The organism is Azospirillum halopraeferens DSM 3675, from assembly GCF_000429625.1.
Lineage (GTDB): Bacteria > Pseudomonadota > Alphaproteobacteria > Azospirillales > Azospirillaceae > Azospirillum > Azospirillum halopraeferens.
On sequence record NZ_AUCF01000001.1, the window covers coordinates 679,063 to 778,219 of the forward strand.

Here is a 99,157-nt window from a genome sequence, read left to right on the forward strand (position 1 = left end):
CATGACCGGCTGCAACGCCACGTCCTGGACGGCGACCCGGTGGCCGTGCTGCACGTGGGCACCGACAACTTCGTGCGGATCAACGAATCCCTGGGGCAGAGGGCCGGCGACGCGGTGATCCGCGAACTGGCCCGCCGCTTCGGCAACCTGGTCGACGAAGCCGACACGCTGGCCCGAGTCACGGGTGACGAGTTCCTGGTGGTGCATCCGCGCGGCGGAGAAGCCGACACCCTGGCGGCCGCGCTGCTGGCGGCCGCGGCGGAGCCCATCGCCGTGGACAAGGCCGTGGTGCGGGTGACGGTGCGGATCGGCATCGCCGTGGCGCCCCACGACGGTGGCTCGGCCATCGACCTGGAGAAGGCCGCCTACAGCGCCGCCAACCGGGCCCGGGAGGCCGGCGGCAACACGGTGCGCCGCTTCCTGCGGTCCATGGACACGGAGGTGCGCCGTCGCTTCGAGCTGGAGGCCGGGCTCCGGCGGGCGCTGGATGAAGGGGGGCTGGAACTGCACCTGCAACCCTATGTGGAGTCGGCAACCGGCCGCTTCACAGGGGCGGAAGCCCTGGTGCGCTGGCGGCGCGGCGACGAGGGATACGTGCCGCCGGGCGTCTTCATCCCCATCGCCGAGGACGCGGGACTGGTGCGCGACATCGACCGATGGGTCGTCGACGCCGCCGCCGCAGCGGCAGCGCGCTTGCGCCGGGAACTGGGGCGTCCCTTCCCGATCGCCGTCAACGTCAGCCCGAAGGATCTCATCGACCTGACGATGGTGGACCACATCGCCCGCGCGCTCGACCTGCACCGCCTGCCGCCCGACGCGCTGGAGGTGGAGGTCACCGAAGGCGTCTTCCTGTCGGGCGAGCAGAAGGCCGGCAAGGCCCTGCGCATCCTGCACGGCATGGGCGTGCCGATCGCCATCGATGACTTCGGCACCGGCTATTCGTCGCTGGCCTATCTGCGCAAATACCCGTTCAACAAGCTGAAGATCGACCGGTCGTTCGTCAGCGGCATGGACTCCGACGCGACGCTGAACGGCCTGGTCAACGCCGTCACCTCCATGGCCCTGCACCTCGGGCTGTCGGTGACCGCCGAGGGGGTCGAACGGGAAGAGGAAGCCGTTCTGCTGCGCCGGGCCGGCTGCACCTGCATGCAAGGCTATCTCTTCGCCCGTCCCATGCCGTCCGACTCCCTGCTGACTCTCCTGAAGGAAGCCGCTGTCCCGGTGGTGACGCGGTAAGGTCGGTACACCATGTCACGCAGCGCCTCCCCCTTTTGATGTTAAGCGTTCGTTAAGGGGATCGTTAACAAGGGATTAAGCCGGGGATTTGAACTTCCTTTCTCCCAATGGGTGGAACGGTCACCTTTCGCCCCGGCGGTGCGTGACCGGGTGTATCGGCCTCATGGCGTCCCCACCGGGGCCACCGGCACCCACAGGACCTCCTCGATCGTCTCCACGCCGGCGCACAGCATGACCAGCCGGTCGAAGCCGAGCGCGATGCCGGCGCTGGCGGGCATGCCATGCTCCAGGGCAGCCAGGAAATCCTCGTCGACCGGGAAGCGTTCGCCGTAGAGGCGCTCCTTCAGGTCCATGTCAGCGGCGAAGCGGGCACGCTGCACGGCGGCATCGGTCAATTCGCCGAAGGCGTTGGCCAGCTCCAGGCCGCAGGCGTACAGCTCGAACCGCTCGGCCAGGGTGGGGTCCTCCGGCTTCGGGCGGGACAGGGCGGCCATGCACACGGGATAGTCGGTCAGCACGCAGGGCACGCCTGCGCCGAGATGGGGCTCGATGCGGTCGAACATGACGCGGAAGAAGATGTCCTCCCAGCGGTCGCCCGCGTGGGGCGCGACGCCGGCCCGTGCCGCGGCGGCGGCCAGCGGCGCCGGGTCGGGCTCGTGGGTGCCGTCGTAAGCCGCCGTCAGGTCGATGCCGGCGTATTCGGCGAAGGCATCCGCCACCGTCAGAACGCGCCAGGGCCGGAAGGGGTCGCAGCTCATCCCCCGGAAGGTGAACACCGTGCGGCCGGACGCGACGGCGGCGGCGCGCACGAGTTCCACGCAATCCTCCACCAGCGCCGTGTAGCCTTCCCCCGCCCGGTACCATTCGAGCATGGAGAACTCCGGGTGGTGGGTGGCAGAGCGCTCACCGTTGCGGAAGACCCGGGCGATCTGGAACAGCCGCGGCACGCCGGCCACCAGCAGCTTCTTCATGGCGAACTCGGGGCTGGTGTGCAGGTGCATCCGGCGCCGGTCGTCCGGGTTGGCCCCCACCAGTTCGGTCGCGAAGGCGTGCAGGTGCGGCTCCATCCCCGGCGACACCTGGAGGGCGGGGGTGTCCACCTCGACGAAGCCGCGGTCGGCGAAGAAACGGCGCGCCGCCCCCAGCACGCGCCCGCGCACGGCCAGATGGGGCGCCCGGGCGGCGAAGACGTCGGGATGCCAGAAGGGGTGGGCAGCGGTCATGGGGGCGGCTTTCGACGGCGGCGGGACGGGGTGCGGCGGGCCATACCATAAACTGTTGCACGATGCCCGGCTAAGGCGCATATCCGGAGCCTCGCGGCGTTGCCTCGGTCCGGCCAAGCTGGTAGGGTCCGCGCCGCTCGTCTCTTGGAAATACGGATCGTGCCATGAAGGTTAACGCCAACCAGATGCGCCCCGGCCACGTGCTGGAGCACAACGGAAAGCTCTGGGTCATTCAGAAAACCGCCATCGTCCAGCCCGGCAAGGGCGGTGCCTTCATCCAGCTCGAAATGAAGGACGTGCGGACCGGCACGAAGACGATCGAACGCTTCCGTACCCAGGAAACCGTTGAGCGCGCCCGGCTGGACGAGCACGAGATGACCTTCCTGTTCAGCGAGGGTGACAGCTACACCTTCATGGACAAGGAAAGCTACGAGCAGGTCTCCATCCCGCGGGAGATCATCGGCGATCAGGCCGTGTTCCTGCAGGACGGCATGGAAGTGACGGTGCAGAGCTTCGAGGGCGCGCCCCTGTCGGTGGAACTGCCGCCCAAGGTGACGCTGCAGATCGTCGAGGCCGATCCGGTCGTGAAGGGCCAGACCGCCTCCTCTTCCTACAAGCCCGCCAAGCTGGAGAACGGCGTGTCGATCCTGGTGCCGCCGCACATCGAGGCCGGCACCCGCGTCGTCGTCGACACCTCCTCGGGCGAGTACGTCGAACGCGCAAAGGATTGATCCGCACCTCATGGCGACCCGTTCCGCACTCATCAACGTCATGGTCCGCGCCGCTGAAAAGGCGGCGCGCGGCCTCGTGCGCGACTTCGGCGAGGTCGAGCAGCTCCAGGTGTCGCGCAAGGGCCCGTCCGACTTCGTGTCGGCCGCCGACCACCGCGCCGAGAAGACGCTGCGCGACGAACTCCAGAAGGCGCGTCCCGATTTCGGCTTCCTGATGGAGGAGAGCGGCGGCTCCTCCGGGCGCGACAAGACCACCCGGTGGATCGTCGACCCACTCGACGGCACCACCAACTTCCTGCACGGCCTGCCCCATTTCGCCATCTCCATCGGCCTGGAGAAAAGCGGAGAAATCGTCGCCGGGGTCGTCTACGAGCCCGTGCACGACGAGCTGTTCTGGGCCGAGAAGGGCCAGGGCGCCTATCTGAACCACACGCGCCTGCGCGTGTCGGAGCGGCGCAACATGGCCGATGCGCTGATCGCCACGGGCATCCCGTTCAAGGGCCGCGGCGACGCCGCCGGTTTCCTGGACGAGGCCGAGGCGATCATGACCGAGGTGGCCGGCATCCGACGCTTCGGCGCCGCGTCGCTCGACCTGGCCTACGTCGCCGCCGGCCGCTACGACGGCTATTGGGAGCGCGGGCTGGCGCCGTGGGACTGCGCCGCGGGCGTCCTGCTGGTCACCGAGGCCGGCGGCTTCGTCAGCGAGATCGGCGGTGGCCGCAACCCGGTGTTCGGTGGCACCATCCTGGCCGCCAACGCCCACCTCCACCTGCCGCTGGCCAAGACCCTGCGCGGGGTGGAGCGCAAGCGCGCGCCGGTCGTGCCGGTTCCGCAGCCGCCGACCATCAAGCCGCCGACCTCCTGAGCGGACGCTGCTGCCATTCGGTTCGCCGAACCCGGGCGGAGGGGACTTTCCCCCTCCCGCGCCGGGAAACTTTTTCTACACCCCTCAATAGGCTATGGTGCGGTCCGGATCCCGCTTAAAAGGAACAGGGCACTGCTCACCGGGGGTATTCACGCAGGCATGATCCGGTACTCGAAGCCATCCGCCGGACGTCGGGCGGCGCGTCTGGCGCTGGCCGTCGGCGTGCTCCTGGCCGGACTCGCGGGTCCGGCCTCCGCTCAGGTGAACGTGACCGTGACCCGCCCGGCGGCGCCGGGATCGGGCGCACCCCTGTCCCTGGAGAACGCGGTGCCGCTGGCGGTGCCGCCACCACCACCGGTGCGTGCACCGCGCCCGATCGCCGCCCCGCCGCGATTCGTTGCCCCGACGCCCATCGAGGCACCGCCGCCGCCCGAAGTGGCGGCGCTGCCGCCGGTACCTCCGCCCGCCCTGCCGGCCGGGGCTCCCCCCCTTCCGCCTCCGCGCGAGGCTCCGAGCGCTCCGGAGCCCGCCCCGGACGTCGCGGTCGCTCCGGTCGAGCCCGCGCGCCCGCAACCGCCGGCACAGGACACGCAAACGGCGGCCCTGCCGCCGCCGCCCGCCGCTGTCCCGGCGATGGAGGATTTCAGCGTCGTCTACGCCGGTGCCGTCACCGCGCTGCCCGAGGACGCCGAGGCCCTGGTGGAGACGGCCGCCGCCCGCCTGCGCGCCGACGAGCGGCTGCGCCTGCAACTGCGCTCCTACGCAGAGGCCGGCGCCGAGACCGAGCGTGACGCCCGCCGTATGTCGCTGGAGCGCGCCCTGGCCCTGCGCGAGCGTTTGGCGGCCCACGGCGTGCGCAGCACCCGCGTCGATATCCGCGCGCTCGGCGCCACCGCTCCGGATGGCCCGCCCGACCGGATCGATGTGGAATTCCTGAACGATTGAGTCCGAGCCCGACCGGCCGCCCCGCCGACACTCCAGGAGGTCCCTTCCCATGACGCGCCCGGAGCGCTTTCTGACCCGGATGATCATCTTCCTGGTCATCGTGGTGGCGGTGGCCGCACTGCTGTTCCCGGCCCTGGAGAACGCCTTCCTAACCAATCCGGCGCTGAACGGGATGATCCTGGCGACGCTGCTGGTGGGCATCGTCTACATCTTCCGTCAGGTGTGGACGCTGCGCCGCGAGGTGGAGTGGCTGGAGCATTTCCGGCGCGACGCGCGCCCCGGCGGGGCGGGTGCGGACGTGTCGGACGTGTCGGAGCCGGTGCTCCTGGCCCCCATGGCGCGCATGCTGGGGGAGCGCAAGGGACGCCTGATGCTGTCAGCGCTGTCCATGCGCTCGCTGCTGGACGGCATCGCCGCCCGGCTCGACGAATCGCGGGAGCTGTCGCGCTACCTTATCGGCCTGCTGATCTTCCTCGGCCTGCTCGGCACCTTCTGGGGCCTGCTGCACACCGTGCGCTCGGTGGGGTCGGTCATCGGCAGCCTGTCGGTCCAGGGCAGCGACGTGGCCAGCATGTTCACCAACCTGCAATCGGGGCTGGAGGCACCGCTGACCGGCATGGGCACGGCGTTCAGCTCGTCCCTGTTCGGCCTGGCCGGGTCGCTGGTGCTGGGTTTCCTGGAGTTGCAGGCGACCCAGGCCCAGCACCGCTTCTTCCAGGATGTGGAGGATTGGCTGTCAGGGGCGACGCGGCTGTCCACCGGCGCCGCGGGCGGGCTGGAAACCGGCGACCAGTCGGTTCCGATCTACGTCCAGGCATTGTTGGAGCAGACGGCGGAGAACCTGGAATCGCTCCAGCGCACCGTCGCCGGTGCCGAGGAGGGGCGGCGGGCCGCCAACGCCCAGGTGCTGGCCCTCACCGAGCGGCTGGCCACCCTGACCGACCAGATGCGCGCCGAGCAGCAGTTGCTGCTGAAGCTGGGGGAGAGCCAGGTGCAGATGAAGCACCTGCTGGCCCGATTGTCGGAGGCGGCGACCACCGGCTTCGGCATGGACGACGCCTCGCGCCAGCACCTGCGCAACATCGACATCTATCTTGCCCGGCTGGTCGAAGAATCGGCCAGCGGCCGGACCCAGTCGGTGCAGGAGATCCGCAGCGAGATCAAGGTCCTGACCCGCACCATCGCCGCCCTGGCCGAGGACGCCGAGCGGACCGACGGCCGGTGAGCCGGCGAGGAGCACGCAAACCATGGCCAGTCTGAGTCGTCGCAGCGGCTACCGCGAGGTGAACGCCTGGCCCGGCTGGGTCGACGCGCTGTCGTCGCTCATCATGGTCGTGATGTTCCTGCTGATGGTGTTCGTCGTCACCCAGTTCTATCTGGCCAACGTCATCACCGGCCGGGACGAACAGCTTGTCCGCCTCAACACCCGCATCGCCGAACTGAACGACCTGCTGGCCCTGGAGCGCGACGCCAACGCCGACCTGCGCCTGAACATCACCCAGCTCTCCGACGAGCTTCAGGCGTCCATCACCGCGCGCGAGGACATGAGTTCCCAGATGCTGATGCTCCAGGACGAGCGCGACCGGCTGGAGCGCGCGGCGACGGAGCTGGAACGCACGGTGCGGGCCGACCGCGAGACGATCGAGCTGAAGCTGCGCGAGGTCGCCAGCCTGGAGGCCGACCTGCGGGCCCTGCGCGAAGCCCGCCAGCGCCTGGAGGGCGAGATCGCCGAAATGGGAACGGCGTTGCGCCTGACCCGCGAGGAGCGGGAACGGCTGCTGGCCGAACTGGGCACCGTGCGCGACCGGGCGCAGGCCCTGGAATCCACCCTGGCCGACGCCAACCAGCGCACCATGCTGGCCCAGCGCACCATCGAGCAGCGCGACATCCGCATCGAAGAGCTTCTGGCCGCCCTGGACACGGCCGCCGGCGCGCTGGACGAGGAGAAGGCCCTGGTCAGCCGTACCGAGGAGCAGATTGCCGTCCTGAACCGCGAGATGATGGCCCTGCGCGCCGAGCTGGCCCGCCTCAACGCCGCCCTGGAGGCATCGGAGGCGCTGGCCGAGGAGCAGCGCGTGCAGATCGTCGACCTGGGCAGCCGCCTCAACCAGGCGCTGGCCAGCAAGGTCCAGGAGCTGGCCCGCTATCGTTCGGAGTTCTTCGGCCGGGTGCGGGAGGCGTTGGGCAACCGCCCCGACGTCCGCATCGTCGGCGACCGCTTCGTCTTCCAGTCGGAGCTGCTGTTCCCGTCGGGTTCGGCGACGCTTCAGGAGAGCGGCCGGCAGCGGTTGGCCGAACTGGCCCAGACGCTGATCGAAATCGGCCGCAACATCCCGCCGGAGATCAACTGGGTGCTGCGCGTCGACGGGCACACCGACATCCGCCCCATCGCCACCTACCAGTTCCCGTCCAACTGGGAGCTGTCCGCCGCGCGCGCCATATCGGTGGTCAAGTTCCTGATGGAGCAGGGCATCCCCGCCGACCGCCTGGTCGCCGCCGGCTTCGGCGAACACCAGCCGCTCGACCCCGCCACCGGCGAGGACGCCATGGCCCGCAACCGCCGCATCGAGATCAAGCTGGACCAGCGGTGACCGGCGCTCCCATTCCATATCGCAGAATTGTTCCGGGACCCGGCCATGCCGACGGGCCGTTTGTCGGGTAGACTCGGAACCGGCAAGATCGGCACCATCACAAGGCTGGAGGACGGAATGGAAACCAAAGCCAACGTCAACGACCGCGCGAGCATCGAAGCCGTCTACCCCAAGGCGGACTTCGACCAGGATGCCCACCAGAACACGCGCGACCGCGCGCGCGTCCATCATGGGTTGGCGATCCTCTCCGCGCCCGCGGCGGACGGCAGCTTCAGCATCGCCCGCGAACACCGCCACGTGGCGGAGACGCAGGAGGGCTCCCACTCCTATTTCCTGTTCCCGTTGCTCGATCCGGCCGAATACGGGACGACGCTGCGGTCGGCGAACGGCTACGACGGCCCCTTCAAGCCCGTCATGCCGCCCGCCGATCCGGAAGCCCACTACCACCACTTCATCGAGGACGTCATCGAAACCGCGAAGACGGCGCACTTCCCGCCGACCTTCACGGCGCAGCAGCTCAAGGGCTTCCTGGGCGGCTGACCGGGTCTCAGCCCTTCTTCAGCGCGGTGAACTGGTCGAACGCCTCGACCGCCTGGGCGGCGTACATGACCGACGGGCCGGCGCCCATGTAGATGGCCATCCCCATGGTCTCCATGACTTCTTCGCGGCTGGCGCCGTGCTCGACCGCGGCCTTGGCGTGGAAGGCGACGCAACCGTCGCAGCGCGTCGCCACCGCGATGGCCAGCGCGATCAGCTCCTTCGTTTTCGTGTCGAGGACGTTGGTTCCCGTCGCCGACCGGGCCATCTCGGAGAAGGCCTTCATCACATCGGGGGTGCCGCCGCGCAGCTCCTTCATCGCGGCGACGAGGTCCTTGGTCATCTGCGACCAGTCGTGAACCATGGATATCTCCTTTGCAGGCCAAACACTTTAGCGGCTGCTAAAATACTGAAGCCTGCTGCAGCGCGAAAGCCCCGGCCGGTGCAACCCTGCCCTGCCGGGGCTCGCCGCGCATCGAACCACCGCTTGGCGCGGCCAACGGATTCGGGTAGAAGACGGCTCAATACCCCCATCCCAAATCCGGGAACTGCGAGCGATGATCCTCTACGCGCTGCGTTGCGATTGTGGCCACGAGTTCGACGAGTGGTTCGACAACATGGCCGACTATGACGCCCGCAAAGGCGCCATCGCCTGCCCCTCCTGCGGTGGCACCAAGGTGGAGAAGGCCATCATGGCGCCCAGCGTCGGCAAGGCCAGGGCTGCGGCGGCCGCGCCGCCGCCGGCCTGCAACCCGGCCGGCTGTTCGAACGCCGGCTGTCCGATGGCGCAGTTCATGTGAACGGCAACGCCCCCTCTCCCGGATCGGCAGAGGGGGCTGCAGCGCCGGGCGTCACGCCACCATGGCGGTGGGTGCGGTGACGGCGTGCTCCTTGAGGATGGCGTCGGACACCGCCGACACCTCGACAAGCTGCACCTCGTAGCCCCAGAGGTTGGCGATGTGGCGCAGCACCGCCTTGGTGTCCGCTTCGTCCAGCAACACGCCGTTGGTCACGCGGTGGTGCAGGATCAGTTTGCGGTCGCCGGCCAGGTCCACGTCGACGATCTGCAGGTCGGGTTCCAGATAGGCCAGGTCATACTGGCGGGCGAGCAGCCTGCGCAGGTTGCGGTACCCGCGCTCGTTGTGGATGTTCTCCACCAGCAGATACGGGTCCTCGGAATCGTCGCGCACCGAGAACAGCTTCAGCTTACGGATCAGCGCCGGGCTCAGATACTGCAGGACGAAACTCTCGTCGCGGTAGTTGGCCCAGGCCTCCCGCACCGCGGCGATGCCGTCTCCGGAACCGGCCAGGTCCGGAAACCACTGGCGGTCCTCCTCGGTCGGGCTCTCGGCGATGCGCTGGATGTCCTGCATCATCGCGAACCCCAGCGCGTAGGGGTTGATCCCGGAGAAACGCGGATCGTCGAATTCCGGCTGGAACACCACCGACGTGTGGGAATGCAGGAACTCCAGCATCGCCCCTTCGGTGATCATCCCGCGCTCGAACATCCGGTTCATGATCGTGTAATGGACGAAGGTGGCGCAACCCTCGTTCATCAGCTTGGTTTGCTTCTGCGGGTAGAAATACTGGGAGATGTGGCGGACGATGCGGAGGATCTCGCGCTGCCAATGCTCCAGACGCGGCGCCTTCTTCTCGAGAAAGTAGAGCAGGTTCTCCTCGGGCAAGCCCAGCAGCTTCTTGCGTTCACTGACGGTGCGGGACGGCTGGCGGCCCCCGGCCGGACGCGGCACCGTGCGCCAGAGATCGTTGAAGGTCTGCTCCTGGTACTCCTGCCGGTCACGGTTCCGCTTCAACTCGGCCATCAGGTCCAACGGGCGCTTCTTGGGATACTTGTGCACGCCCTGGGGCATGATGGCGTGGGCGGCGTCAAGGACGCGCTCCACCGCCGGCAAGCCGTAGCGCTCCTCGCACTGGGAGATGTAGGCCTTGGCGAATTCCAGATAGTCGAGGATGCCATGAGCATCCGTCCACTGCTGGAAAAGCTGGTTGTTCTTGAAGAAATGATTGTGTCCGAACGCCGCGTGGGCGATCACCAGCGTCTGCATCGTCATGGTGTTCTCTTCCATGATGTAGCTGATGCAGGGGCTGGAGTTGATGACGATCTCGTAGGCCAGGCCGCGCATGCCCTTGCGGTAAAGCATCTCATCGCGGGCGAAGTGCTTGCCGAACGACCAGTGCTTGTACATCAGCGGCATGCCGATGGAGGAGTAGGCGTCGAGCATCTGCTCCGCCGTGATGACCTCGATCTGGTTGGGATAAACGTCCAGACCGAGTTCCTTCTGCGCGATGTGCTCGATGGCGTCATAGACGCGCTTGATCTTGTCGTAGTCCCAGTCGGCCCCGTCGTACAGCGGACCTTCGGAACGGGTGATGACGGCGGTCATGATGCCTCCCTCACGCGCCGACCTTGTCGCGGGCGAACAGCTCGCGGAAGACCGGGAAAATCTCACGACGCGAGCGGACGCGCCGCATGGCGAGCGGCAGGTCCGGCCGCTGGACGAGCTTGTAGGTGCGCCACAGCTCGGTCTCCCGGCCCAGCGCCGACAGCCCCATGTTGTGTTCCGCCGCGACCTCGATGTAGGCGAAGTACTGGCACAGGGGCAGGATGCCGTCGCGCAGCAGGGCGGCCGAGCGGGCGTTGTCGGACGACATGTTGTCGCCGTCCGACGCCTGGGCGGCATAGATGTTCCACTCGTTCTCGGGGTAGCGCTCGCGCACCACCCGCTGCATCTCCTCCAGCGCGGTCGACACCACGGTGCCGCCGGTCTCGGTGGAATAGAAGAACGTCTCCTCGTCCACCTCCTTCGCCTCATGGGTGTGACGGATGAAGACGATGTCGACGGAACGGTAGCGCTTCTTCAGGAACAGGTAGAGCAGCATGAAGAACCGCTTGGCCAGGTCCTTCATATGCTCGGTCATGGAGCCGGAGACGTCCATCAGGCAGAACATCACCGCCTGCGCGATGGGCTTCGGCACGGATTCGAAGCGGTTGTAGCGCACATCGATGGGATCGATGAAGGGGATGCGGCGCGACCGCAGCCGGACATGGTCCAGGTGCCGGCGCATCTCCTCCAGCCGCTCCGGGTCGTCGCCGCGCGCCTCCGCGTCGGCCAGTTCGCGCTCCAGCTCCAGCAGCTCGTCCGGCTTGGGGCGCCGCAGCGCGATGCGCCGGGACAGGCTGTTGCGCATGGTGCGCACCAGGTTGAGGTTCGACGGCGACCCGCTGACCGAGTAGCCGGCCCGCGTCAACGAGAAGGACTCGGACTGCTTGACCTTCTGCTTCACCAGATCGGGAAGCTCCAGGTCCTCCAGGAAGATGTCGAGGAACTCCTCGCGGGAGAGGACGAAGCGGAAATCGTCCTCGCCCTCCCCGTCCGGGCTGCCTTCCCGGCCGCGGCCACCCCCTTCCTCGGGACGGGGGATGGTGTCGCCCTCCACATACTCGTGGTTGCCGGGGACGACGTAGTCGCGCACGCCCCCGCTGCGGGCACGGTGGAGAGTGGGCTCCCGCACGCCTCCGGTCGAGATGGAGATCTTGTCGCCGTTCTCGATGTCCTGGATTCCGCGCTTGCTCGATGCCTCGCGGACCGCCTTCACGACCTGCTCCTTGGCACGGCGCAGGAAACGCTGGCGGTTGGCCAGGCTCTTGCCCTGCGGGTTCAGGCGGCGGTCGATGATGTTCATCAATGGGAAGCCCTCGCCATCCGTTGCTGTGTGCGGTCCCGGCGTTACCCGGCCTGCTTGACCCGCATGTACCATTCCACCAGACGGCGGACCTGCCGCTCGGTGTAACCGCGCGACATCATGCGGGAGACGAACTCGGTGTGCTTCTTCTCGGACTCGCTGTCCTTCTTGGACCCGAAGGAGATCACCGGCAGCAGGTCCTCCACCTGGGAGAACATCCGCTTTTCGATCACCTCACGGATTTTTTCGTAGGACGTCCACGACGGGTTGCGCCCCTGGTTGGCGGCTTTGGCGCGCAGCGCGAACTTGACGACCTCGTTGCGGAAGTCCTTGGGGTTGGCGATGCCCGCCGGCTTCTCGATCTTGGTCAGCTCCTGGTTCAGCAGCTCGCGGTTCAGCAGCTGGCCGGTGTCCGGGTCCTTGAAGTCCTGATCCTCGATCCACGCGTCGGCGTAGTCGACGTAGCGGTCAAACAGGTTCTGTCCGTAATCGTGATAGGATTCCAGATACGCCTTCTGGATCTCGTTCCCGATGAACTCGGCGTAGCGCGGGGCCAGTTCGGCCTTGATGAACTCGATGTACTTCTTCTCGGTTTCATCCGGGAACTGTTCACGCTTGATGGACTGCTCCAGGATGTACATCAGATGCACGGGATCGGCAGCGATCTCGTTGCTGTCGTAGTTGAAGGTGGCGGCCAGCACCTTGAAGGCGAAGCGGGTGGAGATGCCGTCCATGCCCTCGTCAACGCCGGCCTGGTCGCGGTACTCCTGCATCGACTTGGCCTTGGGGTCGGTCTCCTTCAGGCTCTCACCGTCGTAGACGCGCATCTTGGAATAGAGGCTGCTGTTCGGGTGGTCGCGCAGCCGCGACAGGACCGAGAAGCGGGCCAGCATTTCCAGCGTCGCCGGGGCGCAGGGCGCCTGCGACAGGTCGGAACCGGCGATCAGCTTGTCATAGATGTTCTGCTCTTCGGTGACCCGCAGGCAGTAGGGCACCTTGATAACGCAGATGCGGTCGATGAAGGCTTCGTTGTTCTTGTTGTTCTTGAAGGTCTGCCACTCCGCCTCGTTGGAGTGGGCGAGGATGATTCCCTGATAGGGGATGGCGCCGATGTTCTCCGAGCCGACATAGTTCCCCTCCTGCGTCGCGGTCAGGAGCGGGTGCAGCATCTTGATGGGCGCCTTGAACATCTCGACGAATTCCATGATGCCCTGGGTGGCCCGGTTCAGGCCGCCCGAGAAGCTGTAGGCGTCGGGATCGTTCTGGCTGAACATCTCCAGCTTGCGGATGTCGACCTTGCCGACCAGCGAGGAGATGTCCTGGTTGTTCTCGTCGCCCGGCTCGGTCTTGGTGACGCAGATCTGCCGCAGCTTCGAGGGATGGACCTTGACGACCCGGAAGCGCGAGATGTCGCCCCCGAACTCGTCCAGGCGCTTGATGGCCCAGGGGCTCATCAGGCCGGTCATACGGCGGCGCGGGATGCCGTAGCGCTCCTCGATCAGTTCGCCCATCTCCTCCGGGTTGAAGAGGCCCAGCGGGCTCTCGAACACCGGCGAGATTTCCTTGCCCGCCTTCAGCACATAGACCGGGCACCTCTCCATCAGGGACTTCAGCCGCTCCGCCAGGGACGACTTGCCGCCGCCGACCGGACCCAGCAGGTAGAGGATCTGCTTGCGCTCCTCCAGCCCCTGGGCGGCGTGGCGGAAGAAGCCGACGATCCGCTCGATCGTTTCTTCCATGCCGTAGAAGTCGGAAAAGGCGGGATACACCTTGATGGTCCGGTTCATGAAGATCCGCCCGACGCGCGGATCCTTGGAGGTGTCCACCACCTCCGGCTCGCCGATGGCGGCCAGGATGCGCTCCGGAGCGGACGCGTACATCATCGGATCATTGCGGCAGCCCTCGAGGTACTCGGTGAGGGTCAGTTCCGCCTCGCGGCGACCCTCGTAGGCTTGCGCATATCGAGTGAACAGTTCGTCGGCCGGGAACATTCCTCACTCCGTATTCCTGGGTCACATCCATCGGCGCGTCCCGCAGGGCGTTCGACCGCCAGGGGGCAGCGTACGCCGCCGCAGTCCAAGGGGAGAGGCAGGCGCCAGAGCCCGCAACCGCTCCCGCTCACCGTCCAAATCCAGCGCTTCCATGCAATCGGCGGCCGAACGCGGCGCACCGGTAAGAGTGTTGATTCTGAATGTAATGCTCCAGTTAGGGCTTTCCAGGCGCCAAAACCGGAAACTGAAGGTGCTGCCATTGCGCAACACGCGATCACCCGCGCCCTTCGGCAGCCGCCGCGCCCATGTGCTGACAGGCCGGGATGGCGGGCGCCGCTTGCCGGCGCCGGGAGACGTCTCCGGGTGCCGCTCCGTCCGGACAAGCTTGGCGCAGGTCGTCACGCCATCATCCTCCAGAGCATGTCTCGTGCCGTCAGGTGGCGGCAACGCGAAAGCCGAAGTTCAGGTTGGTCAACAAAGGTTAACAACTCCCTATGATCCGGGGCGGCTCAACCGTACGCGGCGATTCACACCTGCAGATGGAGTCCATTAACGCAGGAAAGGCGCCGCCGGGTCCACCCCTTCCAAAGGGAGAGGGGCTCCTAAGAGAGATGGGGAGCGGCGCGCCCGCGTGCCAACGTCGACGTTCGGAGCGTTGGAAGCGCTCCGAACGGCCGCGTGGCGGGCATACCAACGGCAGAGGTACGCGGCACGGCCGGGGCCGTATCAGGCCGTTCGGCCGGACAGCTTCTCTTCCAGGGAGGCGCGCAGGGAGTCCGGCGTCGCCGGCTTGACGATGAAGGTGCCCACACCCAGCGCCCGGGCTTGCGTCACCGCAGCGGGATCGGCCCGATTGGTCAGGAAGATAACGGGCAGGTCGCGGTCGCGCGGGTCGCCGCTGTCGCGCAGGGCCCTGAGGAAACCAAGCCCGTCCACCGGCGTCATCTCCACGTCGCACACCACCGCATCGGGCGCGTGGGCGCGCACCGCCGCCAGGCCGGCCGCGCCGTCGCCGGCCTGGTGCACCGCCTTGAACCCGAGATTCGTCAGCATCTTCGCCAGAACCATCCGGGTAAAGGCTTCGTCCTCGATGACGAGGACCGAGCGGGTCCCGAAGTCCGTCCCAATCATGACCCTGCTCCCGCACCGGTGCCTGATCCCGTATCTACGATGGGCAACAAGGGCGATGCAACACCGACTCCGGGCTCATGATGCCGGAGGCTTGCGCGTCCGGCCGGCGCCGGAGTACACCGGGGCCATGGGCTTCCTCGACCACATCCGCGCCTGCAACACCGGCGACCCCGCGGCCTACCGCCCCTTCGCGGTGGACGGCGTGCGGGTCGGCTGGATCGCTCCGTCCCTGGCCGACGCCCTGCCGGACGTCGATCCCGGTTTCATCGTGACCCCGGACCGGGTCACCCTGGCGCCGGAGCTGCGCGACTTCGAGAGCCGCTCGTCGGCTCTCGACCGGGCCGCCCGCCATCTGGTGGACACCGGCGTGGTGCGCGGGCTGCGGGGCGAGCACTATCCCGTCATGGCCCGCTGGGGTGCGGAGCCGATGATGCGCATCGACCGCGCCGCGGTGACCCCGTTCGGCGTCGCCGCCTATGGCCTGCATGTCAACGGGTTCGTGCGCGACGGGACCGGCGGCCTGTCCGTGTGGGTGGCGCGGCGGGCGAGCGACCGGGCGGTGTCGCCCGGCAAGTTCGACAACCTCATCGGCGGCGGCCAGCCCATCGGGCTGACTCTGGCGGAGAATCTGGCCAAGGAGGCACAGGAGGAAGCCGGGATCGACGATCCCGCCATCATCGCCCGCGCCGTGCCGGTCGGGGCGATCACCTATCTGATGGGCACCGGTCTCGGTCTGAAGCCCGACACCCTGTTCATCTACGATCTGGAACTGGACCCCGGCTTCACGCCCGTCAACACCGACGGCGAGGTCGAGGCGTTCGAGCTGTGGCCGGTCGAGCGGGTGATGGACAGCGTGCGCGACACCGACGCGTGGAAGTTCAACGTGAACCTGGTGGTGATCGATTTCCTGATCCGCCACGGGCATCTCACCCCCGATCATCCAGACTACCTGGACCTGGTGTCCGGCCTGCGCCGTCCGCTGTAGCCCACCTCACCCGGCGTCGGGAAAGCCCGCCATGGCCCGCACCTCGGCCGGGGTGTGACCGGCAGCGCGCAGAGTCCGCAGGGACCGCGCGCCGTCCCGCTTGGCCAGGCGCACGCCGCGCTCGTCGGTGAGCAGCCCGTGATGGTGCCACTCCGGTGCGGGCAGGCCGAGCAGGGCCTGCAACAGCCGGTGCAGATGGGTGGCGAAAAACAGGTCCTCGCCGCGCGTCACCAGCGTCACCCCTTGTAGGGCGTCGTCGACGGTGACGCTGAGATGATAGCTGGTCGGCGTGTCCTTGCGCGCCAGCACCACGTCACCGAGGATCTGCGGCGTCGCGTCCTGCCAGCCGCGGCCGCGGTCATGCCAGCGCAGCGGGCCGGCGCGCTCCATGGCGCGCCGCACGTCCAGGCGCAGGGCGAAGGCGTCGCCCGCGTCGCGCCGGCGGTCCCGTTCCGCCGCGCTCCGGGTGCGGCAGGTGCCGGGGTAGAGCGGCCCGTCGGGACCATGCGGGGCATGCCCCGCCCGGGCGATCTCGGCGGCGATGTCCTTGCGGGTGCAAAAGCAGGGATACACGAGCCCCGCGTCCTCCAGCCGCGCCAGGGCGGCACGGTAGTCGTCCGCGTGCTCCGACTGGCGGCGCACCGGCGTTTCCCAGCGCAGGCCGAGCCAGGCCAGATCCTCCAGCAGGTCACGTTCGAAGTCCGCCCGGCAGCGGCCGGGGTCGATGTCTTCGATGCGCAGCAGGAAGCGCCCCTGCGCCCGGCGTGCGGCCTGCCAGCCGAACAGGGCGGAATGGGCGTGCCCCAGGTGCAGATGACCGGTGGGGCTGGGGGCGAAGCGGGTTGTGACGGCGCTCATGGCGCCTCTATAGCGCATCCGCCCGCCGGCGTGATCCCGCGGATGCAGGGATCTCATACCAACGGCACCTGAAGGGTGCCGTTGGTATGACCCTTTCGATCAATGCCAAGGCATTGATCTGCCGGGTTTCACGGCCGGAAAATGATGGAAGTGATCATTTTCCGGCCGTATCAGTAATACGGGTTGTCGCGGATCGGCTCGACGGGGATCTCGTCCTCGTCCTCGTCCTGCAGCAGCGCCAGCCGGCGGCGCAGTTCCCGGTCGAACGCCTCGATGCGTCGGCGCCGTTCCGTTTCCTCCCGCTCCTGCCGCCGGGCGGCCAGGTCGATGATGATCGCGGTCATGCCAAATCCCCCTTCGGACGATCCCCCTCGCGTGCTGTCGCCACCATGCCGCCGCTAAAGTTAACGCGCCGTAACCTTCGGCACGGTTGACAGCCCCCCTCCCCCTTGGATCACCATTTGTCACATGAACACGCCATCCGCCCTGCCCCGCCTGTCCGGACCCGCGGTCGCGCCTGTCGCCGGCGGTCCGGCCCGTTCCCTGGTCGTCATGCTGCACGGTGTCGGCGCCGACGGTACCGACCTGATCGATCTGGCGACCTACCTCTCACCGGCACTGCCCCACACCGCCTTCGTGGCGCCCGACGCACCGTTTCCGTGCGACCTCGCCCCCTACGGCCGGCAATGGTTCAGCCTGCAGGACCGCTCGCCCCCGGCGCTCAGCATCGGCGCGCGCGCCGCCGCCCCCATCCTGAACGCCTACATCGACGAGCAACTGGCGTTGCACGGGCTGGGCCCCGACCGGCTGGCGCTGCTGGGATTCTCCCAGGGCTGCATGATGGCGCTGCACGTGGCGCCGCGGCGCACGCCCGCCATCGCCGGAGTCGTCGGCTATTCCGGAGCCCTGGCCGACACCGGCGACCTGGCGCACGAGGTGGCAGCACGGCCGCCGGTGCTGCTGGTCCACGGCGACTGGGACGACGTGGTGTCCGTGGAAGCCCTGCCCCGTGCGGCGGCCGCGCTGAAGGCGGCCGGGCTGCCGGTCGAGGCGCACGTGCGCCCCGATCTCGGCCACAGCATCGACGCCGAGGGGCTGGCGCTCGGCCGTGACTTTCTGTCGCGGGTGCTCTCCGGATGACCCCGCCACCCCCACGGAATCCCCTGCGGACGGAGTATCCGGAAGGTTACGGAGAGATGAAGATTTGCGGTGCCCGGGGACCCTGGACTCACGAGATGTTGAGTTGGCGCCCCCGATCGCTTATGTATCTGGTGCTGTTTCCCGGATGGTGCGGTCAGATCGCCGTGAGATGACGGGCATCCGGGAGGGGACCAGACGAGGGAGTGGCCATTGGCTCCACCACCCGATCACTGTCCGGCTCTGGTGCTGAACGCGGACTTCCGTCCGCTCAGCTACTTCCCGCTGTCCCTGTGGTCCTGGCAGGAGACGGTGAAGGCGGTGTTCCTCGACCGCGTCAACATCGTGTCCGAATATGACCGGGTCGTCCGCTCCCCCACCTTCACGATCCGCTTGCCGAGCGTGATTTCGCTGAAGGAGTACATCCCGGCTACCCGCCGCCCGGCCTTCACCCGCTTCAACGTGTTCCTGCGCGACCGCTTCACCTGCCAATACTGTGGCAACCCGTTCCCGACGCAGGAGTTGACGTTCGACCATGTGACCCCGCGTTCCCGCGGCGGCCGCACCACGTGGGAGAACGTCGTCACCTCCTGTTCCGCCTGCAACCTGATCAAGGGGAACCGGTTGCCCCATGTCTGCGGGATGCTTCCTCTAACCCCGCCGTTCCAACCCTCGGTCCACGAGTTGCAAGAGAACGGACGCTCCTTCCCGCCAAACTTCCTTCACGAAAGTTGGCGGGATTTTCTTTATTGGGACACCGAACTGGAGCCCGGCTGACAGGGCCGCACCGCACCGCCGACGGTGCCATTCCCCGCAATCGGAACCCCTTGCCTTTTTGCGCCGTGCAGCGCACAAGGGCCGTGCGCCTGCGAACGGTTATCCGGCAGCGCACCAACACCACGGAACGAACAATGGACCACGGCGACAGTAGCCCCTGCGGGGACAGTCGACACAACCCGATGACGCGGCCGGCGACGGCCGCGCAGCGTCGTCCGGCCCGGTTGGCCGGGGCAGGTCCGGCGGCCCGGTAGGCCGCGCCGGTCCGCCTCCGGTCGCCCGCTCCGGCGACCCATGGAGGCGGACATGCACGAGAACGTTTTCACCAACCGCGACATCCTGCCGGCCGCGCTCGACGGATCGGCGGTCGATTACCGGCTGCTGCACCGGGCGGTGCAGGACTGCCTGGCCAAGGGCGACCGGGACTCGGTCACCGCCTTCTTCGAAGAGCAGCACCCGGCCGACACCGCCAACTTCCTGGGCGGGCTGGAGCAGCAGGAGATCTGCGCCATTCTGCGCGTGCTGCCGCTGGACGTGCGCGCCGAGGTGTTCGGGTACTTCCCCGACGCGCTGCAAGGCGACCTCGCCCGCTGCCTGGGCCGGGCGGAGCTGGCCGAACTGGTGGGCGAGATGTCGGCCGACGAGCGCGCCGACCTGTTCAACCGGCTGAGCGAGGAGCAGCGGGAAGCCCTGCTGCCGGCCCTGGCGCAGGCGGAGCGCGAGGACATCCGCCGCCTCGCCGGCTATGCCGAGGGGACGGTGGGCGCGGTCATGACGTCCGAATACGCGACGCTCGCCCCGGACCTCACCGCCCGTGCAGCGATCGACAAACTGCGCCTCGAGGCGCCGGCCAAGGAGACCATCTACCGCGCCTATGTGATCGACGCCGACCGCCGGCTGGTCGGCGCGGTGCGTCTGGCCGACCTCATCCTCGCCGGGCCGGAGGAGCGGGTCGAGGCCCTGATGGAGCGCGCCACCCATGCGGTGCGGGTGGACGACGACCAGGAGGTGGCCGCCCGCCGGATCGCCCGTTACGACGTGCTGGCGCTGCCGGTGGTGGACGCCGACGGCCGCATCGTCGGCATCGTCACCCACGACGACGCCATGGACGTGGCCGAGCAGGAGGCGACCGAGGATTTCCACAAGCACGGCACCGTTGCCAACCTGACCACCAGCCTGAAGGACGCGACCATCGCGCTGCTTTACCGCAAGCGGGTGTTCTGGCTGGTCATCCTGGTGTTCGGCAACCTGTTCTCGGGCGCCGGCATCGCGGCGTTCGAGGATCTGATCGCGGCCAACGTGGCGCTGGTGTTCTTCCTGCCGCTGCTGATCGACAGCGGCGGCAACGCCGGCTCGCAGTCGGCGACGCTGATGGTGCGTGCGCTGGCCACCGGCGACGTGCACCTGCGGGACTGGGGGCGCATGCTCGGGCGCGAAGCCATGGTGGCCGGCCTGCTCGGCCTGACCATGGCGGTCGCGGTGTCGGCCATCGGGCTGGTGCGCGGCGGGCCGGAGATCGCCCTGATCGTCTCCACCACGATGGTCATCATCGTGCTGGTGGGCAGCCTGGTTGGCATGTCCCTGCCCTTCCTGCTGAGCCGCTTCAAGCTCGACCCCGCGTCGGCCAGCGCACCGCTGATCACCTCGATCTCCGATGCGTCGGGGGTGCTGATCTACTTCGCCATCGCCACCACCGTGCTGCCCGCCGCCACCGGCGCCTGACCATGACGCGCCGCCCGCCGCCGCGGGCGGATGCCGGCCGACGTTCGGTCACGGAACGTTTGTTGACCCCGCACCTCGCCCGCGGATATACCCGTTAAGTCATAGCTTGCCGCGGGGGTATTCGTGTCCGGTCCGCTCGTCCGTCGCACCCCGTTCCGCCGCGTCGGTTTCGCGGCTCTCGCCCTCGCCTTAACCCTTGGCTTCGCCCTGACGGTTCCCGTGGCCCGGGCCGCGGCACCGGAGGGGCGTCCGCGCATCGGCCTGGTGCTCAGCGGCGGCGGCGCCCTCGGCGCCACCCACGTGGGCGTGCTGAAGGTGCTGGAGGAGCTGCGCATCCCCGTCGACGTGATCGCCGGCACCAGCATGGGCTCCATCGTCGGCGGCCTCTACGCCATGGGCCTGACCGCCAACGAGCTGGAGTCGCTGGTCGCCACCATCGACTGGGCCGACGCCTTCGCCGACCGGCCGGAACGCGGCGACCGCTCGTTCCGCAGCAAGTCCGAGGATTACGGCTTCCTGCTCGACCTCAAGGTCGGGCTGAAGGACGGCGGCGTCCAGCTTCCGGCCGGGCTGATCCAGGGGCAGAAGCTGACGCTGATGCTGCGCGCCCTGACCCTGCGCACCCGCAACGTCACCGATTTCGACCAGTTGCCCATCCGGTACCGGGCCGTCGCCGCCGACCTGGAAACGGGCCGGGCGGTGGTGCTGGGCCGCGGCAACCTGGCCACGGCCATGCGCGCCAGCATGTCCGTGCCCGGCGTCTTCCCGCCCGTCGACCTGGACGGCAAGCTGCTGGTGGACGGCGGCGTGGCCAACAACCTGCCCGTCGACGTGGCCCGCGCCATGGGGGCCGACGTGCTGATCGTCGTCGACATCCCGTCCGTCCTGAAGAAGCGCAACGAGCTGACCTCCACCGTGGACATCGCCGGCCAGATGCTGACCGTGCTGATCCAGCAGAATTCCCTGCTCCAGCTCGCCAGCCTGGGACCGCGCGACATTCTGATCCAGCCCGATCTCGGCACCATGGGGTCGAGCGATTTCGGCCGCATCATGGACGCCGTCGGCCCCGGCGAGGCGGCGGCGCGCAAGGTGGCCGACCGGCTGCGCGCCCTGACCATGACGCCCGAAGCCTACGCCGCCGACAAGACGGCGCGCGGGCGGGAGGAGGTGGAAACGCCGGTCATCCACTTCGTCGAGATCGTGAACAAGACCGGCCTCAGCGACCGCCGCATCCGCAGCTTCATCCGGCAGAAGGTGGGTGAACCGCTGGACGTGGCGCAGGTGGAGCAGGACTTCACGCGCCTGTACGGCCTGGGCAACTTCGAGCAGATCGACTATGCCCTGGTCACCCGCGACGGGCGGGCCGGCATGGTGGTGACGGCCACGGAGAAATCGTGGGCCAAGGATTATCTGCGCGCCGGCCTGGCGCTGGAGCATGACCTGAGCGGTGACTCCAGCTACGTGCTGGGCCTGGGCATCAACTTCACCGCGCTCAACGCCTACGGGGCGGAGTGGCGCAACCAGGTGGCCTTCGGCTCCGAACAGCAGCTCCTGACCGAGTTCTACCAGCCGCTGCAACCCGAACCGGGGCTGTACCTCAGCGCGTCGGCCAGCTACACCCGCGACGACACCAAGACGTGGGTGGGCGGCGCGCCGGCGGCGGAGTACCGGATCACCCAGTACGGCGGCGCCGTCTTCCTCGGCCACGAGCTGGGGACCATCGGCGACCTCCGCCTCGGCTACACCTTCGGCGCCGGCGAGGTCGATCGCCGGATCGGCACGGCGGGACCCGATGATTTCGACTTCACCTACGGGCGCGCCGTCGCGAACCTCACCGTCGACACCGTGGACAACCTGGGCTTCCCGTCCCGCGGTCTGCTGGCCGTGGTGAACCTGGCGCACGCCGACCCGGCGCTGGGGGCCGACGAGCGCTACACCCGGATCGAGGCGGCGGCCAACCAGGCCATCAGCTTCGGGCGCAACCGCGTGCTGATCGGCGGGCGCGCCGGCACCGCGCTGGACGGCGACCTGCCGGTCTATCACCGCTTCTCGGTAGGCGGCCTGTTCAACGTGTCCGGCTATGCCCGTGACGAGATCTCCACGGCCAACCTGGCCATGGGACGGTTCACCGTCATGCGCGCGCTCAACGAGACCACGCCGCTGGCCTTCAACCTGCCGCTCTACGCCGGCCTGTCGGTGGAGGCGGCGGCGGTGGACGACGACGCCGACGGCGGCAATCTCGGCCGCTTCATCATCGGCGCCAGCCTGTTCGCCGCCGCGGACACGCCGCTGGGGCCGCTTTACGTCGGGTACGGCCGCGCCGACGGCGGCCGTCAGGCCGCCTATCTCTACTTCGGCAAGATGTTCTGACGATTACCAGGGACGCGGCGGCCCCCAGCCCCAGCCGCGCGGCGGCGGTGGCGGCGGGCCGTGGCGGCGCGGCCGGTCGAGCACCATGGGGCCGTGCGGGCCGGGTACCAGATAGCCCAGCGGACGGCCGTAGCGGTCGCGGACCACCGGCGGCGGCCCGTACAGGTGCCGGCTTCGGTGATCGAACCCGAAGTGCGGCGGCGGCCCGCCGCGGCCCCGCCCGTCCGACCAATCGTAGCGGAAGGAGAAGCCGTCGGCGCGAGCCGGCGCCGACACGGCCACCATGGCCGCGACGCCCGCGGCAAGGCCGAGAATCCGCAACAGGGTCATGGGTGATCCGGGCGCCCGCGCGCCGCCTCCGCCGGTGGGACTGCCGGTATGAACGGTGGCGCGGCGCGGATTATTCCGGACGCGGGATCACCGGGATCACCGGGATCACACCCGCTCGGCCACCCCGATGGCGGCGCGCGTGCCGGCGCGGATGGCGGCGGACAGCAGCGGATAGGCCGGCGCCTGCTCGGCCCCGTGGGCCAGGCCGAGGTCCCGATGCTCCACCTCCTCCGCCTGGAAGCGGGTGATGGAGTCCTTCAGCTCCTGCTCCTCCGGCCCCAGCCGTTCGAGCTGGGCGGCGTAGTGGCCGTCGATGACCTCCTCCACCGCGACGGTGCAGGCCATGGCGGCACGCTCCCCCAGCAGCGCGGTGCCGGCCCCCAGCAGGAACCCGGCTACGTGCCAGAACGGTTGCAGCAGCGTCGGCCGCACCCGGCGGCGGACGATCTGCTCCTCGAAATAGCGCAGGTGCTCCAGCTCCTGCGCGGCCATGTGGCGGAGCATGCGGCCATGGCGGCCCCGCCCCATGACGGCGATCTGCCCCTCGTAGATGCGCTTGGCGCCGTATTCGCCGGCGTGGTCGACGCGGCAGACGCGGGCAAGGTACTCCTGCGGCGTCGGGTCGCCGGGCAGGCGGCCGCGGCGGCGGGCGGGGGCCGGCGCGGCATCGGGCGCGGTGGCGGGACGCTCGTCGAGGATGGCGGTCATTCCGGGCTCCGGGTGTAGGCGATGCGCGCGGCGACGAACGCGAAGGCCGCCAGCGCCAGCGAGATCACGACGTTGTATCCGGCCATGGAGATGCCGAACAGGGACCAGGGCACCTCGTCGCAGCGCACGACGGGGGCCGCCATCACCAGGGCGCGCATCGCTTCCAGGGAATCGGCCGTGCCGGTCGCGCCGCATCCCGACGTGCCGGCCCACCAGTGCTGTTCGACCCCCACGTGATAGGCGGCGATCCCCGCGTTGGCCAGCAGGGCCAGGCCGCTGGCCACCAGCATGGCGTCGCCGACGCCGCGCCAGCGGCGGAACGCCAGCGCCAGCCCGGCAAAGACCAGCACCGCCACGTACGGCCAGCGCTGCCAGATGCACAGCACGCACGGCTGGTAACCGAAGCCGTACTGGAAGACCAACGCCGCGGCCAGCACGCCGGCGCTGGTGAGGGCCAGCAGCAGCGCGGGGTACCGCGGATCGAGGAGGTAGGGGCGCAGCGTCATGATCCCCCTGATATACCCCTCCCCGGCACCCGTTGCCAGCGCACAGCGGAACGAAACGCCGTCTGCGCGGTTGGAAAGCCCGGTCACGGGCACCCGGATCGGAGGACGGCATGGCTGCCGCAGCAAACCCACTGACCATCAACCTGGCGCTGCAAGGCGGCGGCGCCCACGGCGCCTTCACCTGGGGCGTGCTGGACCGGCTGCTGGAGGAACCGGGGCTGGCGGTCGAAGGCATCAGCGGCACCAGCGCCGGCGCCATGAACGCGGCGGTGCTGGCACAGGGCTATGCGCGGGGCGGTCCGGACGGCGCGCGGGCGGCGCTGGACCGCTTCTGGACGCGCATCGGCGACCATGCGGTGATCAGCCCGATCCGCCGCACCTGGATCGACCGGCTGCTGGGGCGCTGGAACGTCGACGCCTCCCCCACCGCCCTGATGTTCGACCTGATGGTGCGCCTCGTCTCGCCCTATCAGGCCAACCCGCTGGGCCTGTCGCCGCTGCGCGGTGTTCTGGAGGAGACCATCGACTTCAGTGCCCTGGCCGCACCGGGGGCGCCCAAGCTGTTCGTGTCCACCACCAACGCCCGGACGGGGGAACTGCACGTCTTTGCCGGGGCGGCGGTGACGGCGGACGTGCTGCTGGCCTCCGCCTGCCTGCCGTTCCTGTTTCACGCGGTGGAGATCGGCGGCGACCCCCACTGGGACGGCGGCTACACCGCCAACCCGGCTCTGGCGCCCCTGATCCGCGACTGCACCAGCCCCGACATGGTGGTGGTGAAGGTCAACCCGGTGCGCCGCGACGGCACCCCCCGCACCGCGGCGGAGATCATGAACCGGGTCAACGAGGTCAGCTTCAACGCCGCGATCCTTCAGGAAATGCGGACCATCGAGGCCATGCAGTCGCTTCTCGACGACGCCGACGTGGCGGGGAACCCGACCCTTGCCCGCATCCGGGCGGCGCGCATCCACGTCGTCGCGGCGGACGAGGAGCTGGCGGACATGGGCGTGGCCAGCAAGATGAACCCGGAACCGGACTTCCTGCACCATCTGAAGGCGCTGGGACGGGCGCGGGCCGACGGCTGGCTGCGCGAGACGCGCGGCGCGCTGGGCCGGCGCTCCACCGCCGGCTCCGGCAGCGACTATGTCGGCGCCTGCGGCGGCCGGCCGGCGCCGCGGCGGCGGACCGCCTGACCGGCCCCGGAACACCGCGATGCCGGACCTTCCCGTGCCCGCCCCGGACCCGGTCGCTCCATCGGTCGCGGGGGACGCCGCCGAGGTCGAGCGGCTGCGCCGCTCGGTCCGCGACCGGCTGAAGGACGGTGCGCCGGACGCCATCGCCGCCCTGTTCATCCGGCGGCACCCGGCGGACACCGCCCTGGTCCTGGACAGGCTGACGACGGACGAGACCTGCGCGGTGCTGCGCGCCCTGCCGCCGGCGCTGCGCAGCGCCGTGTTCGGGTACTTCACCGACGCCTGCCAGGGGGATCTGGCCCGCTGCCTGGCCCGGCGGGAGTTCGCCGACCTGGTTAGCCGCATGTCCGCCGACGAGCGCGCCGACCTGTACAACCGCCTGACCGAGGAGCAGCAGCGCACCCTGCTGCCGGCGCTGGCCCAGGCGGAGCGGGAGGACATCCGGCGTCTGGCCGGTTACCGCCGCGGCACCGCCGGCGCGGTGATGACCTCGGAATACGCCACCCTCACCCCCGGCGTGACCGCGCGCGACGCGATCGAACAGCTCCGCCGTGAGGCTCCGGACAAGGAGACGATCTACGACGCCTATGTCATCGACGAGGACCGGCGGCTGCTGGGCGTGGTCAGCCTGCGCGACCTCATCATGGCCGAGGCGGAGGCGCGGGTGGCCGATTTCATGGTCGGCAACCCCATCGCCGCCCCGGTCGACACCCGGTCGGAGGAGATCGCCGCCCGCATCGCCCGCTACGACCTGCATTCGCTGCCCATCATCGACGGCGACGGACGACTGGTCGGCATCGTCACCCAGGACGACGCCATGGACGTGGTGGAGCAAGAGGCGACGGAGGACTTCCACCGCTCCGCCACCGTCCTGCCCCTGGACGGCAGCGTGCGCCATGCCCGCCTGCATCATCTCTACCGCAAGCGGGTGTCGTGGCTGGTGCTGCTGGTGTTCGGCAACCTGCTGTCGGGGGCCGGCATCGCCCTGTTCGAGGACACCATCGCCGCCCACATCACGCTGGTGTTCTTCCTGCCCCTGCTGATCGCCAGCGGTGGCAATGCCGGTGCCCAGGCGTCCACCCTGATGGTCCGGGCCATCGCCACGGGCGACGTGCGCATGTCCGACTGGAGCCGCATGCTGGGGCGCGAGATCGTCGTGGCCACGGCGCTGGGGGTGACCATGGCGCTGACCGTCTCGCTGATCGGGGTGGCGCGCGGCGGCGTCGCCATCGCCGGCGTGGTGGCGGCCACCATGGTGCTGGTGGTGCTGGCCGGCAGCCTGATCGGCCTGTCCCTGCCCTTCATCCTGAACCGGCTGAAGCTGGACCCGGCGACCGCCAGCGGCCCGCTGGTCACCTCCATCGCCGACGTGATCGGCGTCGTCACCTATTTCGCCATCGCCACCGCGGTGCTGCCGCTGGGCACGGGCGCCGGCGGCTGAAGCGGCTTGCCGCCCGGGGACGGCGTGGCATCAGCCGTACAGGTCGTGCCGAACCGCGTGCGTGTAATGCGCGTCGATGGCCGCGGCAGCGGCCTCGTTCTGCCTTGTCATGGCGGTGAGCATCTGTCCGGGGGTCGGCAGGGCGCCGCGCTCGATCCGCGATTCCGGGGCCCACAGCTTCGCCCTGTTCAGGGCCTTGCCGCAGTGGAACAGCACCTCATCCACGGTCACGACGATCGCCGTTTTGGGAACTTTCGCGCCCTCGGCAAGGTCGGCGCGAAGGGCCGGATCGTCGGTGACCCGGCCGCGGCCGTTGATCCGCATGAAGACCTCCAGGCCGGGAAACAGGAACAGCATTCCCACCCGGTCGTCCTCCGTCAGGTTGCGCATGGACTCGATCCGGTTGTTTCCCGGCCAGTCGGCAAAGGCGACGGTCTTGGGATCGAACATCCTGACGAACCCCGGCGGGCCACCGCGCGGGGACGCGTCCAGCCCGGACTCGCGGCCGGTGGCCAGGCAGAAGAAGGTCGCCCTGGCCAGATAGTCGGCATGGAACCCGATGAGTTCGTGCATGACCGCCTTCCGGATGTGCTCCGCGGGGGGATCATAGAGCCGGTCGAGGTCCGGTGCCGGCGTCGGGTGATTCTGTTGGGTCATTGGCGTGCTCCTGTTCTCCGCACTCTAGCGGAAGGCGCAAGGCGCCGCTAAGCTATAGGAGCCAATCAATAGCGAGTTTACGCCATGTCCGGGGACAAGTTCGCCCTCGCCGCCGGCGATTCACGCGAACCGATCATCATCGCGATCTACCAGGCGCGAGCGGAGTATGGCGAACCGGGGATGCACAGCCACCCGCGCGGCCAGCTTTCCGGTCTGCGCCGCGGGGTGATCACCGTGGGCACCGGGACGCGCACCTGGGTGGTTCCCGCCGACCACGCGGTCTGGCTTCCTCCCCACCAGCCGCACCATGGCTACACCCATGGGGAGGTGGAGGGGTGGAGCTGCTACATCGCGGAGTCCGCCTGCGGGACGCTTCCGGACCGGCCCTGCATCATCAAGGTGTCGGGGCTGTTGCGGGAGGCCGTGATCCGGGCCTCCGGCTGGCAGGGACGGGAGATGGACGCGGCGCAATGGCGCCTCGCCATGGTGCTCCTTGATGAACTCAGGGCCGCCCCCGTCGAGCCCTTCAACCTGCCGATGCCGGCCGATCCGCGCCTTGCCCGGATCGCCCGCGCGCTGCTCGACGACCCGGGGGACCGGCGCAGCATGGACGCGTGGGCGGCGTGGGCGGGCGTGTCCGAGCGTACGCTGAGCCGCCGCTTCGTGGTCGAGACCGGCTACAGCTACACCGTGTGGCGGCAGCGGGCCCGGCTGATGCGCGCGCTGGAGATGCTGGCCGAGGGAACACCGGTGACCACCGTCGCCCTGGACCTGGGCTATGACAGCGTCAGCGCCTTCATCGCCGTGTTCAAGCGGATTCTGGGCGTCACACCGTCGGCCTATTTCAGCAGCAACGCCCGGCCGGACCCGCCCGGAGCGGCTTTCGGCCGACGTCCCTTGTCATGATCATCAGACCGATCCGCCGGGTTTGACGGCCGGGACGACATGGAGGTCGTCATCGTTCGGCCGGATCATTCGATGCCGCAGGCCAGACCGCCCATGCGCGGGTCGGCGGCGCCGCGCAGGCGCCCGTCCACCCGCTCCAGCGCGTGCAGGCCGCTGGTCAGGGGCAGCACCTCCACCCGGTGGCCCATGGCGCGCAGGGCCGGGGCCAGGGAGTCCAGGGCGGTTCCCTCCTCCAGCTCCAGGGTGCGGCCGCGGTGCAGCAGGTTGGGCAGGGCCACCGCCTGCTGCACGTCGAGATTCCAGTCGAGGACGCCGACGATGGTCTTCACCACATGGCCGATGATCCGGCTGCCGCCCCGCCCGCCGACGGCCAGGCGCACCCGCCCTTCGGGATCGAAGACGATGGTCGGCGCCATGGAACTGCGCGGCCGCTTGCCCGGCGCCACCGCGTTGACCCGCGGCAGGCCGCTGGCGGTGGGAACGAAGGCGAAGTCCGTGAGCTGGTTGTTCAGCAGGAACCCGCGCACCATCAGGCGGCTGCCGAAGGGTGCCTCGATGGAACCGGTGAAGGACGCCACATTGCCCTCCCGGTCGATGGCGACGAGGTGGGAGGTGCCGTTGTCGTCGGACAGCCGCTCCTCCTCCACCGGATCGACGGGCACGGCGACGCCATGGGCCGGCCGCCCCGCCGGCGGGTCGCCGGGCGGGGCCGTCGCCATGGCGCGCAACGGGTCGATCAGGGCGGCGCGGGCGGCCAGGTAGGCGGGATCGATCAGGGCGGCGACGGGCACCGGCACGAAGGCGGGATCGGCGACGTGCAGTTCCCGGTCGGCGAAGGCCAGGCGGCTCGCCTCGGCGATGAGGTGCACCGCCTCGACCGAGCCGGGGCCGAGGGCCGCCAGGTCGTGGTGTTCCAGCATGCCCAGGATCTGCAACACGGCGATGCCGCCGGACGACGGCGGCGGCGCGCCGCAGACGGTCCAGCCGCGGTAGGCGCCGCACACAGGTTCCCGCCGCCGGGCCTCGTAGTCGGCGAGGTCTTCCGCCGTCATGTCACCCGGCCACGGCCGCCGGCCGGTGACCGCGGCGACGATGCTGCGGGCGATCTCACCGCGGTAGAAGGCATCGGGCCCGCCGTCGGCGATGCGGCGCAGGGTGTCGGCCAGGTCCGGGTTGACCAGCAGCTCCTCGCCCGACTGCCGCCGCAGCCCCTGGCGGGTGCCGCGGAACAGGGACAGGGAACGGTCGCCGGTGATCTGGTCGCGCAGGCGGGCCGGCATGGGCACGCCGGACTCGGCCATGGTGATGGCGGGATCGAACAGGTCGGTCCAGGGCAGGCGGCCGTGCAGCCCGTGGGCGTCGTGCATCATGGCGACCATGCCGGGCACGCCGACGGCCCGCCCGCTCACCACCGCGGCGGCAAACGGCATGGGTCGGCTCAGCGGCAGCAGGAACCGCTCCGGTGTGGCGGCCTCCGGCGCCACCTCGCGCCCGTCGTGCACGACCAGAGCCCCGTCGGCGGCCGAGCGGTGGAGCAGGAACCCGCCGCCGCCGATGCCGGTTTCCGGCGCCTCCACCAGCGTGAGCGCCAGCTTGGCGGCGATGGCAGCATCGACGGCGCTCCCGCCGCGGCGCAGCATGGCCAGCCCCGCCTCCACCGCCAGGGGATCCGCGGCCGCCACCAGGGCGTGCGGCTCCGCCGCACAGGCCGGCGGCCCGCCGGCGTGCGCCGTCGCCGACGCCGGCGCCGCGACGAGCGTACCGATGGCCGCGGCGGCGAGTGCCGCGGCGACGGCCGGTATCCGGGTCAACGCACGGCGCGCCGGGACGACAGAGCGTTGTAGACCCACAGCACGACGATGGCGCCGATGGTGGCGACGATCAGGCTCCAGATGTTGAACCCGGTGACGCCGGCGCCGCCGACGATGCTGAACAGGAAGCCCCCGACGAACGCCCCGATGATGCCCAGCCCGAGGTTCAGCAGGAACCCCGAGCCCGAGCCGTGCATGATCTTGCTGGCGATCCACCCGGCGATGAGCCCGAGGATGATCCAGGCGATGATGGACATCGGCGCCCCCTTTCCCTTTTGCTGCGGTCAACGCCGGTTCAACGCCCCACCGCCCGAAGTGTTTCACCCGCCACCCCGCGCCCGCGCTTAGGGATTGACCCCGGCCAACGCCTCTGTATGATCGCCCGCACCAATCCACACCCGACATGCCCCAGTGGCGGAATTGGTAGACGCGGCAGACTCAAAATCTGTTGCCCGAAAGGGCGTGCTGGTTCGATCCCGGCCTGGGGCACCATAGTTTGCATGGCCTGTTGAACGGCTTGTCGGCCGTCCGACCACCACGCCAGCAGATTTCCTCCCCATTTCCCCGTTTCGGCACGCGCCGCATGGCAGGAGAGGAGATGTCCAACTGCCTCCCTAGCAGCTCCGCCCGCTTCGAAGTATCCAGCAGGTCGAGCCGCTTCCCCTTGTTCACGGGAGCTTCGCGGATTCGCGCCCGCTCGCCCCGGTCGGCAACGCCTCATATCCGGTTCTTGTTCATCGGCCCGCAGCTTCGATCCACGCTTCCTCCCCACGGTCGGTTACCCTTCCGCAGTTGCGCTTCACTTCGCTCGCCGTGATCAGCTCACGATGGGACTTCCACCCACAAGAACGCGCCCATGCTGGGCGCACCATGAGAAAGGCCGCCCGGCGGGAACCGGCCGGCCTTTCTCGGTTGGAAGGCGGGCTGCACAACCCGCGGATCAGGCAGATGACATATGAGCGAGGATCAAGGCCGCTACGGTGAAGCAAGCTCACCCGCACCGCACCTCGCGCGGCACCCAAGGCTGCTTGGGAGTCTGTATTTATCAAAAAAGGCGAGTTCATAACCAAACTCGCGCATCGAAAATGGCATGATTACGATGCTTGCTTGCGGGGGTTGCCATGCGTTAGATTGATAGCGCTGTCGGTATGTGGAGAACGAATGGGCGGATCAACGTCAGTCGCAAGTCACGCGGCAGAAGCTGCGGCGCTCGGATTCTATTATCAGGCGTTCTTCGCCCTTCTAACGCTGTTGGCGCAGGATACCGATAACGCAGCTATAGGGATCGAACAGCTCGACGACGTGGAGCTGAAGACCGACGGGCACACACTGCTCTATCAGTTGAAGCATTCGATTAGCACCACGCCGCCAGCGGTCACTCTCAAGTCGCGGGCGCTCTGGCGAACGATGAAGGTCTGGATCGACATACTGCCGGCCCTAACGTTGTCGGAGACGACGCTTAACCTTGTGGCGGTGGGTGGCATCCCGAGTGACAGCCCCCTCAAGGCGCTGACCAACCTCGATGCGGATCGCGCCGAACTCGTTGAGGCGATGAAAAAGGAAGCGCAGCATGTGGTAGACGCGCGCGCCGCCGCGGTTAAGGCCGAAAAGCCGCTGCCCTATGCCGATCGTGTCGACGGTTGTGAGGCTTTCCTCGCGCTGAGCGAAACCGAACGGCTGAACCTACTGCGCCGGACCCGAGTCCTTGATGACAGTCCCGCCGTGCCCCAAATTGAAGACAATATCGCCGAGCACCTGAAGATCCTTCCAGCTGAGCAGCGGCCGATGGTAGCAAAGCGTCTGGTCGAATGGTGGGATCGACAAATCATTTACACGCTATGCGATAAGCGTGATCGCATCATCTCTAGGACAGAACTGCAGCAACAGATCAGCGCCATCATAGGGGACATCGAGCAAGGAAAGCTTCTACCCGACTTTGAGACGGTGAACCCGCCTGAAGACTATCAGCCAGACAGTGTGCTCGCCCGCCAAATTCGTTTGGTTGAAGGCAAGCCTTCAGACCTTGCAAAGGCCATCCGCGAAGAATGGAAGGCACGGGAACAGCGGTCGAGATGGTTGAACGGCAACCCCGGCATGGCCACCACCATCCACGAGTATGACCGCGTGCTCGAAGAGCATTGGTCCGATCGCCACTGCCAGATGGTCGAGGACTGCGCCGGGCTCGGGGACAAGGAGAAGTGCGCGCACGGCTTGAAGATTCTGCGCTGGACGCACGAAGAGGCCCCCAACATAGTGCGCCCAATCGCCCAAAACTGGAACGCCGCATACTATGTGCGCGGCAGCTATCAGGTGCTTGCAATCAACCTGAAAGTCGGCTGGCACCCAGAGTACGCTAAGCTGCTGGAGGGCGACGAATGAACGTCGCCTACGACATCTATTCTGAGACCAATCCGGCGTTCTGCGCCTACGCGCTGGTTGCCTTCACGACCGCGTACCTTTCGGTGAACCCCCGGGGGCCCGAGTTGCCAACCGTCTACCTCGCGCTGCCCGTTGCCCTGTCTGGCGATCTCGGGGGCACGTTCCACAGTACCAACAAGAACACGGGCTTGCTCAAATGGCTGGAGCGCAGCCCGCAAATCCAAATTGGCCTTTCCGAGCGGGTAAACGCGTCGTTGGACTTCGTTACCGAGGCAATGCGCTTCGGGTGCTTCGCGCAAGTGCTGGCATTGGATGAAGGCGCCCGATTGAGGCCGGGCGGTCAAAAGCTCAAGAAGGGCGCTGTCAATAGGCTCAGTGAGGAGCCTGCCCAAGTGATCAAGCGCGCCGAGCGGCTCGGCAATTGGTTCGCCGCCGCCGGCTCCACGAAGACGGTCTTCGACATGATGGGTCTTACGGTATGACGCGCTGGAACATCGCCACCATCTTCTTCCTCCCCGTTTCCGGCCAGCGGCGTGACGTGGAGCTCAAACCCGGTGTGGTCAACATCATCACCGGCGCGTCCGGAACCGGCAAGTCGACGCTGATCAAGGCCATCGACTACTGCCTCGGATCAAGCAAATGCGAGCTCCCGGCGCATGTTCGGCGGCGCAGCATGGCAGTTGGCGTCAAATGGACCTCGGGTGACGCGGAAATCGTGATTGGTCGCATCATACCGCCGGTCGGTCAGGCCACCAGCACTCGCATGTTCACGTCATCGGGGCGCAACCTGCCCCTACCGGCGACCGTTGACGACTTCGACGGCGCCACCACCCTTGAGGCCGCCAAGGCCTTTATCGAACGGGTGTTCGGGATCGGCGATCTAATCGGCGATCCCGACACCGCAGCGGGCGGACGGGGGCGTGCCACCGTCCGTCACGTCACGCCATACCTGTTCGTAACTAAGGAGGTCATCTACAGCGAATCCGTCCTGCTCCACGGCTTGGAGAAGGCGGATAAGGCTCGCGATATCGTTGCGACCATGCCGTATTTCCTTCGCGTGACTGACGAGTCGAGCGCTATGGATGAGCGGCGCTTGCGGCAGTTGCAGCGCGCGCTCGAGAAGGAGGAGGCGCGCGAGCGCACCCGGGCGGCGGCCGATAGCGCGTTGAAGCAGCGCGCGACGAGCCTCCTGACAGAGGCGCACCGGATTGGTATCGCCCCTACGCCCTCAGAAGAGGACTCCGAAGCGGAACTGCTCGCCCAGCTTAAGACTGTGTCCGACACTCAACTCGAGGCCAATGCCTACCCGACCGAGGATGAACTTGGAGCACTTCACGAGCGACGGCGCGAGATCCTGGCCGCGCTGGGTGCCGCGCGTCGCCAGTCACAGGCGACCAGGACCGCGATTCGCGAGGCGACCGGCTTCGAGGGCGCCGTCACCCGCCAGCGCGAAAAGCTGATGTTGGCCGAGCATCTCCACCTCCGGGACATCGCCGCGGTCTGTCCTGTGTGCGAAGCTCCGTCGGAGCGCGGTCGGGAGACGGCCAAGGCATTGCAGGCGACCCTAACCAAGGTGCGGGCTGAGAGCGTTGCGGTCGAACGGGTAAAGCCGAAGTTGGTCGAGCACGACCGGGCGCTCGACGAAGAAATTGGTCGGCTCAACAGCGAGCTGCGGCGGGTAGACGATCAGATCCAAACTTGGCTGCGCCAGACCGAAGAAACCCGCCGCTTGGCCGACCTCGCACAGCTTCGGGCGCACCTCCTCGGCCGCATCTCCTTCTTCTTGGAGGCGAGCGCCGACGAGCCACGACAGCGTTCACGCGACCTCAGCGTGTTGCGAGCCGAGATCGCTGAGCTGGAAGCGCGAGTTGATCGCGAAGCGAAGGAAATCAAGCTCCGGCGGGCTGAGGCGAAGATCTCGCAGTTCGCGTCCGAGGCTTTTTCAGAGCTGCCAACGGTGGCGCCTTGCATCGGCTCCGAGCTCGATTTTTCGTCACGGCAGCCGGAGGTCACTGTTATTGAGTCGGGGAGCGGGGCGGTTCTGCGAATGTCGGATGTGGGCTCGGATCAGAACTATCTAGCCGTGCACATTGCGCTGTCCTTCGCGCTCCAGCGCTACTTCGAAGCAGCTAAAGCGCCCGTGCCAGGGCTGCTCGTACTGGATCAGATCAGCCGGCCCTACTTCCCGGCCAGCGGGGAGGATGAGGATGAGGCAGAGATTAAAGGCCGTGAGGAAGATGAGGACGTGCAGGCAATGCGCAAGCACATCGATTTTCTCTTTGCCGAAACCGCACGACGGTCGGGCCTTCAGGTTCTCCTGATTGAGCACGCCTACTTCGCCGATGATCGGCGCTACGTGGCCGCGACTCGCGAGCGATGGACACGCGCGTCGGGCAGAGCTCTGATCCCGCTGGATTGGCCGACACGTCGCGATGAGTAGAATGGAGGTGTGCTGCCAGGAATGGAGCGGGAGCGGGCCTTTACGCCCCGCCCCTCGGGACTGTCAGGAATTCCGTGTGCGGGGGAGCATAGTGAGGGAAAAGGAGTCCCCCTATGGCACGACGCAAAGCCCCTGCGATCCCTGATGCACTGCTGGACCAGCTTCTGGCCGGCGCCGACCCGAAGAGCGCGTTTGATGCTAACGGGCTGCTGGACAACCTGAAGAAGGCGCTGGCGGAACGGGCGTTGAACGCGGAGATGGATCACCATCTTTCCAGCGACGACGAAGCCGGCAACAGCCGGAATGGCTACGGCCGCAAGACGGTGGTGACCGACACCGGCAAGGTCGAACTGGAGATCCCGCGCGACCGGCGGGCGACCTTCGATCCGCAACTGATCGCCAAGTACCAGCGGCGCTTCCCCGGTTTCGACGACAAGATCGTTTCCATGTACGCGCGGGGCATGAGCGTGCGGGAAATCGCCGGCCACCTGCGGGAGCTGTATGGGGTGGAGGTGTCGCCGGACCTGATCAGCACGGTTACCGATGCCGTGCTGGACGAGATCGCCACCTGGCAGGCCAGGCCGCTGGAGCCGGTGTATCCGCTGGTGTTCTTCGATGCCTTGCGGGTGAAGATCCGCGACGAGGGCCTGGTCCGCAACAAGGCGGTCCACGTGGCGCTGGGCGTGCGCGCCGACGGCACCAAGGAGATCCTCGGGATGTGGCTGGAGCAGAACGAGGGTGCCAAGTTCTGGCTGCGCGTGATGAACGAGCTGAAGAACCGGGGCGTGGAGGACATCCTGATCGCCACGGTCGACGGGCTGAAGGGCTTTCCCGATGCCATCCAGGCGGTGTTCCCCGACACGCTTGTCCAGACCTGCATCGTTCATCTGCTCCGCACCAGCCTGGATTTCGTCTCCTGGAAGGACCGCAAGGCGGTGGCCGGGGCCTTGAAGGACATCTACCGGGCCCTCGACGCCGAGGCCGGGAAAGCCGCCCTGACCGCCTTCGAGGAGAGCGCCTGGGGCCGCAAATATCCGGCGATCGGCCAGAGCTGGCGCCGGGCTTGGAACGAGGTGGTACCGTTCTACGCCTTCCCGGCCGAGGTCAGGCGCATCCTGTACACCACGAATGCCATCGAATCGCTCAATGCCAAGTTGCGACGGGCGGTGCGGGCCAGGGGGCATTTCCCCACCGACGACGCGGCCATGAAGCTGCTCTATCTCGTCTTGAACCGCGCAGAAAAAGAGTGGACCATGCCGGCGCGTGAGTGGTGCATGGCCAAAGCCCAGTTCGCCGTGCTGTTCGGCGACCGGTTCGCTCGGGCGATGGCCTGATTATGGTTAATCGCTCCCCCGCACACGGAATTCCTGACAGTCCCGTTCCCGTGTGACCACCCGCGCCCTCCCTCGATCCACCGAGGGAATGATGGGCACTGGGCGGCCGCACGGCCCCGGGGCGTACGCCCCGGGGCCGTGCCGTTGCGTCAGCCTGGGGAATTTTCAGCCGCCCTTTCCGGGGAGTATCCAGCCGGCACTGACAGTTTCGTCATGATGACCCCATCCTCTCAAGAAATGGGGCCTCCAGGAAACCCGGCGCGGTTCATCTCCGAGGGCGCCATCGCCAACGCGTTCCGCCGCATGGGCACCGTGTTCGACACGGCCTGCGCGGCGATCAAGGCCAAGCTGTTGAGCGCTTCCATCATCGCCTCGGACGAGACCACGACGCGCGTCAACGGCGTGACGCACTGGCAGTGGGTGTTCCATTCCGATGCCGCCGTGCTGCACACCATCGCGCCGAGCCGGGGCCGGGCGGTGGCCGCCGCGGTGCTGGGCGAGCACCAGCCCGAGGTGTGGATCTCCGACCGCTACGCCGGCCAGCAGGAACTCGGGCAGGCCCACCAAGTGTGTTTGGCTCACGTCTTGAGGGACGTGCAATACGCCATCGACTGCGGCGACACGGTGGTCGCGCCGAAGATCCGCGATCACCTGCGCTGGGCGATCCGCGTCGGCAAGCGAAGACCGGAGCTGAAGGACAGCACGCTCGCTGCTTACGCCGCCAAAGCCGAGCGCCGCCCCGATGCGCTGCTCGGGGTGCCCGCCGCCCATCCGGCCGGGCGCGAGTTGCAGCGCCAAGTCAAGGCGTGGCGTGGCAAGTTCTTCGTCTTTCTCAGCGACCGCCGCGTGCCGCCCACCAACAACGGCAGCGAGCAGGAGATCCGCCCGTCGGTGATCTTCCGCAAAGTGACCAACGGTTTCCGTTCCGAGTGGGGGCCGGGCATCCATGCCGGCTATCGCTCCGTCACCGGAACCGCGCGCCGCCAAGGCCAGTCCGCCTGGACCGCCATCCGCAACCTGATCGACGGCACTTTCGTCGTCGCTTAACGGCTCAGCTGCCGCCAGCCAGGTGAGCAATCACCGCCCCCCTCCAGGGCCTGCAAACAATCATTGCGGATCTCAAGTATCCAAACAACATTTGAAAGATAGTTTAAGATTTTGAACAGAATGCCATCCTTGGATCGCAATATTTTGACAAACTCGCAGTGGGATCGAATAGCACCACCCCTTCCTGGAAAGCCAAGCGATCCTGGTCGTTCGGATCGCGACAGCCACTTATTTCTCGAAGCGGTGTCGTGCATTGCCCGTACTGTGCCTCGCCCCAGATGCTGGCGCTGCTGATCTGCGCCTACAGCCGTGGCGTGCGGTCGAGCCGGGTGATCGAGCGGCTGTGCCGGCGCGACGACGGTTATCGGTTCTTCGTCGGGGAGGAGGTGCCCGACCACAGCCGAAGCCGCGCGATGGTGTGCACTGGCATTCGGAAATGGCCGCGCCATATCGGACGATACCGGTTTCCGGCGCGCGCTTGCCGGTCCGCAGGGCTATGAGGTAGGGTGCAGCCATGAGAACAACCATCGACCGAATCGAAGCCGGGCGGCTGCTGCCGCAAGAGGATTTGCGGCGTCTCGGATTGGCGCCGCGTCGCATGGTGCGTGTCATCCTCGAAACGGTGGACGAGGACGACGAGATGTCCGTGACTGAAATGAATGCCCGAGGTGGCGCCTTCGCGCACCTTGCCGATGAGCCCGACGTGTACAGCGACTCCGATCTCATCAGGCACAATGAAGATTTCGTTCGGTGACGTGCTCCTTGCGCGCTTTCCGTTTACCGACCTGAGCGGCGACAAGCGCCGCCCGGTGCTGGTGCTGTCCGCCGATAATGACGGCAACGATATCGTGGTCTGCGCCATCACGTCGCGGCCTCACCACGGCCCGTATGATATTCCGGTCTCACCCTCGGTCGGCGATGGGCTCAAGGTTCCGTCGCGCGTCCAGTTCGATAAGATCGCGACGCTGGAACGCGGCGTCATCGCCGGTCAGCTCGGAACAATGCCGGACGGCTTCATGAACGGGCACAAGGAACTCTTCCGGGGGCTCTTCGGCTTTGATCGCGTTCAGGTGGGCGCCGCGGGCTGACCCACCGGGGTGAACCGCACCGGGTTTCCCCCGAGGCCCCGTTCCCTGAAAGAATGAGGCCGTCACGACAAAGCAGACATCACCCACGCACGGTTCCACCCCCCGACGTCAGCGCGGCCGCCGGGCCCGCCTCCTCCCGTTCACCGAGGTTGATGGCGTAGCGGCGCAGCAGCCAGTTGGTGCGCTCGAACAGGTCGGTGGCCCGCCACACCGCCTGCCGCTGGGCCAGCGGCAGGTCGGCGCGTTCCGACAGGTCCTCGCGGATGCGGCGCATCAGGTCGCTGCGGTCGTTGGTCAGATGCAGGATGACGCCGCGCTCGACGGCGTCGGTGTCCTCGGCCTCCTCGATCAGCACCAGCAGCAGCGTGTGCAGGGATTCCGCCATCGCCCGTCGCACCCGGCGGGTGTCGGGGTGGTCGCCGGCCCGGGCGAGCACCGGCACCAGTTCGCCCAGCGTGCCGTGCAGCGCCCCCAGCAGTTCGTTGCCGTTCCAGCGCCGCATCAGCCGCTCCAGCTCGGCGGGCGGCAGCGTGGATTCCAGGGTTGCCTTGAGGAAGCCGTCGATGGTGGCGGTCAACTCCTTTCCCGCCGCGTGCAGCACCGCCGGCGGGGCCAGGGGTGGGGGCGCCTCCGCATCCTCGCGCACCGGGGCCAGGAAGTCGGGCAGGCGGCGCAGCAGGCGCCGGTGTTCCTGCTCCACCATCGTCAGCGCCACCAGCGGCTGGCCGACGGCACGACGGTCGACGAACTCGGGCTTGGCCAGCGCCTCCTCGTCGGTCGGCGGGCTGAGGCGTTCGATCAGGTGGAACAGCGGCCCGTTCAGCGCCGAGGCGACCAGCGCCGAAACGATCTGGAACAGCCAGTGCACCGCCGTCACCTGCAAGGCGACCCCCACCGGCATCAGGGCGACCAGCGCCAGGATCGTCGGCACGCCGGCGTAGTGCTCCAGCAGCAGCAACGGCAGCAGCACCGCCACGCCGATCAGCTTCAGCACCAGTTGGTAGAGGTTGAGCTGGCGGTGGGTGCCCTTCAGGCCCGCCCCCTGGATGATGGCCTGCAAGCCGGCGCCGAGGTTCGCACCCACCACCACCAGAACGGTCTGATCGGGGTCCAGCACGCCGGCCTCCGCCAGCGCCACGGCCACCACCGACACCGTCTGGCCCTGGATCACCGTGGCGATCAGCGTGCCGGCGATGAAACCCCAGGGATAGAAGCGGTCGGCCAGGGCCAGCACCGTGCGCAGGGTTTCCGATTGGCGCAGCGGCACCGCCGACTCCACCATCAACTGCACCCCGTACAGCAGCAGCGTCAGCCCCAGGATCGCCGCCACCAGATGCCGGTGCCGGGCGGAGCGGTCGTAGCCCAGCAGGAACGCGATGCCGATCAGCCCGACCGCCAGCAGGGTCGCGGAGCGCAGGTCCAGTGAGGCGACCAGCAGGCGCAGCGTGGAGCCGGCGTAGGACCAGGTGACGATCGGCATCGCCTCGCGCACCGTGGCGGCACCGGCGGACACCAGCGCAATGACGATGAAGGTGACGGCATTGGTGCTCTGGATCACCGCACCGGCCGCCGTGCCGACGGCGGCGGCGCGCAGCGGGTGCCCGGTGGCGCCCGCCATCATCGTGTGGAACCGCGGCCCCACCACCTGCTTCATGTTGGCGGTGAGGAACTGGGTTCCGATGAAAATGAAGCCGAGTCCGGCCAGCAGGCCAACGAACACGTCCACGCCCCGCGCCCCCACCCGCCGTCCGGTCCGCAGGGCAGGCTAGGAACGCACGCCGGAACGGTCAAGCCCGCGCCGGCGCCGGTTGCCGCAGGGCGTTCAGCAGGATGCCGATGGTCGTGCCGTTGTGCAGCACCGCCGTGCCGATGGGGGAAACCAGACCCAGGGCGGCGGCGCCCAGGATCAGGGTGTTGAGGCCGACGGTCAGGCGATAGTTGGTGGCGATCAGGGACATGGCGGCGTTGGCGGCCTCCTTGGCATCGGCGACGCGCTCGATGCGGTCCTCCAGCAGGGCGATGTCGGCGGTCAGGCGGGCGATGTCGGCGCCCTTCTGCATGGCGATGCCCACATGGGCGCCGGCCAGGGCCGGGGCGTCGTTGATGCCATCGCCGACGAAGGCGATCCGCGCCCCCTCGCGGCTGAGATCCTCGATGATGCGGGCCTTGTCGCGGGGCATCAGTTCGGCATGGACGCCGTCCAGGCCCAGGGCGTCGGCCAGTTCGGCGGCACGCTCCCGATGGTCGCCGGTCAACAGCAGGATGCGGCGCACGCCGGCCCGGCGCAGGCGGGCGATGGTGGCGGCGCTGGCCTCGCGCACGCTGTCCCGCAGGGCCAGGATGCCGGCCAGGCGTCCGCCGAAGCCGATGAACAGCAGCGTCTTGCCCTCGGCGTACAGCCGGCCCACCACCTCGTTGTGGGCGGTGCAGTCGATCCCCTCGTCCTCCTCCACGAAATGGCGGGAGCCGACGACGATGCGCCGGCCGTCGATCACGCTCGCCACGCCATGGGCAACGATGAACTGCACCTCCTGATGGTCGAAGTGCCGGTTGTGGGTCTCCCGCGCCGCCGCCACCACCGCCATGGCCAGGGGGTGGAAGTAATGCTCCTCCACCGACGCGGCCAGGCAGATCAGGTCGTCGGGGCTGAGGGAGGCGTCGAAGGTGACGGAATCGGTGACCTGCAGCATGCCCGTGGTGAGGGTGCCGGTCTTGTCGAACAGCACCGTGTCCGCCGCCGCCAGCCGCTCCAGCGCGCCCGCCCCCTTGACCAGGATGCCGGCCTTGCCCGCACCGTACATGGCCGACTTGAAGGCGACCGGCGTCGCCAGCTTCAGCGCGCAGGAATAGTCGGCCTGAAGCACCGAGGCGGCGCTGCGCCAGTCCCCCGTCATCACCGCCGACGCGCCGGCCAGCTTCAGGACCGTCGGCACCAGCCGGTCGGCCAGGCGGGCGGCCTCCAGTTGGGTGGCGCTCTTGGCCGTCAGCGACTGCTCCACGTAATCGGCGATGCGCGCGGCGGCGGTGCCCGCCCCCACCCGCTCGGCGTAGACGACGAGACGCCCCTCCTCCATCAGGGTGCCGGACAGCACGCCGTCGCCGCGCTCCCGCACCACCGGCACGCTCTCCCCGGTCATGGCCGCCTGGTTGACGGTGGCCGTGCCGCTCAGCACCGTCCCGTCCACGGGGATCACCGCCCCCGCCCCCACCACCACCGAATCGCCCACCGCCACCGTGTCGGCGGGCACCTGCACCTCGACCCCGTCGCGCAGCACCCACACCTGGTCGCTCGCCGGACGCAGCAGGTGCTTCAACAGCTCATCCGACCGGCGGGCGATGGTCTCTTCCAGATACTCGCCCAGCGCCAGCATGAAGGTGGTGGTGTTGGCGGCCGTGAAGTCGCGGCGCGCCAGCGAGATCGACACCGCCATCGCCTCCAGCACATGGGAGTTGACGCCCTCGCGGGCGTAGATCCCCATCCCCTCGCGCAGCAGCGGCCAGGCGGCGGCCAGCGACACCGGCAGCCGCAGCGGCAGCGGCAGCAGCAGGGAGCCCAGCAGGGTCGCCAGGCTGGCCGCCACCGCCCCGCCGCGATCACCGCCCCCGGCCGGCACCGGCGCGCCGGCCGTGGCGTCCGGCACCGCAAGGGCAGCAATAGCCGCGATCAGCCGCTCCGCGTCGGTGACGGCGCCATCGTAGCGCACGATCAGGGAGCGCGCGGCACGGTTCACCCGCACGGACTCCGCCCCCTCCACCCGCTCCACCGCACGGCGCAGCGCCGGCTCGTCCGCCGGGGCGCCGGGGCGAACGGCGTAGCGCAGCCGCACCCGGCCGGGTGTGCGGTGGACGGGCTCCAGCCGGGTGAACCAGGCCGGCGCGCTCATGGCCCGCCGGCCCGCTCCGCCTCCAGCTCGGCCTGCAGGTCGGACACCTGCTCCTTCATCTCGGCCAGGCCGCCGGCAAGGCTGCCATAGAGTTGCAGACCGGACTTCAGCAGCTTGCCGCGCAGTTCCGCGTCGGACAGCACATAGGCCGCCGCCGCCCCCACCAGGGCGCCGACGAGGAACTGTTCCGTCCGGCGCGACGGCAGCAGCGCGGCCAGGCCACCCATCAGCCCCTGCCCCCGCATCCCCGCCATACCCGGACCGGCGCCGCCGGAGGCCATCATGGCCTCGTATATGCGCATGCGCTTCTTCCATTTCTTATTGGACTTCTTCTTAGCCATGGCTGGCCTCCTCGGGTTGGGCGGGGCTCTGCGGGTTCAGCAGATGCTCGATCACGACCATGCCGGCGGTGCCGGCGGCGAGCGCCAGCAGGGCCGCCGGGTAATCCCTGGTGCTCAGCGCATCGGCGGCGGCGCTGCCGGCCGCCAGGGCGGCACCGCCCTGCAGGGCAAGGCGCAGGACACGCCGCGCACCGCGCGGCGGTGCATCGGGGCTGTTGCCGTCCTGGATGGCGGCCAGCAGCCCGGCAGCCACCATGCCGCGGGTGAAGGTGACGGCCGCGGCATCCCGGCGGGCCATTTTGCGGCGCCGGCGTTTCATGCGTCACCGCCGTCGGCGGGCGTCGGGGGAGCAGCCTTGCGAGGCCGGCGGCGGCGCACCGGAGCGGCGGGCGGTTCATCGGGGGTCGCCGTTCGGGCCTCGGGCGCCGGCGCCGCTTCGGGCACGGCCTCCGCGTCCGCGGGCGCCGCCGGTTCCGGCGTCAGGCGGGCGCGTAGGCCGGCGGAGGTCCGCTCCACCGCCGACAGACCGGACAGGGTGGCCTCGCGCACCGCCGCCTGCGCCCGGTCGACACCGGTCCGCGCGGTGGTGCCGGCGCCCCTCCACTCCTCCGGCACCGTGGCGGATTTCAGCAGGCGCAGCGCGGCGGCGCCGACGACCACGCCCGAGGCGAACATGAGCAACGGAATCATGGCGGTGTCCTTTCCTTCCGCAGGGCCGCGCCCCCCGCCTGCCGCCGGCGGGCCGCGGCCCCTCAAACGGCCGGGCCGATCCCGGCCGTAGCGACGAGGCGCAGCAGCCCCGCCGCACCCGGCGTGTCCCGCCCCGCCAGCAGATCGGGCCATGCCGAGGGCGGGATCAGCGCGGGGTCGTATTCGATGGTGCAGGACCGGGCGAGCGGGTTCAGGCGGACGGAGCGGATGCCCGACAGGCCGCTCAGGGCCCGGTCGAACGCCCCGGCGTCACCGGCCGTCACCGGGACCGCGCCGGCCGCCGCCTCCAGCTTCAGGCGGATGCGGCCGGGAATGTGGTGGACGATGCGCAGCGCGGCGACCAGCCGCCGCAGGCCATCGGTCAGGGTCGCCGGGGCGTCGGTCGTCATCGCAGCAGCCTCCGGCGATGGATGAGGGTGTGCACGGCGCTCAGGGCCACGAACACGATCCCGGCCCGCGCGTGCAGACGCTTGCTGACACCGAGCGCGGCCAGCGTGGCCGCCAGGCTGGTGAGCATTCCGACCTTGCTCATGCGGTTGACCTGCCACTTCAGCGACCGGCCGGCCGCGGGTGTGGCGGGGACGGCGGTCGGCTCCGGCGGCGGCTGCGCGGCGGCAGGCGCAAGAACCGCATCCGCCGCGGCTCTCACCGCCGCCAGCACCGCCGCCGGCTCCGCCGCTGCGGGGTCGTAGACCAACAGAAGGCTGCCCACGACGGGGTTGCCCTCGGCCACCCGCACACCCTCCAGGGTGGCCAGCCGCGCCGTCAGCGCGTCGTGCCGGTCCGGCCGGCGCAGCCCCGGGTGGCGCAGGCGGATGCGCCCCGGCAGGACCGAGACGACGGGATCGCCGCGTTCGCTCATGCTACCCTCCCTCCCATCCACAGGGCCCGACGGCGGGCCATTGCCCCGCTCGCCGCGGCCCGAACAGCGATCACCGGTGTGTCGCCGGCTTTAGCCGAACCGTCCCCGACGATGCCGTCCGTCGCCACGGTCCGGCGGCGACCTGTGCGGGCGCGCACCTGCGCCATCCCACGGAAACCGGGGTTGCCGGCCGGCGCAATGCGCGACGGTGTGGTGGTGGCGATCAGGGACATGGCGGCCGCACGTCGGATGCGGAGCGGACGGCAGAGCCGCCTAGGGCGTCGATACGGGAAGTACGACGGTCTCGCCAGGGCCGAGCGTGTCAGCGCGCCGGCCCTCGTGCAGCGCAGCAAGACGCCGGGCGGGCGTCCCACGATCAGGGTTGGTCATCGGTTTCACCGTGGAGCTTGCCGCCCGGAAACGGGCACATCTCCCGGCGGCGGGGTGCCGCGGTTCGAATAGAATATGCAAATCGCTTGCACGTTCCCATGAGACGAAGCGTCGCAATGGCCCCGTCGCCCAACCCTGAGTGCGTGACCGCCGCCCGTTCATCGGCGAGTTTGCGTCTCAATCGCGATGACGGATCACCCCCGCGCCGCCTCGATGATCACCGCCGCCACCGCCTGCGGGCGGGAGGCGTAGGGGACGTGGCTGGCGTCCACCTCCACGGTGCGGGCACCGATGCGGGCCGCGGTGGCGCGCTGGAAGGCGGGCGGCAGCATGCGGTCCTGTGCGGCCACGACGTACCGGGAGGGTTTGGTCCGCCAGGCCGCCTCCGTCACGCGCGTGGCGAAGCAGGCAGCTCTGCACGGGCCCTGGATGGCCGCCAGCAGCGCGGTTTCCTCCTCAGGCAGGTCCTGCGCGTACGTCGCCGCGAGGGCGGCGGGGGACAGGAACAGGTATCCCGCCTTGTCGACAGACACTGCGGCAAGTCCGGGGGACGGCGGGAAGGGCTTCAGGGTGTCGTTGGGGGACTGGCCGGCGTCCGGTGCGAAGGCCGCGACGTAGACCAGCCCGGTGACCTTCTCCTGCCCGCCGATCTGGGTGATCACGGCCCCGCCCCAGGAATGGCCGACCAGGAGGACCGGCCCCTTCACCCGGTCGATGGCGCGCTGCACATGGGCCATGTCCTCCTCCAGGGAGGTCAGCGGATTCTGCACCGCGACGGCCTCCAATCCCTGCGCATGAAGCAACGGGATCACCCGCGCCCAGGCGGAGCCATCGGCGAAGGCGCCGTGGACGAGAACGACGGACGTGGCGGCGGTGGGCATGGATGGTCTCCCTGTGGGCATGGGGTATCCGCCATCGGGACCATGGTCCGCCACGGACGTCCAGTTGCGATGCCGGGAATTCCACGGGCCGGCGGCGGTCGCGAGACCTATTGCCGCGGCATGCATCATTTTATGGTGCCGAGGGCGCATCCAGCACATTTTACGCGCACAAGCCACAAGCGATTCCCGCCATGTCCGGCCAACTCATCCGCCGCCATGATCAGTTTTTCAAGCGCCTGCTCGACCAGCCCGGCGCGGCCGGTGCCCTGCTGCGCGAGCGGCTGCCCCCGGCGATCACGGCACGGCTGTCCGACGATCCGCCGGAGTTGCTGCACGGCTCCTTCATCTCGGAGGATCTGGCCGAGTTCCGGACCGACCGCCTGTATCGGGCCTCGACGCGGGCCGGTGTCACGGCGCTGATCCACGTGGTGGTCGAACACAAATCCGCCCCCGATCCGCGCGTCGCCTTGCAGTTGCTGGGGTACAAGTCCCGCATCCTGCATTGGTGGGACGCCCGCCGGAAGGTCGACGACGACGGGGAACCGGTGGCACTGCCTGTGGTGGTGTCGATGGTGGTCTATCACGGTGCGGCCCCGTGGCGGGTTCCGCTGTCGTTGGGCGGCATCATCGCCGCCGATCCGGACCTGCTCCCGTACGCTCCCGATTTCCGGTACAGCCTGGTCGATCTCGGCCGGATCGCGGATACGCAACTGTCGCAGGAACCGGTCCTTCGCGTCGGATTCCTGATCCTGAAGCACGGCACGCGCGGAGAGGATCTGCGCCGCACGCTGCTCACCCTCGGCCCCGCCGCCTACGCTCTGGGGTTTGATGAACTCGTGGCCCTCATGCGCTATGTTCTGAGGGAGCCGAACGACGTGGAGGCCGGCGTCGTCCGCGATGTGCTGGCCGAGATTGTGCCGGGACAGGAGGAGCGCGTCATGTCCATCGCCCTTGAGCAGTTCGAGAAGCAGTGGAAAGCCGAGGCGTTCAAGCACGGATGGGACCAGGGAAGGGCTGACGGGAAGGCCGAAGGGAAAAGCGAGGGGAAGGCCGAGGGGATAGCGCTGGGTGAAATCGAAGGGCGGGCGGCGAGCCTGTCGCGGTTGCTCGAGCGGCGCTTCGGCAAGGTTCCGCCGGCGGTACGGGACCGCATCAGGACGGCGTCCCTGGCGGAACTGGACGCCTGGTTCGACGCGGCCATCGACGCCCCGGCACTGGAGGAGGTGTTCCGGGCCGGCCACTGATACGGCAGATCAATGCCGCACGGATCGATAAGGGCATACCCACGGCATCATTCAGATGATGCGGGTACGAAGGCGGACGGCGTCATGAAAGGTTAACCGGTTGTGGTGTCGATTCCCCGCACGGCGCCGGTTGAACCATGGTAGGTTCCGGCAAACGTTTGCCGGCCGAACGGCACGCGCCATCAGTCGTGCCCAGAGGCGGCCCCGGGAGACCACCGATATCATGAAGACTACCCCTCCCCACATCGTCTCCTCGTATGAAGAGGCGCTCAAGAAGCTGCGCTCCAGCGTCGTCGAGATGGCCGGTGCCGCAGAAAGCCAACTTGACCGCGCTCTGTCGGCGTTGACCCAGCGCGACCCGACCCTGGCGAGCGAGGTCATCCGGGACGATGGCCGGCTCGACCGCGGCGAGCAGCAGATCGAATCCGACTGCATGCGCCTGCTGGTGCTGCGCCAGCCCGTGGCCGATGACCTGCGCCAGGTGATTGCGGCCCTCAAGATCGCCGGCAATCTGGAGCGGGTGGGCGATTACGCCGCCAACATCGCCAAGCGCGCCACGGCCATGACCGACCTGCCCGATTCAGCCGCCCTGGCGGCCCTGCCGGAGCTGGGGCGGCAGGTGCGCGAGCGGCTGACGACCGTCATCGACGCCTATGTGGAAGGCGATGCCGACCTGGCCCTTGACGTCTGGCGGCGGGACGAGGAGGTGGACGCCCTCTACACCAGCCTGTGCGAAGGCATCACCCGCGACGCCGCCGCCCGGCCGGAACTGTTCACCATGCACATGCACCTGCTGTTCATCGCCAAGGGGCTGGAGCGGGTCGGCGACCACGCCACCAACATCGCCGAGGTGGTGCATTTCGTCGTCACCGGGCAGCCCCTGTCCGAAGCCCGCCCCAAGGCCGACCTGACCAGCGTCGCCGCCGACACCTGAGCGGCGGGCCCGTTTGCTAAGAAAAAGGGCGCGCTCCCGCAAGGAGCGCGCCCTTTTCGTGTGTGCCGTCCACCGCCCCGCGGGATGCCGCGGGGCGGTGGCGAACATCGATCAGTTCTTGGCCTTGTCGACCAGGCGGCGCTCGGCGATCCAGGGCATCATGGCGCGCAGCTTCTCGCCCACCTGCTCGATCGAATGCTCGGCCTGGCGGCGGCGGATGGCCTTGAAGCTCGGCTGGCCGGCCTTGCACTCCAGCATCCAGTCGCGGGTGAAGCGGCCGGACTGGATGTCATCCAGGACGCGCTTCATCTCGGCCTTGGTCTCGGGGGTCACGATGCGCGGGCCGGTCTTGTAGTCGCCGTACTCGGCCGTGTTGGAGATCGAGTAGCGCATGTTGGCCATGCCGCCCTCGTACATCAGGTCGACGATCAGCTTCACCTCGTGCAGGCACTCGAAATAGGCCATCTCCGGGGCATAGCCGGCCTCGACCAGCGTCTCGTAGCCGGCCTGGATCAGGTGGGTCAGACCGCCGCACAGCACCGCCTGCTCACCGAAGAGGTCGGTCTCGCACTCTTCCTTGAAGGTCGTCTCGATGATGCCGGCGCGGCCGCCGCCGATGGCCGAGGCGTAGGACAGGGCGATGTCCAGGGCGTTGCCCGAGGCGTTCCGGTGCACCGCCACCAGGCAGGGCACGCCGCCGCCGCGCTGGTACTCGCCGCGCACGGTGTGGCCGGGGCCCTTCGGGGCGATCATGAACACGTCCAGATCGGCCCGCGGCTCGATCAGGTTGAAGTGGACGTTCAGGCCGTGGGCGAAGACCAGCGCCGCCCCTTCCTTCAGGTTGGCGGCGAGATGGTCGCGGTACAGGTCGGCCTGCAGCTCGTCGGGGGTGAGGATCATCACCACGTCAGCCCAGGCGGCCGCCTCGGCCGGGGCCATGACCGTGAAGCCGGCGCCTTCCGCCTTCTGCGCGCTGGCCGAACCGGGGCGCAGCGCAACCCGCACGTCCTTCACGCCGCTGTCGCGGAGGTTGTTGGCGTGGGCATGGCCCTGGCTGCCGTAGCCGACGATGACGACCTTCTTGCCCTTGATCAGGTTCACGTCGGCATCACGATCGTAGTAGACGCGCATGGTGGTGGTTCCTTGGGGATTGCTGATGTCGGTTCTTGCCGTTCTGCGGGCTCGGCCGCATTAATCCGTCGGAGGAAGGGCCGCGTCAAGCAATTCGCGGTTCTTTTCGTTGACCGGGTTTACAATGGTGACACCACCCACACGCATGCCGTCGTGGCCGTCCTCCGACAGCAGCAGCGCACAGCCGGCCCTCTGCGCGGTGGCCAGCAGAAGGGCATCCCGGAAGGGAATGCCGTGGTCCAGATAGATCCGGCACGCCCGCTCGAAGCAGCCCTCATCGGCCGCGACAACCGGAAACACCGCACGCAGCGCATCCGCGGCGGCGATGGCGACCGGCGGAGCGATGCGGCATTTCGGCACGGCGACGTGGATGAATTCACCCAGGCTTTGCAATGCCAGGACCACTTCGTATCCAGGCGTTTCAGCCCGTTTCAGCAGACCAATGGCTGCCGCATGCCGACCCGCCGGAACCGCCTTCGGATCGAACGCATACACCAGAACGTTGGTATCGAAGCACAGCTTCATGTCCGATGTTGCCGCCAACGCTCTTCCAGCTCTTCCGTGCGATCGTCGTAGATTTCTCTGCGCGACCAACGCACGCCATCGAATGGGAGTCCCTCTTCCATCATGGCTTGGAGTTTGATCCAGGCGGCGGCACGTTCGGCAACGTCGGAGTTGTATTCCTGTCGTGCCGGCGCGGATTCGGGAACCAGACGCACGACCGGCGTGCCGTTGCGCGTGATCACGACCTCCTCGCCCCGCTCGGCCCGGTCGAGCAGGTCGGAGAGCTGAGCCCTCGCCTCTTCGATCGACAGCATCTTCATCGCGCCATCCTCCGCCGCGGGTGTCCGCCCGCACATGGTAACACGTGCGGACGGATTCCCGAACGGACCGCTCATACCGACGGCCGGAATACAGCCGAAGCGATCATGTTCCGGCCGTATCAGAAGCCCGTCGGCCCCTTGGACATGGCGAGTACGCCGGTGCGGCTGGTCTCCACCAGGCCGAGCTGGGCCATCAGGCCGATGAACTCGTCGACCTGCACGGTGGTGCCGGTCAACTCGAAGACGAAGGAGGTGAGCGTGGCGTCCACCACCTGCGCCTTGAAGATGTCGGCGAGCCGCAGCGCCTCGATGCGGCGGTCGCCGGTGCCGGCAACCTTGACCAGGGCCAGTTCGCGCTCGACGCACGGCCCCTCGTCGGTCAGGTCATGGACCTTGTGCACCGGCACCAGCCGGTCGAGCTGCGCCTTGATCTGCTCGACGATCATGCGGGTGCCCGAGGTCACCAGCGTGATGCGCGACAGGTGGCCGGCGTTGTCGACCTCCGCCACCGTCAGGCTCTCGATGTTGTAGCCGCGGCCCGAGAACAGGCCGATGACGCGGGCCAGCACGCCCGGCTCGTTGTCCACCAGCACCGCGATGGTGTGCTTTTCGATCTTCTCTTCCACGACACGGATCTCCGCCAGCTCGTTTCTTTACACCAGCACCATGCCGTCTTCCGGCGTGGCGTCGGCCGGGCTGTCCTCCGGGCCGAAGAGAATCTCGTTGTGCGCCTTGCCGCCCGGGATCATCGGGAAGCAGTTCTCCTTGGGATCGACGCAGATGTCGACGATCACCGGCTTGTCGCGGACCGCCAGCATCTTCTCGATCACGCCGTCCACCTCGGCCACCGTCTCCGCCCGCAGCCCGACGCAGCCCCACGCCTCCGCCAGCTTGACGAAGTCCGGCAGGGCCTCGGAATAGCTCTCCGAATAGCGCGAGCCGTGCAGCAGCTCCTGCCACTGGCGGACCATGCCCATGTACTTGTTGTTCAGGATGAAGATCTTCACCGGCGCGCGGTACTGCACCGCGGTGCCGATCTCCTGCATGTTCATCAGGAACGACGCCTCGCCGGAGATGTCGACGACGATCGCGTCGGGGTGGGCGATCTGGGCGCCGATGGCGGCCGGCAGGCCGTACCCCATGGTGCCCAGACCGCCCGACGTCATCCAGCGGTTGGGCTGGTCGAAGGGCAGGAACTGGGCGGCCCACATCTGGTGCTGGCCCACCTCGGTGGTGATGTAGAAATCCTTGCCCTTCAGGTGCTCGCGCAGCCGCTCCAGCGCGTACTGCGGCTTGATCACCGTCTCGGTGCGGTTGTAGTTCAGGCAGTTGCGCGCCCGCCACTGCTCGATCTGGCCCCACCACTGCTTCAGCGCCGCCTGGTCCGCCCGCTTCTGCTTGGCTTTCCAGATGCGGATCATGTCTTCCAGCGCGTGGGCGCAATCGCCCACCACGGCGACGTCCACCGCCACGTTCTTGTTGATGGAGGACGGGTCGATGTCGACGTGGATCTTCTTCGACCCCGGCGCGAATTCCGACAGCTTGCCGGTCACCCGGTCGTCGAATCGCGCGCCGATGTTGATCATCACGTCGCAATTGTACATGGACAGGTTGGCCTCGTAGGTGCCGTGCATGCCCAGCATGCCCAGCCACTGCGGCTCCGAGGCGGGGAAGGCGCCCAGGCCCATCAGCGTCGAGGTGATCGGGAAGCCCGTCATCTTCACCAACTGGGTCAGCAGCTTGGCCGCCATGGGGCCGGCGTTGACGACGCCGCCGCCGGTGTAGAACACCGGGCGTTTGGCATTGGCCATCAACTCCACCGCTTCCTCGATCTTCGCCAGCTCCGGCTTGACCTGCGGACGGTAGGTCTTGTGCTTAACCTCCATCGGCGGCACGTAGATGCCGTCGGCGAACTGCACGTCCTTGGGCAGGTCCACCACCACCGGGCCGGGGCGGCCGTTGCGCGCCACGTAGAACGCCTCGTGCAGGGTGCGGGCCAGCTTGTTGACGTCCTTCACCAGGTAATTGTGCTTGGTGCACGGCCGGGTGATGCCGGTCGTGTCGGCCTCCTGGAAGGCGTCGTTGCCGATCAGGTGGGTGGGCACCTGGCCGGACAGACAGACGATCGGGATGGAATCGCACAGGGCGTCCAGCAGCCCGGTCACCGCGTTGGTGGCGCCGGGGCCGGAGGTCACCAGCACCACGCCCACCTTGCCGGTGGACCGGGCGTAGCCCTCGGCCGCGTGCACGGCGGCCTGTTCGTGGCGTACGAGGACGTGGCGAAGGTCGTTCTGCTGGAACAGGGCATCGTAGATGGGAAGTACGGCGCCGCCGGGATAGCCGAAGATAACGTCCACACCCTGGTCCTTCAGGGCCTTGATGACGATCTGCGCGCCGGTCAGCTTCTGTTCGGGCATCGGTTTCGACCTTCTCTGCTGGCCCCGTCCGCGGGGGCCCGTTCGCTCCGTTCGGTTCCGCGGGTGCTATGCTGACAAAACAAAGGGTTACCCCCAACCGCGGAGCCGGGAGCGAGACCCTATGCGAAGTGGCCGGGGCGGGTCAACGATTTTTGCGAATTATCGCAAAGCTTTCTTGTCGCAGCTTTTCCACTTATTTCCCGAACGGAGCAACCCGCCGTCGCGGCGGGCTGCTCCGCGGGTCCGCTTCTCAGGCCGTAACGGGTTCCAGCAGGCCGGCGATGCGCCGCACGCCCTCGCGGATCCGCTCGGGCTTGGTGGCGGAGAAGCTGAGCCGGATGGTGTTCGCCCCGGACCGGTCGGCGAAGAAGGCCGCCCCCGGCACGAAGGCGACGTTGGCCTCCCGCACGGCGCGCTCCAGCAGCGTCACGCCGCATTGCCCATGCTGCAGCTCGATCCACACGAACATGCCGCCCTGCGGCCGCGTCCAGGTCACGCCGGCCGGCATGAACTCCGCCAGCGCCGCCAGCATGGCGTCCCGCCGCTCCTTGTAGGCGACGCGCAGGCGCCGGACGTGGCTGTCGAAGATCTGGCTCACCACGTCGTGCATGACGATCTGGTTGATGGTCGAGGTGTGCAGGTCCGCCGCCTGCTTCATCAGCACCAGCCGGTTGACCACCTCGCGCGCCGCCGAGACCCAGCCGACCCGCAGGGCCGGCACCATGGTCTTGGAAAACGAGCCGCAGTGGATCACCTGCCCCGGCCGGCCGCCGTTGCGCGCGGCATCGATGGCGGCCAGGGACGGCAGCGCCTCGCCGTCGTAGCGCAGCTCGGCGTAGGCGGCGTCCTCGACGATGGGGATGCCGGCCGCGGCGCACAGATCGACGATCGCCTCGCGCCGCGCCGTCGACACGGTGGTGCCGTTGGGATTCTGGAAATCGGGAACGAGGTAGAGGAACTTCGGCCGCTGCGCCAGCGCCGCCTCCAGGTCCGCGAGCACCGGCCCCTCCTCGTCCATGGCGATGGAGACGTAGCGCGGCTCGTAGGGGGAGAACGCCTGGAGCGCCCCGAGATAGGTGGGCTTGGTCACCGCCACCAGGTCGCCGGGGCCGATCAGCAGCTTGCCGATGAAGTCCAGGGCCTGCTGCGAGCCGCTGGTCACCAGCACCTCGTCCAGGTCCGGGCGCACGCCCTTGCGCTCCATATAGGCGACGATCCATTCCCGCAGCGGCGTGTAGCCCTCGCTGATGGTGTACTGCAACGCCCCGCCCGCCCCGGCGTTGGACTGGAACACCTTCTCGTAGGCGCGGGCGATGGCCGCCGACGGGAACAGGTCGGGGTCGGGGATGCCGCCGGCGAACGAGATGATCTCCGGCCGGTCGATCAGCTTCAGCAACTCCCGGATTTCCGACGCCGCCATTCCCGCGATGCGTCCGGCAAACAGATCACCCCACTCAAGCGTCACTTTGCGTCCTCCTGCGACTCAGCCACGCAATTCCGCTGCGGCCAGCCGCAGAATGGCATCACGTTGCGCCGGAGAGTAGAGCGAAGAAATGGTATGGCAGCCATGCTGCCCTATCAACTGATGGCGGAACCAGGTGACCTGCCGCTTGGCGTAGCGCCGGGTCGACTGCTGGGCCAGCCCGATCGCCTCGTCCAGCGTCAGGTCGCCGTGCAGGTGGCGGCGCAGTTCCGGCACCCCCAGCGCCTTCATGGCCGGCAGGTCGGGATCGAGGCCGAGCGCGTCAAGGCGCCGCACCTCCTCGGCGGCCCCCCGCCGCACCATGGCGACGAAACGGCCGTCGCCGGCGGCGTAGAGGGCGGGGCGCGGCGGGTCGATCACCAGCACCAGGAACGACAGGCCGGGCGGCGGCCCCTCGGCGGTGTCGCGCTGCCACTCCGACAGGGGCCGGCCGGTGGCTTCCAGCACCTCCCGGGCGCGGGTCAGGCGGGTCGTGTCGCCGGGATTCAGCCGGACGGCGGCGGGGTCGCGCGCCACCAGCTCGGCCCGGAACGCCTCGCCGCCCAGAACGCGCAGCCGGTCCCGGACGGCGCGGCGGATCGCGTCGGGCACCGCCGGCACCGCGCACAGGCCCTGCATCAGCGCCCTGAGGTAAAGCCCGGTGCCGCCGACCACCACGGGCACCCGCCCCTGCGCCCGGGCCGCGGCGATCTCCGCCAAAGCCATGTCCCGCCAGCGCGCCGCCGAGCCGCGCTCGGCCGCCGGCAGCACGCCGTAGAGGACGTGCGGCACCCGGGCCAGGTCTTCGGCCGCCGGCCGCGCCGTCACCACGTCCAGCTCGCGGTAGAGCTGCATGCTGTCGGCGTTGACCACCGTGCCGCCGAACTCCGCCGCGAGGTCGACGGCCAGCGCCGACTTGCCCGACGCCGTCGGGCCGCCGATCACGATGACGGGGGCGTTGCGATCCTCGGCCATGCTCGTCCCTCTCCGTTCTCCCTCGATCAACAGGCGGCGCCCGCTACCGGAATTAACCGATTGCGGCGATTCCCGCCATGGCCACGCCGCGATGGGCGGTTGGCCGCGGCCGACCGGCTGTGGTAGGGAGCAGCGCGCCCACCGCCGGATTCCCCGCCATGAACGCCGTCATCACCCTGATCGCCGCCCCCGCCGCCCCGTTCGACGAGGACGCGGCGCTCGCCGCGCGCGCCGCCCTCGAAGCGCTGGGCGCCGAAACCGCCCGGCCCGACTGGCTGGCGCCGGGCACCGCCTGCGACGTCGCCTTCAACCGGCTGGTGCCGGAGCAGGCGGAGGCCGCGGCCCGGCAGGCGCTCGGCGATTTGCCCGTCGACATCGTGGCCCAGCCGCTGGAAGGCCGCCGCAAGCGGCTGCTGATCGCCGACATGGAATCGACCATCATCCACCAGGAGATGCTGGACGAGCTGGGCGACTACGTCGGCATGAAGGAGCGCATCGCCGCCATCACCGCCCGCGCCATGAACGGGGAAATCGACTTCCGCGACGCCCTGCGTGAACGGGTGGCGCTGCTGAAGGGGCTGCCGGCCGGCGTGCTGGACGAGGTGTGGGAGCGCGCCCGGCTGATGCCCGGTGCGCGCTCCCTGGTCGCCACCATGAAGGCGAACGGCGCCTACTGCGTCCTGGTCTCCGGCGGTTTCCGCTGCTTCACCGCGCGGGTGCGCGACTGGGTGGGGTTCGACGAGGACCAGGGCAACGACCTGGAGGTCGCCGACGGCACTCTGACCGGCCGCCCGGTCGAGCCGATCCTCGACCGCGACAGCAAGCTTCAGGCGCTGGTTCGCTTCGCCGCGGCGCAGCGCGTGCCGATGGCCGGAACGCTGGCGGTCGGCGACGGCGCCAACGACCTGCCCATGCTGCTCGCCGCCGGGCTGGGCATCGCCTTCCGCGCCAAGCCGGCCGTCGCGGCGGAAGCGCGCGCCCGCGTCGATCACGGCGATCTCACGGCCCTGCTCTACGCACAGGGCTATCGTGCCGGAGACATTGCGGAGTCCTGAGAGGTCGGCGCGCCGGACGGATTGACCGCCCCTCCCCCACCGGTGGTAGGGTCGCCGACGTTCCGTTCGTCCGCGCGATGGAGATGCCCATGCGCCGCCCCGTGCGCCCCCACGTTCCGGCCTGCGCCGCGCTGCTGCTGGCCCTGACGGCCCTGCCGGCATCGGCACAGGACGCCGACTTCGCGCGCGGCTACATCATCCCTCTGGACGAGGAGATCGTGGTGCCCCGGCCCGGCCTGCGGGAGCGCGCGGCCGACCGGGCCCTCGACGCCTGGCGCAGCCTCTCCGAAGGCGCTGCGGAGGCGACGGCAAAGGCCGGAGCCACCATCGCCCCGGTGGTGCGGGAGTTGAAGGATGCGGTGGCCCCCGCGCTGGACGCCGCCGAACGGACCCTGGGCCCCACCGCCGCCACCGTCGGCGACACCATCACCCGGGTCGCCGCACCGGCCATCGTCGGCGTTGAGACGGGCGCCGGACGGGTCTGGTCGGAGGCGGAGATCCTCGCCGACGATGCCCGCGACGCCGCCGGCCGCCTCGCCGTGTCCCTGGCGGACACCGCGGCCGAGGTGCGCGCCCACCCGGCCATGCAGACCATGGCCGACGTCGGCATCCTCTGGCGGGTCGCCGAAGGTGCGGCGGTCACCCTGCTGGTCGGCGGCATGGCCTGGCGCAAGCTGCGCGGTGCCTGATTCGGCCGGAACATGATCCCTTCCATTCTGCAGATCAATGCCGTGGCATTGATCGGGAAGGGCTCGCCGTCGGCATCCGTCCGATGCCGACGGTGTGAGCGGCGGCATCGCCGCCCTATCCGGAATCGTCCTTGATCCGGCCGACCGGGACCGCACCAATGGCCGCGGACCCTTCCGCCGTACCCTGGTTCGATGTCTCTGATACTCCGTCTCCTCCTCGTCATCCTTCTGACGTTGCTCCCGGCCGTGGCCGTGGTGACCTACATGCAATGGGACCTGCGGGGGCGCATGCTCGCCGCCGTCCACGAGGACGCACTGACTCTCGCCAGCCTGGCCGTATCCGAACAGGATGAGGTCCTGGAAGGGGCGCGCAACCTGATGATGGCATTGGACGCCATGCTGCGGCCGGACGTCGCGGCGACGGTGTGCGACCGGCTGCCGCCTCCGGTCGAGCCGGAGTACGCCCGCTATGCCGCCATCGCCATCATGGCCGCCGACGGCGGCATCCTGTGCGCGACCGGGGGGACGCATGCTGACGATCTCGCCGCGATCGTCGCCGGCCGCCACCGGCCGGAGACCGCACCGGTCGGGTTCACGGTGGACGAGCGGCGGCGGTGGCGCGACGGATACGTCCTGCCGCTCCTGTACCCGCTGCACGGCGCGGCCGGCGAGACGGACGGTGTGATGGTCCTGCTTCTCGACCTGGACTGGCTCGACACCGCGCTCCGCGACCGGCCGCTGCCGGCGGACGCGACGCTGATCGCCGTCGACCGCAGCGGCAACGTGCTGGCACGCGTCCCGGGCCCCGCGACGGCGGACAGCGCGACACCGGCAGCGGACAGCTTTCCCGTGCTGACCCGCCTCGGAGGAAGCGGCACCGTCGAGATGCCCGGGGTCAACGGCGTCCTGCGTGTGTTCGGCTTCGCCGCCACCGACACCGGCGACCTGTTCGTGGCCGTCGGCCTGAATCGCGCCGCCGCGACGGCGGCCATCGACCGGACGACGTTGTGGGGCGTGGCGGTGATCGCCCTGGCCCAGTCGCTGGCCTTCGCCATCGCCTGGATCGGGCACCGTCGCCTGGTGCTGGCGCCGCTGCGCCGGTTGGGCATGGCCGCCCGTCGGTGGCGCGAGGGGGACAGCGCGGCCCGCGTCGGGCCGATGAACGCCCCGCCGGAACTGCGCGGGCTCGGCGAGGCGTTCGACCGCATGGCCGACTCGCTGGCGCAGCGGGAGCGGGATCTGCGCGACGCCTATCGGGTGGCGGAGGATGCGAACACCGTGAAGAGCCGCCTGCTGGCCGCCGCCGGCCACGATCTGCGCCAGCCCCTGCAAGCCATCGCCCTGGCCACGGAGGCCCTGCGCACCACGGTGTCGGAGCCACCGCAGCACCGCATGCTCGACCTGATCGACCGCGGATCGCGCAAGCTCGGACGGGCGCTGGACACCCTGCTCCAGGCGTCCATGCAGCGCTTCCACCGGCCCGAGCCGCGGCACCGGGTCTTTCCGGTCCGCGACCTGCTGGACGAGGTGGCCGATGAATGGACCCTCCCCGCCCGGGACAAAGGGCTGGAGCTGCGCGTCCTGCCCTGCACGCTGGAGGTGGACAGCGACCGCGACATGCTGGCGACCATCGTCAACAACCTGGTCGCCAACGCCGTGCGCTACACCGACCGCGGCCGCATCGTCGTCGGCTGCCGGCGCTCCGCAACCTTGGTGTCGATCAGCGTCCTGGACACCGGCATCGGCATCGCGCCGGAGATGCTGGACACCATCTTCGAAGAGTTCCGCCAGGTGTCGTCGAGCCGCCGCGAAGGGTTCGGCCTCGGCCTGGCCATCGTCCGCCGCACCGCCGACCTGCTGGGGCACCGGATGACCGTCGACTCCCGGCCCGGTCGGGGGTCGTGCTTCACCATCCACGTCCCGCGCGCCCATCCACCGGGCAGGAAAACGGCGCCGGAGGCGACTGCCGCCGGCGCCGTGAACCGCATGCCCTGACGGGCGTCGTCAGCCCTGGCCGAGCGGCAGGGCGACGAACCGCAGGTCGCCCTGACGGTCGATCAGCAACAGGATCGACTTGCGACCCTGCTCACGCGCCTTCTGCACCCGCGACGTCACGTCGGACGGCTGGCGGACCTCCTCCTGACCGACCTCGACGATGACGTCACCGGCGCGCAGTTCCTTCTCCGCGGCCGGGGAACCACCCTGCACTTCGGTGACCACGACGCCCTTCAGCTCCGCCTTCAGGCCAAACTGCTGGCGCAGCTCCTGGGTGATGCCCGAGAGCTTGAGGCCGAGCGTCTCGCTGGTCGGCGCAGCCGGGCCCGGAGCGGGTCGCCCCTCGCCGGGGGTGGCGGCCAGCAGGCCGGACTCCTCGGCTGCCTCCAGCTCGCCCACCTTGACCTGGACGGTTTCGGCCTTGCCCCGGCGCCACACCTCCACCGGAACGGTGCGGTCGATCGGGGTTTCCGCCACCACGCGCGGCAGGCGGCGCATCTCTTCGATCATACGGCCGTTGAACTTGGTGATGACGTCGCCGGGCTGCACGCCGGCGTCGGCCGCCGGGCCACCGGGGGTCACCGAAGCCACCAGCGCGCCGTGGGCGCCGGACAGCCCCAGGCTCTCGGCGATCTCCGGCGTCACCGCCTGGATGCGCACGCCCAGCCAGCCGCGGCGGGTGCGCCCGTGGTCCTTGAGCTGCTCGATCACCGAGCGGGCGAGATTGGCGGGAATGGCGAAACCGATGCCCACCGAACCGCCCGACGGCGAGAAGATGGCGGTGTTGATGCCGATGACCTCGCCGTTGAGGTTGAACATCGGGCCGCCGGAGTTGCCGCGGTTGATCGAGGCGTCGGTCTGCAGGAAGTCGTCGTAAGGGCCGGCGTTGATGTCGCGCTGGCGGGCGGAGATGATGCCCGCGGTGACCGTGCCGCCCAGGCCGAAGGGGTTGCCGATCGCCACCACCCAGTCACCGACACGCATGGCGTCGCTGTCGCCGAAGGGAACGGCGACCAGCGGATGGCCGGTCTTGATCTTCAGCAGCGCCAAGTCGGTCTTGGGATCGCGGCCGACCAGCTCCGCCTTGATGTTGGTGTCGTCCTGCAGGATGACGGTGATCTCGTCGGCGTCCTGGATGACGTGGTTGTTGGTGACCACGTAGCCTTCCCCGGCGTCGATGATGAAGCCGGACCCCAGCGAGGTGGAGCGGCGCGGCGGCGCATCGGGCTGCTGGTTGCGGTCGAAGAAGTCCCGGAAGAACTCCTCGAACGGCGAGCCCGGCGGGAACTGCGGCATCTCCGGCCGGCCGCCGGGCGGGCCACCCTGGTTGCGCTGGGGCGCCGACTGGCTGGTGGAGATGTTGACGACCGCCGGCAGAAGCCGCTCGGCCAGATCGGCGAAGCTCGCGGGGGCCGGGCGCGACTGCGCGGCGGCCGGCGCGCTGACGGCCACCATCAGCGCCCACAGGAGTGCGGCGATCAAGGGAAGCATAGCCGCACGACCGGAGTCGGCGGCGGTCAAAAACGGTCGAATGCGGTCCACTGGAGTTGTCTCCCTGCCACGAACATCGCCGCACTTTCGGGGGGTGCGCCCGGCACGTCCGTCCCGAAAGGTGCACTGTCCCGCCAGCGGATGTAAGCCGCGGAGCGCCCGCCTTCAAGCGAACGCCCGCAGCCGCGCCCGCGGTCGGGATTCCGGACTATGCCGCCACGAGTATGATCGAAAAAAGGCGCAGCGGCTACGCCCCGCGCAAAAGCCACACGATGGCGACACCCGCCGCCGCCGCGCACAAACCGCCCAAACGCAGACTGCCCTCGGGAAGGATCAGCGCCTCCGCGATGACGCGGCGCATCGTCCCCGGAAACAAGGCGTACAGCGCCCCTTCGATCACCAGGATCAGGGCCAGGGCGGTCCACAGCTCATCCATCGGCGCTCACATGGACGTTACCGGAAAAAGGAAAGGCGCCCGCCCGCCCCTGACCCGCAAACGGCGGGACAAGGAGCGGACGGGCGCCACGGGTCGACGGGGGCGCATCACCCCCGGCCGGCCGGCGTCACTCAGCCGGCAACGGGGTCACGGCCGGGGCGGGAGCCACCGCCGGGGCCACCGGAGCCACCGGGAGCGGCGACGGCAACTGGGCCGCTTCCGGGGCCTGCGGGATCGGCGTCGTCGCGGTCATCATCCCGTTCGTCCCGGCGCCGAAGTAGCGGAAGAACTCGCCGTTCGGCGACAGGACGAGCGTGGTGTCGTCCTGGTTCAGGGCGTTGCGGTAGGCTTCCAGCGAGCGGTAGAACCCGTAGAACTGCGGGTCCATGGAGGTTGCCTCGGCGATGATCTGGAAGGCCTGGTTGTCGCCTTCACCGCGCAGGATCTGCGAATCGCGCTGGGACTCGGCCAGGATCACCGTGCGCTCGCGCTCGGCGCGGGACCGGATCTGCTGCGCCTGCTCCTGCCCCTGAGCGCGGGCCTCGGACGCCTCGCGTTCGCGTTCGGAGCGCATCCGGGCGAAGATCGCCTGGCTGGTCTCTTCCGGCAGGTCGGCGCGGCGGATGCGGACGTCGACGATCTCGATGCCGAAGCGCCGGGCTTCCTCGTTCACCTGGTCGCGGATGTCGTTCATCACCCGGGCGCGCTCGTCCGACAGGACGGCAAGCAGGGTGACGCTGCCCAGCACGCGGCGCAGCGACGAGTTGACGATGGCGTTGAGGCGGGTTTCGGCAACCGCCTCGGTGCCCGCGGTCTGGAAGAAGCGCAGCGGATCGACGATGCGGTAGCGGGCGAAGGCGTCGACATCGAGACGCTTCTGATCGGCCAGGATGACCTGTTCGACCGGCGGATCCAGGTCGAGCACGCGGCGGTCCATCATCACCACGTTCTCAACGAAGGGAACCTTGGCCTTCAGACCGGGTTCCTGGATGACGCGGCGCGGTTCACCGAGACGGACCACCAGGCCCTGTTCGGCTTCGTTGACCGTGAACAGCGACGCCGAGGCGACGATGCCCATGACGATGACGGCGATACCGGCGATGAGGAGGGAACGGTTCATGGTCTGTCTCCTCACTGCGTGCGCTGCTGTGCCTGAGCCGGCTTCGGCTGCACCGGGGCACCGCCCCGCGACTGAAGCTGGTTCAACGGCAGGTACGGCACGACGCCCTGCCCGCCCTGGGCGTCGGCGTCGATGATCACCTTGTTGGCGCCGCGCAGGATGCTCTCCATCGTCTCCAGGTAGAGACGCCTGGCGGTGACATCCTTGGCACGGGCGTAAGCGTCGTAGACCTTGCGGAAGCGTTCGGCATCACCCTGTGCCAGGGCCACGGTCTGCTCCCGGTAGGCCGAAGCCTCCTGGATCAGGCGTTCCGCCTCGCCTCGGGCGCGCGGGATGATGTCGTTGCGGTAGGCTTCCGCCTCGTTGCGCAGGCGTTCGCGGTCGGCACGGGCGCGCTGCACGTCGTTGAAGGCGTCGATGACCGGCGACGGCGGGTCGGACTTCTGCAACTGGACCTGGGTGATCTCGATGCCCGACCGGTACTCGTCCAGCATCGTCTGCAGGAGACGCTGGGTCTGCTGCTCGATCTGCTGGCGCGCTTCGGTCAGGGCCGGCTGCAAATCGGTGCGGCCGATGACCTCGCGCATGGCGCTTTCCGCCGCCTTCTTCACCGTCACCTCGGGGTCGCGGATCTTGAACAGATACTCGCCCGCGTCCTTGATGACCCAGAAGACGGTGAAGTCGATGTCGATGATGTTCTCGTCGCCCGTGAGCATCAGCGACTCGTCGGGCACGTCGCGGTCGCCGCGGCGACCGTCGGTGGCCGAGCGGTAGCCGACCTCGATGCGGTTGACGCGCGTGACCTTCGGGGTCAGCGCCGTCTCGATCGGGGCCGGCAGGTGGTAGCGCAGGCCCGGCTGCTCGGTGCGCACCCATTCGCCGAAGCGAAGGACGACACCCTGCTCGTCCGGCTCCACCCGGTAGATGCCGCTGAGACCCCAGATGACCGCCAGCACCAGCACCACCGCGGCGATGCCGCGGCCACTGCCGAAGCCGCCGGGCATCACCCGCTTCAGGCGGTCCTGGCTGCGTCGCAGCAGGTCCTCAAGGTCGGGCGGCTGCGGGCCGCCACCGGTGCCGCCGCCTCCGGGCGGACGACCCCATGGATTCTGGCCGCCCCCACCACCGTTGGGAGGCGGACCCCAGGGGCCGCCGCCGCCGCCCCCACCCTGATTGCTCCAAGGCATTCCTGTCAGTCCCCTTGTGCTCTCTCGATCGCCGGCAAGCCGGTCCCTTTACCCTTGTCGCCGGCCCGCACTATAGTGCCTCCTCCGTTGGAGGCATAACGATGCCGACGGTTATCCGCCAATATCGGGAAGAAGCCGGAGTTTTCAACCATGGCAAAGGTCACTGAGGAACAGGTCGTCGGCGCGCTGAAGTCCGTGACGGACCCGGATCGCGGGGCGGATATCGTCAGCCTGAACATGTTGTCGGGCCTTGTGATTCGCGACGGAAACGTGGCGTTTTCCATCGAGGTGGATCCGGCCCGCGGGGCACAGGCGGAGCCCATCCGACACGCCGCAGAAAAAGCCGTGGAGGCACTTCCCGGCGTCCTTTCGGTCACCGCGGTGCTCACCGCCCACCGCGCCGCCGGTCAGGAAGCGCCCCGGCCGCAGCAGAGCCACGGTCATGCTCACGCCCATGACCACGGGCAAGGCCGGCAGGAGAAGGCGCTGGTGCCGGGCGTCAGGGCCATCGTCGCGGTGGCGTCGGGCAAGGGCGGCGTCGGCAAGTCGACCACCGCCGCCAACCTGGCGCTGGCGCTGGCGGCCAACGGCCGCAAGGTCGGGCTGCTGGACGCCGACATCTATGGGCCGTCGATGCCGCGCATGCTGGGCATCCAGGGCCGCCCGGTCAGCCACGACGGCCACACGCTGGAACCCATGGAGAACTACGGCATCAAGGTGATGTCCATGGGCTTCCTGGTGCCCGAGGACACGCCGATGATCTGGCGCGGGCCGATGGTGATGAGCGCGCTCCAGCAGATGCTGGGCGACGTCAACTGGGGCGAGCTGGACGTGCTGATCGTCGACATGCCGCCGGGCACCGGCGACGCCCAGCTCACCATGGCGCAGCAGGTGCCGCTGGCCGGTGCCGTCATCGTGTCGACGCCCCAGGACATCGCCCTGCTGGACGCCCGCAAGGGGCTGAACATGTTCCGCAAGGTCGACGTGCCGGTGTTCGGCATCATCGAGAACATGAGCTATTTCTGCTGCCCCAACTGCGGCCACCGCTCCGACATCTTCAGCCACGGCGGCGCCCGCAAGGAAGCCGAGGCGCTGGGCACCGACTTCCTCGGCGAGATCCCGCTGGACATCGCCATCCGCGCGACCTCCGACGAAGGCCGCCCCATCGTCGTCTCCCAGCCGGAGTCGGAGCACGCCGTGGTCTACCGCGCCATCGCCACCGAGGTGTGGGAGAAGATCGAAGGCGGCCGGCGCCGCGGCGCGCCGAAGTTCGTGGTGCAGTGAAGCGGCAGGCGGCGGAGGTGTCCTAATCCGCCGCCTCCGGGTCCAGGGTGAACAGTTCCTGCGGGCGGGCGACGCCGCGCAGCAGGTAGCGGCCGACCGACACCAGGCGCTGCCGGCACTCCGGCGACGCCGCGGCGAAGGCGGAGGACAGCAGCACCTCCTGGTCGAGCGACCGGCACATGGCGGCGATCCGGCTGGCCTCGTTGACGGCCGGGCCGATCACCGTGAAATCCAGCCGGTCGGCGCTGCCGACGTTGCCGTAGAAGACGGTGCCCTGGTGCAGGGCCAGCGAAAAGCGCGTCACCGGCAGACCGTCGGCGGCGCGGCGGGCGTTGACGGCGTCGACACGCTCGCGGGCCGTCGCGGCGGCCGACAGGGCGGCCAGGCAGGCGTCGGCGGTGCCCTCCATGGGGAAGATGGCGAGGATGCCGTCGCCGATGAACTTCAGCACCTGTCCGCCGGCCCCGTGGACGGCGTTGACCACCGCGTCGGCGTAGTCGTTCAGCAGCGGAATGACCAGCTCCGGGGCCGCCGTGTCGGAGATCCGGGTGAATCCCCGAAGGTCGCTGAACCACAGCACGGCGCTGATCTTGTCCGTCACGCCGCGGCGGATGCGGCCGGCCAGCACGCGCGCGCCGGCGTCGCGGCCGAGATAGGTGCCGGCCAGCGTCTCGGCGATGGTGAAGATCATCTGGGCGCGAAACGCGGTCGCCAGGACACCCACCAGGGTTTGCAGCGACTCGATCTGGGACTCGCTGAATCCCTCCGGCGCGCGGGTGCTCCACGACGAGAAGACGAAATCCAGCTCACCGATCCGCGCCGTCGCGGCCAGCCGGTAGGCGATGCAGACGTAGTCTGTGGAACCGGCCTCCCGCAGCTCCCTGACCTTGGGGAACTCGGCACCGGCCGCGGGGTCGCTCAGGCGCAGGCGCAGGCAGGTGTCGTGACGCTCGTACATGCTGAAGAACGGGCTGCTCCGCCAGCGGTCGTCGGCGTCCGGATCGCCGGTGGTGTCGTACTCCACCAGCTGCTCGCCGCCGCCGTCGCTCCAGGTCACCACCCGGCCGGTCACCGTGGGGTGCAGCGTGTCGGCGCCCATCATGCCGCGCCACACGGGCACGCCGGCCTCCTGCAGGCGACGGCAGAATCCGCCCAGGAGTTCCGCCTCGCCGACACCGGCATGGGCGGCGGCGTTGATCCAGTCGATGATCGCGATGATCTGCAAGGGGTCCATGGGCGCCACCATAGCAGCCCCGGCCGCGGCGGTGCAGCGCTCCTGCGCCGTACCACCCGGCCATAACACCCGTGCGGAGTGCCCGCTAGCCGATCAGCAGATCGTCGTCGCTCAGCTCCACACCGCCGCGCTGCCGGGCGAACAGGGCCAGCAGGTGGGGCACGTCGAGGCCGGCGCGCTCCTCCCCCGCCACGTCGAGGACGATCCGGCCCTCGTGCAGCATGACCGTGCGGTCGCCGTAATCCAGCGCCTGGCGCATGGAATGGGTGACCATCAGCGCCGTCAGGCGCTTGTCCGCCACGAATCGGCGGGTGAGGTCCAGCACGAAGTCCGCCGTCGCCGGGTCGAGGGCGGCGGTGTGCTCGTCCAGCAGCAGGATCTTGCAGCCGGCCAGCGTCGCCATCAGCAGGCTTACCGCCTGGCGCTGGCCGCCGGACAGCAGCCCCATGCGGTCGCCCAGCCGGTTCTCCAGGCCGAGGCCCAGCTCGGCGATGCGGTCGCGGAAGGCATCGCGGCGGTCGTGCCCCAGCGCCCGGCCGAGGCCGCGCCGGCGCCCGCGCGCCGCCGCCAGCGCCATGTTCTCCTCGATGGACAGAGTGGCGCAGCTCCCCGCCAGCGGGTCCTGGAAGACGCGGGCGACGTACGCGGCGCGGCGCGGCGTCGGCCAGCGGGTGACGTCGAGCCCGTCGATGGCGACGCGGCCCGACTCGGGCAGGACGTCGCCGGCCAGGGCCGCCAGGATGGTGGATTTGCCGGCCCCGTTGGAACCGATCACCGTGACGAACTGGCCTTCGGGAATCGCCAGGTCGACACCGCGCAGAGCGTGCTTCTCCAGCGCCGTGCCGCGGCCGAAGACGACGTGGAGGTCGGACACCTCGATCATTTGCCACCCCGCGCCGCGGCCTTGCCCGCCCGCAGCCGGAGCTGCGGCAGGATCAGCGCCACCGCCACCAGGGCCGCGGTGACCAGGTTGAGGTCGGACGCCTGCAGCCCGATGACATCGGCCGTCAGGGCAAGCTGGACCGCCAGGCGGTAGAGGATCGAGCCGATCACGCAGGCGATCAGCGCCCACGCCAGCGCGCGCAGGGGCAGCACCGTCTCGCCGACGATGACCGCCGCCAGCCCGACGACGATGGTGCCGATTCCCGACGTCACGTCGGCGAAGCCGTTGGTCTGGGCGAACAGGGCGCCGGCCAGCGCCACCAGCCCGTTGGACAGGGCCATGCCGACGTAGATGTGCAGGTTGGTGTTGATCCCCTGGGCGCGCGCCATGCGGGCGTTGACGCCGGTGGCGCGCATGGCCAGCCCGAACTCGCTGGTCAGGAACCACGCCAGCAATGCCACCACCACCGCCACGACCACCAGCACGAACAGCGGCCGCAGCAAATGGTCCGGCAGCCCCAGCCCGTAGAAGGGGGTGAGCATGGTGTCCTGCATGATGATCGCCACGTTCGGCCGGCCCATGACGCGCAGGTTGATGGAGAACAGCGCGATCATGGTGAGGATCGACGCCAGCAGGTGCAGGATGCGGAACCGCACGTTGAGTGTCGCCGTCACCAGCCCGGCGCAGGCCCCGGCCACGATGGCCAGGGCGCTGGCGAGCCACGGGTCGCTGCCGGCGACGATCAGCGTCGCCGCCACCGCGGCCCCCAGCGGGAAGCTGCCGTCCACCGTCAGGTCCGGAAAGTCGAGCACCCGGAAGGACAGGAACACGCCCAGCGCCACCAGCGCGTAGACGAGGCCGATCTCCACCGCGCCGAAGAAGGCGATCTCGCTCATGATCGTCCGTTACTTCCCGACCACCTTGGTGGCCCGGCCCAGCACGCTGTCGGGGATGGCGAAGCCCATGGACTCGGCGGCGGCGGGGTTGACCACCAGGTTGGTGCCGCTGGCGACGCGGACGGGGATGTCCGCCGGCTTCTCGCCCTTCAGCACCCGCGCCACGACAGCGCCGGTCTGCTTGCCCAACTCGAAATAGTCGAAGCCCATGCTGGCGGCGGTCCCCCGTTCGACGCTGTCGGTGTCGGCGGAGAAGATCGGCAGGTCGGCCTGCGCCCCCACCTGGATCAGCGCTTCCAGGGCGGAAACGACCGTGTTGTCCAGCGGCACGTACACCGCGTCGGCCTTGCCCACCAGGCTGCGGCCCGCCGCCTGCACGTCGGCCGACTTGGTCGCCGTCGCCTCGACGACGGTCAGGCCCCTGGCGGTGGCCTCATCCTTCAGAACCTTGACCATGGTGACCGAGTTGGGCTCACCCGGATTGTAGACGACGCCGATCCGCCGGGCGTTGGGCAGGATCTCGGTGATCAGGGCGACGTGGTCGCCCACCGGGGCCATGTCGGACAGGCCGGTGACGTTGCCCCCCGGCTGTTCCATGCTTCGCACGAGCTGGGCGCCCACGGGATCGGTGACGGCGGTGAAGACGACCGGCACGTCGCGGGTGGCGGCGACCACCGCCTGTGCGGAGGGGGTGGAGATCGGCACGATCACATTCGGCCGCTCTCCGACGAACTTGCGGGCGATCTGCGCGGCGGTGGCGGGATTGCCCTGGGCGCTCTGATAGTTGACGGTCAGTGTCTCGCCCGGCGTGAAGCCCGCTTCCTTCAACGCGGCGATCACGCCGTCGCGGGTGGCGTCCAGCGCCGGGTGCTCGACGATGGCGGTGATCGCCACCGTCTTCATCCGATCGTCCGCCAGGGCCGGTGTCGCCAGCGCCCCGCCGAGCGCAGCCGCCAGCACGATCCGCGAAATCCGCATGCTCTGTCCTCCCACCATGGTCCGGGTTTCCGCCGGCGCCGTTGCGCGCCAGAATGTTGACCCACAGCCGTAGACGGCACCGCGCGGCCCGTCAAGAAGCCGATTCGGCATGACGGGCCGGACAGGCGGACCGGGTGGAGGAAGCCCATAAGCCCCATGACGCCCGGACCGGAGGATCCCCGCGACGCCCGCATCCGCGAGCTGGAGATGGCGCTGGAGGACGTGGCCGCCGAGGCACGTGCCGCCGGCCATGCCCTGTGCGCCCATGAGGTGCAAATGCGCCTGGAGAACATCGCCCGGCGCATCGAAGAGGTGCGCCGCACGCTTCACCGGGAATGATGCGGCACCCCGGCGAACGGCCTACAGTGTTCCGCCCGACCAACGGGACCATAAGAACAACCGCTCCCTTACGGGGCCAAGGGGTAGAGATGAGTTCGCAATCCTTTCAGCCGCGCTCGAAGCTGACCGCGGCCCTGCGCGGCTTCGCCGGCCAGTGCCCGTGCTGCGGCCGCGGCGCGCTGCTGCACCGCTATCTGAAGCCGGTGGAGCGGTGCAGCCATTGCGGCGAGGCGTACGGCCACCTGCGCGCCGACGACGCACCGCCGTGGATGACCATCTTCATCGTCGGCCACATCGTCGTTCCCCTGCTGCTGTCGGTGGAACAGTCCTACCAGCCGCCGCTGTGGCTGCACTTCGCCCTGTGGCCGACGCTGGCGCTGGCGCTGACCCTGCTGCTGCTGCCGCGCTGCAAGGGGGTGATCCTGGGCATGCTGTGGGCGACGGGGGCCAGGGAAGCCGGGACCTGACCCGCGGGGCCTATCCGAAGGCAAGCGTGAAGGACGCCGGCCGCAGGCCGGCGGCGTGGCGCTGCCACATGGTGCGCCACGCCGCTTCCAGGGCACGGGTGAAGCGCACGCCGTCGCAGGCGGGCGAGCGGCGCACCCGCTCGCGCAGCCCCGTGCGCAACGCGCCCAGGCGTACGGGGTCGGCGGCCAGCGCCGCGGCGACGGACACGTACGGGTCCGGCCCGTCGGTGGTCAGCTCCGTCAGGCCGGCCGAGGTCAGGTGGGTTACGCCGTGGCGGGCGCAGAACCGCTCACCGCCAAGGGTCACCACGGGCACGCCCATCCACAGGGCCTCCAGCGTCGTCACCCCGCCGGCGTACGGAAAGGGGTCGAGCGCCACGTCGATGTCCGCATAGGCCGCCAGGAAGTCGCGCCGCGGCAGGCCACCGGCCAGAGTCAGGCGGGCGGGGTCGACGCCGCCGGCCGCGAACAGGGCGCGCACGCGGGCTGCTGTGCCGGGATCGCCGAGCTGGGGTGTGCGCAGCACCAGCCGGGAGTCCGGCACCGCCGCCAGAACCCGCGCCCACAGAGCGGCCACGGCACCGTTCAGCTTCACCAGCGTGTTGAACGACCCGAAGGTGGCATGGCCGCGGACGGTGAGGGGCGGCGGTGCCGGCTCCGGCGCGTCGGCGGGCGGGGCCCAGGGGACGTACGCGTCTGGAAGGCGCACGATGGCCTCGGTCCCGTACGCCTCCGCCCCCTCGGGGCTCTGGCGCGAATCGGAGATCAGGTAATCCATCGCCGGCAGGCCGGTGGTGCCGACATAGCCGGCCCAGGTCGCCTGCACCGGCGCCGGACGGCGGGCGAACACCGGCAGCCGGTTGCCGAAGGTGTGGCCGGCCAGGTCGACCAGGATGTGGATGCCATCGGCGCGCACCGTGCGCTCCAGCGCGTCGTCGTCCAGGCCCGTGGTCCACACCCAGCGCTCCGCCAGGGCGCGCAGCCGGTCGGTGGTGGCGTCGGGGTTAGCCGTATGGGCGTAGCAGATGACCTCGAACGACCGGCGGTCCAGCGCCTCCAGCACCGGTTCGACGAAGGACCCGACGGGGTGGGCGCGGAAGTCCGGCGACACCAGGCCGATCCTCAGCCGCGGTGCCGGCGCCGGGGTGGCCGGCGGTGGCCGGTCCGGATGGCGGCGGCCCCACGCGGCGTGGGCCGCCGCCAGTGCCGCGGTGTCGCAGCGGGCGTCGTATTGCAGCAGCGACAGTCGCATAGCGTGCAGGGAATCGGCCTCCGGGTGGAGGACCAGCGCCCGGCCCGCAGCGGCCAGCGCCTCGTCCGGCCGGGCCTGCTGGGCCAGCGCCCGGGCGGCGCGGTTGCCCTGCACCTCCGCCCGGTCGGGCGCGCGGACCAGGGCGGCGCGGTAGGCGCCGTCGGCCGCTTCCAGCCGGTTCATCTCGGCCAGCGCGTTGCCCAGGTTGTACGGGTGCACCCAGCTCTGCGGCTCCAGCGCCATGGCGCGGCGGTAGCATGCGGCGGCCGCCTCACGCTCGGCCCGGGCGCGCAACAGCACGCCGGCGTTGGCCCATGCCGCCGCGTCCGCCGGGAACAGCGCCAGCGCCGCCCGGTAGGCGGACGGCGCCCGCGCCGCGGCCGCGCATTCCAGCAACCCCTCGCGGGCGGCGGTCAGGCCGGGATCGATGGCCAGGGCACCGGCATAGGCCAGGGCGGCGGCGGTGGGATCGCCCTGCTGTTCCAGCACCAGCCCCAGATTGGCCCGCCACGCCGCCACGCCGGGGTCGGCGGCGATGGCCCGTTCGATCAGGGCCCGCGCCTCCGCCGGGCGGCCGGCCCGGGCGGCGTCCACGCCCTGCCGGTGCAGCGATTCGCCCTCGCCGGCCACGGCGGCGTTCCCTCAGGCGTCGCGCCCGAGGGACTCCATCAGCTCCCGCCACTCCCGCTTGGACAGGCCGCTGCCTTCCTGTGCCACCGCCTCGCCGGCCAGCAGGCGCTTCACCACCGCCAGGCCGCTGCGCGACAGGTGCGCGCCGCCCATGCGGTACTCACTGAAGGCGTCGAACACGGCGGGCACCCAGCGCCGGACGATGTCCAGCATGGCCTCGGCGTAGACGCGGATCTCGTACTGGGCGTGGGTGTCGGCGCGCAGGGACAGGAAATGCAGCAGGTTGTGCAGATCCACCTTCCAGTACCACTGAGTATAGAAGTTCAGCGGCAGGTTCATGCGCGCCAGTTCCCGCGCCAGCCCCTGACGGCCCTCGTCCAGGGTGGTGCCGTCCTCGCGCAGGTTCAGCATCTCCTCGTAATGGGCGTAGCATTGCTCCGCATCGGCGCGCAGCAGGGCCAGCACGCGGGCCGCCTCCTCGCCCTGAAGCACGTCGCCGCGCCCCTGGCGGTTGACGACGGCCTGGGCGCCGAGCTGATCGGGTGCCGGAATGTAGAACTCCCGGTCGAGGATCGAATAGCGCGCGGAGTATTCGTTGACGTTGGCCGTGCGGTGGCGAATCCACTGGCGCGCCACGAAGATCGGCAGTTTGACGTGGAATTTGATCTCGCACATCTCGAACGGGGTCGAGTGGCGGTGGCGCATCAGGTATTTGATCAGCCCGGCGTCCTCGGTGACCTTCCGGGTGCCCTTGCCGTAGGAGACCCGCGCCGCCTGGACGACCGCGGAATCGTCCCCCATGTAGTCCACCACCCGCACGAAACCGTGGTCGAGGACGGGGACCGGCTCGTACAGGATGTCTTCCAGGGCCGCGACGGTGGCGCGGCGGGTCGGGGTCTCAACGGCGCGCTGCCGGTCGATCTCGGCGCGCTGTTCGGGCGTGATGGGCATGGCAACTCCACTCCTCGGCGGGGCGCACTCTACCCCGTCCGGGGCGCGGGTGGAGTCCAATTTATTGCGGCGGCGATGCGCAAGCCCTCTTTCATCATCCCGCGGAACCCCCTATATTCTCCCTGTCGGTCGCACCGACTATGGCGATAAACGCCTTGTGGAATAAGCGTTGCGGACCCGGGGGCAGTACCCGGCGCCTCCACCAATCTCCCACCGGCGGGGTTCCCGGCGGCGGGTTCATGGGGGCGAAACAGGATCGACGCGCGTGGTAAAGGCAGGGTCTTCGCCCGGCATGGTTCCGCCGTTATCGGGCCATTGCAATAGTTGCCAACGACAACGTTGCTCCGGTTGCCGTCGCCGCGTAATGCGGTTAGGTGATCGAAATCAAATCCCTTGGGGGTAGCACTTCAAGGTGGGGCCGTGGGCCGCCTAGCAACAGAAGGCCCACACTTCTATCGGGGGCGACCGCCCCGCATCCGGGGGGAGCAGCGCCGTACATGCCGAAAGAGCAGCTTCGTTATGACAGGATGGTCGAAGCCGCCCTGCGCAGTGTGGTGCGCGATGCCATCGCGCAGGTCGCCGAGAACGGCCTGACCGGCAACCACCATTTCTATCTGACGTTCCGCACCGGCTATCCCGGCGTGCAGGTGCCCGATTTCCTGCGGGCGCAGTACCCCAACGAGATGACGATCGTTCTCCAGTTCCAGTTCTACGGGCTGGAGGTGAACGACACCGGCTTCGCGGTGACGCTCAGCTTCAACAACGTCCATGAACGGCTGGTCATCCCGTTCGCCGCCATCACCACTTTCGCCGACCCGTCGGTGAACTTCGCCCTGCAGTTCCAGCCGGCCGAACCGACGGAAGCCGCAGAGCCGGAGCCGCTGGCCGGGCGCACCGTCGCCTCCAGGCCGGACGACAAGTCCGCCCCGGCGGAGGAGCCCAAGCGGGGCGAGGTGGTGGCGCTCGACGCCTTCCGCAAAAAATAGCACCGGTCATGCCGTCGGCCCCGCCCGGCGGCTTTGCCGCCCTGGTGTGCGAGTTGCTGGCGCCGCTCGGCGACGTGCGGGCGCGGCGCATGTTCGGCGGGTACGGCATCTACCGCGACGGCGTGATGTTCGCGCTGATCACCGGCGAGGACCTGCTCTACCTGCGCACCGACGACGAGAACCGGCCCGCGTACGAGCAGGCCGGCCTGCCGGCGTTCCGGCCCTTCCCCGACAAACCCATGCGCATGCCCTACCACCGCCCGCCCGACTCGGTGTTGGACGATGGCGAGGAGATGCTCGCGTGGGCCGGCCCGGCGCTGACCGCGGCGCTGCGGGCGCAGGCGGCCAAGCCGAAGAAACGCCGGTAGCCACGGCGCTCAGCACGCCGGCGAATCCGGCCGCGTCAGGAAGGCGGGGTCCCCGTCGGGCGGCACCATCAGCACGGCGGGGCAGTCGCCGACCGAGGCGATCGGCTCGGCGCGGCGGTTGACCGCCTCGTTCACGGCCATGATGGCCAGCAGCAGCACCGCGGCGATCACCGCCCCCAGCTTCGCGTTCTCCAGCATGTCCGTCACGCTCCCATTCCCGGGTTCCGTCCCGACAACAGAACGGCGCGGCGGCCGGTCACGGTTCCCTGGGCAGGATGGCACCGGGAGAGGGCGTCCCGGTCGGAAGCGCGCTCGACTCCGGCGGCCCCTTCGGCCAAGTTAGCCGGAAACACCGGGACGGGACCATCGAGACATGACCGCCGAGACCGCGACCGAGCCGACCGCCGAGACGCCCGCAGCAACGGGCAGCCCGCTGTATCTGGTGGACGGGTCGGGCTTCATCTTCCGCGCCTTCCACGCGCTGCCGATGCTCACCCGTCCCGACGGCACGCCGGTGAACGCCGTGCTGGGCTTCACCAACATGCTGATGAAGCTGCTGGCCGACCTGCGCGCCGAAGCGGTGGCGGTGGTCTTCGATTCCAAGCGGGAGAACTTCCGCAACGCCATCTACGAGGCGTACAAGGCCCAGCGCCCCGAGCCGCCGGAGGAGCTGAAGCCCCAGTTCGCCCTGATCCGCGAGGCGACCGATGCCTTCTGCCTGCCCTGCCTGGAGCTGGAGGGGTACGAGGCCGACGACCTGATCGCCACCTACGCGCGCCTGGCCAGCGCCGCAGGGCGCGAGGTCACCATTGTGTCCTCCGACAAGGACCTCATGCAGCTCGTGCGGCCGGGCGTGCGCATGCTGGACCCCATCAAGAACAAGCCGATCGGCCCGGCCGAGGTGCAGGAGAAGTTCGGCGTCCCGCCGGAGAAGGTGGTGGACGTGCAGGCGCTGGCCGGCGACAGCGTCGACAACGTTCCGGGCGTCCCCGGCATCGGCGTGAAGACCGCCGCCCAGCTCATCACCGAATACGGCGACCTGGAGACCCTGCTGGCCCGCGCCGGCGAGATCAAGCAGCCGGCGCGCCGGCAGAAGCTCATCGACTTCGCCGAGCAGGCCCGGATCTCCCAACGCCTCGTCCGGCTGGAAGACCATGTGCCGGTGCCGGTGCCGGTGGACGACCTGAAGGTGCGCGAGCCGGATCACGGCAAGCTCATCGACTTCCTGCGCACCCAGGGCTTCCGCAGCGTCGTCACCCGGCTGGAGCACGAGTTGCTCAAGGACGGCAAGCTGGCGGACGGCGCGGGCGGCACCGCGCCGGCCCCCGTCGCCCTTCCCGCCGCGCCCACCGACGGCGAGGAGCCGGCGCCGCAGGCGCCGGTGCGCACCCTCCCCGCCCCGGCCGAGGTCCGCTACACGCTGATCCAGGACCTTGACGCGCTGGCGGCCTGGATCGCCGACGCCGAAGACACAGGCGTGCTCGCCGTCGACACGGAAACCGACTCGCTGACGCCGTCCACCGCCGCGCTGGTGGGGGTGTCGCTGGCCACGGCGGCGGGGCGGGCCTGCTACATCCCGCTGGGCCATGTCGACCCCCACGGCGGCGGCCAGCTCGCGCTGGGCGGCGAGGGGCCGACGCAGATCCCGGCGGAGGCCGCCATGGCCGCGCTGAAGGACCTGCTGGAGCGGCCGGACATCCTCAAGATCGGCCACAACTTCAAGTTCGACCACCAGCTTTTCGCCCGCCACGGCGTGCGGGTGGCGCCGGTGGACGACACCATGCTGATCTCCTACGTGCTGGAGGGCGGCGCCCACGGCCACGGCATGGACGAGCTGGCCCGGCTACACCTCGACCACACCACCATCAGCTTCGAGGAGGTCTGCGGCACCGGGAAGAACCGCATCACCTTCGACCGGGTGCCGCTGGACAAGGCGCTGGCCTATGCCGCGGAGGACGCCGACATCACCCTGCGTCTGTGGCAGGTGCTGAAGCCCCGGCTGGTGGACGCCCGCATGGTCACGGTCTACGAAACGCTGGAGCGGCCGCTGGTCCCCATCGTCGCCGACATGGAGCGGGCCGGCGTGCGCATCGACCGGGACGAGCTGCGCCGCCTGTCGCAGGACTTCGCCGACCGCCTGATCCGCATCGAGGCGGAGATCCACAGCCTGGCCCCCCGCCCCTTCAACGTCGGCTCACCCAAGCAACTGGGCGAGGTGCTGTTCGACGAGATGGGGCTGCAAGGCGGCAAGAAGGGCAAGACCGGCGCCTACTCGACCGACTCCAGCGTGCTGGAGGTTCTGGCCGAGCAAGGCAACGACATCGCCCAGAAGGTGCTGGACTGGCGCCAGCTCGCCAAGCTGAAGAGCACCTACACCGACGCCCTGCAGGAGATGGCGGATGCGAACGCCCGCATCCACACCTCCTTCTCCATGGCCCTGACCAACACCGGGCGCCTCAGCTCCACCGACCCCAACCTGCAGAACATCCCCGTGCGCACCGAGGAGGGCCGCAAGATCCGCCGGGCCTTCGTCGCCGACCCCGGCTGCACGCTGCTGTCGGTGGACTATTCGCAGATCGAACTGCGGCTGGTCGCCGAGATGGCGGGAATCGAGGCACTGAAGGCGGCGTTCCGCGACAACATCGACATCCACGCGATGACGGCGTCGCAGGTGTTCGGCGTACCGTTGGACGCCATGACGTCGGAGATCCGGCGCAAGGCCAAGGCGATCAACTTCGGCATCATCTACGGCATCTCCGGCTTCGGGCTGGGGCGCCAGCTCGGCATCTCCCCCGGCGAGGCCAACGCTTTCATCAAGGCGTACCTGGAGCGTTTCCACGAGTTGAAGGCGTGGATGGAGGCGATCAAGGTCTTTGCCCGCAAGAATGGCTATGTGGAGACGCTGTTCGGCCGCCGCTGCTTCATCCCCGGCATCCACGAGAAGAACCCGGCCCGCCGCGCCTTCGCCGAGCGCCAGGCCATCAACGCGCCGATCCAGGGCACCGCGGCCGACATCATGAAGCGCGCCATGGCCCGCATTCCCGGCGCCCTGGAGGCCGCCGGCTCGCGCGCCCGCCTGCTGTTGCAGGTGCACGACGAACTGTTGTTCGAGGTGCCGGCCGATGACGCCGAGGCCACCGCCGCCGTGGTCAAGCGCACCATGGAAGGTGCCGCGACGCTCGGCGTGCCCCTGGTGGCCGAGGCGGGCATCGGCGCCAGTTGGGCGGAGGCGCACTGAGCGCCGCCCGGCGATTCAGCGCGCAGCAACGAAAACAGCCCCTCTCCCGCCAAGGGAAAGGGGCTTTCTTCGTTGGTCGGCCGGGACGGTTACGCGGCTTCTTCGGTCGCCTCGCGTTCGGCGCGGCGCTTCTCGATGCCGATGCCGATCCAGATTGAAATCTCGTACAGCGCCAGCATGGGCAGGGCCAGACCGATCTGGGAGATGACGTCGGGCGGCGTCAGGATGGCGGCCACCACGAAGACGAAGACGATGGCGTAGCGCCGCTTGGTGCGCAGGGCCTCGGTGGTCAGGAGGCCGGCGCGGATCAGCAGCGTCAGCAGCACCGGAAGCTGGAAGGCGATGCCGAAGGCGAAGATCAGGGACATCACCAGCGACAGGTACTCGCCCACGCGCGCCTCGAACTCGATGGGCAGGGCGCCGGGATCGGTCACCGCCCCCGTCTCGAACCCCAGGAAGAAGCGCCAGGCCAGCGGGAAGACGAAGTAATAGACCATCGCCCCGCCCAGGAAGAACAGCACCGGCGTTGCCGCCAGGAAGGGCAGGAAAGCCTTGCGCTCATGCTTGTACAGGCCGGGGGCGACGAACAGCCAGATCTGGCTGGCGATGATGGGGAACGACAGGAAGGCGCCGGCCCAGAACGCCACCTTGATGTAGGTGAAGAACGCCTCGGTCAGGCCGGTGTAGATCATCCGCCGGTGCTGCCCCGCGAGGATGTCGGCCAGCGGCTGCACCAGGAATGCATAGATCCGGTCGGCGAAGGCGTAACACAGCACGAAGGCGACGATGAGCGCCAGCAGGGCGTACATCAACCGATTCCGCAGCTCGATCAGGTGATCGATCAGCGGCATCTTGCTGTCTTCCAGCTCGTCTTGGTTGTCCGAGGCCACGGGAGTCGTCACGCTGTCTTGTCCGGTGCGGCGGAAGTGGAAGCGGGAGCCGCAGCGACCGGCCGTTCGGTCGGCAGCGGTTCAGTCAACGACGGTTCGGTCAACGACGGCTTGGTCACCGGCGGTTCCGCTGCCGGCGGCAGGGTCACGGGCGGCTCGGTGGCGGTCTGCGGTTGCGCGGCCAGGACGCCCGCATCGGCCGGCGCCGCGGTGGCGGAACCGGCGTCCGCCGCCTTGGCGGCGGTCACGCCCTCAACGGGCGGAAGGTCGAAGGCGGCCTTCATCTTCCCGTCGGGATCCACCGCCTTCTCAAGCTCGCGCGTCACCGAGAAGTCACGCGCCTTGAGCGCCTGCTTCTTGATGTCGTCCAGTTCCGCCTCGCGCATCATGTCGTCGAGGTGTCCCTGGAACTCGCGGGCAACCATGCGCGCCTTGCGCACCCACTTGCCCACGCCGTAGACGGCCTTCGGCAGGTCCTTCGGTCCGATGATGACGAGCGCCACCACCGCGATGACCATCAGCTCAGGCCAGCCGATGTCTAACATGGTTCCTCGGACTTACCCGCGGCGCCCCGAAGGCGCCGCGGCTTCGTATGGGGTCAGGCGTCTTTTGTCGATGCGTCGGCCGCAGGCGGCGCGGATCAGGTCCGCGCGGCCTCGTCCTTCTTCACGGCCGGCTCGCCGACGGGCTGAGCGGGCTGGGCCGTCTGCGCCGCCGCAGCGGGCTGGGCGGGCTGGACCGGCTGGGCGGTCTGATTCGGCAGAGCCTTGCTCTCGCCATCCTCGGCCTCATCCCCATCCTTCAGGCCGGCCTTGAAGTTCTTGATGCCCTTCGCCAGGTCGCCCATCACCTTCGGCAGCTTTCCGGCGCCGAACAGCAGCAGAACGATGACCAGAACGATCAGCCAGTGCCAGATACTCGTAAATCCCATGGTACAGTGTTCCTGAGCGGTCGGCCCCCGATTGGAGCGGCACTATGGCAGAAAGGCCATGCGGCCGCAACGACAGGGTACCGGGACGGTACGGTTTCCAGCCTTAAGTGGGGGCTTCGGCGCGAAAGACGAAGGCTTGTTTGCGATCCAGTGTGATCGAAACGTGACTTTCCTCGGCCGGCAGGAACTGGCCGGGCATGCGGGCGTGCAGATGCACCGGCCGCCCCGCCCCGCCGGGGATGCTGAGATGGACCAGGCTGCTGCGGCCCAGCAGGCGCGCCGCCATCACCCGCGCCAGGATGGGCAGCGTCCCGCCGGGTGCCAGGTCCTTGGGCACCGGTGCGAGATGGAGCGCCTCGGGCCGCACCAGCACCTCCACCGGCGTTCCGTCGGCAAGCCCGGCCGGGGCGGCCAGGGATCCCACCGCCGTATCCACCGCACCGCCGCGCACGGTGCCGCTCAACCGGTTGACCTCGCCGAAGAAGGCGGCGGCGTAGGCTTCCACCGGGCGGGTGTAGAGATCGACCGGGCAGCCGAGCTGAACGATCCGGCCGCCTCGCATCAGGGCGATGCGGTCGGCGAGGAACATGGCCTCCTCGGGATCGTGGGTGACCAGCATGGTGGCAGCGCCGTTCTGCTTCAGAACGTGCAGCGTCTCGTCGCGGACCTGTTCGCGCAGGCGGGCGTCGAGACCGGAAAACGGCTCGTCCAGCAGCAGCACCGCCGGATCGGGGGCCAGGGCGCGGGCCAGCGCCACCCGCTGCTGCTGCCCGCCCGACAGATGGTGCGGAAACGCCTCGGCATAGCTGTCCATGCCGACCTGGCGCAATGCCTCCAGCGCGCGGGCCCGCTGCGCCGCCGCCGGCCGGCCGGACAGGCCGAATCGCACGTTGTCGAGCACGCTGAGATGCGGAAACAGGGCGTAGTCCTGGAAGACCAGGCCGATGCCGCGCCGCTCCGGCGGCACCTCCGCCCCCGGCTCGGCCATCACCCGGCCGCCGATGCGCACGACGCCGGACTGGAGCGTCTCCAGCCCGGCGGCGATTCGCAGCAACGTGGACTTGCCGCACCCCGACGGGCCGCACAGGCAGACGATCTCGCCTGCGGCGATGGTCAGATCCACGGCGTCGACGGCCAACGTGGCGCCATAGCGATGACGGACGCCCAGCAGCGCCAGCGCCTCGCGCGCCATCGCCGCCGGCACCGGGCGGGCGCCCAGCGCGTCCACCCTCCCGTCCCCGGGCGCGGTCACGGGGGCGGCACGGCACGGCGCATCGCCGGCGGGCGCGCCCTCCCCCCGTCCGAACCAGGCGGCGGTGCGTTCGCGCAGCGTTCCCGCCCGGCTCTGCGGTCGGTCGGGGTCGGGCCCCCGGGCGAAGGCACTGGAGTCCATGAGGCGCTGGTTCCTATGCGAATGGTTCGCAGTCACAATAGCGCAATGGTCCCCGTTAAGGAACCCCTGCCTCAATGACCCAGATCAATCAGGGGGTTTTCTTATCCCCGTCGTCGCCATCACCGTCACCATCGCCGTCATTCCCGTCCGCCGCCGCCTCTTCATCACGGTCGAGCGCGCCGACGCCGTACAGCACGGGCCGGGAGTCGAGCAGGCCGGCGGCCCGCAGGTCGTCCAGCCCCGGCAGGTCGCGCAGGCTCTCCAGCCCGAAATGATCCAGGAAATGGTCGGTGGTGATCCAGGTCAGCGGCCGGCCCGGCGTCTCGCGCCGTTTGCCGGGGCGGATCCACCCCTGCTCCATCAGCAGGTCCAGCGTTCCCTTGCTGGTGGCGACGCCGCGGATCGCCTCGATCTCGCCGCGGGTCACCGGCTGGTGGTAGGCGATGATGGCCAGCGTCTCGACGGCGGCGCGCGACAGCTTGCGCGCCACCTCCTCCTCAAGGCGCAGGTGCGGCGCCAGGTCGGCGGCGGTGCGGAAGGCCCAGCCGGCACCGGTGCGCACCAGGTTCACCCCGCGCGGGGCGTAGTGGCGGCACAGCTCGTCCAGAAGACCGGCCACGTCGGCGTCGGCGCCCAGGCGGGCGGCCAGCGCCGCCTCCGCCACCGGCTCGGCGGAGGCGAACAGCAGGGCTTCGATCAGGCGCAGGCGATGAATCCTCTCTTCGATCGCCTGCGGGTCGGTGACGTCCCGGATCATGAACCTGCCTCGGTGGATTGGCGGCCTGCGGGCCGGTGTTCGGGTCCTGTCACTGCTCCTCCTCCCCCGGCGCCCGCCGGCGCACCCAGATGGGGCCGAAGGCGCCGTCCTGGTGCAGGTCGGCCTGCCCGGCCTTGACCAGCTCCAGCGCGGCGGCGAAATGCGCGGCCAGCGCCGAACGGTCGAGCAGCGGGTCCCGCACGCCCGCGGGCAGGAAGGTCTGCAGCATCGTCCAGTCCGGCATGCGGCCCAGCAGCTCCTCCAGGCGGTGGACAGCATCCTCGATGGAGTAGAGGCGCATCGGCTCCACATGCAGGACGGCGGTGTCCTTGCGCCGCTTGTGCCGGCCATAGGCGCTCAGCAGATCGTAGAGGGAAACCCGGTAGACCGCCGTACGGGCAATGTCCACCTCCTCCGGCGCGCCGCGGGCGAAGATGTCGATGCCCAGCCGCGGCCGCGCCATCAGCCGGGCCGCGGCATCCTTCATCGCCTCCAGCCGCTGGAGCTGGAAGGCCAGCGCCGCCGCCATCTCCTCTGCCGGCGGCTCCTCCTGGTCGGGTTCGGGCAGCAGCAGGCGCGACTTCAGGTAGGCCAGCCACGCCGCCATCACCAGGTAGTCGGCCGCCAGTTCCAGCCGCACCCGCCGCGCCTCGGCGACGAAGGCCAGGTACTGGTCGGCCAGCGCCAGGATGGAGATGGTGGTCAGGTCCACCTTCTGCTCGCGCGCCAGCGCCAGCAGCATGTCGATCGGCCCCTCGAACCCGTCCAGGTCGAGGACGAGCTGCTCCGGCACCGCCGGGGTGCGCGCCTCGTCTTCCCGGAAGTCGCCGGCCCCCATGGCGGTCCCTACCGGTTGCCGGTCAGGCCTTCGATCAGGCCGATCAGGAACTCCACCGGCGGCCAGACGATCCAGGCGAAGACGTTGAGGTCCAGGCCCAGCTCCCGGCCGATCATGGGCATCAGGAACAGCGCCCCCAGCAGGATCAGGATGCCGAAGCGCTCCAGCCGTGCCAGCGGATAGGCCAGCGCGTCCGGCAGCAGCCCCACGGCCACCCGCCCGCCGTCCAGCGGCGGCAGCGGGATCATGTTGAACACCGCCAGGATCACGTTCACCAGCACCGACACCTGCAGCATGAACTTCAGCCACAGGGAGAACAGTCCGGCGTCCGGGTCGACGAAGCCCGACAGGAAGGACGAGATGATCGCCAGCGCGACGTTCGTCCCCGGCCCCGCCAGCGCCACCCACACCATGTCCGTGCGCGGGTTGTTCAGCCGGCGGAAGTCGACCGGCACCGGCTTGGCCCAGCCGAAGACGAACCCGGTGGTGAAGTACATCAGCGCCGGCAGCAGCACGGTGCCGAAGGGGTCGACGTGACGCAGCGGGTTGAGCGTGACGCGGCCCAGGCGCTTGGCCGTGTCGTCGCCGTAATGCCAGGCGACGTAGCCGTGCGCGGCTTCATGCATCGTGATCGCCAGGATCGCCGGAAGGGCGACGGCGGTGATGCGGAAGATCATTTCCTCCAAGGTCGGGCCCTCCTTCAGGCCGCAGCGCCGGCGAGCAGCGCGTCCATGCGCGCCCGCAGCCCGGCGGCGTCCACCGCGTCCACCGGTCCGGGAACGGCGCGGGCCCGGGCCCAGCGCCGGACGGCGGCGTCGGAGAGCGGGGGCGCCACCGCCACCACCTCCTTCATTTCGTGCATGTCGCCGTTGCAGTGAAGGGCCACGTCGCAGCCGGCGTCGAGAACCGCCCGCGTCCGTTCCCCGGCACCGCCGGTCAGGGCCCCCATGGACAAATCGTCGCTGAACAGCAGCCCGTCGAAGCCGATGGCCGGCCCGCGCACCACCCCCTCGATCACCGCCCGCGACGTGCTGGCGGGTCCGTCCGGGTCGATGGCGTTGAGCACCACATGGGCCACCATGGCCAGCGGCAGGTCGGCCAGGGCGCGGAACGGCGCGAAGTCCGTCGCCTCCAGCTCGGCCCGCGTGGCGTCGACCACCGGCAGTTCGGCGTGGCTGTCGGCGCAGGCACGGCCGTGGCCTGGCACGTGCTTGACCACCGGCAGCACGCCGCCGGCGATCAGACCTTCTGCCGTCGCCCGGGCCAGCGCGGCGACCAGCGCCGGGTCGCGGGCGAAGGCGCGGTCGCCGATCACGTCATGGGCCCCGTCCACCGGCACGTCGCACACCGGGGCACAGTCCACGTCGACACCCAGGGCGCCCAACATCCCGGCGATCAGCCGGCCGTTCAGGCGCGCCGCCTCCAGCCCCGCGACGGGGTCCCGCTCCGCCAGCGCGCCGAAGGCGCGGGCCGGCGGGTGGGCCGGCCAATGGGGCGGGCGCAGGCGGGCGACACGCCCGCCTTCCTGGTCGATCAGCACGGGCGCGTCGGCACGCCCCGCGGCGTCCCGCAGGTCGGTCACCAGGGCGCGCACCTGGTCGGGCGTCTCGCAGTTGCGGCGGAACAGGATGAAGCCGAAGGGGTCGGCGTCGCGCAGGAACGCACGCTCCTCCCCGGTCAGCCGCGGGCCGGCGCAGCCCAGCACGACGGCGCGCGGCCGCTGCCCCGGCGGGAACGGGTCACGGACGGACAACCACGCACCCCACGTTCTGGCTCTTCAGTTCGGTGCAGATGGCGCGGGCCCGGTCCTCGTCCACGCTGCCGGCGCGCACCCGATAGTAGACTCCGCGTTCCCCCAGGTCGGCCCTGGTGAACTGCGGGGTCAGACCGGACAGCGCGCCGGAGTAGCGGCTGGCCAGGCGTTTCCATTCCGCTTCCGCCTCCGCCTCGCTGCGCACCGAGGCAAGCTGCACCCGCCAGCCCCCGGCGGGGGCCACCGGGGCCGGCGGCCGGGCCGCCGCAACCGCCGGGGCCGGAGCCGGTGCCGCCGAGGGAGCCGGTGCCGCCGCGGGCGCGGCGGCGGGCGGCGGAGCCGGCGGCTTCGGGGCGGGCGACACACGGGCCGGCGGCGGCGCAGCCGGCGCCTCGCGGACCGCCGGCGGCAGGGTGAAGGCCGGCTCCTCCTCCGGGTAGTCGTCCTCCACCGGCATGGGGATGGCCGTCACGCGGACGTTGGCGGCCGGCGGGATCGGCTCCTCCGGCACCTCGCGGGGCACGGTGGCGGTGGCGCCCGGCGGCGGCACGATCTGCGCCACCGACGGCGCCACCGGCACGGGCGGCGGCGGCGGCACGGCGGGCGTCACCACCGGCCGCGGCAACGGCTGCTCGGGCGGCGGCAGCAGGCGCTCCACCGACGGCCCGCGGGGGCCGGGGTTGAGGCGGTCGTACACCATCTTGTCCTGGTGCGGCACGTCCATGCCGCCCGGCTCCTGCGGACGCATCTTGGTCGGCGTGGCGTCGGCCTGGATCAGCGGCACGCCGCCGGACTGGACGACGCGGTCATCGCCGCCGCCGAAGCCGATGACGATGATGCCGGTGAACAGCACCACCGCCACCGCCGCCGCGGCGAAGGTCAGCAGACCGCGGCGCCCTCGCCGGCGTCCCGGCTGGAACCGGCCGTAGGCATCCGCGGCGAAGGTCGCATCGGCCTCGAAACGCGTCATCGCATCTCCTCCACCGGTTCCACCCCCATCACGCCCAGGCCCGACGCGATGACCGTGGCGACCGCCGTGATCATGGCAAGGCGCGCCAGCGTCGCCGGCTCGTCCCCGTCCACCAGGAAGCGCAGCGTGGCGTCGTCACGGCCCTTGTTCCACAGGGCGTGGAAGTCCGATGCGAGGTCGTAGAGGTAGAAGGCGACGCGGTGGGGCTCGTGCGCCTCGGCGGCGGCCTCCACCAGGCGCGGCCACAGGGCCATGCGCTTGATCAGCGTCAGCTCCGCCTCGTCCTCCAGGGGGCCGAGGTCGACCGCCGCCAGCGCCGCCGGCGAGAGATCACGGCCCGGCATCGCCCCGGCGGCGTGGCGCAGGACGGAGCGGCAGCGCGCGTGGGCGTACTGGACGTAGAAGACCGGATTGTCCTTCGACTGCTCCTTGACCTTGTCGTAGTCGAATTCCAGCGTCTGGTCGTTGCGCCGGGTCAGCATGATGAAGCGGACGATGTCGCGCCCCACCTCGTCGATCACGTCGCGCAGGGTGACGAAGGTGCCGGCCCGCTTGGACATCTTGACCGGCTGGCCGTTCTGCATGAGGTGGACGAGCTGGCAGAGCTTGACGTCCAGCGCCGCCTTGCCCTCGGTGATCGCCGCGGTCGCCGCCTGCATGCGCCGGACATAGCCGCCGTGGTCGGCGCCCCACACGTCGATCAGGGTGGAGAAGCCGCGCCGGCACTTGTCGTGGTGATAGGCGATGTCGTTCGAGAAATAGGTGAAGGAGCCGTCGGATTTCTTCAGCGGACGGTCGACGTCGTCGCCGAAGTCGGTGGAACGGAACAGGGTCTGCGGCCGCGGCTCCCAGTCGTCGGGCTTCTTGCCCTTGGGGGGCTCCAGCACGCCGACGTAGATCAGGCCGCGGTCCTCCAGCGTCTTCAGGGCGACGTCCACGGCCCCGGCGGCGACCAGCGCCCGTTCCGACGTGTAGACGTCCATGGTGATGCCAAGGGCGCCGAGATCGTCGCGGATCCACTCCATGATCCGGGCGATGGCGAAGTCGCGGCAGGCGGGCAGCCAGTCCGCTTCCGGCGCGTCGAGCCAGCGCGGCCCGTCCTGCGCCGCCAGCGCCTGGCCGACGTCCTTCAGGTACTCGCCCGGATAGAGACCGGCGGGGATGTCGCCGATGGCCTCGCCCAGCGCCTCCCGGTAGCGCAGGTAGGTGGAGCGGGCCAGCACCTCCACCTGGGCGCCGGCGTCGTTGATGTAGTACTCGCGGGTAACCTTGTGGCCGGCCTTCTCCAGCAGCGCCGCCAGGGCGTCGCCGAACACGGCGCCGCGGCCGTGGGCGGCGTGCAGCGGCCCCGTGGGGTTGGCGGAAACGTACTCCACGTTCACCGGCGCGCCGCGGCCCAGGTCGCTGTCGCCGTAGGCGGTGCCGGCGGCGAGGATGTCGGCAATGCGGGCGCGCCACACCGACGGCGCCAGGCGCAGGTTGACGAAGCCGGGGCCGGCGATCTCCACCGCCGTCACGCCGGGGTGCGCCTTCAGCTTCTCGGCCAGCAGCTCGGCCAGCTTGCGCGGCGGCTGGCCCGCGGGCTTGGCCAGCACCATGGCGGCGTTGGTCGACAGGTCGCCGTGCGCCGCCTCGCGCGGCGGCTCCACCGTCACGCGGGCGGTGTCGAGGCCGGCGGGGAGCCGGCCCTCCGCCGCCAGTTCCTCAAGGATCGTGCGGACGTCGTTCTCGAAAGCCTTGAAGATGTTCATCGGTCAGGTCTTGGCATCCATGTCGAAGAGTCGGGCGTACTCGGCCAGGGCGAAGCGGTCGGTCATGCCGGCGATGTAGTCGGCGACCAGGCGCGCGCGCACCGCGGGGTCCCCCCCGGCCGCACCGTTCTGTGCCTCCAGCTCCGCCTGCCACTGGGTGGGCAGGCAGTTGGGCTCGGCCATGAACAGCTCGAACAGGGCGCGCACCACGCGCTTGCACTTGCTCATCTCCCGGTTCACCCGGTAATGGCGGTACATGCGCTGCTTCAGGAAGGCGCGCAAGGGCCGTTGATCGGCCAGCATCGGTTCCGAGAAGGCCACCACCATGTGCGGCGCCGCCCGCACCTCGGCGGCGGAGGCCGGCCGGAGGTCGGCCAGGCGGCGGCGCGTCTCGGCCAGCAGGTCGCCGACCATGCGGTCGATCAGGCGGCGCACCGTCTCGTGGATCAACCGGCTGCGCTCCAGCCCCGGATGGCGGTCGCAGACCTCGCGCACGATGGGACCCAGCATGGGCAGTTCGGCCACCTCGTCGACGGAGAACAGGCCGGCGCGCAGGCCGTCGTCGATGTCGTGGTTGTTGTAGGCGATGTCGTCGGCGAGGGCCGCCACCTGCGCCTCGGCCCCGGGGTTGGTCCCCAGTTCCAGGTCCCACACCGCACGGAAGGCACGGATGGTGACGGGCAGGTCCGTCCCGGGCGGCGGGGGCAGCAGCGGGCCGTTGTGCTTGACCACCCCCTCCAGCGTCTCCCAGGTCAGGTTCAGCCCGTCGAAGTCGGCGTAGCGTCGCTCCAGCCGGGTGAGGATGCGCAGGGTCTGGTCGTTGTGGCTGAAGCCGCCGTAGGGCTCCATGCAGGCGTTCAGGGCGTCCTCGCCGGCATGGCCGAAGGGGGTGTGGCCCAGGTCGTGGGCCAGGGCCACCGCCTCCGCCAGGTCCTCGTTCAGGCCCAGCACCCGGCTGATGGAGCGCGCGATCTGCGCCACCTCCAGGCTGTGGGTCAGGCGGGTGCGGTAATAGTCGCCCTCGTGATAGACGAAGACCTGCGTCTTGTATTTCAGTTTGCGGAACGCCCCGGAATGGACGATGCGGTCGCGGTCGCGCTGGAAGCACGACCGCGTCGGGCTCTCAGCCTCGGCCACCAGCCGCCCGCGGCTCCCCGCGGGGATGCAGGCGTAGGGCGCCGGGGGAACCGGTCCATCGGGTTGCACGGTTTCGCTCATGGCGCGGACACTACCGCCGGGCGTCGCGCCGCGCCACCCCCTTTGCGAATCCCCCGGACCGGCTTACATTCCACCCTTGAGGGTTTCCAATCGCAGTGCAGCAAGGGGGTCACATCCATGTCCGATACCGCCACGGCGGAGCGGGTGCTCCACATCTCCGACAGCGCGGCCCGGCGGGTGGCGTTCCTGGTGGAGCAGGAGGGCAAGCCCGGCACCATGCTGCGCCTGACCGTGTCGGGCGGCGGCTGTTCCGGATTCCAGTACGGCTTCACCTTCGACGATGCCGTGAACGCCGACGACATCGTGTTCGAGAACGGCGGCACCCGGGTGGTCACCGACGACTGCTCGCTCGACCTGCTGGACGGCGCGACGCTGGACTTCGTGGAGGACCTGATGGGCGCCTCCTTCCAGATCCGCAACCCCAACGCCAAGTCGTCCTGCGGCTGCGGCAGCTCCTTCGGCGTCTGAGCGGCGGACCGTCCCCCGTGAAGATCGCCACCTGGAACGTGAATTCCGCCAAGGCGCGGCTGCCCCTGATCCTGGACTGGCTGCGCGCGGCATCCCCCGACGTCGCCCTGTTCCAGGAGATCAAGTGCGAGACCGCGGCCTTCCCCGCCGCCGCCTTCGAGGACATCGGCTACCACGTCACCGCCGTTGGGCAGAAGACCTACAACGGCGTGGCCCTGCTGTCGAAGACGCCGGCCACCGACGTGCTGGACCGCCTGCCGGGGGAGCCGGAGGACGCACAGGCGCGCTATGTCGAGGCCACCGTGGGGCCGCTGCGCGTCGCCTCGCTCTACCTGCCCAACGGCAACCCCGCGCCGGGCGACAAGTACGACTACAAGCTGCGCTGGATGGACCGGCTGATCGACCACACCCGCGGCCTGCTGGCCCGCGAGGTGCCGTTCGTGCTGGGCGGTGACTACAACGTCATTCCCGAGCCGCGCGACGTCTACGACCCCGTGGGGTGGAGCATGGACGCCCTGTTCCGCCGCGAGACGCGGGCGAAGTTCCGCACGCTGGTCAACCTCGGCCTGACCGACGCCTACCGCGCCCTGCACGACGACGACGAGGCGTACACGTTCTGGGATTACCAGGCCGGCTGCTGGCCGCGCAACCGGGGCCTGCGCATCGACCATTTCCTGCTGTCGCCGGGTGCGGCCGACCGACTGGCCGGCTGCACCATCGACCGCCGCCCGCGCGCGGCCGAGAAGGCCTCGGACCACACGCCCGTGGTGCTGGACCTGGATGTGGAACGGGACATCGAACGGGACATGGCGACCGGCAACGCCAATCCCGGCTAAATCTTTCATAAAGAGTGCATCGCGTATCAATAGCGATCTATGAGGGCGTTGCGCCCGGTCCGGAAGGGCATGCGGGATCACGGACATGGTGTGGAGGCGGAGTTACGGTCGCGAAGAGGTCCGCGAACTCCTGGGCGCGCTGGAGGCCCAGGCGCGCGACGCCATGGCCCTGGCCGAGCGGGCGCAGCGCGACATGGACCAGGACCGTTTCGCCTCCTTCCTCGACTTCCGCAAGAAGGTGGAGGAGGTGCGCGCCCTGCTGGCGCTGACCGAAGAACGGTTGCGTGGCCTGACCGACCGCAGGCTGGACGACCTGCGCGCCGAGTTCGAGCGGATGGACATCCTGTTGACGGGCCTGCTGGTGAAGTCCATGCGCGATTATTTCGCCGGCATGCGCGACGACCAGGTGCTGCCGATCGGGGCGCGCGAACTGTTCGAGCCGGAAGTGCGCAATCTGGAACAGATCCGCACCAAGCTGACCCGGCCGCCCTTCGCCGAGCGGATCGGTGACGGCGTCATGGCCGACCTGGAGGAAACCCTGGCACTGATCCGCAAGACCATCAGCCGCGCCCCCGCCCTGCCCGACTTCTCCGACGCCCCCACCGCGCCCAAACCGCTGAAGCGCCTGCGCAACCTGGCCCGCACCATCCGCAATTGAGACCGTCCCGCGGGCGTTGCCGGCCTGCCGGGAATCCCCCTGACAACCACCCTTGACCGCCACCGCCGGTCCCCCTACAACCGGTGCCGCGCTCCGGTAAGGATGGGTGGCCGAGCGGTTTAAGGCAGCGGTCTTGAAAACCGCCGTGGGTTAACAGCCCACCGTGGGTTCGAATCCCACCCCATCCGCCATTTTGACTGAATGAGCCCGATCTGCGAACGGCTTACCGTTGAACGCCTCCGACGGCTCTCCGCAGCCCCATATCTGAATACGACATGCGCCCCCGGCCATCCATGAAGGGACGTGCGCTATCGCCGTCAAATGTGTGAATGCCACCTCTCATACCTACAGCATCAGAATGATGCCGTAGGTCCACCCCTATCGATCAATGCAATGCATTGATCTGACGGGTTTCACGGCCGGAAACAGTGGAACGGATCTTTTCCCGACCGTATCAGACAAGAGGCTCCGCACTCTTTTGTGATAGAGACTCTGTTCTTCAGTTTACACGGCCGTCAGGACAATCTTGCCCTGGATACTGCCGCGGGCGGCGCGCTCGTGTGCGTCGGATGCATCGGCAAGCGGGAACGTGCTGTCCAGGACGACGCGAACGGTCCCGTCATCAAGCAGGGGGGCCGCTTGCGCCAATTGCGCACCGCTCGAACGGACCTGCGTCGTCGAGACGGTGACACCCAGCCTTTCGGCTTCGCCGTAACCGGCAAAGCCCATCGGATACACCGGGAACAAAGCGCCGCCCCGCTTCAGGGTGCGCAGGAAGCGACCGGTGTCAGCACCGCCAACGGTATCAAGGACGAGATCCACATCGCGCACGACCTCATGGGCCGCCGTCCCGGTGTGGTCAATGAACCGGTCAGCGCCGAGATCGCGCATCAGCTCCTCATTCTTGCCCGAAGCCACGGCGATGACTCGAGCGCCCCGCCACGTCGCAAGTTGCACCGCCAGGTGGCCGACTCCGCCGCCGGCTCCGTTGACGAGAACCGTTTTGCCGGCCAGCGGCACCGGTGCATGCCTGGACGCCTGGAACGGATTCGGCTCGTCGTGGCCCAACTCGATCAGGAACTGCCAAGCGGTGAGCAGCGACATGGGGGCGCCGGCCGCGTGGATATGATCGATGCCGGCCGGCTTCAGCGCCAGATCCGATGCCGGGACGCTGACATATTCGGCATAGGCCTTGCTGCCCTCCATGACATCACGGGGAAAGCGCACCATCGCAAAGACCTCATCGCCGACGCGGAAACCCTCCACACCATCGGTGACGGCCTCGATGACGCCGGACACATCCGATCCCGGGATGAGCGGAAACGTGGGACGCGGCTGCCATTCCGGAGGAAGCGATCGGTAGCCATCCCGAAGATACCAATCCGGCGGGTTGAGGCCGATCGCATGGACGCGGACCAACACCTCGCCCGGTGCCGGAACGGGCCGCGGCGCATCCTCGTAACGCAGCACCTCGGGACCACCGAATGCGTGCAGCCGGACCGCCTTCATCATCTCGACCATGAGCCATTCCCTCCCGGATTCCAATGCCTGCCGGAGATGTAGCCCATTGCTCGGGAGTTGATAATCGCGCCCATATTCGCTTTAGTTATTCCATGAAGGAACAAATGACGCTTGAACGACTGACCGGCCTGATCGCCTTCGCCCGCGTCGCCTCGTTGGGCAGCTTCACCGCGGCCGGCCGGGCCCTGTCGATTTCACCGTCGGCGGTCAGCAAGAGCGTGCAGCGGCTGGAGCAGACCCTCGGCATATCGCTCCTCTCCCGCACCACACGTTCGCTGACGCTCACGCCGGAAGGGCGCGATGTGTATGAGCGTGCGCTTCGGCTGCTGCGCGAGGCCGACGAGATCGGGCAGTTGGCGATGACCGCGCGCTCGGAACCGTCAGGCACCCTGCGGATTGCCGCTTCTCTGCCGATCGGTATCCATATGATCGCTCCCGCGCTGCCGGAGTTTCGCCGGCTTTATCCCAACGTCATGGTCGATCTTCGCCTGAGCGATCACTTCGTCGATATTGTCGAAGAGGGCATCGACATCGCGGTGCGGATCGGTGAACTCGCGGACTCGCGATTGTTGTCGTGCCGGCTCGGGCCCCATCGATTGTGCTGCTTCGCATCGCCGGCCTATCTGGCGGCGCGCGGCGTTCCCTCGCATCCCGACGATCTGGCGGGACACGAGACCACGAACCTCCGCTATCAAAGCAGCGGCCAGCTCTTGCGCTGGCCTTTCCGCCTCGGTGATCGCGAACTTGAAATCGTGCCGCCGTCCGGCATTATCGTGGATGCCAGCGAAGCGCTGATTGCGACGCTGGTTGCCGGTGGCGGCATCGGAATCAGCGCGCACTTCATCGCGGCTCCCTACGTCGGGCGCGGCGAACTGGTGCCGGTTCTGTCCGACTATGCGGTCGAGCAGCACAAGATCACCGCGGTCTGGCCGGAAAGCCGCCGTGCCAACCCGGCCGTGCGTGCCTTCCTGGCCTATCTGCAGGCGTCCTTCCGAAACGGGTAGCGCCTCCCGAATACATCCATCGTTCCCGGCAGCGTGACAACGGCCGCAGGCGGCGTGGATCGGGATGTGCCTTCGGGCCGGAACCGGGCGTTCTCCGTCCGCTCCGTCCCGAACGCGCAAACCATCCGGCCGCAGGTGGCGCCGGCGATTCCTTCGACGCCGCCCGCGCGCCGTTATGCGCTGCGCACCTGCTGGATGAAGTGTTCGACCTCGCGGCTGAGATTCTCGGAGTCGTGCAGCAGCGCACGCGACGCCTCCAGGACTTCGGATGCGGCCTTGCCGGTGCCTTCGGCGGCGTGCTGGACGCCGGCGATGCTGGAGGAGATCTCCTCCGTCCCCTGCGCCGCCTGCTGGACGTTGCGGGCGATCTCGCGCGTTGCGGCGTCCTGTTCCTCGATGGCGGCGGCGATGCCCGCGGCGATCTGGTTGATCTCGCCGATCGTCTGCGTGATCGTGCTGATCGCCCCGACGGCACCGCCGGTGGCCTGCTGCATGGCGTCGATCTGCGCCGAGATCTCCTCCGTCGCCTTGCCGGTCTGGTTGGCCAGGTTCTTCACCTCGCTGGCCACCACGGCGAAGCCCTTGCCCGCCTCGCCGGCGCGCGCCGCCTCGATGGTGGCGTTCAGCGCCAGAAGATTGGTCTGGGCGGCGATGGAGTTGATGAGTTGCACCACGTCGCCGATGCTCCTGGCCTGATCGGCCAGGGACTGGATGGTAGTGTTGGTGGTCTGCGCATGGTCGGCGGCGCGCCGGGCGATGGCCGCGGACTCGTTCACCTGGCGGGTGATTTCGCCGATGGAACTGGCCATCTCCTCCGACGAGGCGGCGACGGTCTGCACGTTGGCCGAGGTCTGCTGCGTCGACGCGGCCACCGCGGTCGCCTGCACGCGGCTCTCGTTCGCCATGGCCGACAGGGTTTCGGAGTTGCCGCGCATCTGCGCGGCCGCCGTCGACACCTGCGCCACGACGGTCTTCACCGACGCCTCGAACCGGTCCGCCAGCTCGTGCATCAGCCGCTTGCGCTCCTCCTCGGCGCGCGCCTTCCGGGCGTCCTGCTCGGCCCGCAGACGGTCGGCCTCGATCAGGTTCTCCTTGAACACCTCCAGCGCCTTGGCCATGGCGCCCACCTCGTCACCGCGGTCCAGCCCCGGGACCTGCACCGTCTTATCGCCGCCGGCGATGGACCGCATGGCATTGGTCATGGTGCGGACCGGCGTCGACACCCCGGTGATGATCAGCCAACAGGCCAGCGCGGCGAACAGACCGCCGCCGCCCATGGCGGCGACCATCAGCAGACGGGTCTGCTCGAACAGCGCGTTGCCGGCCCGGTTGGCCGCCGCCGCCCCGTCCGTGTTGACCCGGGTCAGGCGCCCCAACGCCTCCTTGACCTTGTCCATGTCCTCGCGCGAGCGGCCCTTGAACAGGGCGATCGCCTCCCCGTCGCGGTGCTGGGCGGAGAGCGCGACCAGCTCCCGGCTGGTGGCCATGTAGGCCTCCCACCGGCGCTTGTAATCCTGATAGCGGGTTCGCTCCTCCGGGCTCGCGATCAGCGGCTCATAGACCGCCTCGGTCTCCCGCAACTTGCTGAGGTACCGGTTCATCAACCCGTCCGCCTCCGCCAGCTCCTGCGGGGTTTGGGCCAGGATGTGCCGTGCTTCGGTGACGCGGTAATCCGACGTGGTGGTGTCGATCACACCCGTCCACCGGGTGGACGGGAGCCAGCTCTCCTCAAGTTCCGTCGACAAGCCGTGGATGGCGGCGATGCGGTCTATGGCGAACAGCCCCAGGCTGACGATCAGGATCGCCAGGACGGAGAAGGCAAGCTGCAGCTTGGATCGGATGGTAACGGAGTTCATGGCGTTCCGGCCTCTCACTCGTCGGCGGACAGTTCGGTGCGCCCGCCCGGACGGTCCCGGAACCATAACGACCATTGCCTGATATGCAATTGACTTTAATCAAATCTTTGAATGCATAACACTTAATGGTTGCTCGCTACCGCCTCCGCTACCGCTGTTCGCGCACATCCCTTACCGTCCACGACCGCGCGAACCCGACGTCAGCGGCGGAAGCGGGCCGGCGGTCAGTTCGTCGCGCGGCGCGGTGAAGGTCGGCTCGCGCCGCCGCACCGTCGGCGCCGCGCCGCGCATCGACGGTGCCGCCGCCGGTCCCCGGTCCACGGCGGGAACGGCGCGGCCGCTGCGCCACCACGCCACTCCCAGGACGCCCACCGTCGCCGCCAGCACCGCCATCACGGCGTAGCGCACCCAGCCGGGAATGGCGGAGCCCTCGTCACCGGTCGACAGCGCGTTGGCCGCGACGGTGCGGCCGTCGGCGGTGGTGGCCGTCACCGCACCGGATGGGGCGGCGCGCGGTGCCGGGTCGGCCCCGCCGACACCGCCGGCACCACGGACGACCGGCCCCAGGGGCACCGCGCCGTCGCCGCCCGCGGCCTGGACGTCACCGGTGCGGGATGCGGCGCGGGGCACCACCTCACGCTCGGGCGCGCGGGGAGCCTGGCCGGGGCCGCCGCCGCCGGGTCTCTGGGTCGCCAGGTTGCCCACCGTGGCCGGAGCCGCGGCCGAACGCTCGGCCAGCATGCGGTCGATGGTGGCGCGGTCGAGCTGGCCGGTGGTCGGCAACCCGACCGACTTCTGGTAGGCGCTGAGCGCCGACCGGGTCTCCGGCGTCATCTGACCGTTGGGGCGGCCACCGATCTTGAACCCCTTGTCACGCAGGATCGTTTGCGCCCATTGGATGTCGGCGGCGGATGGCTGCTGCGCCGACACCGGGGCGGCCGGCAGCAGCGTCAGCCAGACCGCCGCCAGCACGCCCGCCACCAGCAGCCGCACCGGCCGCCGACCCGGCCGCGTCCAACCGTATGCCATCGAATCCCCCGTCCCGCTGTACCGGCTTGCTGAAAAGCACAATCGGTTTAGTTACCAGATTGCGGCGGTTTTACGGGTGAGATTTTTGCAGCCCGGAAGTGCCGCAGCGACGGGAGGAAACGCGGCGATGAACGGGTCGCAGGCCGGCGCGCCACCCCTGTGGCGGCGCATAGCCGACCGTTTGGGCGAGGAGATCGACACCGGCCTGTGGCGGCCCGGCGACCGCCTGCCCTCCGAAGCGCAGCTTGCCACCCGCTTCGGCGTCAACCGGCACACGCTGCGCCGCGCCGTGGCCGAGCTGGCGGCCGCCGGCCGGCTGCGCGTGGAACAGGGGCGCGGCACCTTCGTGCCGCCCATGCCGCTTCTGTACCGGCTGGGCCACCGCACCCGGTTTTCCGAGGCGGTGCTGCGGCAGAACCGTCAGCCCGCGTGGGACCTGGTGCGCGCCGACATCGCCCCGGCCCGCGGTCCCGTGGCGACCGCGCTCGCCCTGCGTGACGGCGAACCGGTCATCGTGCTGGAGACGCTGGGCACCGTCGACGGCCGGCCGGTGCTGCTGTCCGACCACCGCTCCCCGGCGGAGCGCTTTCCGCGCCTGATCGACGCCTTCCGCAGCGAAGGCTCCATCACCGCTGCACTGCGGCGGCTCGGGGTGGAAGACTACACGCGCCGGTCGACGCGGCTGGCCGCCCGGCCGGCCGACCCGCAGGAGATGCGCCTGCTCGACCTGGCGCGCGGCGCCCCGGTGCTGGTCAGCGAAGGCGTGAACGTCGACCGGGCCGGCGTGCCGATCCAATGGAGCCTCACCCGCTTCGCCGCCGACCGGGTGGAGATCGTGGTGGACGGCGACCCCGGTGACGCTACCGCCGAATCCCCCGCCGCACCGCCCGCCCGGTAACGGACGCCATCGCGAAAGCGTGGTATGGTGCCCCGGTCGACCGCGCAAGAAGGGGGGAGTGCCGCCATGCCGGGGATCGCAAGACTGGCCGCCATGGCGGCGGGAGCCGTTCTGCTGGTCGGCTGCGGCAACCCCTCCCACCGGGAATACACGGCGCGCGCCGATTCCGCCCTGCTGGCCTTCGACGAGTGCGATTACGAGATCGACACCCTCATGCGGCTGCGCGGCTATCCGCCCAACCCCCTGCCCGAAACGCCGCAGGCCGGCTACCGCAAGGTGGTCTTCGACCAGTGCATGCGCCGCAAGGGCTACGACGCGGATTGACGCTTACAACGGCGCCCGGCCCATGGCCAGGTACAGGGCCAGCCCGATGAGGGCGCCCGCCACCACCACGCCGACATAGAAGCGCACCGGCAACGGCACCCGCTCCCGGCCCCGGTGCCGGTCCCGGCGGCGCGGCCGGGGTGCCGCCGGCCGCCCGGTGGGATCGTGCAGCTTCAGGAGCTTCCAGTTGAACTCCATGCCCTCGTAGGCCGAGTCGGGATTCAGCTCCAGCTCGATCAGGCGGAAATAGGCGCGCGGATTCAGCTTCACCATCAGCGCGAAGCGCGCCTCGGCCGGGGCCAGTTCCTCCCCCACCTCCAGCGTGGTCCAGCCTTTGCCGCGCGCCTTCTGTATGGCGTACCGGGTGGGATGGGGCGTCGGGGCGGGCATTGCGGGGACGGCCGGTGGTGGAACGGAGCGCGGTCGCGACCGGTATAGCACGCGCCGGGCGGCCGGCGCCCGTGCTACCGTGCCGTCCCCGCGACCGGAGGTTCCATGCGCGTCCAGGCCATCCTCGCCCACCCCCTGCCCGACAGCTTCGCCGCCGCCGTCCACCGCACCGCCGTCGCCGCGTTGCGCACGGCCGGGCACGAGGTGGTGGAGACCGACCTCTACGCCGAGGGATTCGAGCCGGCGCTGACCGCAGCGGAGCGCGCCGGCTACTTCAGCGATCCCTACGACGCCGGGGCCGTGGGACCGCTGGTGGAGCGTCTGCGTTGGTCGCAGGCGCTGGTGCTGACCTTTCCCCACTGGTGGTTCGACCAGCCGGCGATCCTCAAGGGCTGGTTCGACCGGGTGTGGGCACCGGGGGTGGCCTTCCGCCACGACCGCGAGGGCGGCCGCATCGTGCCGCTGCTGACCGGGCTGGAGCGGGTGACGGTCCTGACCTCCTTCGGGTCCCCCTGGTGGCTGGCCGAGCTGTACATGCGCAACCCCGCCCGGCGCATCCTGAAGCGCGGCGTGCTGGCGGCGTGCGCGCCCCGGGCGCGGCTGCGCTACCTGGCGCTCTACGACATGGACCGTGCCACCGCCCGCCGCCGCGCCGCCCATCTCGCCGCGGTGGAGACGGCGGTGGTCAAGCCGTAAGCCTCACGCTGCGACGCCGTTGCGCCGGATGACGTCGGCGTACCAGTGGTAGCTGGCCTTGGGGGTTCGCTCCAGGGTGTCCCGGTCGACGCGCACCAGGCCGAAGCGGCGGGCGTAGCCTTCCGCCCACTCGAAGTTGTCCAGCAGCGTCCACACCAGCCAGCCGCGCAGATTCGCTCCCTGCGCCAGGGCCGCGTGTCCGGCCAGCAGGTGGGCGCGCAGGAAGGCGATGCGCTCGCCATCCTCCACCGCGCCGTCCGGGCCGGGCCGGTCGTCGTAGGCAGCCCCGTTCTCGGCCAGCACCACCGGCGGGTTGCCGTAGCGGTCGCGCAACTCCAGCAGCACCTCGGTCAGGCCGCCGGGCTCCACCGGCCAGCCCATGGCGGTGACCTGCGTGCCCGGCGGGGGCGGGCCGTAGCCGGTGCCGAACAGGCCGCCGGGATCGGGCTGCTGGTGCATGCGGCTGTAGTAGTTGACCCCCAGCCAGTCGACGGGCTGGCGGATCGTCTCCGGATCGCCGGCCCGCAGCAGCGGCCCCACGTCGGCCTCCAGCAGGTCCGGATAGCGGCCGTGGAACAGCGGGTCGAGGCCGGCCCGGTTCCACACCGCGTCCCACAGCGCCGCCGCCCCGGCGTTCTCCGGCCGGCCGCCGACGGGAACGGACGGCTGGACGCACAGCACAGTGCCCAGACGCCACCGACCGCCGCCGGCGGCGCGCAGGGCCTGAAGGGCCGTGCCCTGCGCCAGGTTCTGGTGGTGCAGCGCCGCCATGCAGGTGGCCCGGCCGGTCAGGCCGGGGGCATGGCCGCCGGTGCCGTGACCGAAGATGGCGACGACGCCCGGCTCGTTCAGCATGGCCCAGTGGGTCACCCGGTCGCCCAGGCGCCGCGCCACGGCCACGGCGTAATCGGCGAAGCGGCCGGCGATGGCCCGGTCGGTCCATCCGCCCCGGTCCTGCAAGGCCTGCGGCAGATCCCAATGGAACAGGCACGGCCAGGGCTCCACGCCGCTCTCCAGCAGGGCATCCACCAGCCGGTCGTAGAAGTCGAGCCCCGCGGCGTTGACCGGCCCCGCCCCGTCCGGCATCACCCGCGGCCAGGCGACCGAGAACCGGTAGGCACCCATGCCGGCGCGCGCCATCAGGGCGACATCCTCCCGGTAGCGGTGATAGTGGTCGCAGGCCACGTCGCCGGTGTCGCCGTCGCGCACCTTGCCCGGCGTGCGGCTGAAGGTGTCCCACACGCTGGCGCCCCGTCCGTCCGCGGTCACCGCCCCTTCGATCTGGTAGGCCGACGTCGAACAACCCCAGAGGAAGCCGTCGGGAAAGCGCGCCGTGACCGGCTCCGCCGCCGGCAGCCGCCGGGGTGACGCGGCCAGGGCGCCGACCGCCGTCGCGGCGGCCGAGAGGAAGGTGCGACGTCTCATGCGGGGGGCCCGGTGCGGTTGGTGACACCGCCCCTAGATGGCGATGCCGGGGCGCCGGGCAATACCGAACGGTGCCGCGGTGCCGAAGCCACTGGTCCCCGGCACCGTCCGGCTCTATATCGGAACGATGAGCGGCTTTTTCCTGATCCTCCTGGCCCTGGCGATGCTGGCGGTCCTTGCGTCGCTGCTGGCCGGCGTGTTCCTGATGGCGCGCGGCGGCGAGTCCAACGAACGCCACTCCAACCGGCTGATGCGCCTGCGCGTCACCCTGCAGGGGGTGGCCCTCGTGCTCTTCCTGCTGGCCATTCTCACGGCTGATTGAACCCATGGTCCGATTGACGCGCATCTACACACGCGGCGGCGACAAGGGGCAGACGTCGCTGGGCAACGGCGAGCGGGTGCCCAAGCACGCCCTGCGCGTCGACGCCTACGGCACGGTCGATGAAGCCAACGCCGTCCTCGGCCTGGCCCGGCTCCACACCGCCACGCTGGCGGAGGAGGACGCGATGCTGGCGCGCATCCAGAACGACCTGTTCGACCTCGGCGCCGATCTCTGCACGCCGGAGGAGGAAAACCCGGCCTATCCGCCGCTGCGAATCACGGACTCCCAGGTGGACCGCCTGGAGCGCGAGATCGATTCGATGAACGCCGAACTGGCGCCCCTCAACTCGTTCATCCTGCCCGGAGGCACGCCGGCCGCCGCCCACCTGCATCTGGCGCGCACCGTGGTGCGGCGGGCCGAACGGCAGATGACGGCGCTGGCCGACCACGAACCGGTGGGCGCGCCGGCCATCAAGTACGCCAACCGCCTGTCCGATCACCTGTTCGTCCTGGCCCGCCGGCTGAACGCCGGGGGAACGGCGGACGTTCTGTGGGTGCCCGGCGGCAACCGCTGATCGTTGCCGGCGGCGGTGTGCTCGCCACCGCGGTCCGGGCAACGTTGACAGCTTATCCGGCAAATCCTATGGTCCGACGCGCTGCAATATGAGCGTCCCGAATTCCGGTGCTCGGCAGGGATCGGTCAGGGCCATGGACGCGCCTTGCGTTTTCCGGACCGGCGAGCCCAATGTTGACAAGGGTCGGACATGAAAATCCTCGTCCCGGTGAAGCGGGTGGTCGACTACAACGTGAAGGTCCGGGTGAAGGCGGACGGCACGGGCGTTGAGACCGCCGGCGTCAAGATGTCCATGAACCCCTTCGACGAGATCGCGGTGGAAGAGGCGGTCCGCCTGAAGGAGGCCGGCAAGGCGACCGAGATCATCGCCGTCAGCCTCGGCGTGGCGCAGTGCCAGGAGACGCTGCGCACCGCGCTGGCCATGGGTGCCGACCGCGCCATCCTGGTGCAGACCGACGCGGAGCTGCAGCCGCTGGCCGT

General features: G+C 69.5%; 99 protein-coding genes, 2 tRNA genes, 1 other RNA gene and 3 pseudogenes (1 of these 105 cut by a window edge). 49 read left to right on the forward strand and 56 right to left on the reverse strand.

What is annotated here, in order from left to right:
- Positions 1-1,236 carry the end of an EAL domain-containing protein gene (locus tag G472_RS36715; RefSeq protein WP_051340250.1) on the forward strand. 1,500 nt of this gene lie to the left of the window's left edge, so 1,236 of the gene's 2,736 nt are visible here — the last part of the coding sequence; its start codon lies beyond the left edge, outside the window; the stop codon is at positions 1,234-1,236.
- Positions 1,237-1,397: 161 nt separating this feature from the next.
- Here the strand turns inward: G472_RS36715 and epmA are convergent, their stop codons facing one another.
- Positions 1,398-2,459 (reverse strand): EF-P lysine aminoacylase EpmA, encoded by a 1,062-nt coding sequence (epmA, locus tag G472_RS0103215; protein ID WP_029007217.1) that lies wholly within the window; start codon positions 2,457-2,459, stop codon positions 1,398-1,400.
- A 164-nt stretch (positions 2,460-2,623) separates the two neighbouring features.
- Between epmA and efp the strand changes: the two genes are divergently transcribed.
- From efp to G472_RS0103245, 6 genes are all read left to right on the forward strand, one after another.
- Positions 2,624-3,190, forward strand: a complete 567-nt coding sequence (gene efp / locus G472_RS0103220; RefSeq protein WP_029007218.1) for an elongation factor P — start codon at positions 2,624-2,626, stop codon at positions 3,188-3,190.
- 10 nt (positions 3,191-3,200) lie between these two features.
- Positions 3,201-4,055, forward strand: coding sequence for an inositol monophosphatase family protein (locus G472_RS30990; protein ID WP_051340251.1), 855 nt, complete (start codon positions 3,201-3,203; stop codon positions 4,053-4,055).
- Positions 4,056-4,214: 159 nt separating this feature from the next.
- Positions 4,215-5,000: an OmpA family protein gene (locus G472_RS0103230; protein ID WP_051340254.1), complete on the forward strand. Its 786-nt coding sequence runs from the start codon at positions 4,215-4,217 to the stop codon at positions 4,998-5,000.
- A 49-nt stretch (positions 5,001-5,049) separates the two neighbouring features.
- Positions 5,050-6,225: a hypothetical protein gene (locus tag G472_RS0103235; protein WP_029007220.1), complete on the forward strand. Its 1,176-nt coding sequence runs from the start codon at positions 5,050-5,052 to the stop codon at positions 6,223-6,225.
- 22 nt (positions 6,226-6,247) lie between these two features.
- Positions 6,248-7,591: a peptidoglycan -binding protein gene (locus G472_RS0103240; RefSeq protein ID WP_029007221.1), complete on the forward strand. Its 1,344-nt coding sequence runs from the start codon at positions 6,248-6,250 to the stop codon at positions 7,589-7,591.
- A 117-nt stretch (positions 7,592-7,708) separates the two neighbouring features.
- Complete coding sequence (locus G472_RS0103245) at positions 7,709-8,131, forward strand: hypothetical protein (RefSeq protein WP_029007222.1); 423 nt, start codon at positions 7,709-7,711, stop codon at positions 8,129-8,131.
- A gap of 7 nt (positions 8,132-8,138) precedes the next feature.
- Here the strand turns inward: G472_RS0103245 and G472_RS0103250 are convergent, their stop codons facing one another.
- A complete protein-coding gene (locus G472_RS0103250; RefSeq protein WP_029007223.1) occupies positions 8,139-8,492 on the reverse strand; it encodes a carboxymuconolactone decarboxylase family protein in 354 nt (117 codons plus the stop codon).
- Between the two features lie 193 nt (positions 8,493-8,685).
- Between G472_RS0103250 and G472_RS0103255 the strand changes: the two genes are divergently transcribed.
- Complete coding sequence (locus G472_RS0103255) at positions 8,686-8,928, forward strand: DUF1178 family protein (protein WP_029007224.1); 243 nt, start codon at positions 8,686-8,688, stop codon at positions 8,926-8,928.
- A 51-nt stretch (positions 8,929-8,979) separates the two neighbouring features.
- On the opposite strand, the gene G472_RS0103260 is transcribed toward G472_RS0103255, so the two are convergent.
- The 4 genes from G472_RS0103260 to G472_RS0103275 all read right to left on the reverse strand — a co-directional run bounded on the left by G472_RS0103260 (position 8,980) and on the right by G472_RS0103275 (position 14,955).
- Complete coding sequence (locus tag G472_RS0103260) at positions 8,980-10,533, reverse strand: SpoVR family protein (protein WP_029007225.1); 1,554 nt, start codon at positions 10,531-10,533, stop codon at positions 8,980-8,982.
- 10 nt (positions 10,534-10,543) lie between these two features.
- Positions 10,544-11,833, reverse strand: a complete 1,290-nt coding sequence (locus G472_RS0103265) for a YeaH/YhbH family protein (RefSeq protein ID WP_035690739.1) — start codon at positions 11,831-11,833, stop codon at positions 10,544-10,546.
- A 44-nt stretch (positions 11,834-11,877) separates the two neighbouring features.
- Complete coding sequence (locus tag G472_RS0103270) at positions 11,878-13,824, reverse strand: PrkA family serine protein kinase (RefSeq protein WP_029007227.1); 1,947 nt, start codon at positions 13,822-13,824, stop codon at positions 11,878-11,880.
- 726 nt (positions 13,825-14,550) lie between these two features.
- On the reverse strand, positions 14,551-14,955 hold the full coding sequence (locus G472_RS0103275) for a response regulator (protein WP_029007228.1): 405 nt from the start codon (positions 14,953-14,955) through the stop codon (positions 14,551-14,553).
- Positions 14,956-15,046: 91 nt separating this feature from the next.
- Between G472_RS0103275 and G472_RS0103280 the strand changes: the two genes are divergently transcribed.
- Complete coding sequence (locus G472_RS0103280) at positions 15,047-15,940, forward strand: DUF4743 domain-containing protein (protein WP_342667905.1); 894 nt, start codon at positions 15,047-15,049, stop codon at positions 15,938-15,940.
- A 6-nt stretch (positions 15,941-15,946) separates the two neighbouring features.
- On the opposite strand, the gene gluQRS is transcribed toward G472_RS0103280, so the two are convergent.
- Both gluQRS and G472_RS39375 read right to left on the reverse strand, forming a co-directional pair.
- Positions 15,947-16,798, reverse strand: a complete 852-nt coding sequence (gluQRS, locus tag G472_RS0103285; protein WP_029007230.1) for a tRNA glutamyl-Q(34) synthetase GluQRS — start codon at positions 16,796-16,798, stop codon at positions 15,947-15,949.
- Positions 16,799-16,968: 170 nt separating this feature from the next.
- Positions 16,969-17,142 carry a hypothetical protein gene (locus tag G472_RS39375; protein WP_169732767.1) on the reverse strand — a complete coding sequence of 58 codons (174 nt, stop codon included), beginning with the start codon at positions 17,140-17,142 and terminating at the stop codon, positions 16,969-16,971.
- Between the two features lie 124 nt (positions 17,143-17,266).
- Between G472_RS39375 and G472_RS0103295 the strand changes: the two genes are divergently transcribed.
- The 4 genes from G472_RS0103295 (at position 17,267) to G472_RS0103310 (ending at position 22,804) form a co-directional block, all read left to right on the forward strand.
- Positions 17,267-17,938, forward strand: a complete 672-nt coding sequence (locus G472_RS0103295) for an alpha/beta hydrolase (protein WP_029007231.1) — start codon at positions 17,267-17,269, stop codon at positions 17,936-17,938.
- 210 nt (positions 17,939-18,148) lie between these two features.
- Positions 18,149-18,712 (forward strand): HNH endonuclease, encoded by a 564-nt coding sequence (locus G472_RS0103300; RefSeq protein ID WP_029007232.1) that lies wholly within the window; start codon positions 18,149-18,151, stop codon positions 18,710-18,712.
- A 306-nt stretch (positions 18,713-19,018) separates the two neighbouring features.
- A complete protein-coding gene (mgtE, locus tag G472_RS0103305; protein ID WP_029007233.1) occupies positions 19,019-20,434 on the forward strand; it encodes a magnesium transporter in 1,416 nt (471 codons plus the stop codon).
- 123 nt (positions 20,435-20,557) lie between these two features.
- A complete protein-coding gene (locus G472_RS0103310; protein WP_084536402.1) occupies positions 20,558-22,804 on the forward strand; it encodes a patatin-like phospholipase family protein in 2,247 nt (748 codons plus the stop codon).
- Positions 22,805-22,807: 3 nt separating this feature from the next.
- Here G472_RS0103310 and G472_RS0103315 read toward each other — a convergent pair whose 3' ends face one another.
- From G472_RS0103315 to G472_RS30995, 3 genes are all read right to left on the reverse strand, one after another.
- Entirely contained in the window at positions 22,808-23,134 is a 327-nt protein-coding gene (locus G472_RS0103315; RefSeq protein ID WP_029007235.1) for a hypothetical protein, read from the reverse strand.
- 105 nt (positions 23,135-23,239) lie between these two features.
- Positions 23,240-23,842 (reverse strand): demethoxyubiquinone hydroxylase family protein, encoded by a 603-nt coding sequence (locus G472_RS0103320; RefSeq protein WP_029007236.1) that lies wholly within the window; start codon positions 23,840-23,842, stop codon positions 23,240-23,242.
- The gene (locus G472_RS30995; protein WP_035690742.1) at positions 23,839-24,348 is read right to left on the reverse strand and encodes a disulfide bond formation protein B; all 510 of its coding nucleotides are present in this window, start codon (positions 24,346-24,348) and stop codon (positions 23,839-23,841) included. Before G472_RS30995 ends, G472_RS0103320 begins: the two co-directional genes overlap by 4 nt.
- 110 nt (positions 24,349-24,458) lie before the next feature.
- Between G472_RS30995 and G472_RS31000 the strand changes: the two genes are divergently transcribed.
- Complete coding sequence (locus G472_RS31000; RefSeq protein WP_084536403.1) at positions 24,459-25,538, forward strand: patatin-like phospholipase family protein; 1,080 nt, start codon at positions 24,459-24,461, stop codon at positions 25,536-25,538.
- Positions 25,539-25,557: 19 nt separating this feature from the next.
- A complete protein-coding gene (mgtE, locus tag G472_RS0103335) occupies positions 25,558-26,979 on the forward strand; it encodes a magnesium transporter (protein ID WP_029007237.1) in 1,422 nt (473 codons plus the stop codon).
- A 30-nt stretch (positions 26,980-27,009) separates the two neighbouring features.
- Here mgtE (G472_RS0103335) and G472_RS0103340 read toward each other — a convergent pair whose 3' ends face one another.
- The gene (locus G472_RS0103340; RefSeq protein WP_029007238.1) at positions 27,010-27,636 is read right to left on the reverse strand and encodes a pyridoxamine 5'-phosphate oxidase family protein; all 627 of its coding nucleotides are present in this window, start codon (positions 27,634-27,636) and stop codon (positions 27,010-27,012) included.
- Positions 27,637-27,720: 84 nt separating this feature from the next.
- On the opposite strand from G472_RS0103340, the gene G472_RS31005 reads away from it, so the two are divergent.
- On the forward strand, positions 27,721-28,542 hold the full coding sequence (locus G472_RS31005) for an AraC family transcriptional regulator (protein ID WP_051340259.1): 822 nt from the start codon (positions 27,721-27,723) through the stop codon (positions 28,540-28,542).
- Positions 28,543-28,607: 65 nt separating this feature from the next.
- Here G472_RS31005 and ggt read toward each other — a convergent pair whose 3' ends face one another.
- Both ggt and G472_RS38645 read right to left on the reverse strand, forming a co-directional pair.
- Positions 28,608-30,353, reverse strand: coding sequence for a gamma-glutamyltransferase (gene ggt / locus G472_RS0103350; protein WP_029007239.1), 1,746 nt, complete (start codon positions 30,351-30,353; stop codon positions 28,608-28,610).
- Positions 30,350-30,610, reverse strand: a complete 261-nt coding sequence (locus G472_RS38645; protein ID WP_029007240.1) for a GlsB/YeaQ/YmgE family stress response membrane protein — start codon at positions 30,608-30,610, stop codon at positions 30,350-30,352. The genes ggt and G472_RS38645 overlap by 4 nt, the downstream gene beginning before the upstream one ends.
- 148 nt (positions 30,611-30,758) lie before the next feature.
- On the opposite strand from G472_RS38645, the gene G472_RS0103360 reads away from it, so the two are divergent.
- From G472_RS0103360 to G472_RS31015, 10 genes and pseudogenes are all read left to right on the forward strand, one after another.
- Positions 30,759-30,845: transfer RNA gene (locus G472_RS0103360), tRNA-Leu, on the forward strand.
- 669 nt (positions 30,846-31,514) lie between these two features.
- On the forward strand, positions 31,515-32,732 hold the full coding sequence (locus G472_RS0103365) for an ABC-three component system protein (protein WP_029007241.1): 1,218 nt from the start codon (positions 31,515-31,517) through the stop codon (positions 32,730-32,732).
- Positions 32,729-33,214: a three component ABC system middle component gene (locus G472_RS0103370; RefSeq protein WP_029007242.1), complete on the forward strand. Its 486-nt coding sequence runs from the start codon at positions 32,729-32,731 to the stop codon at positions 33,212-33,214. The genes G472_RS0103365 and G472_RS0103370 overlap by 4 nt, the downstream gene beginning before the upstream one ends.
- Positions 33,211-35,172, forward strand: coding sequence for a DUF3732 domain-containing protein (locus G472_RS0103375; protein ID WP_029007243.1), 1,962 nt, complete (start codon positions 33,211-33,213; stop codon positions 35,170-35,172). Before G472_RS0103370 ends, G472_RS0103375 begins: the two co-directional genes overlap by 4 nt.
- A 113-nt stretch (positions 35,173-35,285) precedes the next feature.
- The gene (locus tag G472_RS0103380) at positions 35,286-36,506 is read left to right on the forward strand and encodes an IS256 family transposase (RefSeq protein WP_029007244.1); all 1,221 of its coding nucleotides are present in this window, start codon (positions 35,286-35,288) and stop codon (positions 36,504-36,506) included.
- Between the two features lie 267 nt (positions 36,507-36,773).
- Positions 36,774-37,553 (forward strand): annotated as a pseudogene (tnpC, locus tag G472_RS31010) (IS66 family transposase); the annotation flags it as partial.
- Between the two features lie 120 nt (positions 37,554-37,673).
- Positions 37,674-37,814 (forward strand): annotated as a pseudogene (locus tag G472_RS39950) (IS5/IS1182 family transposase); the annotation flags it as partial.
- A gap of 17 nt (positions 37,815-37,831) precedes the next feature.
- Positions 37,832-38,053, forward strand: a complete 222-nt coding sequence (locus tag G472_RS40480; RefSeq protein ID WP_084536405.1) for a transposase — start codon at positions 37,832-37,834, stop codon at positions 38,051-38,053.
- A 14-nt stretch (positions 38,054-38,067) separates the two neighbouring features.
- Positions 38,068-38,307: a hypothetical protein gene (locus tag G472_RS39380; RefSeq protein ID WP_169732768.1), complete on the forward strand. Its 240-nt coding sequence runs from the start codon at positions 38,068-38,070 to the stop codon at positions 38,305-38,307.
- Entirely contained in the window at positions 38,288-38,641 is a 354-nt protein-coding gene (locus tag G472_RS31015; protein WP_169732769.1) for a type II toxin-antitoxin system PemK/MazF family toxin, read from the forward strand. Before G472_RS39380 ends, G472_RS31015 begins: the two co-directional genes overlap by 20 nt.
- 79 nt (positions 38,642-38,720) lie before the next feature.
- Here G472_RS31015 and G472_RS0103395 read toward each other — a convergent pair whose 3' ends face one another.
- The 8 genes from G472_RS0103395 to G472_RS0103430 form a co-directional block, all read right to left on the reverse strand.
- Positions 38,721-40,367, reverse strand: a complete 1,647-nt coding sequence (locus G472_RS0103395; RefSeq protein WP_156926966.1) for a Na/Pi symporter — start codon at positions 40,365-40,367, stop codon at positions 38,721-38,723.
- 61 nt (positions 40,368-40,428) lie between these two features.
- Positions 40,429-42,525 (reverse strand): heavy metal translocating P-type ATPase, encoded by a 2,097-nt coding sequence (locus tag G472_RS0103400; RefSeq protein ID WP_029007246.1) that lies wholly within the window; start codon positions 42,523-42,525, stop codon positions 40,429-40,431.
- A complete protein-coding gene (locus G472_RS0103405) occupies positions 42,522-42,866 on the reverse strand; it encodes a hypothetical protein (RefSeq protein ID WP_029007247.1) in 345 nt (114 codons plus the stop codon). The genes G472_RS0103400 and G472_RS0103405 overlap by 4 nt, the downstream gene beginning before the upstream one ends.
- Positions 42,859-43,185: a hypothetical protein gene (locus G472_RS0103410; protein WP_051340262.1), complete on the reverse strand. Its 327-nt coding sequence runs from the start codon at positions 43,183-43,185 to the stop codon at positions 42,859-42,861. Before G472_RS0103410 ends, G472_RS0103405 begins: the two co-directional genes overlap by 8 nt.
- Positions 43,182-43,556: a hypothetical protein gene (locus G472_RS0103415; protein WP_029007249.1), complete on the reverse strand. Its 375-nt coding sequence runs from the start codon at positions 43,554-43,556 to the stop codon at positions 43,182-43,184. The genes G472_RS0103410 and G472_RS0103415 overlap by 4 nt, the downstream gene beginning before the upstream one ends.
- A gap of 62 nt (positions 43,557-43,618) precedes the next feature.
- Entirely contained in the window at positions 43,619-43,966 is a 348-nt protein-coding gene (locus tag G472_RS0103420) for a heavy-metal-associated domain-containing protein (RefSeq protein WP_051340265.1), read from the reverse strand.
- Positions 43,963-44,439, reverse strand: coding sequence for an HMA2 domain-containing protein (locus G472_RS0103425; RefSeq protein WP_029007251.1), 477 nt, complete (start codon positions 44,437-44,439; stop codon positions 43,963-43,965). Before G472_RS0103425 ends, G472_RS0103420 begins: the two co-directional genes overlap by 4 nt.
- A gap of 584 nt (positions 44,440-45,023) precedes the next feature.
- The gene (locus G472_RS0103430; protein WP_029007252.1) at positions 45,024-45,710 is read right to left on the reverse strand and encodes an alpha/beta fold hydrolase; all 687 of its coding nucleotides are present in this window, start codon (positions 45,708-45,710) and stop codon (positions 45,024-45,026) included.
- 191 nt (positions 45,711-45,901) lie between these two features.
- Here G472_RS0103430 and G472_RS0103435 point away from each other — a divergent pair, with 191 nt between their 5' ends.
- Together G472_RS0103435 and phoU are read left to right on the forward strand one after the other, a co-directional pair.
- On the forward strand, positions 45,902-46,954 hold the full coding sequence (locus G472_RS0103435; protein ID WP_029007253.1) for an Rpn family recombination-promoting nuclease/putative transposase: 1,053 nt from the start codon (positions 45,902-45,904) through the stop codon (positions 46,952-46,954).
- A 223-nt stretch (positions 46,955-47,177) separates the two neighbouring features.
- Complete coding sequence (phoU, locus tag G472_RS0103440; protein WP_029007254.1) at positions 47,178-47,888, forward strand: phosphate signaling complex protein PhoU; 711 nt, start codon at positions 47,178-47,180, stop codon at positions 47,886-47,888.
- Between the two features lie 111 nt (positions 47,889-47,999).
- Here the strand turns inward: phoU and ilvC are convergent, their stop codons facing one another.
- The 7 genes from ilvC to miaA form a co-directional block, all read right to left on the reverse strand.
- The gene (gene ilvC / locus G472_RS0103445; RefSeq protein ID WP_029007255.1) at positions 48,000-49,019 is read right to left on the reverse strand and encodes a ketol-acid reductoisomerase; all 1,020 of its coding nucleotides are present in this window, start codon (positions 49,017-49,019) and stop codon (positions 48,000-48,002) included.
- Positions 49,020-49,079: 60 nt separating this feature from the next.
- Positions 49,080-49,544, reverse strand: a complete 465-nt coding sequence (locus G472_RS0103450) for a PIN domain-containing protein (protein ID WP_035690744.1) — start codon at positions 49,542-49,544, stop codon at positions 49,080-49,082.
- A complete protein-coding gene (locus G472_RS31020; RefSeq protein ID WP_035690746.1) occupies positions 49,541-49,843 on the reverse strand; it encodes a type II toxin-antitoxin system Phd/YefM family antitoxin in 303 nt (100 codons plus the stop codon). The genes G472_RS0103450 and G472_RS31020 overlap by 4 nt, the downstream gene beginning before the upstream one ends.
- A 119-nt stretch (positions 49,844-49,962) precedes the next feature.
- On the reverse strand, positions 49,963-50,469 hold the full coding sequence (gene ilvN / locus G472_RS0103460; RefSeq protein ID WP_029007257.1) for an acetolactate synthase small subunit: 507 nt from the start codon (positions 50,467-50,469) through the stop codon (positions 49,963-49,965).
- A 27-nt stretch (positions 50,470-50,496) separates the two neighbouring features.
- Entirely contained in the window at positions 50,497-52,260 is a 1,764-nt protein-coding gene (locus tag G472_RS0103465; protein WP_029007258.1) for an acetolactate synthase 3 large subunit, read from the reverse strand.
- Between the two features lie 250 nt (positions 52,261-52,510).
- Positions 52,511-53,725, reverse strand: a complete 1,215-nt coding sequence (locus G472_RS0103470; protein WP_029007259.1) for an aminotransferase-like domain-containing protein — start codon at positions 53,723-53,725, stop codon at positions 52,511-52,513.
- Positions 53,726-53,743: 18 nt separating this feature from the next.
- Complete coding sequence (gene miaA, locus G472_RS0103475; RefSeq protein ID WP_029007260.1) at positions 53,744-54,697, reverse strand: tRNA (adenosine(37)-N6)-dimethylallyltransferase MiaA; 954 nt, start codon at positions 54,695-54,697, stop codon at positions 53,744-53,746.
- 158 nt (positions 54,698-54,855) lie between these two features.
- Here miaA and serB point away from each other — a divergent pair, with 158 nt between their 5' ends.
- The 3 genes from serB (at position 54,856) to G472_RS36720 (ending at position 58,436) form a co-directional block, all read left to right on the forward strand.
- Complete coding sequence (serB, locus tag G472_RS0103480; protein WP_029007261.1) at positions 54,856-55,752, forward strand: phosphoserine phosphatase SerB; 897 nt, start codon at positions 54,856-54,858, stop codon at positions 55,750-55,752.
- 89 nt (positions 55,753-55,841) lie between these two features.
- Entirely contained in the window at positions 55,842-56,441 is a 600-nt protein-coding gene (locus tag G472_RS0103485) for a hypothetical protein (RefSeq protein WP_029007262.1), read from the forward strand.
- A gap of 192 nt (positions 56,442-56,633) precedes the next feature.
- Positions 56,634-58,436, forward strand: a complete 1,803-nt coding sequence (locus G472_RS36720; protein ID WP_051340271.1) for a sensor histidine kinase — start codon at positions 56,634-56,636, stop codon at positions 58,434-58,436.
- 9 nt (positions 58,437-58,445) lie between these two features.
- Here the strand turns inward: G472_RS36720 and G472_RS0103495 are convergent, their stop codons facing one another.
- From G472_RS0103495 to hflK, 4 genes are all read right to left on the reverse strand, one after another.
- The gene (locus tag G472_RS0103495; protein ID WP_035690749.1) at positions 58,446-59,927 is read right to left on the reverse strand and encodes a DegQ family serine endoprotease; all 1,482 of its coding nucleotides are present in this window, start codon (positions 59,925-59,927) and stop codon (positions 58,446-58,448) included.
- 247 nt (positions 59,928-60,174) lie between these two features.
- Positions 60,175-60,363 carry a DUF2065 domain-containing protein gene (locus G472_RS0103500; RefSeq protein WP_029007264.1) on the reverse strand — a complete coding sequence of 63 codons (189 nt, stop codon included), beginning with the start codon at positions 60,361-60,363 and terminating at the stop codon, positions 60,175-60,177.
- A gap of 127 nt (positions 60,364-60,490) precedes the next feature.
- Complete coding sequence (gene hflC, locus G472_RS0103505; RefSeq protein ID WP_029007265.1) at positions 60,491-61,483, reverse strand: protease modulator HflC; 993 nt, start codon at positions 61,481-61,483, stop codon at positions 60,491-60,493.
- A gap of 11 nt (positions 61,484-61,494) precedes the next feature.
- Entirely contained in the window at positions 61,495-62,670 is a 1,176-nt protein-coding gene (gene hflK / locus G472_RS0103510; protein WP_029007266.1) for an FtsH protease activity modulator HflK, read from the reverse strand.
- A 150-nt stretch (positions 62,671-62,820) separates the two neighbouring features.
- Here hflK and apbC point away from each other — a divergent pair, with 150 nt between their 5' ends.
- Positions 62,821-63,954: an iron-sulfur cluster carrier protein ApbC gene (gene apbC, locus G472_RS0103515; protein ID WP_029007267.1), complete on the forward strand. Its 1,134-nt coding sequence runs from the start codon at positions 62,821-62,823 to the stop codon at positions 63,952-63,954.
- A 22-nt stretch (positions 63,955-63,976) separates the two neighbouring features.
- Here the strand turns inward: apbC and G472_RS0103520 are convergent, their stop codons facing one another.
- The 4 genes from G472_RS0103520 to G472_RS0103535 form a co-directional block, all read right to left on the reverse strand.
- Positions 63,977-65,188, reverse strand: a complete 1,212-nt coding sequence (locus G472_RS0103520) for an adenylate/guanylate cyclase domain-containing protein (protein WP_029007268.1) — start codon at positions 65,186-65,188, stop codon at positions 63,977-63,979.
- 85 nt (positions 65,189-65,273) lie between these two features.
- Positions 65,274-66,071 (reverse strand): ABC transporter ATP-binding protein, encoded by a 798-nt coding sequence (locus G472_RS0103525; protein WP_029007269.1) that lies wholly within the window; start codon positions 66,069-66,071, stop codon positions 65,274-65,276.
- Positions 66,068-66,967 (reverse strand): ABC transporter permease, encoded by a 900-nt coding sequence (locus tag G472_RS0103530; protein ID WP_029007270.1) that lies wholly within the window; start codon positions 66,965-66,967, stop codon positions 66,068-66,070. Before G472_RS0103530 ends, G472_RS0103525 begins: the two co-directional genes overlap by 4 nt.
- 9 nt (positions 66,968-66,976) lie before the next feature.
- Complete coding sequence (locus tag G472_RS0103535; RefSeq protein ID WP_029007271.1) at positions 66,977-67,945, reverse strand: ABC transporter substrate-binding protein; 969 nt, start codon at positions 67,943-67,945, stop codon at positions 66,977-66,979.
- 156 nt (positions 67,946-68,101) lie between these two features.
- Between G472_RS0103535 and G472_RS0103540 the strand changes: the two genes are divergently transcribed.
- Positions 68,102-68,284: a hypothetical protein gene (locus G472_RS0103540; RefSeq protein ID WP_029007272.1), complete on the forward strand. Its 183-nt coding sequence runs from the start codon at positions 68,102-68,104 to the stop codon at positions 68,282-68,284.
- Positions 68,285-68,373: 89 nt separating this feature from the next.
- Positions 68,374-68,751 (forward strand): DUF983 domain-containing protein, encoded by a 378-nt coding sequence (locus G472_RS0103545; protein ID WP_035690751.1) that lies wholly within the window; start codon positions 68,374-68,376, stop codon positions 68,749-68,751.
- Between the two features lie 10 nt (positions 68,752-68,761).
- Here the strand turns inward: G472_RS0103545 and G472_RS0103550 are convergent, their stop codons facing one another.
- Positions 68,762-70,633 (reverse strand): O-linked N-acetylglucosamine transferase, SPINDLY family protein, encoded by a 1,872-nt coding sequence (locus G472_RS0103550; protein WP_029007274.1) that lies wholly within the window; start codon positions 70,631-70,633, stop codon positions 68,762-68,764.
- A 12-nt stretch (positions 70,634-70,645) separates the two neighbouring features.
- Positions 70,646-71,584, reverse strand: coding sequence for an FAD-dependent thymidylate synthase (gene thyX / locus G472_RS0103555; RefSeq protein WP_029007275.1), 939 nt, complete (start codon positions 71,582-71,584; stop codon positions 70,646-70,648).
- A gap of 85 nt (positions 71,585-71,669) precedes the next feature.
- Between thyX and ssrA the strand changes: the two genes are divergently transcribed.
- The 3 genes from ssrA to G472_RS0103565 all read left to right on the forward strand — a co-directional run bounded on the left by ssrA (position 71,670) and on the right by G472_RS0103565 (position 72,938).
- Positions 71,670-72,035: a transfer-messenger RNA gene (gene ssrA, locus G472_RS37875) on the forward strand.
- A gap of 46 nt (positions 72,036-72,081) precedes the next feature.
- Entirely contained in the window at positions 72,082-72,570 is a 489-nt protein-coding gene (locus G472_RS0103560; RefSeq protein WP_029007276.1) for an SspB family protein, read from the forward strand.
- An 8-nt stretch (positions 72,571-72,578) separates the two neighbouring features.
- A complete protein-coding gene (locus tag G472_RS0103565; protein WP_029007277.1) occupies positions 72,579-72,938 on the forward strand; it encodes a TfoX/Sxy family protein in 360 nt (119 codons plus the stop codon).
- Positions 72,939-72,947: 9 nt separating this feature from the next.
- Here G472_RS0103565 and G472_RS0103570 read toward each other — a convergent pair whose 3' ends face one another.
- Positions 72,948-73,145, reverse strand: coding sequence for a hypothetical protein (locus G472_RS0103570; protein WP_029007278.1), 198 nt, complete (start codon positions 73,143-73,145; stop codon positions 72,948-72,950).
- A 166-nt stretch (positions 73,146-73,311) separates the two neighbouring features.
- Between G472_RS0103570 and polA the strand changes: the two genes are divergently transcribed.
- Positions 73,312-76,176: a DNA polymerase I gene (gene polA / locus G472_RS0103575; protein ID WP_029007279.1), complete on the forward strand. Its 2,865-nt coding sequence runs from the start codon at positions 73,312-73,314 to the stop codon at positions 76,174-76,176.
- A gap of 89 nt (positions 76,177-76,265) precedes the next feature.
- On the opposite strand, the gene tatC is transcribed toward polA, so the two are convergent.
- The 11 genes from tatC to G472_RS0103630 form a co-directional block, all read right to left on the reverse strand.
- Positions 76,266-77,078 carry a twin-arginine translocase subunit TatC gene (gene tatC, locus G472_RS0103580; RefSeq protein ID WP_425387970.1) on the reverse strand — a complete coding sequence of 271 codons (813 nt, stop codon included), beginning with the start codon at positions 77,076-77,078 and terminating at the stop codon, positions 76,266-76,268.
- Positions 77,075-77,611: a Sec-independent protein translocase protein TatB gene (tatB, locus tag G472_RS0103585; RefSeq protein WP_029007281.1), complete on the reverse strand. Its 537-nt coding sequence runs from the start codon at positions 77,609-77,611 to the stop codon at positions 77,075-77,077. Before tatB ends, tatC begins: the two co-directional genes overlap by 4 nt.
- A gap of 95 nt (positions 77,612-77,706) precedes the next feature.
- A complete protein-coding gene (locus G472_RS0103590) occupies positions 77,707-77,997 on the reverse strand; it encodes a twin-arginine translocase TatA/TatE family subunit (RefSeq protein WP_029007282.1) in 291 nt (96 codons plus the stop codon).
- Positions 77,998-78,100: 103 nt separating this feature from the next.
- Positions 78,101-79,390 carry an ABC transporter ATP-binding protein gene (locus G472_RS0103595; RefSeq protein ID WP_084536408.1) on the reverse strand — a complete coding sequence of 430 codons (1,290 nt, stop codon included), beginning with the start codon at positions 79,388-79,390 and terminating at the stop codon, positions 78,101-78,103.
- Between the two features lie 88 nt (positions 79,391-79,478).
- Positions 79,479-80,147 (reverse strand): SMC-Scp complex subunit ScpB, encoded by a 669-nt coding sequence (gene scpB, locus G472_RS31030; protein ID WP_051340273.1) that lies wholly within the window; start codon positions 80,145-80,147, stop codon positions 79,479-79,481.
- A 49-nt stretch (positions 80,148-80,196) separates the two neighbouring features.
- Positions 80,197-80,985, reverse strand: coding sequence for a segregation and condensation protein A (locus tag G472_RS0103605; RefSeq protein ID WP_029007284.1), 789 nt, complete (start codon positions 80,983-80,985; stop codon positions 80,197-80,199).
- 8 nt (positions 80,986-80,993) lie between these two features.
- A complete protein-coding gene (locus tag G472_RS0103610) occupies positions 80,994-81,671 on the reverse strand; it encodes a site-2 protease family protein (RefSeq protein ID WP_029007285.1) in 678 nt (225 codons plus the stop codon).
- Positions 81,672-81,685: 14 nt separating this feature from the next.
- Complete coding sequence (nagZ, locus tag G472_RS0103615; RefSeq protein WP_051340275.1) at positions 81,686-82,738, reverse strand: beta-N-acetylhexosaminidase; 1,053 nt, start codon at positions 82,736-82,738, stop codon at positions 81,686-81,688.
- A complete protein-coding gene (locus G472_RS40485) occupies positions 82,725-83,708 on the reverse strand; it encodes an SPOR domain-containing protein (RefSeq protein WP_029007287.1) in 984 nt (327 codons plus the stop codon). Before G472_RS40485 ends, nagZ begins: the two co-directional genes overlap by 14 nt.
- On the reverse strand, positions 83,705-85,459 hold the full coding sequence (gene argS / locus G472_RS0103625; protein WP_029007288.1) for an arginine--tRNA ligase: 1,755 nt from the start codon (positions 85,457-85,459) through the stop codon (positions 83,705-83,707). Before argS ends, G472_RS40485 begins: the two co-directional genes overlap by 4 nt.
- A 3-nt stretch (positions 85,460-85,462) precedes the next feature.
- On the reverse strand, positions 85,463-86,677 hold the full coding sequence (locus tag G472_RS0103630) for a deoxyguanosinetriphosphate triphosphohydrolase (protein ID WP_051340277.1): 1,215 nt from the start codon (positions 86,675-86,677) through the stop codon (positions 85,463-85,465).
- Between the two features lie 117 nt (positions 86,678-86,794).
- On the opposite strand from G472_RS0103630, the gene erpA reads away from it, so the two are divergent.
- From erpA to G472_RS0103650, 4 genes and pseudogenes are all read left to right on the forward strand, one after another.
- The gene (gene erpA / locus G472_RS0103635; RefSeq protein ID WP_029007290.1) at positions 86,795-87,145 is read left to right on the forward strand and encodes an iron-sulfur cluster insertion protein ErpA; all 351 of its coding nucleotides are present in this window, start codon (positions 86,795-86,797) and stop codon (positions 87,143-87,145) included.
- A 17-nt stretch (positions 87,146-87,162) separates the two neighbouring features.
- Positions 87,163-87,927: pseudogene (locus G472_RS31035) on the forward strand (exodeoxyribonuclease III); the annotation flags it as partial.
- A 139-nt stretch (positions 87,928-88,066) separates the two neighbouring features.
- Positions 88,067-88,639, forward strand: coding sequence for a hypothetical protein (locus G472_RS0103645; RefSeq protein ID WP_029007291.1), 573 nt, complete (start codon positions 88,067-88,069; stop codon positions 88,637-88,639).
- 100 nt (positions 88,640-88,739) lie between these two features.
- Positions 88,740-88,830 (forward strand) — tRNA-Ser (locus G472_RS0103650).
- Positions 88,831-89,143: 313 nt separating this feature from the next.
- Here the strand turns inward: G472_RS0103650 and G472_RS0103655 are convergent.
- The gene (locus tag G472_RS0103655) at positions 89,144-90,160 is read right to left on the reverse strand and encodes an NADP-dependent oxidoreductase (protein ID WP_029007292.1); all 1,017 of its coding nucleotides are present in this window, start codon (positions 90,158-90,160) and stop codon (positions 89,144-89,146) included.
- A 104-nt stretch (positions 90,161-90,264) separates the two neighbouring features.
- On the opposite strand from G472_RS0103655, the gene G472_RS0103660 reads away from it, so the two are divergent.
- Entirely contained in the window at positions 90,265-91,164 is a 900-nt protein-coding gene (locus G472_RS0103660; RefSeq protein WP_245593373.1) for a LysR family transcriptional regulator, read from the forward strand.
- A gap of 173 nt (positions 91,165-91,337) precedes the next feature.
- On the opposite strand, the gene G472_RS0103665 is transcribed toward G472_RS0103660, so the two are convergent.
- Positions 91,338-93,020 carry a methyl-accepting chemotaxis protein gene (locus G472_RS0103665; protein ID WP_029007294.1) on the reverse strand — a complete coding sequence of 561 codons (1,683 nt, stop codon included), beginning with the start codon at positions 93,018-93,020 and terminating at the stop codon, positions 91,338-91,340.
- Positions 93,021-93,191: 171 nt separating this feature from the next.
- Positions 93,192-94,049, reverse strand: a complete 858-nt coding sequence (locus tag G472_RS0103670) for a peptidoglycan-binding domain-containing protein (RefSeq protein ID WP_029007295.1) — start codon at positions 94,047-94,049, stop codon at positions 93,192-93,194.
- 127 nt (positions 94,050-94,176) lie between these two features.
- On the opposite strand from G472_RS0103670, the gene phnF reads away from it, so the two are divergent.
- A complete protein-coding gene (phnF, locus tag G472_RS31040) occupies positions 94,177-94,947 on the forward strand; it encodes a phosphonate metabolism transcriptional regulator PhnF (protein ID WP_051340281.1) in 771 nt (256 codons plus the stop codon).
- A 66-nt stretch (positions 94,948-95,013) separates the two neighbouring features.
- Positions 95,014-95,271: a hypothetical protein gene (locus tag G472_RS0103680; protein ID WP_029007296.1), complete on the forward strand. Its 258-nt coding sequence runs from the start codon at positions 95,014-95,016 to the stop codon at positions 95,269-95,271.
- Between the two features lie 3 nt (positions 95,272-95,274).
- Here the strand turns inward: G472_RS0103680 and G472_RS0103685 are convergent, their stop codons facing one another.
- Positions 95,275-95,661, reverse strand: coding sequence for a hypothetical protein (locus G472_RS0103685; RefSeq protein WP_029007297.1), 387 nt, complete (start codon positions 95,659-95,661; stop codon positions 95,275-95,277).
- A 105-nt stretch (positions 95,662-95,766) separates the two neighbouring features.
- Here G472_RS0103685 and G472_RS0103690 point away from each other — a divergent pair, with 105 nt between their 5' ends.
- Positions 95,767-96,357, forward strand: coding sequence for an NAD(P)H-dependent oxidoreductase (locus tag G472_RS0103690; RefSeq protein ID WP_029007298.1), 591 nt, complete (start codon positions 95,767-95,769; stop codon positions 96,355-96,357).
- 3 nt (positions 96,358-96,360) lie between these two features.
- Here G472_RS0103690 and G472_RS0103695 read toward each other — a convergent pair whose 3' ends face one another.
- Complete coding sequence (locus G472_RS0103695) at positions 96,361-97,782, reverse strand: GH1 family beta-glucosidase (RefSeq protein WP_029007299.1); 1,422 nt, start codon at positions 97,780-97,782, stop codon at positions 96,361-96,363.
- A 79-nt stretch (positions 97,783-97,861) separates the two neighbouring features.
- Between G472_RS0103695 and G472_RS0103700 the strand changes: the two genes are divergently transcribed.
- From G472_RS0103700 to G472_RS0103710, 3 genes are all read left to right on the forward strand, one after another.
- The gene (locus G472_RS0103700; RefSeq protein ID WP_342667906.1) at positions 97,862-98,104 is read left to right on the forward strand and encodes a twin transmembrane helix small protein; all 243 of its coding nucleotides are present in this window, start codon (positions 97,862-97,864) and stop codon (positions 98,102-98,104) included.
- 4 nt (positions 98,105-98,108) lie between these two features.
- Positions 98,109-98,678 carry a cob(I)yrinic acid a,c-diamide adenosyltransferase gene (locus G472_RS0103705; RefSeq protein ID WP_029007301.1) on the forward strand — a complete coding sequence of 190 codons (570 nt, stop codon included), beginning with the start codon at positions 98,109-98,111 and terminating at the stop codon, positions 98,676-98,678.
- Between the two features lie 189 nt (positions 98,679-98,867).
- On the forward strand, positions 98,868-99,157 hold a 290-nt coding region (locus tag G472_RS0103710), incomplete at its 3' end, for an electron transfer flavoprotein subunit beta/FixA family protein (protein WP_029007302.1).

What these genes read in the sequence shown, in the direction of transcription:
- G472_RS0103630 (WP_051340277.1), bottom strand. Translation starts at nt 86,677, where the DNA reads ATGAGCGAAACCGTGCAACCCGATGGACCGGTTCCCCCGGCGCCCTAC.
- G472_RS31005 (WP_051340259.1), top strand. Translation starts at nt 27,721, where the DNA reads ATGTCCGGGGACAAGTTCGCCCTCGCCGCCGGCGATTCACGCGAACCG.
- G472_RS0103240 (WP_029007221.1), top strand. Translation starts at nt 6,248, where the DNA reads ATGGCCAGTCTGAGTCGTCGCAGCGGCTACCGCGAGGTGAACGCCTGG.
- G472_RS0103370 (WP_029007242.1), top strand. Translation starts at nt 32,729, where the DNA reads ATGAACGTCGCCTACGACATCTATTCTGAGACCAATCCGGCGTTCTGC.
- apbC (WP_029007267.1), top strand. Translation starts at nt 62,821, where the DNA reads ATGGCAAAGGTCACTGAGGAACAGGTCGTCGGCGCGCTGAAGTCCGTG.
- G472_RS40485 (WP_029007287.1), bottom strand. Translation starts at nt 83,708, where the DNA reads ATGACGCGTTTCGAGGCCGATGCGACCTTCGCCGCGGATGCCTACGGC.
- G472_RS0103665 (WP_029007294.1), bottom strand. Translation starts at nt 93,020, where the DNA reads ATGAACTCCGTTACCATCCGATCCAAGCTGCAGCTTGCCTTCTCCGTC.
- ilvC (WP_029007255.1), bottom strand. Translation starts at nt 49,019, where the DNA reads ATGCGCGTCTACTACGATCGTGATGCCGACGTGAACCTGATCAAGGGC.
- G472_RS0103250 (WP_029007223.1), bottom strand. Translation starts at nt 8,492, where the DNA reads ATGGTTCACGACTGGTCGCAGATGACCAAGGACCTCGTCGCCGCGATG.
- G472_RS31015 (WP_169732769.1), top strand. Translation starts at nt 38,288, where the DNA reads ATGAAGATTTCGTTCGGTGACGTGCTCCTTGCGCGCTTTCCGTTTACC.
- epmA (WP_029007217.1), bottom strand. Translation starts at nt 2,459, where the DNA reads ATGACCGCTGCCCACCCCTTCTGGCATCCCGACGTCTTCGCCGCCCGG.
- G472_RS0103270 (WP_029007227.1), bottom strand. Translation starts at nt 13,824, where the DNA reads ATGTTCCCGGCCGACGAACTGTTCACTCGATATGCGCAAGCCTACGAG.
- G472_RS30990 (WP_051340251.1), top strand. Translation starts at nt 3,201, where the DNA reads ATGGCGACCCGTTCCGCACTCATCAACGTCATGGTCCGCGCCGCTGAA.
- G472_RS0103275 (WP_029007228.1), bottom strand. Translation starts at nt 14,955, where the DNA reads ATGATTGGGACGGACTTCGGGACCCGCTCGGTCCTCGTCATCGAGGAC.
- G472_RS0103340 (WP_029007238.1), bottom strand. Translation starts at nt 27,636, where the DNA reads ATGACCCAACAGAATCACCCGACGCCGGCACCGGACCTCGACCGGCTC.
- G472_RS0103540 (WP_029007272.1), top strand. Translation starts at nt 68,102, where the DNA reads ATGACGCCCGGACCGGAGGATCCCCGCGACGCCCGCATCCGCGAGCTG.
- G472_RS0103255 (WP_029007224.1), top strand. Translation starts at nt 8,686, where the DNA reads ATGATCCTCTACGCGCTGCGTTGCGATTGTGGCCACGAGTTCGACGAG.
- mgtE (WP_029007237.1), top strand. Translation starts at nt 25,558, where the DNA reads ATGCCGGACCTTCCCGTGCCCGCCCCGGACCCGGTCGCTCCATCGGTC.
- G472_RS0103485 (WP_029007262.1), top strand. Translation starts at nt 55,842, where the DNA reads ATGCGCCGCCCCGTGCGCCCCCACGTTCCGGCCTGCGCCGCGCTGCTG.
- G472_RS0103230 (WP_051340254.1), top strand. Translation starts at nt 4,215, where the DNA reads ATGATCCGGTACTCGAAGCCATCCGCCGGACGTCGGGCGGCGCGTCTG.
- serB (WP_029007261.1), top strand. Translation starts at nt 54,856, where the DNA reads ATGAACGCCGTCATCACCCTGATCGCCGCCCCCGCCGCCCCGTTCGAC.
- G472_RS39380 (WP_169732768.1), top strand. Translation starts at nt 38,068, where the DNA reads ATGAGAACAACCATCGACCGAATCGAAGCCGGGCGGCTGCTGCCGCAA.
- G472_RS0103690 (WP_029007298.1), top strand. Translation starts at nt 95,767, where the DNA reads ATGCGCGTCCAGGCCATCCTCGCCCACCCCCTGCCCGACAGCTTCGCC.
- G472_RS0103260 (WP_029007225.1), bottom strand. Translation starts at nt 10,533, where the DNA reads ATGACCGCCGTCATCACCCGTTCCGAAGGTCCGCTGTACGACGGGGCC.
- G472_RS0103680 (WP_029007296.1), top strand. Translation starts at nt 95,014, where the DNA reads ATGCCGGGGATCGCAAGACTGGCCGCCATGGCGGCGGGAGCCGTTCTG.
- G472_RS0103400 (WP_029007246.1), bottom strand. Translation starts at nt 42,525, where the DNA reads ATGAGCGCGCCGGCCTGGTTCACCCGGCTGGAGCCCGTCCACCGCACA.
- G472_RS40480 (WP_084536405.1), top strand. Translation starts at nt 37,832, where the DNA reads ATGCTGGCGCTGCTGATCTGCGCCTACAGCCGTGGCGTGCGGTCGAGC.
- G472_RS0103545 (WP_035690751.1), top strand. Translation starts at nt 68,374, where the DNA reads ATGAGTTCGCAATCCTTTCAGCCGCGCTCGAAGCTGACCGCGGCCCTG.
- polA (WP_029007279.1), top strand. Translation starts at nt 73,312, where the DNA reads ATGACCGCCGAGACCGCGACCGAGCCGACCGCCGAGACGCCCGCAGCA.
- mgtE (WP_029007233.1), top strand. Translation starts at nt 19,019, where the DNA reads ATGCACGAGAACGTTTTCACCAACCGCGACATCCTGCCGGCCGCGCTC.
- tatB (WP_029007281.1), bottom strand. Translation starts at nt 77,611, where the DNA reads ATGTTAGACATCGGCTGGCCTGAGCTGATGGTCATCGCGGTGGTGGCG.
- hflK (WP_029007266.1), bottom strand. Translation starts at nt 62,670, where the DNA reads ATGCCTTGGAGCAATCAGGGTGGGGGCGGCGGCGGCGGCCCCTGGGGT.
- G472_RS0103520 (WP_029007268.1), bottom strand. Translation starts at nt 65,188, where the DNA reads ATGGACCCCTTGCAGATCATCGCGATCATCGACTGGATCAACGCCGCC.
- G472_RS0103365 (WP_029007241.1), top strand. Translation starts at nt 31,515, where the DNA reads ATGGGCGGATCAACGTCAGTCGCAAGTCACGCGGCAGAAGCTGCGGCG.
- G472_RS0103435 (WP_029007253.1), top strand. Translation starts at nt 45,902, where the DNA reads ATGTCCGGCCAACTCATCCGCCGCCATGATCAGTTTTTCAAGCGCCTG.
- thyX (WP_029007275.1), bottom strand. Translation starts at nt 71,584, where the DNA reads ATGCCCATCACGCCCGAACAGCGCGCCGAGATCGACCGGCAGCGCGCC.
- G472_RS39375 (WP_169732767.1), bottom strand. Translation starts at nt 17,142, where the DNA reads ATGACCGCGATCATCATCGACCTGGCCGCCCGGCGGCAGGAGCGGGAG.
- efp (WP_029007218.1), top strand. Translation starts at nt 2,624, where the DNA reads ATGAAGGTTAACGCCAACCAGATGCGCCCCGGCCACGTGCTGGAGCAC.
- G472_RS0103655 (WP_029007292.1), bottom strand. Translation starts at nt 90,160, where the DNA reads ATGGTCGAGATGATGAAGGCGGTCCGGCTGCACGCATTCGGTGGTCCC.
- G472_RS0103590 (WP_029007282.1), bottom strand. Translation starts at nt 77,997, where the DNA reads ATGGGATTTACGAGTATCTGGCACTGGCTGATCGTTCTGGTCATCGTT.
- G472_RS0103695 (WP_029007299.1), bottom strand. Translation starts at nt 97,782, where the DNA reads ATGAGACGTCGCACCTTCCTCTCGGCCGCCGCGACGGCGGTCGGCGCC.
- G472_RS0103315 (WP_029007235.1), bottom strand. Translation starts at nt 23,134, where the DNA reads ATGACCCTGTTGCGGATTCTCGGCCTTGCCGCGGGCGTCGCGGCCATG.
- G472_RS30995 (WP_035690742.1), bottom strand. Translation starts at nt 24,348, where the DNA reads ATGACGCTGCGCCCCTACCTCCTCGATCCGCGGTACCCCGCGCTGCTG.
- argS (WP_029007288.1), bottom strand. Translation starts at nt 85,459, where the DNA reads ATGAACATCTTCAAGGCTTTCGAGAACGACGTCCGCACGATCCTTGAG.
- G472_RS38645 (WP_029007240.1), bottom strand. Translation starts at nt 30,610, where the DNA reads ATGTCCATCATCGCCTGGATCATCCTCGGGCTCATCGCCGGGTGGATC.
- G472_RS0103415 (WP_029007249.1), bottom strand. Translation starts at nt 43,556, where the DNA reads ATGATTCCGTTGCTCATGTTCGCCTCGGGCGTGGTCGTCGGCGCCGCC.
- G472_RS0103265 (WP_035690739.1), bottom strand. Translation starts at nt 11,833, where the DNA reads ATGAACATCATCGACCGCCGCCTGAACCCGCAGGGCAAGAGCCTGGCC.
- G472_RS0103670 (WP_029007295.1), bottom strand. Translation starts at nt 94,049, where the DNA reads ATGGCATACGGTTGGACGCGGCCGGGTCGGCGGCCGGTGCGGCTGCTG.
- G472_RS31000 (WP_084536403.1), top strand. Translation starts at nt 24,459, where the DNA reads ATGGCTGCCGCAGCAAACCCACTGACCATCAACCTGGCGCTGCAAGGC.
- G472_RS0103565 (WP_029007277.1), top strand. Translation starts at nt 72,579, where the DNA reads ATGCCGTCGGCCCCGCCCGGCGGCTTTGCCGCCCTGGTGTGCGAGTTG.
- G472_RS0103380 (WP_029007244.1), top strand. Translation starts at nt 35,286, where the DNA reads ATGGCACGACGCAAAGCCCCTGCGATCCCTGATGCACTGCTGGACCAG.
- G472_RS0103535 (WP_029007271.1), bottom strand. Translation starts at nt 67,945, where the DNA reads ATGCGGATTTCGCGGATCGTGCTGGCGGCTGCGCTCGGCGGGGCGCTG.
- G472_RS0103560 (WP_029007276.1), top strand. Translation starts at nt 72,082, where the DNA reads ATGCCGAAAGAGCAGCTTCGTTATGACAGGATGGTCGAAGCCGCCCTG.
- gluQRS (WP_029007230.1), bottom strand. Translation starts at nt 16,798, where the DNA reads ATGAGCGCCGTCACAACCCGCTTCGCCCCCAGCCCCACCGGTCATCTG.
- G472_RS0103295 (WP_029007231.1), top strand. Translation starts at nt 17,267, where the DNA reads ATGAACACGCCATCCGCCCTGCCCCGCCTGTCCGGACCCGCGGTCGCG.
- phoU (WP_029007254.1), top strand. Translation starts at nt 47,178, where the DNA reads ATGAAGACTACCCCTCCCCACATCGTCTCCTCGTATGAAGAGGCGCTC.
- G472_RS0103320 (WP_029007236.1), bottom strand. Translation starts at nt 23,842, where the DNA reads ATGACCGCCATCCTCGACGAGCGTCCCGCCACCGCGCCCGATGCCGCG.
- G472_RS0103450 (WP_035690744.1), bottom strand. Translation starts at nt 49,544, where the DNA reads ATGAAGCTGTGCTTCGATACCAACGTTCTGGTGTATGCGTTCGATCCG.
- miaA (WP_029007260.1), bottom strand. Translation starts at nt 54,697, where the DNA reads ATGGCCGAGGATCGCAACGCCCCCGTCATCGTGATCGGCGGCCCGACG.
- G472_RS0103660 (WP_245593373.1), top strand. Translation starts at nt 90,265, where the DNA reads ATGACGCTTGAACGACTGACCGGCCTGATCGCCTTCGCCCGCGTCGCC.
- G472_RS0103430 (WP_029007252.1), bottom strand. Translation starts at nt 45,710, where the DNA reads ATGCCCACCGCCGCCACGTCCGTCGTTCTCGTCCACGGCGCCTTCGCC.
- G472_RS0103375 (WP_029007243.1), top strand. Translation starts at nt 33,211, where the DNA reads ATGACGCGCTGGAACATCGCCACCATCTTCTTCCTCCCCGTTTCCGGC.
- G472_RS0103525 (WP_029007269.1), bottom strand. Translation starts at nt 66,071, where the DNA reads ATGATCGAGGTGTCCGACCTCCACGTCGTCTTCGGCCGCGGCACGGCG.
- G472_RS36720 (WP_051340271.1), top strand. Translation starts at nt 56,634, where the DNA reads ATGTCTCTGATACTCCGTCTCCTCCTCGTCATCCTTCTGACGTTGCTC.
- G472_RS0103605 (WP_029007284.1), bottom strand. Translation starts at nt 80,985, where the DNA reads ATGGGGGCCGGCGACTTCCGGGAAGACGAGGCGCGCACCCCGGCGGTG.
- G472_RS31020 (WP_035690746.1), bottom strand. Translation starts at nt 49,843, where the DNA reads ATGAAGATGCTGTCGATCGAAGAGGCGAGGGCTCAGCTCTCCGACCTG.
- G472_RS0103465 (WP_029007258.1), bottom strand. Translation starts at nt 52,260, where the DNA reads ATGCCCGAACAGAAGCTGACCGGCGCGCAGATCGTCATCAAGGCCCTG.
- G472_RS0103685 (WP_029007297.1), bottom strand. Translation starts at nt 95,661, where the DNA reads ATGCCCGCCCCGACGCCCCATCCCACCCGGTACGCCATACAGAAGGCG.
- G472_RS0103495 (WP_035690749.1), bottom strand. Translation starts at nt 59,927, where the DNA reads ATGCTTCCCTTGATCGCCGCACTCCTGTGGGCGCTGATGGTGGCCGTC.
- G472_RS0103235 (WP_029007220.1), top strand. Translation starts at nt 5,050, where the DNA reads ATGACGCGCCCGGAGCGCTTTCTGACCCGGATGATCATCTTCCTGGTC.
- G472_RS0103405 (WP_029007247.1), bottom strand. Translation starts at nt 42,866, where the DNA reads ATGGCTAAGAAGAAGTCCAATAAGAAATGGAAGAAGCGCATGCGCATA.
- G472_RS0103595 (WP_084536408.1), bottom strand. Translation starts at nt 79,390, where the DNA reads ATGGACTCCAGTGCCTTCGCCCGGGGGCCCGACCCCGACCGACCGCAG.
- scpB (WP_051340273.1), bottom strand. Translation starts at nt 80,147, where the DNA reads ATGATCCGGGACGTCACCGACCCGCAGGCGATCGAAGAGAGGATTCAT.
- phnF (WP_051340281.1), top strand. Translation starts at nt 94,177, where the DNA reads ATGAACGGGTCGCAGGCCGGCGCGCCACCCCTGTGGCGGCGCATAGCC.
- G472_RS0103245 (WP_029007222.1), top strand. Translation starts at nt 7,709, where the DNA reads ATGGAAACCAAAGCCAACGTCAACGACCGCGCGAGCATCGAAGCCGTC.
- G472_RS0103410 (WP_051340262.1), bottom strand. Translation starts at nt 43,185, where the DNA reads ATGAAACGCCGGCGCCGCAAAATGGCCCGCCGGGATGCCGCGGCCGTC.
- G472_RS0103425 (WP_029007251.1), bottom strand. Translation starts at nt 44,439, where the DNA reads ATGAGCGAACGCGGCGATCCCGTCGTCTCGGTCCTGCCGGGGCGCATC.
- G472_RS0103645 (WP_029007291.1), top strand. Translation starts at nt 88,067, where the DNA reads ATGGTGTGGAGGCGGAGTTACGGTCGCGAAGAGGTCCGCGAACTCCTG.
- hflC (WP_029007265.1), bottom strand. Translation starts at nt 61,483, where the DNA reads ATGAACCGTTCCCTCCTCATCGCCGGTATCGCCGTCATCGTCATGGGC.
- G472_RS0103530 (WP_029007270.1), bottom strand. Translation starts at nt 66,967, where the DNA reads ATGAGCGAGATCGCCTTCTTCGGCGCGGTGGAGATCGGCCTCGTCTAC.
- G472_RS0103500 (WP_029007264.1), bottom strand. Translation starts at nt 60,363, where the DNA reads ATGGATGAGCTGTGGACCGCCCTGGCCCTGATCCTGGTGATCGAAGGG.
- G472_RS0103705 (WP_029007301.1), top strand. Translation starts at nt 98,109, where the DNA reads ATGGTCCGATTGACGCGCATCTACACACGCGGCGGCGACAAGGGGCAG.
- G472_RS0103420 (WP_051340265.1), bottom strand. Translation starts at nt 43,966, where the DNA reads ATGACGACCGACGCCCCGGCGACCCTGACCGATGGCCTGCGGCGGCTG.
- erpA (WP_029007290.1), top strand. Translation starts at nt 86,795, where the DNA reads ATGTCCGATACCGCCACGGCGGAGCGGGTGCTCCACATCTCCGACAGC.